Raw genomic sequence first — 110,805 nt, forward strand, 5'->3', positions numbered from 1 at the left:
GAGATGACCAAGCTGCGTGCCGACATTGGTGCCCTGGCGCAAAGCGAAGAAGACGTGCTGACCTTCGCCATGTTCCCGGACATCGGGCGCAAGTTCCTCGAAGAGCGCGCGGCCGGCACCCTGACTCCTGAAGTGCTCCTGCCAATCCCTGAGGCAGGCGCAGTGGCTGCCCCTGGCGGCGAAGGCGTGCCTACCGAGTTCGTCATCGACGTGCACGGCGAGACCTACCGTGTCGACATCACCGGTGTCGGTGTCAAGGCCGAGGGCAAGCGTCACTTCTACCTGTCGATCGACGGCATGCCGGAGGAAGTGGTATTCGAGCCGCTCAACGATTTCGTTGGCGGTGGCGGCAGCAAGCGCAAGCAGGCCAGCGGGCCGGGCCATGTCAGCACCAGCATGCCGGGCAACATCGTCGATGTGCTGGTCAAGGAAGGCGATGTGGTCAAGGCCGGCCAGGCGGTGCTGATCACCGAGGCGATGAAGATGGAGACCGAAGTGCAGGCGCCTATCGCAGGCAAGGTTGTGGCCATCCATGTTGCCAAGGGCGACCGGGTTACACCAGGCGAGATTCTGATCGAGATCGAGGGCTGAGCAAGACCTTCATCTACAAGCGGTTAACCTCATTGGGGAGCGGATAGCTCCCCTTTTTTTATCCAATCTCAGCGCTGATAGCCTTTGCCGAAGTAGCGCTCAAGCCTTGCCTGCACCAGTTCCAGCATGATCGACAGCACCCAATAGATCACCGCCGCCGTCGTCAGCATTTCCAGGTACCGGTAGCTGGAACGCCCATACGACTGCGCCAGAAACATCACTTCCCAAACCCCCATCACCGAAATCAGCGACGAATCCTTGAGCATCGAGATGAACTGGTTGGCGCTCGGCGGGATGATCGTGCGCATCGCCTGCGGCAAGGTGATATGCCAGAAGATCGCTGCCGGACGCATGCCCAGAGCGAGTGCCGCCTGGCGTTGGCCGAGCGCTACGCCGATGATCCCGGCGCGGAAGATCTCGCTCAGGTAAGCACCGTAGTTCAGCGACAGGGCGATGATCCCCGCAGCAATCGCCCCCGGCACCAGCCCCAACTGCGGCAGGCCGAGGTAGATCAGCAGAATCTGGATCAGCAACGGCGTGCCGCGGAAGAACGACGTGTAGAAACTGGCCACGCCAAACAGCACCGCGCTTGGCGACAGTCGCGCCAGCGCTGCGGCAAAGCCCAACAGCACCGACACCAGCATCGAGCACAGGCACAGGAACAACGTCAGCGCCGCGCCCTGCAGGAAGCCGTTAGGGCCCAGCTTGAAGCCCGCTAGATTGGGGAACTTGTCGACGATAATCGCGAAATTCAGATCAAAACTGAGAAAGAAGCCGACAAACAGCAGCAGCAACACCAGCCACGTCAGGTACAGCCGTGTGCGAAAGCCGAACAGGCGCAAGGCGGTTTTACCTACGGGCTTGGGAGCGGGTTGATGAGCGTTCATTTACTGATGTCAGCGCCGATCCATTTCTGTGACAGCTTGGCCAGCGTGCCATCGGCTTTCAGCTCGGCAAACACCTGACGCACCTTGGCATCCCACTCCGGGTCGCCTTTTTCGATGGCCACTGAGTTGGGCTCTTCATACAGTGGCGCGCCGGCCAGCTTGAAGCGCTTGTCCTGATTCAGACGCGGTTGCGCTGTCACCAGGTTGGTGAGGATTGCATCCAGGCGTACGCCGGCACCCAGGCCGAGGTCCTGGAAAGCGACGTTGTCGGTGTCATACGGTGCAATCTGGACGAACTCGAACGGGTACTCCAGCTTTTGCTCTTCGGCGCCCTCGATCACCAGGTTTTTGTTCAGGTAGCTCTCGTAGCTGGAGGCGCTGGTCAGGCCGACCTTGCGCCCTTCGAGGTCCTTGGCTGAATGAATGCGATCATCCTTGGCATTGACCACGATCACCGCCGGCGAGGCGTAGTACTCAACCGGGAAGTCGAACACTTCAGCGCGGGCCTTGCTCGGCGTCATCGAGCAGATGCACAGATCATAGCGACCGCTCCAGCGGCCGGCGGCGATCACGTCCCAGGACGGTGTTTCCAGGCGCAGTTTGACCCCGAGTTTCTGTGCGACCGCCTTGGCCACGTCGACGTCAAAACCGTCGAGCTGGTTCTGGTCATTCAAGAAGGAGAACGGCGGATAGCTCTCCATCAATACGTTGACGACTTCCTTGCGCGACTCGACGCGGTCCAAGGTGGCACCGGCAAAGGCAGAGGTAGCGCTCAAGGCCAGCAGGCCCGCGCAAAGCAAGGAAGGTAAACGCATAAGGACACCTGCAAAAAGGTTGTTAAAAAAACGCTGATGGTTATTTAATAGTTATAAGTTTTACATCACTAGTGAATATTATTCATATCAATATAAGCGGAAGTTATATGGCCGAGCGAGCGTTGGAAATTCTTGATGGCGGTATGGGTCGGGAGCTGCAGCGCCGTGGCGCGCCGTTCCGCCAGCCAGAGTGGTCTGCACTGGCCTTGAGCGAGGCGCCAGAGGCAGTGATCGCCGTGCACACTGCCTACATCGAGGCCGGTGCCGGGGTGATTACCAGCAACAGTTATGCGGTAGTGCCGTTCCACATTGGTGAAGAGCGCTTCGCCAATGAAGGCTTTGCTCTGGCCGCCACCGCTGGTCAGCTGGCGCGCACGGCTGCCGATGCCAGCGAGCGTGCGGTGAAGGTGGCTGGTTCGTTGCCGCCGCTGTTCGGCTCGTATCGCCCGGACTTGTACGAGCCGGAGCGCGTCAGCGAAGTGCTGTTGCCGCTGGTGGTCGGCCTCGCGCCGTATGTCGACCTGTGGCTGGCCGAAACGCAGAGCGCGATCATCGAAGTACAGTCGATTGCCCGGCAGCTGCCGGCGGACGGCAAGCCGCTGTGGGTGTCGTTCACGCTGCAGGATGAAGACGTCGGTGACGTGCCGACCCTGCGTTCCGGTGAGACCGTGACCCAGGCCGCCGAAGCGGTCGCGGAGCTGGGCGTGGCTGCGCTGCTGTTCAACTGCAGCCAGCCAGAAGTGATCGGCGCCGCTATCGACGCCGCCCGTGCGGTATTCGAGCGCCTGGGTGCTGATATTGCCATCGGTGCCTACGCCAACGCCTTCCCGCCGCAGCCCAAGGATGCCACCGCCAACGACGGCCTCGACGAGCTGCGCGATGACCTCGATCCGCCGGGCTACCTGAGCTGGGCGCAGGACTGGCGTCAGCGCGGTGCAAGCCTGCTCGGCGGTTGCTGCGGCATCGGTCCGGAGCATATCGCCGAGCTGAAAAACAACCTGAGCTGATTCAGCTCGGGTTACGACAGGCTTCCAGCGTCTGCGCTTGACCTTCTGGGCGCTGGTTGTCGGCACTCAGCCAACGCTCAAAGCCCGCCGCAACGGTGGGCCATTCGTCATCGGTGATCGAGTACCAGGCCGTGTCGCGGTTCTGGCCCTTGATCACCATGTGCTGGCGGAACACCCCTTCAAAGACAAAACCGAAACGCTCCGCCGCGCGCTTGGAGCGGGCATTGGCGTTGTTGCACTTCCATTCCAGGCGGCGGTTGCCCAGGGCGAAACCCAGCTTGCCGAGCAGATAGACCGCCTCGCTACCTTTGGGCGTGCGCTGCATCGCGCCAGCAAAGGCGATGTGGCCGATCTCGATGCGGCCGTGGTCCGGCACTATCGACATCAAACTGAGAATGCCCTGTACCTGGCCACTGGCGCGGTCGATGACGCTGTAGAACAGCGGGTCGCGGCTGGCCGCGTTGCCGTCCAGCCAGCGATCAAAGCTCGCTCGCTCGTTGAACGGGCCGTAAGGCAGGTAATCCCACAGCGTCGGGTCTGCCTCGGGGCCCTGCAGCACCTCCCACAAGTCATCGCCGTGGCGAGCTGGGTCGAGCTTTTCCAGGCGGATGAAGCGGCCCTCGATCGGCTCGGCTTGCGGAACTGTCGCGGGTTTCCAGTTACTTGGCTGACTCATCTACGGCTCCTGTCTTACAGCGTTTGCCGGAATTGGATAAAGCCTGGGCGTTCGGCCACCTGCTCGTACAGCTTGATGGCGGTGGCATTGGTCTCGTGGGTCATCCAGTAGACCTTGCAGCAACCGATGGCCTTGGCGGTACTGTGCACATGCTCGATCAGCTGGCGGCCGATACCCAGGCCGCGCTGGCTGCCGTCGACATAGAGATCCTGCAGGTAGCAGGCGTCGCTGACGCTCCAGTTGGTACGATGATAGATCCAGTTGACCATGCCCACCGCCTTGCCATCGACCCAGGCCAGCGCCGAGTGGGTGGGCTGCTGCGGATCGAGTTGGCGCTGCCAGGTTACCGCACTGACCTCGTCGGCCAGCTCGGTTTCATAAAAGCGTAGGTAGGCCTGCCACAGTGGCAGCCAGGCGGCGTGATCGTCGGCGGTGACGGGGCGGATAATAACGGCTGGCATGGGTGATTCCTTCACAGTGGCCGCATCTGCGCGGCGAGTTGGTTGTCTTGCGGGTCGGTGCTGCTGGCCAGGCCGTCGCGCACGCCTGCGACATCTTCGGCGGAGCGGTTCTGGCTAAGCTTGCGTGCGCCCTGTATGCGGCTAATCGGCAAGCGAAAACCGACGATGGCGCGCAACATGCCTTCGATGTAGTCGCTTGGCGCATCGCGTACCTGCCAGGGCGTGTCGCGGCCTTGTTCGTGGCGGTCGGTCAGGTGGCTGACGATGTCGAGCAGGGCGGCGCCATCCTCGATCACTTCAGCGCTACCGTAGGCATGCACGGCCAGGTAGTTCCAGGTCGGCACGACCTTGTGCGTGGCGGCTTTGCTCGGATAGAAGCTCGGGCTGACATAAGCATCGGCACCGGCAAACACCAGCAATGCTTCGCTGCCTTGTTGCAACTCCTGCCACTGGCGGTTGGCCCGGGCCAGGTGGCCATAAACCGTGCCGTACTCACCTTCGCCGGTGTCGATCAGCACCGGGATATGGCTGGCAAGCAAACCCTGTTCGCCGTGGGTGATGAGTACAGCCAGGCGGGTTTCCAGCATCTGTTGCTGCAAGCGCTGTAGATCATGCTCTTGATGGGGTTTGCTGTTGTACATGGTGGGATCCTTGTGCAATGGCTCTATCCTAGGCAGGCTATTGGCTCAGGTTAAGAGCCATTAATGACTGTTTTCATAGGTCCAATGCCATGCGTGATCAGCCGCTTGCACTGCCATTCGACCCGGCCGGGATCGTGCTCGACCGCCGTCGGGGTCTCAGCTTGCAGTTGTATCAGGCGTTGCGCGCGAGGGTGCTGGATGGTCGTCTGAGTAGTGGCACCCGGCTCCCAGCCAGCCGCGATCTGGCCAAGGTGCTGGCGCTGTCGCGCAACAGCGTGGTGCGCGCATACGACCAGTTGTACGCCGAGGGGTACATTGAAAGTCGGGTGGGCGATGGCACCTATGTCAGCCGCCTGCCAAAACTGTCCACAGAAGTATCCACAGGGTTATACCCTAGGTTATCAACAGGGTTATCCACATTTGTGGATAAAAGCACTGAGGATTTATCCAGCAATGCGTCTTCCAGCGTGTTGTTGGACCGTCTGAAAAATCACCATCTACCCGCGCCCCGCAGCGGTTCTCCTCGTGCGTTTCGGGTCGGCGTACCTGCGTTCGACCTGTTCCCCTTCGACGTCTGGGCCAAGCTGCATGCGGGTTTCTGGCGTAATCCCGATCGAGCCCGGCTTGGCTATGGCGACCCGGCTGGTGAACCGCAGCTGCGCGAACTGATTGCCGCTTACCTGCGCCAATCAAGGGGCATCAGCTGCACGGCTGGGCAAATAGTGATCACCAGTGGTGCACAGCAGGCGATAACCCTTTGTGCACAGCTGCTGGTGCAGCCTGGCCAGGCCGTAGCTGTGGAAAACCCGGGCTACCGGGCGGCAGGGCACGCCTTTGCCGTTGCGGGCGGTCAGGTCAAGGGAGTACCAGTGGACGCTGAGGGCCTGGATTGCGCCAGGCTCGAGCAGCTACCGGATTGCCGCGTGGCCTATGTAACGCCGGCTCATCAATACCCCACCGGCGTCACCATGAGCCTCGCCCGGCGCCTGCAATTGCTGGCCTGGGCCGAGCGCAGCGACGGTTGGATCATCGAGGACGATTACGACGGCGAGTACCGCTACAGCGGCGCACCGCTGGCGCCCTTGGCTGCGCTGGATCAGCAGGGGCGGGTGTTGTACGTAGGCACCTTTGGCAAGATTGCCTTCCCGGCCTTGCGGTTGGGGTATCTGGTGTTGCCGCAAAGCTTGGTCGAGCCCTTCAGCCAGGCCCGTGCGCTGGCGGTGCGTCATTCCGAGGTAGGTACGCAGTCGGTGATGGCGCAGTTCATGGCGTTGGGGCATTTCCAGCGCCATATCCGGCGCATGCGGCGGGCGGCACTGAGCAGGCGCAATGTGCTCAAGGCCGGTTGGCCGACCACCGTAGCGGGCTTGGGTGCGATGCCGGAAGTGGCGGCAGGGCTGCACGTGATGGTGCCTGTGGATAACTTTGCCAGAGAACAGGCGCTGGTGGCATTGGCGGAAGCGGCGGGGGTAGAGGTTAATCCGCTGAGCGGCTATTGGCTGGAAGACAGCGATGAACCTGTGGATAAGCGCGCAGGGCTGGTGCTCGGCTTTGCCGCGGTCCCGGAAGCGCAGATTGCAGACGCCGTGATGCGCCTGCGCAAGGCCTGGCGGTAGGAGAACCGCGGTGTGTAGGAGCGGCCTTGTGTCGCGAAAGGGGCGCGTAGCGGCCCCAGATTTCACCTTCGCAGCCGATATCGCCGGGCCAGCTACGCTGGCCTTTCGCGACACAAGGCCGCTCCTACAAAGAGCGGCGTGATGGCCCGAATGCTATCAGGTACCAGATTTGATCCGGGTCCAGGCGCGGGTCCGGGCTCGCTCGGCATCGCGCGCCAAGGGCTTGAGGGTGTACAGCGTTTGCATCGCCTCAGCCGTCGGGTACAGGTTGGGGTTGTTGCGAATCGCCGCGCTGACCTTCTCGGTAGCGTCTTTATTGGGGTTGGGGTAACCGACAAAGTCGCTGATTGGCGCGATCACTTCCGGGCGCAGCAGGTAGTTGATGAACGCATGCGCGTCCTCGGCGTTGGCGGCATTCTTTGGAATCGCCAGCATGTCGAACCAGATCGGCGCGCCTTCTTTCGGCAGGCGCATATCCACGACTACGCCATTGTTGGCTTCCCGGGCACGGTTGGCGGCCTGGGAGAAGCTGCCGGAATAGCCGACCGCGACGCAGATATCGCCATTGGCGATGTCAGCCATGTACTTCGAGGAATGGAAGTAGGTGATATACGGGCGAATCTTAAGCAGCAACGCTTCGGCCTTCTTGTAGTCCTCGGCCTTGTTGCTGTTGGGGTCCAGGCCCAGGTACTTCAGCGCCAGCGGCAGCACCTCGGACGGCGAGTCGAGCACGGCCACGCCGCACTGCTTGAGCTTGGCCAGGTTTTCTTCCTTGAAGATCAGGTCCCAGCTGTCCACCGGCGCGTTGTCGCCCAGCGCTGCCTTGACCTTGGCCGGGTTGAAGCCGATCAGCACGGTGCCATACATATAGGGCACGGCGTACTTGTTGCCGGGGTCATTGGCTTCGATCAGCTTCATCAAGGCCGGGTCGAGGTGCTGCCAGTTGGGCAGTTTGCTGCGGTCCAGCGGCTGGAACACGCCGGCCTCGATCTGCTTGGCCAGGAACACGTTGGACGGCACTACTACGTCATAGCCCGAGTTGCCGGTCAGCAGCTTGGCTTCAAGCGCTTCGTTGGTGTCGAAGATGTCGTAGATCAGCTTGACCTGGCTGTCTTTCTGGAAATCAGTGAGGGTCTGCGGGGTGATGTAGTCGAACCAGTTGTACACGCGCAACGTGCGCTGTTCGGCCTGCGCCTGAATTGTGCTGCTGAGCAGGCCAACGGCGAGCAGCGGGGCGAGCATGTGCTTGAGGGTGATCATGGTCAGGCTCCTGGCTGGGCACGCTGGAAACCTTCCAGCACGTTAACTGCGTTGATGCCGATTTCTTCCACAGCGTAGCCACCTTCCATCACGAACAAGGTCGGCTTGCCCAGCCGTGCAATGTGCTCGCCCATCTCCAGGTAATCCGGGCTGTCGAGTTTGAACTGCGAAATCGGGTCATCCTTGAACGTATCGACGCCAAGCGAGATCACCAGCACATCCGGTGCATAGCGGGCGATGCGCTCGCAGGCCGCCACCAGCGCCTGCTTCCACGCCGTCCAATCACTGCCGGCGGGCAGCGGATAATTGATGTTGCAGCCCTCGCCGGGGCCTTCGCCAAGCTCATCGGCATAGCCGAGGAAGAACGGAAATTCGTCCTGCGGGTCGCCGTGGATCGAGGCGAAGAACACGTCGTCACGCCTGTAGAAGATGTCCTGAGTGCCGTTGCCGTGGTGATAGTCGACGTCGAGGATCGCCACTTTGTTGTGGCCCTGGTCGAGGAATGCCTGGGCGGCGATGGCGGCGTTGTTCAGGTAGCAGTAACCGCCCATGACTTCGCTGGCGGCATGGTGGCCCGGTGGCCGGCACAGCGCAAAGGCGGCATGGGCGCCTTGCTGGATGGCGTCCTGGGCGGTGAGGGCGACCTGCGCAGCGCTGTAGGCGGCCTGCCAGGTGCCGGCGGTAATCGGTGCACCGGCATCGAAGCTGTAGTAACCCAGCTCACCATGCAGCCCTGTCGGTTTGACCTGGCGCAGAGTGCGCGCCGGCCAGGTGAATGGCAGTAGATCGCCGTCGTGGCCCAGTGCGGCCCAGCGCGCCCAGGCGCCTTCGAAGAAATTCAGGTAGTCGGCGCTGTGGATGCGCTGCAACGGTGCGCGGCCAAAGTCGCGAGGCGCTTGTACCGGGCCAAGATTGCGCGCCTTGACCCGTTCAAGCACATGATCGGCGCGCGAAGGCATCTCGAAGCAGGGCATCAGCTGCCCGTCGATAAGCTCGCAACGACCGTGGTGCAGGCGGTGATCATCGGAATAGATCGTCAGCATTTTGTTGTTCTCCGAAGTAACTGGCGTGACCCATTGTCAGGGGCGGGCAGCTGAGGGAGAACGGCAGGCATGGCCAAAAGGGGATCAATGTGGCCAAGCTCGCTGGCCACTCTGGGCTAACCGCGAAAGTGGCTCGGCGCTACACCGCTCCAGCGTTGAAAGGCATGGCGGAAACTCGCCGTCTCGCTGAAGCCGAGGGTTTCGGCGATTTGGTAGATGGGCATCTGGTCCTCGGCGAGCAATTGCTTGGCACGCTCGAAGCGCAGGCTGTCGAGGATCTGCTGGTAGCTGCTGCCCAGCAACTGCAGGTGCCGGCGCAGGGTCCGCGATGAGCAGTTCATTTGCCGCGCCAGGCCTTCCAGGCCAGGTGCTGCATCCAGTTGCTGCAGCAACAGCTGGCGAATCCGCCCGAGCCAGGCCTGGCGCCCGGTGAACTCCAGGTTTAACTGGCGGCAGCGCTCGCTCATGGCCTTGTGGGTAATCGGGTCGGCCAGCGGCAGCGGCGTGTCCAGCCAGCGCCGCTCGAAGGCGAAGGCGTTGTCGCGGGCGGCAAAGCCCAGCGGGCAGTCGAAAGTCTCGGCATACAGCCTGTGATAGCCAGGCGCTGGCTGAGCGAAGCGGGCCGCCAGCAACGGCAGCGGCTGGCCGAGCAAGTCTTCGCAGATGGTCTTCAGTGATACCAGGCAGAATTCGGCATTGAAGCTGGCCAAGGCCAGGCTGTCGGCGTAGTCACTGGCACTCAGCCACACCCGCTGGCCATCTTCGATCAGGCGCAGGCTGAACACGGTGCCCAACAACGCCGGGTAGCGCAGCGCCAGGCGCAGGGCGTCACCCAAAGTGGCACTGGAGAGCAGGGCGTAACCGAGCATGCCGTAGCACGACACATGCATGCGCCGGCCGAGCTCCAGGCCGATCTCCTCGCGGCGAGCCACGGCGTTGGCACACACCTGCAATTCCTGCTGGGTGGTGATGCGCGCATCGGCATGGCCAAGGTCGGCCGGGCCAATGCCGCTGCCGGCCAGCAGGCTCGAGGCGTCGTTATGCTCTTCCTGAAAAACCTTGAGGATCAGCGAAACGGCATTGAGGGTGGTCAGGTGGCTGTGCAGCATGCTCGTCTATCCCGTGGCTTGGGAGGGATTAGCGAGCAAGTTGTGTGCCGCACCGCAGGCTGATACCCCGGGGCGGCAAAGCGCAGATAAAAAAAGGGCCCGATGCATGCGCTCGGGCCCTTGAAAGGTCGAGAGGTGTCTAGTCCCTCAAACCTGGTGAGACGGGTTACAGCAGCCGGTTATGCCTTGAGTGGCACCAGGCGTGGAGCAATCATGTTTTCCGGACGCAGGATGTCGTTGAGCATCGCTTCGTCGAGCAGCTTCTCTTCGCGCACCAGCTCCAGTACACCGCGGCCTGTTTCTAGGGCGATGCGGGCGATACGGGTGGCGTTTTCGTAGCCGATGTACGGGTTCAGTGCGGTGACCAGGCCGATCGAGTGCTCGACCAGTTCACGGCAACGTTGTTCGTTGGCAGTGATGTCGACGATGCAGTGCTCGCGCAGCATGTCCATGGCGCGCTGGAGCAGGCGGATCGAGTCGAAGATCTTGTAGGCGATCAGCGGCTCCATCACGTTCAGCTGCAGCTGGCCACCTTCGGCGGCGATGGTCAGGGCGAGGTCGTTGCCCATGATCGCGAAGGCGACCTGGTTGACCGCTTCCGGGATAACCGGGTTGACCTTGCCGGGCATGATCGAGCTGCCTGGCTGACGCGCTGGCAGGTTGATCTCGTTGATGCCGGTACGTGGGCCGCTGGACAGCAGGCGCAGGTCGTTGCAGATCTTCGACAGCTTGACCGCAGTACGCTTGAGCATGCCCGAGAACAGCACGAAGGCGCCCATGTCGGAAGTCGCTTCGATCAGGTCGGCAGCCGGTACCAGTGGCTGGCCGCTGATGGCCGCCAGGCGCTGCACGGCGAGCATCTGGTAGCCCGGGTCGGCGTTGATGCCGGTGCCGATGGCGGTGCCGCCGAGGTTGATTTCGGTGAGCAGCTCAGGTGCCAGCGAACGCAGACGGTTGAGGTCTTCGGTCATGGTCGTGGCAAAGGCGCGGAATTCCTGACCGAGGGTCATCGGTACGGCGTCCTGCAGCTGGGTGCGGCCCATCTTCAGTACGTGGTTGAATTCCTGACCTTTGGCAGCGAAGGCCTGGATCAGGCTGTCGAGGCTGGCCAGCAGAGCGTCGTGACCCAGCAGCAGACCCAGACGGATCGCAGTCGGGTAGGCGTCGTTGGTCGACTGCGCCATGTTCACGTCGTTGTTCGGGTGCAGGTACTGGTATTCGCCCTTCTGGTGACCCATGGCCTCCAGCGCGATGTTGGCGATGACTTCGTTGGCGTTCATGTTGGTAGAGGTACCAGCACCGCCTTGAATCATGTCGACCACGAACTGCTCGTGGTAGTCACCACGGATCAGGCGGGCGCAAGCCTCGCTGATCGCAGCATGCTTGGCATCGCTCAGGTGCCCCAGCTCACGGTTGGCATCAGCAGCAGCCTGCTTGACCATCGCCAGGCCGACTACCAATTTCGGGTAGTGCGACAGCGGGACGCCGGAGAGGTGGAAGTTGTTGGCAGCGCGCAAAGTCTGAATGCCGTAGTAGGCATCAGCAGGGACTTCAAGGGTACCAAGCAGATCTTTTTCGACGCGGAACGATGCAGCGGAGGACATGATAGATATCATCTCGAGTTTGACCCGGCACCTGCCGGAATGCCGCCAATCCTAGGCTGGAGCGCATTTGTCGGCCAATGCTGTTAGGCGCTATCCTATGCACAAACGGCATAATGATTGATGTGACGTCAACTGACATTCGAGCGTGTTCCATTTTGGTGCATGCCGGGAGATGGCTGCATGAACCTAGAAAGCAAATGGCTGGAAGATTTCAGCGCGCTGGCCTCGACGCGCAGTTTTTCGCAGGCGGCCGAGCGTCGCTTCGTTACCCAGCCTGCTTTCAGCCGGCGCATCCGCAGCCTTGAAGCGGCACTCGGGCTGACCCTGGTAAACCGCTCGCGCACGCCGATCGAGCTGACTGAAGCCGGGCAGCTGTTTCTGGTCACGGCGCGCACTGTTGTCGACCAATTAAGCGAAGTTCTCCGCCATTTGCATCATTTAGAAGGCGGGCAGGGCGAGGTTATCCAGGTGGCTGCGGCGCACTCACTGGCTTCGGGGTTCTTCCCGCGTTGGGTGGCCCAGTTGCGCAACGACGGCCTCAACATCGCCACTCGGCTGGTCGCGACCAACGTCGGTGATGCCGTGCACGCCCTGCGCGAAGGCGGCTGTGACCTGATGCTGGCCTTCTACGACCCGGACGCTGCGCTGCAGATGGATGCCGAGATCTTCCCGTCACTGCACATGGGCACCACCGAGATGCTGCCGGTTTGCGCAGTCGGGCCGGATGGTCAGCCACTGTTCGACCTGGAAGGTGAAAACAGCGTGCCGTTGCTGGCCTACAGCGCCGGGGCGTTTCTGGGCCGTTCGGTGAGCCTGCTGCTGCGTCAGCGCAACCTGCGCTACACCACCGTTTATGAAACGGCGATGGCCGACAGCCTCAAGAGCATGGCCTTGGAAGGCATGGGCGTGGCCTGGGTGCCGCGCCTGTCGATGCAGGGTGAGCTGGCCCGCGGCGAGCTGGCGGTATGCGGCAGCAGTGCCTGGCATGTGCCGCTGGAGATCCGCCTGTACCGCTGCGCACTGGTGCGCAAGGCCAACGTAAGGCTGCTGTGGCGCAAACTGGAAGGCGGCACAGTTGACCCGAAAGTCAGCCAAACCCCCGAAAAATAGGCTCGACAGTTGGTCGCCAGGGGTGCCGGGATGCGCTTGCGTTACGTTATACTGCGCGGCCCCTGGACCGGATAGATATTCCGGTCGTGATCAGCATACAAGCCACGCCGGTCGTCCCGCGTGGCTTGTTGTTTTTTGACGCGCCTGCGGGCGCACAAGCGAAGAGGCTCGACGATGAGTGCACTGGTTGGCGTGATCATGGGCTCCAAGTCCGATTGGTCCACCCTTAGCCACACCGCCGATATGCTGGAAAAACTCGGCATTCCCTACGAAGTGAAGGTGGTTTCTGCCCACCGTACTCCGGATCTGCTGTTCCAGTATGCCGATGAGGCCGATGGCCGTGGCATCGAGGTGATCATCGCCGGTGCTGGTGGCGCTGCCCACCTGCCAGGCATGTGCGCCGCCAAGACCCACCTGCCGGTACTCGGCGTGCCGGTCCAGTCGGCCATGCTCTCGGGCGTCGACTCGCTGCTGTCGATCGTGCAGATGCCGGCCGGCGTACCGGTCGCGACTCTGGCCATCGGCAAGGCTGGCGCGATCAACGCCGCGCTGCTGTCGGCGAGCATCCTCGGTGCCAAGTACCCGCAGTTCCACGCAGCGCTCAAGCAGTTCCGCGTAGAGCAGACCGAAACCGTCCTGGACAATCCTGACCCGCGTCAGGTTTGAGGCTTAGCACATGAAGATCGGTGTAATCGGTGGCGGCCAGTTGGGCCGCATGCTGGCCCTGGCGGGTACTCCGCTGGGCATGAACTTCGCATTTCTCGACCCGGCCCCGGACGCCTGCGCCGCGCCGCTCGGCGAGCATCTGCGGGCTGACTATGGCGATCAGGACCACCTGCGCCAGTTGGCCGACGAAGTCGACCTGGTAACCTTCGAGTTCGAAAGCGTCCCGGCCGAAACCGTGGCTTTCCTCTCGCAGTTCGTGCCGGTGTACCCGAGCGCCGAAGCGCTGCGCATCGCACGCGACCGTCTGTTCGAGAAGAGCATGTTCCGCGACCTGGGTATTCCGACCCCAGCCTTCGCCGACATCCTCTCGCAGGCTGACCTCGACGCGGCAGTCGCCAGCATCGGCCTGCCGGCCGTGCTCAAGACCCGTACCCTGGGTTACGACGGCAAGGGCCAGAAGGTGCTGCGCACAGTTGAAGATGTGGTCGGTACCTTTGCCGAGCTGGGCAGCGTGCCGTGCCTGCTCGAAGGCTTCGTGCCGTTCACTGGCGAAGTGTCGCTGGTGGCGGTGCGTGGTCGCGATGGCGAAACGCGCTTCTACCCGCTGGTGCACAACACCCACGACAACGGCATTCTGCGCCTGTCGGTCGCCAGTGAAGACCACCCGTTGCAGTCGCTGGCCGAAGACTACGTTGGCCGCGTGCTCAAGCAGCTCGACTATGTCGGCGTGATGGCGTTCGAGTTCTTCGAAGTCGACGGTGGCCTCAAGGCCAACGAAATCGCCCCGCGCGTGCACAACTCCGGGCACTGGACCATCGAAGGCGCCGAGTGCAGCCAGTTCCAGAACCACCTACGGGCCATCGCCGGCCTGCCGTTGGGTTCAACTGCCAAGGTCGGTGAGAGCGCCATGCTCAACTTCATCGGTGAAGTGCCGGCGGTGGACAAGATCGTTGCCGTCGACGACTGCCACCTGCATCACTACGGCAAGGCCTTCAAGGCCGGGCGCAAGGTCGGCCACGCCACTCTGCGCTGCGCCGACATGGTCAGCCTGCATGAGAAAATCGCCGAAGTAGAGGCGTTGATCGCAGGCTGAGGGAACCTCTGCCGGTTGCCTGCCCTCTGAGATGGCAACATGCCAAAGCGCTGTCTAGGCTTTGGCATGCCTCATCTTCAAATGCAGAGGGATTGCCATGGGCATCATCGGAACCATTTTCATCGGCCTCATCGTTGGCTTGCTGGCGCGCTTCATCAAGCCAGGCGACGACAGCATGGGCTGGATCATGACCATCCTCCTGGGTATCGCAGGCTCCCTGCTGGCGACCTACGGCGGCCAGGCACTGGGCATCTATCAGGCCGGTCAGGCTGCAGGCTTCTTCGGTGCGCTGGTTGGCGCCGTGGTCCTGCTGGTGATCTACGGCATGATCAAGAAACGCTGATTGCACGGTAGAATGCTCGGCAATTCTCCCCGAGTTGCCGAGCGTTCTCATGCGTGCGTTGTTCCTCCTTCCCCTCCTGCTGGCCAGCACCCTGGCCCATGCCGAGCTGCCCGAAACCGACTGGTTGGAACTGATGCCCAAGTCGGACCAACTGGCGCTGGAGCAGATGCCAGAAATCGACCACGACTCGCCTGAAGCTAGCGGTACCTTTACCGACAAGGGCGGCCTCAAGCAGAGCAAAGGCTTGCCGGCAGTGATGTACTCGAGCAAGACCGTGCCGGCCATGAACGGCAAGCAGATTCGCCTCGGTGGTTATCCGGTGCCGCTGGAAAGCGACGCCAAGGGCAATAGCACGTTGTTCTTCCTGGTGCCGTATCCAGGCGCCTGCATCCACGTACCACCGCCACCGCCCAATCAGTTGGTGCTGGTGCGCTATCCGAAAGGTCTGAAGATCGACGATATCTACACACCGCTGTGGGTCAGCGGGCGTCTGCAGGTGGAAAAGGTCAGCAATGATCTGGCGGATGCTGCCTATGCGTTGGAGGCCAAGCAGGTGCGGGTCGTGGAAGATGCGGACCTGTGATTTAGGCCACCAGGATATTTGCAGCACCGCAGAATTTTGGGGCCGCTTTGCAGCCCTTTCGCGACACAAGGCCGCTCCTACAGGGATCGCGCATTACCTGGCAACGCGGTCCCCTGTAGGAGCGGCCTTGTGTCGCGAAATGAGGGCGCAGCCCTCACCGGGGCCAGCAGATCAGAGCGCCTCGCTGCCTATCTGCAGGCTCAACACATGCCGCTCACCAGGCTTGAGCTCGACAACGTCATCCCAGACATTCGCCGTCTCGATGCACAGCATGCGCTGCCAGCCATCGTCTGCCATGTCCGGCAATTCGCGGGCGCGGTCGGTCCAGGGGTTCCAGATCACCGCCGAGCGCGAGCCGCTGCTGGTCAGGGTAATCCGTCGCTGCCAGTGCGGGTCGACAATGCTTAGCTGCTCAGGGCTATCGAGGTAGATCCGGTCGGTTTCGCCGCTGAACGCCAGCGCGCCCTGCTGCGTGCGCTGCTCCCAGTCAGCCAGGGTTTCGATGTAGCTCAGCCCTGCAACACCCTCGACCTGCGCCTGGCGCACATCGCTTACGGCAAAGTAGCTGTGCAAGGCCTGGCTGGTGGTGACGCTGGCATCCCCAAGGTTGTAACTGGTGAGGGTGACACTGAGCTGCGCGCCAACTTCGATCAGCAGCGTGAGCTCGACCTTGTGCGGCCAGCCCGGCAGTTCGCCGTTGGCAGCCTCAGGCAGCGAGAACTGGATCTGGACCGTTTCGCCAACCTGCTCGATGCCCAGCAACTGCCAGTCCCGGCCACGCACCAGCCCATGAGCCGGGGCCTCTGTGCCGTTGTACATTTTTTGAACAGATAGTGGGTTACGTTGCAGGTTGCCAAACCACGGCCAGCATACCGGGACCCCGGCACGCACCGATTTGCCCTGACGAAACAGCGCTTGTTCACTCAACCACAGCAGCGGCGGTTGGCCGATGCGCTGGTAGCTGAGAATCTGCGCGCCTTGCTGAGCAATCAGCAGTTCCGCCTGCGGGCAGCTGACGCGCCAGCAAGCAAGCTCGCCGTGGGTTTCGGTTTCGACCTGAAAGTTAGCCATACGCTCATCTCGTTGTTTGCACCTGGGTTTTCGACCCTGTGCTGTGCAACGAGTTTAACCCCGGCGTGGCTCAGCGACGAGGGACCGAGCGGGTGCGGCCACTGCCATCGATGGCGACGAACACGAACACCGCCTCGGTGACCTTGCGCCATTCGCTGGACAGCGGGTCGTCGCTCCACACTTCGACCATCATCTGGATCGAGCTGCGGCCGATTTCCACCGTTTGGGTGTAGAACGACAGTTGCGCGCCAACCGCCACCGGGACCAGAAAGGCCATGCGGTCGATAGCTACGGTTGCCACCCGGCCACCGGCAACGCGGCTGGCCATGGCGGTACCGGCGAGGTCCATCTGCGCGACCAGCCAGCCGCCGAAGATATCGCCAAAGCCATTGGTTTCGCGGGGCAACGCGGTGATCTGCAGAGCCAAATCGCCTTGCGGAATAGGATCTTCTTGTTCGAGCTCAATCATGCCGTGGGGCCTCTGACCCGTGACGCTTCGTTGGTTGGCGCAATCAAGGTCGCCGTGAAAACGATCAGCTCATACTACGCTGATTTCGTTTTGGAGGGCGGCCGCAGGGAAACTCTGCGAAACCGCCTGAGCATAATGACCGGCGTTTTCGCACAACATCCCACAACGGGAGCATTCTTTTCATTCGAATGGGCAGTATATAGACGCCTGCCGTCAGGCACGACCATGCATTGATGAATATCGAGAGAGTTTTTCTGCCGCTATGAGCGCCGGCAGGCAATTTGTTATCTTCCTCCCTCAACTATCCAGAAGCCGCGTTACAAGCGGCCTGCACGTCCTACAAGAGACCTCCGATGACCTCCGTGCCGAGCAGTATCGAGCAGCCTTCGCGGCCGCTGACCCGCAGTGACTACAAGACGCTCTCGCTGTCCGCCCTGGGCGGGGCGCTGGAGTTCTACGATTTCATCATCTTCGTGTTCTTTGCCACCGTGGTCGGCAAGCTGTTCTTTCCGCCGGACATGCCCGAATGGCTGCGCCTGATGCAGACCTTCGGCATCTTTGCTGCGGGTTACCTGGCTCGGCCCTTGGGCGGCATCATCATGGCGCACTTCGGTGACCTGCTCGGGCGCAAGAAGATGTTCACCCTGAGCATCTTCATGATGGCTCTGCCGACGCTGATCATGGGCCTGCTGCCGACCTACGCGCAGATCGGCCTGTGGGCGCCGATCCTGTTGCTGCTGATGCGGGTGATCCAGGGCGCGGCGATTGGCGGGGAAGTGCCCGGCGCCTGGGTGTTCGTCTCCGAGCACGTGCCGGCGCGCAATACCGGCTACGCTTGCGGCACCCTGACCGCCGGGCTGACCGCGGGCATCTTGCTCGGCTCGCTGGTGGCAACCCTGATCAACACCGTCTACACCCCGGTGGAAGTGGTCGATTACGCCTGGCGCATCCCGTTCCTGGTCGGCGGTGTATTCGGCCTGTTCTCGGTGTACCTGCGCCGCTGGCTGCACGAAACCCCGGTGTTCGCCGAGATGCAGCAACGCAAGGCCCTCGCCGAAGAGCTGCCGCTGCGGGCAGTGCTGCGTGACCACCGTGGTGCGATCGTGCTGTCGATGCTGCTGACCTGGCTGCTGTCGGCAGGCATTGTGGTCGTCATCCTGATGACCCCGGCGCTGCTGCAGACGCTGTACCAGGTCAGCGCGCTGGATTCGCTCAAGGCCAACAGCGTGGCCATCGTCCTGCTCAGCCTGGGTTGCATTGCCGCCGGTAGCCTGGCCGACCGCTTCGGTGCCGGGCGTGTGTTGGTGATCGGCAGCCTGGCGCTGCTGGCCAGCTCGTGGAGCTTCTACCACAGCCTGCCCAACCACCCCGAACTGCTGTTCCCGCTGTATGCGGTCACCGGTCTGTGCGTGGGCGTGATTGGCGCGGTGCCGTATGTGATGGTCAAGGCGTTTCCAGCGGCGGTGCGCTTCAGCGGCTTGTCGTTCTCCTACAATGTCGCCTATGCGATCTTCGGCGGGCTGACGCCGATGGCGGTGACCGGCCTGTTGAAGATCAGCCCGATGGCGCCGGCTTACTACGTGGCGGTGCTGTGCACGGTTGGCCTGCTGGTGGGCTTGTATCTGCTGGCGAAAAAACGCTGACAAAGGCGGTTCAACTCGAGCAAAAGTGAAAGGCCATCTCGCGGGTGCGATGATGGCCTTTCATCCAATTGTCACATTGAAGTCATAGAGTGTTCATGCGCCCTGCAGATACTGGGGCCCGTTCCATCCAGCACACCCCCTATTCCTGCTAGGAGCAAGGCATGAAACTGAAGCGTTTGATGGCGGCCCTCACGTTCGTCGCCGCTGGCGTTGCAACCGCCAACGCGGTGGCCGCTGTCGACCCAGCGATCCCGACTTACACCAAGACCACCGGTGTATCGGGCAACCTCTCCAGCGTCGGTTCCGATACTTTGGCGAACCTGATGACTCTGTGGGCCGAGGCCTACAAGAAGGAATACCCCAACGTAAACATCCAGATTCAGGCTGCCGGCTCCTCCACTGCGCCACCCGCGCTGACCGAAGGCACCGCCAACCTCGGCCCGATGAGCCGCAAGATGAAGGACGTCGAGCTGCAGGCCTTCGAGCAGAAGTACGGCTACAAGCCAACTGCTATCCCGGTCGCGGTCGACGCCCTGGCAGTCTTCGTGCACAAGGACAACCCGATCAAGGGCCTGACCATGGCGCAGGTCGATGCGGTGTTCTCGTCGACGCGCCTGTGCGGTGCCAAGGCCGACGTGAAAACCTGGGGTGACCTCGGTGTGACCGGCGACCTGGCCAACAAGCCGGTGCAGCTGTTCGGTCGCAACTCGGTATCCGGCACCTACGGCTACTTCAAGGAAGAAGCCCTGTGCAAAGGCGACTTCAAGCCTAACGTCAATGAGCAGCCTGGTTCGGCTTCGGTGGTACAGTCGATCAGCAGCTCGCTGAACGGCATTGGCTACTCGGGCATCGGCTACAAGACTGCCAGCGTCAAGACCGTGCCGCTGGCCAAGAAAGAAGGTGGCGAGTTCATCGAAGACAACGAAGAGAACGCCCTCAACGGTAAGTACCCGCTGTCGCGCTTCCTCTACGTCTATGTCAACAAGGCGCCGAACAAGCCGCTGGCTCCGCTCGACGCCGAGTTCATCAAGCTGGTGCTGTCGCAAGCAGGCCAGCAGGTTGTAGTAAAAGATGGCTACATCCCGCTGCCGGCCAAGGTAGTTGCCAAGGCGCTGGCTGATCTGGGCCTGTCGCATGCCGGCAACGTTGCCAAGCAGTAAGTAACACTGGACGGGGTTGGCCTGCGGGCCGGCCCTGTCAGCTATTTTCGGTCCGGCGCCAGGCTTACTGTGCGGCGGGCTTTGTTGCGTCAACGCACTGTCATGTTTTTGTAATATGGGACCGCTAGGGTGTGCGCATGAATGATCTGGCCAACTCCACCATGAGCGACAAGGCTCCGCCGGTGCGCATTGACTTCAATACGCCCGAGTTGCAACGCAAGCGCCGCATGCGCGCCCTCAAAGATCGCCTGACCCGCTGGTATGTACTGGTGGGCGGGCTTGCCGTGCTTGCGGCGATCACCTTGATCTTCTTCTATCTGGCTTACGTGGTGCTGCCGCTGTTCCAGGGCGCCGAGCTGACCCGCAAGCAGGCGTTGCAGCCCACCTGGCTGCAGCAGGATGCCGGCAAGCCGCTGTTGATCGCGCTTGAAGAACAAAACCTGGTTGGCCTGCGCGTGTCCGACCAAGGTCAGGCGTTGTTCTTCGACAGCAAGACCGGTGCCGAGCTGAAACGTGTTGACCTGCAAGTCCCGGCCGCTGCGCACGTGACCTCGATCAGCGCTGATCAACCGGGCAGCCCGCTGATCGTGCTGGGTCTGTCCAACGGTCAGGCACTGGTGTTCAGTCACACCTACAAGGTCACCTACCCGGACAACAAGAAGACCATCAACCCGGGCATCGACTTCCCTTACGGCGAGACGCCATTCGTGCTCGATAGCGCAGGCCGCGCGCTGGAACATGTCAACGTCAGTCTCAATGGTGAGTCGCTGATCCTGGCCGGCTCGCACGGCTCGCAGTTGCTGGTCAGCCAGCTGACCCGCGAAGAAAACATGATGACCGGCGAGGTCAGCAGCGAGCAGACCAGCATCGACCTGCCGCAGATGACCGAAACGGTCAAAGCGATCTATGTCGACCCGCGTCAGCAGTGGCTGTATGTGGTCAACGGTCGCGCCCAGGCCGATGTGTTCAGCCTGCGCGACAAGAATCTCAACGGTCGCTACAAGCTGCTCGAAGACGGCCAGGCAGAAATCACCGCGAGCACCCAGCTGGTGGGCGGTATCTCGCTGATCTTTGGTGATTCCAAGGGTGGCCTGAGCCAGTGGTTCATGGCCCGCGACCCGGATGGCGAGTCGCGCTTCAAACTGATCCGCAGCTTCCAGCTCGGTACCGCGCCGGTGGTGCAGATCGACGCCGAAGAGCGCCGCAAGGGCTTCATTGCTCTGGACAGCGCCGGCCAGCTGGGCGTGTTCCACAGCACCGCGCACCGCACCTTGCTGGTCGAGCCAGTTGCCGATGGCGCAGGCATTCTGGCCCTGTCGCCGCGGGCCAACCGCATCATCATCGAGCAAGGGGACAAACTGCTGCCGTTGAGCCTGAAGAACCCGCACCCGGAAGTGTCCTGGAGCGCGCTGTGGGGCAAGGTCTGGTACGAGAACTACGAGGAGCCGAAGTACGTCTGGCAGTCGACTGCCTCGAACACCGACTTCGAGCCCAAGCTGAGCCTGTCGCCACTGACCTTCGGCACCCTCAAGGCAGCCTTCTACGCGATGATTCTGGCGGCACCGCTGGCCATCGCTGCTGCGATCTACACCGCCTACTTCATGGCTCCGGGCATGCGCCGCAAGGTCAAGCCGGTGATCGAGTTGATGGAGGCGATGCCGACGGTGATTCTCGGCTTCTTCGCCGGTCTGTTCCTCGCGCCGTACCTGGAAGCGCACTTGCCGGGCGTGTTCAGCCTGTTCCTGCTGATGCCATTGGGTATTCTTCTGGCCGGCTTTGGCTGGAGCCGCCTGCCTGAGTCGATCCGCCTGCGCGTGCCGGACGGCTGGGAAGCCGCGATCCTGCTGCCGGTGATCCTCTTCACTGGCTGGCTGTCGCTGTCCATGAGCCCGTTCCTTGAGAGCTGGTTCTTCGGCGGCGACATGCGCCTGTGGATCAGCAATGACCTGGGCATCACCTACGACCAGCGCAACGCCCTGGTGGTCGGTATCGCCATGGGCTTTGCGGTCATCCCGAACATCTACTCGATCGCCGAAGACGCCGTGTTCAGCGTGCCGCGCAGCCTGACCCTGGGTTCGCTGGCGCTGGGCGCAACGCCCTGGCAGACCCTCACCCGAGTGGTGATTCTGACGGCCAGCCCGGGGATTTTCTCGGCGCTGATGATCGGCATGGGCCGCGCAGTCGGCGAAACCATGATCGTGCTGATGGCCACCGGCAACACGCCGGTGATGGAGATGAACCTGTTCGAAGGCATGCGCACCCTCGCGGCCAACGTCGCGGTGGAAATGCCGGAGTCGGAAGTCGGCGGCAGCCACTACCGGGTACTGTTCCTCGCCGCGCTGGTGCTGCTGATGTTCACCTTTGTGATGAACACCCTGGCCGAGCTGATTCGTCAGCGTCTGCGCAAGAAATACTCGTCGCTTTGATAGAAAGGTAGAGATCCGTGAAAAAGGATTCCCTCAAAGGCTGGTTCAAGAGCGGCGCTCCCGGCGTTTGGATCAGCGGTGGCGCCGTCGCCATCGCCGTGATCATGACCGTTGGCCTGCTGGCGGTGATCGCCGTGCGCGGCCTTGGCCACTTCTGGCCGGCCGACGTGATCCAGGCCACCTACAAGGTGCCAGGGCAGGCCGAGCATATCGTCGTCGGCGAAGTAGTGCAGCAGGAACAGGTACCCCTGGCGCGGCTCAAGGGCGCTGGCCTGCCAGTGCCGGACAACGGCCCGGAATTCATGACTCGGGAGCTGATCAAGGTCGGCAACCGCGACATCAATGGCAGCGACTTCACCTGGGTGGTCGGCGACTGGCTGGTCGATCAGACCGCCCCGGCGGACTTGATCGCCTTGGAGCGCCGCGAGTGGGGCAACTTCTATGGCTACCTGGTCAGCGTCAAGCAGGACGGCCAGGTAGTGGCCCAGGGCGATGCGGCCTGGGGCGAACTGCAAGCCCGCCTGAAACGCGCGAGCGAACTTGCCGGCGAGCTTCAAGACCTTGAGAAGAAAGACATCGGTGCCATCAACCACGGCCTTGAACGCCTGCGCCTGCAGAGCCGCAAGCTGGAGCTGGCGGGCAAGCTGGACGCCACCGCGCAGGCAGACCTTGAGTCCGAGCGTGCCGAGCTGAACAGCCGCTACAAGGCCATCGAAGAACGCCTCGGCGCGCTGCACCGCGATTTCAGCCGGGACAGCCTGGTGGTGCGCGATGGCAATGGCCGCGAGCTGGAGATCAACCTCGACAAGGTCGTGCATGCCTATCAGCCGAACGGCATGGGCATCGTTACCAAGCTGGGCACCTATTTCGCCAAAGTGTGGGAATTCCTCAGCGACGACCCGCGTGAGGCAAACACCGAGGGCGGGATCTTCCCGGCCATCTTCGGCACGGTGATGATGACCCTGATCATGGCCATCATCGTCACCCCATTCGGTGTGCTCGCGGCGGTCTATCTGCGTGAATACGCCCGGCAGGGCCCGGTCACCCGGCTGATCCGCATCGCCGTGAACAACCTCGCCGGCGTCCCGGCGATCGTCTACGGCGTGTTTGGCCTGGGCTTCTTTGTCTACGTGCTGGGCGGCTCGATCGACCGGCTGTTCTTTCCCGAGGCGCTGCCGGCGCCGACTCTGGGTACGCCGGGCCTGCTCTGGGCATCGCTGACCCTGGCGTTGCTGGCCGTGCCGGTAGTGATCGTGGCCACTGAAGAAGGCCTGGCGCGAATCCCGCGGACCCTGCGCGAAGGCTCGCTGGCGCTCGGTGCGACCAAATCCGAGACGCTGTGGAAGATCGTGCTGCCGATGGCCAGCCCGGCGATGATGACCGGCATGATCCTCGCCGTCGCCCGCGCCGCTGGCGAAGTTGCGCCGCTGATGCTGGTGGGGGTGGTCAAGCTGGCGCCGACGCTGCCGGTCAACGGCAACTACCCTTATCTGCACCTTGATCAGAAGATCATGCACCTGGGCTTCCACATCTACGACGTCGGCTTCCAGAGCCCCAACGTCGAAGCCGCGCGGCCGCTGGTGTACGCCACCGCGTTGCTGCTGGTGCTGGTGATTGCCACGCTCAACCTGTCGGCGGTGTGGATGCGTAACCACCTGCGCGAGAAGTACAAGGCGCTCGACCACTGATTCAGCTTCACGCCACAAGCGCCGGGCTCAGCAGCCAGGCGCTTTTGCCCAGACCGCAGCTTGCAGCTCGAAGCCGGCAGCTACAAACGGAGTGAAACCATGCAACATGAAACTCAAGCTCATGGCATCGACATGTCGGCCCTGGGTCGCAACAAGCAGAGCCTGCGCCTGGCTGAAGAAGCTGTAGCCATCGAAGTGCCCGGCCTGTCCCTGTACTACGGCGACAAGCAGGCGCTGTTCGACGTCAGCCTGAATATCCCCAAGCAGCGCGTGACCGCCTTCATCGGCCCGTCCGGCTGCGGCAAGTCGACCTTGCTGCGCACCTTCAACCGGATGAACGACCTGGTTGACGGTTGCCGCGTAGAAGGCGAAATCAACCTCTACGGCACCAACATCTACCGCAAGGGCGAAGACGTAGCCGAGCTGCGTCGTCGGGTCGGCATGGTGTTTCAGAAGCCCAACCCATTCCCCAAGACTATCTATGAGAACGTGGTCTACGGCCTGCGCATTCAGGGCATCAACAAGAAGCGCACTCTCGACGAAGCGGTCGAATGGGCGCTGCGCGGCGCGGCCTTGTGGGATGAGGTCAAAGACCGCCTGCACGAGTCGGCTCTGGGCCTGTCCGGTGGTCAGCAGCAACGTCTGGTGATTGCCCGCACGATTGCCGTCGAGCCGGAAGTGCTGCTGCTCGATGAGCCGTGCTCGGCGCTCGACCCGATTTCCACGCTCAAGGTCGAAGAACTGATCTACGAGTTGAAATCCAAGTACACCATCGTCATCGTCACCCACAACATGCAGCAGGCGGCGCGCGTCTCCGACTACACCGCGTTCATGTACATGGGCAAACTGATCGAGTATGGGGACACCGATACGCTGTTCACCAACCCGGCCAAGAAGCAGACCGAAGACTACATCACCGGTCGTTACGGCTAGCAGCCGCTGCCGGCTTCACGCCGGCACCGACCCGAATACCTTGAAGCTTGCAGCAGCTGGCTTCTGCGCGGAGCGAACGCATGATCAACAAAGAAAGCCTTACCCATCACATCTCCCAGCAGTTCAATGACGAGCTCGAAGAAGTGCGCAGCCACCTGCTGGCCATGGGCGGGCTGGTCGAGAAGCAGGTCAACGATGCGGTCACCGCGCTGATCGAGGCTGACTCGGGCCTGGCCCAGCAAGTGCGCGAAGTCGATGAGCAGATCAACCAGATGGAGCGCAACATCGACGAAGAATGCGTGCGCATTCTGGCCCGTCGACAGCCGGCGGCTTCTGACCTGCGCCTGATCATCAGCATTTCCAAATCGGTAATCGACCTTGAGCGCATCGGCGACGAGTCGACCAAGATCGCTCGCCGCGCCATCCAGCTGTGTGAAGAAGGCGAGTCGCCGCGTGGTTACGTCGAAGTGCGCCACATCGGCGACCAGGTGCGCAACATGGTCCGCGACGCACTGGACGCATTTGCCCGCTTCGACGCCGAGCTGGCGCTGTCGGTAGCGCAGTACGACAAGACTATCGACCGCGAATACAAGACTGCGCTGCGCGAGTTGGTCACCTACATGATGGAAGACCCACGCTCGATCTCGCGGGTACTCAGCGTGATCTGGGCATTGCGTTCGCTGGAGCGGATCGGCGATCACGCACGCAACATCGCCGAACTGGTGATCTACCTGGTGCGCGGCACCGACGTGCGCCACATGGGCTTGAAGCGGATGAAAGCCGAGGTCGAAGGCACCGCAGGCCGCGAGGCTGAAATCGCTAATGTTTTGGCTGAATCGGACGATAAATAGGATTGCTCCCGAGCCTCAACGCCCGGCCCAGTGCCGGGCGTTTTCGTTTGCGGTCGAGCAGCCAGCAGGCACCCGCGAACAGTGTGCGACGCCCCGACCTGATTCGCTGCTTGGCAAATGGCCATCAGTGAGCGTTATGCTAGTCGGGATCAAGAGGAGTATCGATGAGTAAAGTCAATGTGCTGGTTGTGGATGACGCCCCGTTCATTCGCGATCTGGTAAAGAAGTGCCTGCGCAACGCCTTCCCGGGTATGGTCATCGAAGATGCAGTGAACGGCCGCAAAGCCATGGCATTGCTCGGTAAGGAGCATTTCGACCTGGTCCTGTGCGACTGGGAAATGCCGGAAATGTCGGGCCTGGAATTGCTCACCTGGTGCCGTCAGCAGCCAGAGATGAAAGCCCTGCAGTTCATCATGGTGACCAGCCGTGGCGACAAGGAAAACGTGATTCAGGCGATTCAGGCCGGGGTGTCCGATTTTGTCGGCAAGCCGTTCACCAACGAACAGCTGCTGACCAAGGTGAAAAAATCCCTGAGCAAGATCGGCAAGCTCGACAGCCTGATGTCGGGCGGCGTGGCCAAGGTCAATTCGGCGTTTGCCAATGACTCGCTGAGCGCCTTGACCGGTGGTCGCCCGGAGGCTGTCAGAGCCGCTCCGGTGGCCGCCGAGGCTGCCCGGCCGCTGGTCGCCGCAGCAGCACCGAAGGCCGCGCCAAGTGCCGCACCGGCCGGTCGTGGCCAAGGCCAATTGCGCCTCGCCAGCGGCGCGCAAGCCTGTGTGATCAAGGCCCTGAGCCTGAAGGAAGCGCTGCTGGTGGTGCGTCGCAGCGCCAACCTGCCGCAGGTGCTTGAAGGCGCGGTGCTCGACCTTGAGCAGGGTGACAACGCTGAAGTCGCGCGTCTGAACGGCTATCTGCATGCAGTGGCGGCGATGGAGCCGAAGCCGGACAGCGACTGGCTGCAGCTGACCTTCAAGTTTGTCGACCAAGACGCGCAGAAGCTCGACTACCTGTCGCGCTTGATTGCCCGCGGCACTACTCAGAAGCACTTCACTCCCGGCGCGTGAGGCGCTGTCCGACGCAGCCGCGGCCCCTGTCAGCACGGGCCGCGGCTGCGCCGACCAACTGCCATACCCAATGGCAATCCGCCTGCTAGGCTTCGACAGAACCCAACTGTCATAAAGCCACCATCCCATGCCCAGCCGCCTGCTGCTGTTCTGTGCCTTGCTCACGGCTTCGGCGTCGAGTGTGGCCATGACGTTGTATCGAACCACTGATGCCTACGGTGTTGTGTCGTACTCCGATCACGACAGCGAAGGCGCCAAGGCCTATGTGATCTTTCGCGAGCCGATCGTCGAGCGCCTCGACGGCCAGGTGCGGCTGTACAGCGAGGTGATTACCGGCGGGATGCGCTTCAGCGCGCACAACGAGCTGTTCGCGCCGGTCGAGGTCGAGTTGCGCCTGCAAGGGCTGAGCAATGCTCAGGGGGGCAACGCGCCGCGGATCGTGCGCAAGGTGCTGCCAGCACGCTCGACCCAGTTGCTCAGCGTGGTCATGGCCCAGCCCGGCAAGCAACTGGGTTATCAAAGCAAACTCGACTACGCCCTCGGCAGCCCGCTGCAGCGGCCGCAGGCATTTCGCTACCCGTTCCCCTGGCGTGGCGGGCCGTTTCGTTTGAGTCAGGGGCCGAACGGGCGCTACAGCCACTTCGGCGCCAAGGGCCGCTATGCGATGGACATCGCCATGCCTGAAGGCACGCCGATCGTCGCTGCGCGCGGCGGGGTGGTGATCAAGACCGAGAACAGCCAGAACGGCCGAGGTACCAATGCCTCAGGCAACTTTGTGCGCATTCTCCATAGCGATGGCACCATGGGCGTCTACCTGCACCTGATGCAGGGCTCGGTGGTGGTCGGCGAGGGGCAGCGGGTCAGCGTAGGGGATGCGCTGGCCAAGTCGGGCAATACCGGCAACAGCAGCGGGCCGCATCTACACTTTGTGGTGCAGCGCAATGTCGGCCTGGCACTGGAGTCGATCCCCTATCAGTTCGACCGGCCCCTTGGCGGGTTGCCTAATTTCACGGCGGGCAATCCGTGAAATTGGGGCCGCTGCGCGGCCCTTTCGCGACACAAGGCCGCTCCTACAGTTGACCGCGCATGACGTGCTTGCGCGGACCCTGTAGGAGCGGCCTTGTGTCGCGAAAGGGCTGCGCAGCAGCCCCAAAGATGTGGTAGACCGCTGGTTATTCCAGCTTGAGCACCTTGGCCAGAACGATCTTGGGCCCTTTCATCTTCTTGATGATGATGCGCAGGCCTTCGACTTCGAGCAGTTCCTCTTCTTCAGGCACCCGATTCAGCGTCTCGTAGACCAGCCCTGCAAGGGTTTCGGCCTCGATGTGGTCAAGGTCAACGCCCAGCAGCCGCTCGACCTTGAACAGCGGAGTATCGCCGCGCACCAGCAGCTTGCCTGGCTGGTAGGCGAGGATGCCGCGCTCGGTCTTGCGGTGCTCGTCCTGAATATCACCGACCAGCACTTCCAGCACGTCTTCCATGGTCAGGTAGCCGATCACCTTGCCATCGGCTTCTTCAACCAGCACAAAGTGCGCGCCGCCCTTGCGGAATTGCTCGAGCAACTGCGACAGCGGCATGTGCCGGGACACCCGCTCGAGTGGCCGGGTCAGGTCGTCCAGGTCGACGCTGCCGGGGATATGGTCGAGGTCGGCCAGCTCCAGCAGCAGGTCCTTGATGTGCAGCAAACCGGTGAATTCCTCACGCTCGGCATCGTACACCGGGTAGCGGCTGAATTTGTGCCGGCGGAACATCGCCAGGATTTCCTTGAGCGGCGCCTTGGCGTCGAGGCTGATCATGTCCTCGCGCGAGTTGGCCCAGTCGACCACCTCCAGCTCGCCCATCTCGACCGCCGACGCCAGTACGCGCATGCCCTGATCACTCGGGTCCTGGCCACGGCTGGAGTGCAGGATCAGCTTGAGCTCTTCGCGGCTGTAATGGTGCTCATGGTGCGGCCCCGGCTCGCCCTGGCCAGCCACCCGCAGGATGGCGTTGGCGCTGGCGTTGAGCAGGTAGATGGCCGGGTACATGGCCCAGTAGAACAGGTACAGCGGCACCGCCGTCCACAGCGACAACAGCTCGGGTTTGCGGATCGCCCACGACTTGGGCGCCAGCTCACCGACAACGATGTGCAGGTACGAGATAACGAAGAAGGCGATGAAGAACGACACGCCCTTGATCAGCTCCGGCGAGTCGACGCCAAAGTACGCCAGCAACGGCTCGAGCAGGTGGGCGAAGGCCGGCTCACCGACCCAGCCCAGGCCCAGCGAGGCGAGGGTGATACCCAGCTGACAGGCAGACAGGTAGGCATCGAGCTGGTTGTGCACCTTGCGCAGAATGCTGCCGCGCCAGCCGTGCAGCTCGGCGATCGAATCGACCCGGGTCGAGCGCAGTTTGACCATGGCGAACTCGGCGGCAACGAAGAAGCCGTTGAGCAAGACCAGGAACAGTGCAAAAAGAATCATGCCGAAGTCGGCAAACAGGGAGGTGACGCTGATACCAGGGGAAGGGTCCATGATGGGGTTTTACGGGGTCCGTCTGCGAAAATGATGATAAAAAGCCGCCAGCTGTGCCGGCGCAGGACAGCCAATGTAGCGGCTGAGGCGGCAAAAGCAAAGGGGGGGCAGGGCGGCGTCGGTCAGTGCCAGCCACCCGCTGTGGCTATCTGCCCTTGCCGATATCCATCTGCACAGCGGCAAAATGGCAGGTAAAGGTGCTGCCGTGGCCGGGCACGCTGCTGATCTCCAGCCGCGCGCGGTGGCGCAGCAGCACGTGCTTGACGATCGCCAGGCCCAGGCCGGTGCCGCCGGTGTGGGAGTTGCGGCTGGAGTCCACCCGGTAGAAGCGTTCGGTCAGGCGCGGCAGGTGCTTGGCCTCGATCCCCATCCCCGAGTCCTGCACCGACAGGTGCGCGCCCTGTTCATCGGCCCACCAGCGGATGCGGATGTTGCCGCCGTCCTGGGTGTACTTGACGGCGTTGAACACCAGATTGGAGAACGCACTGCGCAGCTCCGACTCGCTGCCCTTGAGGTAGACCCCAGGGCTGGCCTCGAGGCTGATGTTCTGCTGGCGCGGGCCAGACAGCGCCTGGGCATCGGCCTTGATCGCGGTGAGCAACGCATCGACTGCCACGGGCTGGTTGTCCGAGGGGTAGTCGGTGGCTTCGAGCTTGGCCAGCAACAGCAGGTCGTTGAGCAGCGTCTGCATGCGCGACCCTTGCTGGCTCATCTGCTGCAGGGCGCGGGTCCAGCGTGGATTGACGTCTTCGACGTTATCCAAGAGGGTTTCCAGGTAGCCGCTGATCACCGTCAACGGCGTGCGCAGTTCGTGCGAGACGTTGGCGACGAAGTCTTTGCGCATCTGCTCGAGCAGGTGAATGCGGGTGACGTCGCGCACCAGCATCAGGTGCTCGTTGTTGCCATAGCGGGTGATGTGCAGCTGCACCCGCATGCGGTCGTTGATCGGCGAGGGGATTTCCAGCGGCTCAAGGTAGTTTTCTGCTTCGAAGTATTCTTTGAAGCGTGGGTGGCGGACCAGGTTGGTTACCTGCTGGCCGCCATCCTGCGGGGTCTTGAAGCCGAGCAGGGTTTCCGCTGCGCGGTTCCACCATTCCAGATTGCCGTCGCTGTCGAGCATGATCACCGCGTCACGCAGGGCAGCCGTTGACTCCTGGACTCGGTCGATCACTGCCTGCAAGCGCCCGCGCACGCGCTGATCGCGGCGTTGCAGGTGGTAGATGCTGTCGAACACCTCGCCCCACAGGCCGTAGCCGTCGGGTGGTGCTTCGTCGGGTTGATGGTTGCGCAGCCAGTCGTGCAGGCGCAGCAACTGCTTGAGGGTCCAGCCCAGGTACAGCGCCAGGCCGATGGCAAAGCTCCAGCCATAGTAGCCGCTGACCAGGCCGCCAATGATGCAGACGGTGATCAACAGCAGCAGGTGGCGAATCAGGGTCGCATGCCAGTTCTGGTTCAATTGTTACGGTCCTTGTACAACAGTGTGCAGCCAGCTGCGCAGGCGTCGCTCAGCTTTTGGTCGAGAAACGATAGCCAGTGCCGCGCACGGTTTGTACCAGATTTTCGTAGACCTCACCCAGCGCCTTGCGCAGGCGGCGGATGTGCACATCGACGGTACGCTCTTCGACGTAGACGTTGCCGCCCCAGACCTGATCGAGCAACTGGCCACGGGTGTAGGCGCGCTCCTGGTGGGTCATGAAGAACTGCAGCAGGCGGTATTCGGTTGGGCCCATCTCGGCTGGCTTGCCGTCGATGGTGACGCGGTGGCTGATCGGGTCGAGGAGCAGGCCGCCGATCTCGATTGGCGACTCGCTGTCGCTCGGGCCGGTGCGGCGCAGCACGGCTTTCAGCCTGGCGACCAGTTCCCGCGGCGAGAACGGTTTGGTGATGTAGTCGTCGGCGCCGACTTCCAGGCCCTGGATCTTGTTGTCCTCTTCGCCCTTGGCGGTGAGCATGATGATCGGGATGTCGCCGGTCAGTTCATCACGCTTGAGGCGGCGCGCCAGCTCGATGCCCGAGGTGCCCGGGAGCATCCAGTCGAGCAGGATCAGGTCCGGCTTGCGGTCGACGATAATGGCGTGGGCCTGCTGCGAGTTCTCCGCCTCGAGGCAGTCATAGCCGGCCATTTCCAACGCAACGGCGATCATCTCGCGAATGGGCGCCTCGTCGTCGACGATCAGAATGTTCCTGCCAACCATGCTCTCAACCTCTCCTGAATTGGATGTCTTGGCCCGCATTAGATAACGGAATTATTGCAGTCGTGTGACAAGTCGTGGGCTGCCACTGCAAGTATCGACGGCTGAGCTAGGCTGTAAATCCCAACCCCCGAATAAATACGGTGAAATCCAATGACACGATCAACGCTGAACTGGATGGCCTTCTGCGCGGTTTTGGCGCTGCCGGGGGTAGCCCTCGCCGAGCATGGCGGCATGGGCATGGCCAAGGGCGGCATGCTGGTGGATGACAAGGGCATGACCTTGTACACCTTCGACAAGGACAGCGACGGCAAGTCGATGTGCAACGGCGACTGTGCCAAGAACTGGCCGCCGCTGATGGTCAAGGAAGATGACAAGGCTGCGGCAGGCAAGTGGACCCACATCAAGCGCGACGACGGCAGCATGCAGTGGGCCTACGATGGCAAGCCGCTGTACACCTTCGTCAAGGACACCGAAGCCGGCAAGACCACCGGAGATGGCATGAAGGACGTCTGGCATGTAGCCAAGCCCTGACGGCATCGCCGCGCCCTGCGCGAGCGCCTGACAGCGCTGGCACAGGGCGCGCAGTCAGCCCAGGGCGTAATCCAGCACCACCCCGATAAAGATCAGCAAGCCTGCCCAGTGGTTATGCAGAAACGCCTTGAAGCACGCGTCACGATCCAGCTTGCGCGTCGACCAGAACTCCCAGGCAAAGCACACCAACGCACCCACCAGGCCGAGGTGGAACCAGCCGCCCAGGCCGAACTTGATGCCCGCCAGCAGCAGGCAGGCCAACGACAGCAGCTGCAAGCCAAGAATGATCGCCCGATCGGCCTCGCCAAACAGGATCGCGGTGGATTTGACCCCGATCTTCAAATCGTCATCGCGGTCGACCATGGCGTAGTAGGTGTCATAGCCCACCGTCCACAGCAGGTTGGCGATGTACAGCAGCCAGGCGCTGGCAGGCAGATCGCCGCCGGCGGCGGTGAAGGCCATCGGGATACCCCACGAATACGCTGCGCCCAGGACCACCTGTGGGTAATAGGTGTAGCGCTTCATGAACGGATAGCAGAACGCCAGGGCGACCGCACCGAACGACAACCAAACCGTCGGGGCGTTGGTGCACAGCACCAGCAGGAAACTCGCCGCCACCAGCACGGCGAACAACACCAGCGCCTCGCGTGGCTTGACCCGACCGCTGGCCAGCGGCCGGTCGGCGGTGCGTTTGACGTGGCCATCGACCTTGCGGTCGGCGAAGTCGTTGATGCAGCAGCCGGCCGCGCGCATCAGCACTACGCCTAGGCCAAAGATCAGCACATTGGCCACCGTCGGCGCGCCCTGGCCGGCAATCCACACCGCAGTCAGGGTCGGCCACAGCAACAGGTAGATGCCGATCGGCCGATCCATGCGGCTCAGCTGGACGAAGTCCCAGGCGCGCGGGTGCAGGTGGTTGAGTGATTTCAGCAGTTGCAGGTACATCAGCCGGTTACCTCGCTGGAGGCTTGCCACAAGGCCGGCAGAAACACCTCGGCCACCAGTAGTTGCAGGCCATCACGCTCGAAGCGCGAGCGCCGGCCCCACAGATTCGCAGCAGCGACTTCAATCGGTAGCCAATGCTGCGGGTAGCTGCACACCTCGATAGGGTGGCGCACAAAGGCCTGATCGCAGAACAGCAGCTCACCCAGCGAACGGCTGCCCAGGGTTTCCAGGTCCAGCCCACCGCGCTCCAGCGCGCTGCGCCCGGCCACGCTGCGGGCGAATACCCAAGGCTGGCCATGGCCACGCAGGTAAACCTCACGGACCCAGCCCTGCGCACCAGGCTCAAGGCCAAGCGCCAGGCATTCGTCATCGCGCAGCGGCTGCCAGCCCTGGAACAACGGGGTGACACTGAAATGATCAGCGGACAGGGCAGTCAGGCGGCGGGTCAGCGAGCCTTCATCGAACAGCCAGTCGAGGGTCGGCTGGGCAAGCGTGGTTGCCAGCTGTGGATACGGCAGCCACGCAACAGCGGCTGCTAGCGGGGATTCGTACGACACGTCGGTATGCTTGTTACAGCCAGAGAGGCGCCGAGCTTAGCATGATTGCCTGCGCTGCTTGCATACTGCAGGCTGGGCCAGTAAAAAGCCCGTGGCAGCCGCACGAGCCATAACTCAGCCTGTTGCGTGCAACAGTGCGATAAGCGGCAAGGCCAAGCCTGAACCTGGATGAGGAGCTGTTGATGAAGAAGTGGCAATGCATTGTATGTGGCCTGATCTACAACGAAGCCGAGGGCTGGCCGGATGACGGTATCGCGCCGGGCACCCAATGGCAGGATGTCCCTGAAGACTGGCTGTGCCCGGATTGTGGCGTAGGCAAAAGCGACTTTGAAATGATCGAAATCGCCTGATAGCAACCCTTGGCAACGTAAAAGGAATACGGCATGACCTCCCCAGTAGTGATCATCGGCACCGGCCTTGCGGGCTACAACCTGGCCCGTGAGTTTCGCAAGCTCGACGGCGAAACGCCGCTGCTGTTGATCAGCGCTGATGACGGCCGTTCCTATTCCAAGCCAATGCTGTCCACTGGCTTCGCCAAGAACAAGGACGCCGACGGCCTGTGCATGGCAGAGCCGGGGGCCATGGCCGATCAGCTCAAGGCGGAGATCCGTACGCACACGCGTATCAGCGGCATTGATCCTGGGCACAAGCGGCTGTGGATCGGTGAAGAGGTGGTCGAGTACCGTGACCTGATTCTCGCGCTGGGCGCACAGACAGTACAGCTGCCGCTGCAGGGCGACGCGAGCGATGCGGTGTTTGCGATCAACGACCTTGTCGACTACGCCCGCTTTCGCCGCGCTGCGGCAGGCAAGCAGCGCGTGCTGATTCTCGGCGCCGGGCTGATCGGCTGCGAGTTTGCCAACGACATGAGCCTCGGTGGTTTCCAGGTCGATGTGGTTGCCCCTTGTGAGCAACTGATGCCGACCCTGATCCCGGCTGCCGCCGCAGGCGCGGTGCAGGCAGGCCTGGAGAGCCTTGGCGTGCGCTTCCACCTAGGCCCCGTGCTGGACCGCCTGCAGCGTGATGGCGCTGGTCTGCAAGCGCACTTGTCCGACGGCCGCGTGATCGCCTGCGACCTGGTGGTCTCGGCCATTGGCCTGCGCCCGCGCACCGAACTGGCCGCCGCGGCCGGGCTGGCGGTCAATCGTGGGGTGGTGGTGGACCGTCAGTTGCGTACCTCGCACGGCAATATCTATGCCCTGGGCGATTGCGCCGAAGTCGATGGCATCAACCTGTTGTACGTGATGCCGTTGATGAGCTGCGTACGCGCGCTGGCGCAGACCTTGGCCGGCAATCCGCAGGCGGTGGCATACGGGCCGATGCCGATCACCGTGAAGACCCCCGCTTGCCCACTGGTGGTCGCGCCACCGCCGCATGGCCGCATGGGCGTGTGGCAAGTGGAAGGTGACGGCGCCGATCTCAAGCTGACCTGCCGCGATGAGGCGGGTGCGCTGCTCGGCTATGCCCTGACAGGCAGCGCCGTCATGGAAAAACTCGCTCTAAATCGGCAGCTTCCGGCGCTTATGGCGTAAATGGCTGGCGTTCTGTCGCTTATGCCGTTGGCTTACCGACACAATGGCCGTGCTGATACTGGCGCGGTCCCGGTTGGCGTGCCATTCTCACTCGCGTCTGCCGCAGTTTAGAGCCTGCGGCGCCTTGAGCGCTGCCTCCCCTGGCAGCACGGCAATAACAACAAGAATTCCCGTCCAAGAGGCTTCACTATGCGCAAACCAGAACTCGCCGCTGTCATCGCTGAAAAGGCCGATTTGACCAAGGAAAAGGCCAATGAAGTACTTAATGCGATCCTCGACAGCATCACCGGGGCCCTCGATAAGGATACCGTTACCCTGGTTGGCTTCGGCACTTTCGAGAAGCGTCACCGTGGCGCCCGCACTGGCAAAAACCCGCAGACTGGCGAGCCAGTGAAGATCAAGGCCAGCAACACCGTTGCGTTCAAGCCAGGCAAGGGTCTCAAGGACACGGTCAACCCGACCGGCAAAGCGGCAGCACCGGCCAAGGCCGCTGCCAAACCCGCTGCCAAGGCTGCCGCGAAGAAAAAGTAAGCGGCTCGTTGCTAGCGGTTGCAGAGCCAATGAACGGGCGTCTTTATGGCGTCCGTTTTGCTTTCCATAGGGTAACGGTGGCGGGCTTGTATAAAGTGTTCTGAAAGAGGATAAACTCAGCGCTTTCAGTCACATTACAGTCGAGTCTTGCCGATGAAGTTCCGTTTTATTCTGTGGGCCATGGGCTTGTTGATGGCCCGTGCCAGCCGCAACAATCCGGCGTTCCAGCAGCAGCTGCGGGACAAGGATCTGGTGTTCCAGATGCAGACCCTGGATGGCAAGGTCGCCCGTCACTTCATCGTCAGCAACGAGCGCATCAGCAGCAAGGCCGGGCAACATGCGCAGCCAGCCTTCGCGATTGCGTTCAAGGACGCCGCCTACGGCTTCGCCACCCTGCAGGCCAGCAACAAACAGCTGGCGTTCATGCAGGGGATTCAGGACAAGAACATCCAGATCAAGGGCAATCCGGCGCTGGTGATCTGGTTCCAGGGCCTGATGAAGTACCTGAAACCGCGCAAGCGCAAAGCCTGAGCGAGCGGGGCGCCTGACGCCCCGGTGCTGGTCAGCTCAATGCGGAGGGTGGAACTGCGAGGCCAGTTCGCGCAGCAGCGCTTCGGCTTCGAGCACCTTGCTGACGACATCGTCGGCCTTTTCGCGGCTCAGCCCCAAGCGCTCGAGCAGGGCATCGGGGATTTCTTCCTGCGGCCCTGAGCCAATCCCGCGCGAACGCAGCAGGCTGGTCGCCAGGCAGACCAGATTGGGGAACACCGCCATTTCGCCATCGTAGCCAGGATCGTGCTGGAAGCGCAGCGCGTTGGACAGCTCTTCAGGCATGTCCCACAGCTTCATCAGCCACGCGCCGATCTGCTCACGACTGATGCCGAGCAGATGCTGTTCGATGTAGGTATGGCTCAGGTGCGGGTTGACCTCCAGGTGGCGGCAGATCAGCGAGAAGTGCGGCGGGAACACGTGCGCCAGCAGCAGGTAGCCAAAGTTGTGCAGCAGCCCGGCGAGGTAGGTCAGGCCAGCTTCCGGGCGCTCGGCGCGGGGCATGGCGCGGGTCAGGCCCTCGATCACGGCAGCGGTGTAGATCGACTGCTGCCAGTACGGCGTGGCCTGCTGCGGGTGGTCCTTGGGCAGGCTCAGGGTCTTGCCCAAGGCCAGGCCCAGTGCCAGGTTGATCACCAGATCAAAGCCGAGCACACGCACGATAGCGTCTTCTACCGAACGGATCTTGCCAGGTGAGGCGTAGTACGGCGAACCGGCCCAACTGACCACTTGCGCGGCCAGCGCCGGGTCGGTTTCGACCACACCGGTGATGTCGTCGATGCTGGCGTTGGGGTCGACCCGCAGCTTGATGATCTTTTGCGCCGTGTCGGCCAGTGGTGGAATTTCGATGGTTTCTTCCAGGCGCTTCTGGATCCGCCGCGCGGTGAACGCCTGCACCGCCTGGGTGATCTCGTGGGAATCATCGTCAGGACGGTTGAGGTTGGGCTGGATGTCCGCCACGGTCTGGCCGAATTTGCCTGCGCTGGCCTTGCTCAGCATGCGCTTGAACGCGCCGCGCTCGATCTGCAGCAGCAGGCCGCGTTCGCCCGACTGGATAAACAGCGCCTCGGCCTCGAGCAGGCGTTCGTCATACAGGCAGGGCGAGCTGGTCAGGGCCGGCAGTGCAGGCAGCGCTTTGAGTTTGTGCTTGTCGAGCATCTGGTTCAGGCGCGTCAGCGGCACGGCGTGCAGCTTGCGCCCGGTCAGCTCGGCGAGGCGATTGAGGTCCAGCAACTGAGTGTGCGGGAACAGCACCAGCAGCGCGCCGATTTCGTCATCGAGCAGCACCGCTTGAACACGCGAGGCTGCAGGCAGGGACGGATGCTCCGGCACCTCCTTGTAAGCTACGCCGAGCTTGTCCAGCAGTTGGCGGATAACAGACGGTGCTTGCGGGGATGCGGCGTCCAGGGCTGCTTCAGTCATGAGCTGGATCCAATAGTTTCTTTAAACGCGAAGTATAACCAGTCTGAACGGCAGGCTGGTTGCGTAGTGGGACTTGTGTCACACCTGGCCATATTGCTGGCCATGGCGCAGCCAGCGATCGAGCAACGGGCTGACGTGTGCCGGCCAACGCGTAAGCAGCGCCTGGGCGGCGTCGCGCACGGCTGGCAGCAAGTCGGCGTCACGCATCAGGTCAGCGACCTTGAACTGGAGCAGGCCGGTCTGGCGCGTCCCGAGCATTTCGCCAGGGCCGCGCAGTTCGAGGTCTTTCTCGGCGATGACGAAACCGTCGTTGGTCTCGCGCATGATGCCCAGACGCTCGCGGCCGACCTGCGACAACGGCGGGTGATAGAGCAACACGCAGTGGCTGGCGGCGCTACCGCGGCCGACCCGCCCGCGCAGCTGGTGCAGCTGGGCCAGACCAAGCCGCTCGGGGTTTTCGATGATCATCAGGCTCGCGTTGGGCACGTCGACGCCGACTTCGATCACCGTGGTTGCCACCAGCAACTGCAGGTTGCCCGCTTTAAACTCGGCCATCACTGCAGCTTTTTCGGCTGGCTTCATGCGCCCGTGGATCAAGCCCACGCGCAACTCGCCCAGGGCCGCGCCGAGGTCTTCGAAGGTGCTTTCGGCGGCCTGGCAGGTCAGCTCTTCGGATTCTTCGATCAGGGTGCAGACCCAGTACGCCTGGCGCCCTTCGGCGCAGGCGGCGCGGACCCGTTCGACCACCTCGAAGCGGCGGCTGTCGACCACCAGTACGGTATTCACCGGGGTGCGGCCGGGCGGCAGCTCATCGAGCACCGAGGTGTCGAGGTCAGCGTAGGCGCTCATGGCCAGCGTCCGCGGGATTGGTGTGGCGGTCATGATCAGCTGATGCGGGCACTGCTCGCCGGCCACGCCTTTCTTGCGCAAGGCCAGCCGTTGCTGAACGCCAAAGCGGTGCTGTTCGTCGATGATCGCCAGCGCCAGATGCTTGAACTTGACCTCGTCCTGGAACAGCGCGTGGGTACCGACCACCATCGGCGCGCCGCCGGCGATCTGCTCCAGGGCGCTGACCCGGGCCTTGCCCTTGAGCTTGCCGGCGAGCCAGGCGACTTCGATGCCGAGCGGCTCCAGCCAGCGCTTGAAGGTGATGAAGTGCTGCTCGGCGAGGATCTCGGTGGGTGCCATCAGGGCGACCTGGTAACCGGCTTCCAGCGCTTGCAGGGCAGCCAGGGCGGCGACCACGGTCTTGCCCGCGCCGACGTCGCCCTGGACCAGGCGCAGCATCGGCTCGGGTTGGCTAAGGTCGTAGGCGATCTCGTTGCCGACCCTTTGCTGGGCACCGGTGGGGTTGAACCCCAGGTTGGCCAGGTACTGCGCAGGCAGCCGGCTGGCTTTGGGCAATGCCGGCGCGCGCAGGCTGCGCAAGCTCTCGCGCAGGCGCTGCTGGGACAGCTGGTGAGTCAGCAGCTCTTCGAAGGCGAGGCGGTGCTGGGCCCAGTGATGACCCACCGCCAGCTCTTCCAGATCAGCATCGGCGGGCGGGTTGTGCAGGTAGCGGATCGCCTCGTCGAGCGGCGCCAGCTGATAATCGTTGGCCAGCTCCGGCGGCAGCCAGTCTGGCAGGCTGCGCGGGCCGAGCATGGCCAGGCTCTGCTGGCACAGCTGGCGCAGGCGCTGCTGGGTCAGGCCTTCGGTGGACGGGTAGATCGGGGTCAAGGTCTGCTCGACCGGCGGCGCCGGCTCGCTGCCGTTGAGGGCGCGGTATTCCGGGTGGTAGATCTCCAGCCCCGAAGCACCTGGGCGAGCCTCGCCGTAGCAACGTACATGAGTGCCGCGCTTGAGGGCTTCTTTCTGCGCATTGCTGAAGTGGTAGAAGCGCAGGCTCAGCACGCCGGTGCCGTCGCCCAAGCGCACCACCAGGCTTCGGCGCTTGCCCATGGTCACGTCGGCGCCACTGACCACGCCTTCGATGACCGCGTCCTGGCCTGGGCGCAACTGGCCGATTGGCACTACGCGGGTGCGGTCCTGATAACGCAGGGGCAGGTGGAACAGTACGTCCTGCAGGTTCTCCAGGCCGACCTTGGCAAGCTTTTCAGCCATTGCCTCGCCGACGCCCTTGAGTTCAGTGACCGGTACCTTGGACAGCTCGCTCATGACTCAGGCCGACTGTTCCACGGGTGGCTTGACCACCGAACACAGCCGGATCGAGTCGGCCAGGATCTCGATCGCCTTGGGCCGCGGGAAGCTCGCGCGCCAGGCAATCGCCACCGTGCGGAAGGGCGTCGGTGCGGTCAGCGGGCGCACTTCGATGATGCCTGGTGCGTAGTGATGGCTGTGCACTGCCGACAGCGGCAGGATCGAGATGCCCAGGCCCGAGGCGACCATGTGGCGGATGGTTTCCAGCGAGCTGGATTCGACCGTGGTGTGCTTGGAGCCGTCGTTGCCTTTGGCCAGGGTCGGGCAGGCTTCGAGCACCTGGTCGCGGAAGCAGTGGCCTTCACCGAGCAGCAGCAGGCTCTTGTCGTTGAGCATGGCCGGGTCGATGGTCTTGCGTGCGGTCCACGGGTGATCTGCCGGCATCAGCGCGCAGAACGGCTCGTCGTACAGCGGCAGGGTCAGCACGTCGGCCTCGTTGAACGGCAGGGCGATGATCACTGCGTCCAGTTCGCCGTTGCGCAGTTTCTCGCGCAGTACGTGGGTGAAGTTTTCTTCAATATACAGCGGCATCTGCGGGGCGACCCGGTGCAGCTGTGGAATCAGATGCGGGAACAGGTACGGGCCGACGGTGTAGATCGCGCCGACCTTGAGTGGTGCGGTCAGCTGGTTCTTGCCGGCCTGGGCCAGTTCACGGATACCTTGCGCCTGCTCCAGGACCTTCTGCGCCTGGGCGACGATGGTTTCACCGACCGGAGTCAGGCGAACCGCGCTCTTGCTGCGTTCGAAGATCAACACGCCAAGCTCGTCCTCGAGCTTCTTTACCCCGACCGACAGGGTCGGCTGGCTGACGTGGCAACGCTCGGCAGCATGGCCGAAGTGCTGCTCTTGGGCGAGGGTGACGATGTAGCGGAGTTCAGTGAGGGTCATAACGTGCGTCCATGAAGTTGCAGCCCCAGCATAGCGGCTGCAATTGATAGACGCACGTTATCAGACTTGCGCTTTTGTGACAGAAACAAAGTGTCAGCGTTTATCCAGCGAGTAGACGAAGGGTGCTACCACTTCGATCGAGCCATTGGTCAGCAGCTCTGCCGGCGGCTTGGGCAGCGAGCCCGCACGGCGGATCATTTCCATGGTCGCTCGGTCCAGTGCTGCGCTGCCTGAACCACCGGCCAGCGAGTAGGACAACACCTTGCCGTCGGCGTCGACCACGAAGCGCAACCGGTTGATGCCTTGCAGGCCACGCCGGCGGGCGTCTTCAGGGTACCGCTTGTACTTGGCCAGGTGACGCAACAGATCGCTCTGCCAGGTCGGCAAGGCCTTGCTGTTGGAGGCGATGCTTGGCGCTGGCGCTGCCGATTTCTGCGGTGGCGTATTGCTCGGCGGCGTATCGACTACCTGCTCATCGGCGGGTGGCGCTTCCTTGGGCGGCTCAGGCTTCTTCTCGGGCTTGGGCGGCTGCGGTTTGGCCTTCGGCTTGGGCGGCTTGGCAATCGCGATTTTCGGTTTTGGAGCCTCCACCAACTTCGGTAGCGGCGGCTCTTCGACCGGAGTCGGAGGCTGCGGAGCGACCTTGGGCGGTGGTGGTGGCGCTGGCTCAGGCAGCGGTGCCAGCTCGACCATCATCGCTGCCGGGGGCAGCTCGATGGCCTGAGGCACCGACCAATTGAGCGTCAGCAGCACAGCGATGGCATGGACACCCAGCACGATCGCCAAGCTGCCGCTGTAACGCGCCAGTTTGTGCCGCGTCTTGATCATTTTTTGGCTGCCGTCTCGAGACCTACCAGACCGACCTTGAGGTAGCCGGCCGCGCGCATGTTGTTCATCACTTCCATCAGGTCGCCGTAGTCCACGCCTTTATCGGCCTGGAAGAAGATGGTGGTCTCCTTGTCGCCCTTGGTCTTGGCGTCGAGCATCGGGCCAAGCTGGCTGGGCTGAGCAACCATATCGTCGCCGACGTACAGCTTCTGGTCGGCCTTGACGCTGACAAACACCGGTTTTTCCGGCCTCGGCGCCGGTTTGGCGGTCGAGGCGGGCAGGTCGACCTTGATGTCGACGGTGGCCAGGGGAGCTGCGACCATGAAGATGATCAGCAGCACCAACATCACGTCGATGAACGGCGTAACGTTGATTTCGTGGTTTTCGGCGAGGTCATCGCCACCTTCGTTAAGATGCAGGCCCATGGCTTACCCCACTTTCACCATGTGCGGGGCGACGCGTTCGCCACCCTGGTGGTCGAGGTCGCGGCTGACCAGCAGCAGGACTTGCGCCGAAGCGTCGGACACCTGTGCGCGGTAGCCAGCGATGGAACGCGCGAAGACGTTGTAGATGACCACTGCCGGGATGGCCGCTACCAGGCCCAGAGCGGTCGCCAGCAGTGCTTCGGCGATGCCGGGTGCAACTACTGCGAGGTTGGTGGTCTGGGTCTTGGCGATGCCGATGAAGCTGTTCATGATGCCCCATACGGTACCGAACAGACCTACGAACGGCGCGGTCGAACCAATGGTGGCGAGCACGCCGGTACCGCTGCTCATGTTACGACCGCTGGCGGCAACCAGGCGCTCGAGGCGGAAGCTGACGCGCTCCTTGATGCCTTCTTTTTCGCGAGCGTTGGCCGACAGGCGCATTTCTTCGAGGGCGTCATGCACCAGGGTGTGAGCCAGGGTGCCTTCCTTGCTGGACGCTTCAGCAGCTTCCTTGAGGGTGGAGACGCGCTTGAGCGCTGCGATTTCGCCGCGCAGGCGGCGCTTGGCGCCCATCAGCTCGAAGCCTTTGGCGATCCAGATGGTCCAGGTGATGATCGAGGCGATGGCCAGGCCGATCATCACGATTTTCACGACGATGTCGGCGTTCTTGTACATGCCCCATGGCGACAGGTCGTGGGCCATGCCCAGCGAGGTGTCTTCGACCAGCGGCTGCACGTTGTCTTCGGCAGGTGCCTGAGCTTGCCCTTCGGCAGGTGCGGCAGCTGGGGCCTGGCCTTCAGCGGCGGGCGCAGCAGGCGCGGTAGCGGCAGCTGGGGTGGTGGCAGCGGTGGCGTTTGGCTCATCGGCCATGGCGATCGGGGCCAGCACCAGGCTGAACATCAGCGCGGCAATGGCGCGCCAGGCGCGCGACTGGGTTGGCGAAGCGGAGGGTTGAGTACGAGTCATGCTGGCCGGACCTGATGAGTAGAATGAGTTGACGTTCACCACGGCCCCGAGGCAGGCCGAGAACAGATAGGTCGCCATTATTGCAATTAATTCTTGTTAACAAAAGTAATACAGTATCTTTTTTTTACCTTTGTCTAGCCGTTGATCGCGCAATCCGGCTAGCCTGATCCTTTATCAGTGGAGCTGAATGATGTCGGAATTGTCTGCTTTGATCGTCGGCTGCGGCGATGTCGGCGGCCGACTGGCCCTGCAACTGCTTACCAGTGGCTGGCATGTGAGCGGCCTGCGGCGTTCGATCGATCAATTGCCGGAAGGCGTCCAGCCCGTCGCAGCTGACCTCACTGATGCGCAGATTCCTGCGGCCTGGCCTGAGCGTGCACCTGACTATCTGGTGTACTGCGTGGCTGCCAGCCAACATGACGAAGCCGGTTATAAGGCGGCTTACGTCGATGGCCTGCGTAATGTGCTCAGCTGGTTGCAGGCGCGCGGGCAACAGCCGCGGCGGCTGCTGTTTGTTTCCAGCAGTAGTGTGTTTGCTCAGCAGGATGGCCAGTGGGTCGACGAAACGGCGCCGACCGAGCCTACGGGTTATTCCGGAAAAATCATGCTTGAAGCCGAGCAAGTGGCGTTGAAAAGCGGCATTCCCGCCAGCGTGGTGCGCCTGACCGGCATCTACGGGCCGGGCCGTGAGTGGCTGCTGAGCCAGGTTCGCCAGGGCTACCGGGTTGCCCAGCAGCCGCCACTGTATGGCAACCGGATTCACGCTGAGGACGCAGCGAGCCTGCTGGCCTATCTGCTCGCCGCGGATGCCCGTGGCGTTACCTTGGAAGACTGCTATATCGGCGTCGACGACGACCCGGCGCCGCTAGCCGATGTGGTCGCCTGGTTGCGCGAGTACCTTGGCGTTACCCAGTGGTCGGACGAACAGCGCGTGCGCCGCACCGGCAGCAAGCGCTGCAGCAATGCCCGGGCGCGAGCGTTGGGTTGGGCGCCGGTGTATCCGAGTTACAAGGAAGGCTATGCGGCGATTTTGCGGGGGGCAGCCAAGCCTTAGGGTGGACCCAGTAATCGCTGGGGCCGCAATGCGGCCCCAACGCCACCTACTATCAGCTACGTTCCAGCAACCACTGCCGCGGCCCGGGCGCCAGCTGCGGCATCTCGTCCGGCTGGGCACGGTTGATAGCCTGGAAAATCTCCAGTTGGTCACCGCTGTGCTTGAAGATAAACGGCGCGCCACGTTGATCGCGCTCCAGCCACAGGCTGTCGTTGGCACCGCCCATGGTCGCGCAATCGCCGCCCAGGCACAGCGCATAGCGATTCGGCCCGGGCAGCCCGGTTACGCTGCCGGTGTCGCTGAACTGCACGGTCTCACCTTTGCCGGTGCCTTCGATGATCTTCCAGTTGCCACCCAGATACGCGCCATATAGCGCCTTCTCGAAGGTGCTACCGACCGGTGTATCGGCAGCGGCTGGCGTCAGCGCCTTGCTGAATGCCTGCTCTTTGCCGCCTTCGGTAACGGTAACCAGCTCCTTGCCTTTGAGCTGCAGTGGCGCGCTTGGGCCGCCGTCGAAGTCGACTTGCCATTGCTTGTCGCTCAGGCGCAGGCGGCCGTTGACGTTCTCGTAGCCGTTATAGAGGTAGCTGGCCTGTTGGCTGGCGACGTCGACACGCACTTCCGACACCGGGCCGTTGGCTGCCAGCGCCTGGCGCAGGCTGCCACCTTTGGCGGCGGCGTCGATGGCTGCCTGGTTGATCCAGGTGCCGTTGTAGTCTTCAGGTTTGTGGCTGGAGCAGCCGCCCAGAATCAGGGCTGCCAGCGCGAGGGGCAGGGCGTGACGCATGGTGGGGAGACCTTCAGGCAGAGAGGAGGGTGACGGGCAGGGCGCCCGTCACCTCAGGCATCACTCGATGACGAGGATAGCGTCCATTTCGACCTGGGCGCCCTTGGGCAGGGCTGCCACGCCGATGGCGGCACGCGCCGGGTAAGGCTGCTCGAAGTAGCGGCCCATGACTTCGTTGACCTTGGCGAAGTGGCTCAGGTCGGTCAGGAAGATGTTCAGCTTGACGATGTCCTTGAACGAACCACCGGCAGCTTCAGCCACCGACTTGAGGTTCTCGAACACCTGAACGGTCTGCGCTTCGAAACCTTCGACCAGCTCCATGGTGGTCGGATCCAGCGGGATCTGGCCAGACATGTAGACAGTGTTGCCGGCCTTGATCGCCTGGGAGTAAGTACCGATGGCGGCGGGGGCCTTGTCGCTGGTGATGACGGTCTTGGTCATGGTGACTCCTTGCGGTTGGCGGATTTACGCACGCATGCGGGTGATGCGGACCACGCCGGTCAGGGTGCGCAACTTCTTGATCACACGAGCCAGGTGCACGCGGTCGTGCACGCTGACCACCAGCTGGACCACGCTGATGCGGCCATCGCGTTCGTCCATGCTGATTTTCTCGATGTTGCCGTCGGCGGCGTTGACGCTGCTGGCGAGCAAGGCAATCAGGCCGCGCTGGTGCTCAAGCTCGACGCGCAGCTCGACGTTGAATTCGCCGGTGACATCCTTGGCCCAGGACAGCTGCAGGCACTTCTCCGGGTTGTGGCGGATTTCACTGATGTTGCGGCAGTCTTCCAGGTGCACGACCATGCCTTTGCCGGCCGACAGATGGCCAACGATCGGGTCGCCCGGGATCGGTGTGCAGCATTTGGCGTAGCTCAGCACCAGGCCTTCGGTGCCGCGGATGGCCAGCGGGCCTTCCGGGCTTGGCAGCTGTTCGCCTTCGGCCGAGAGCAGCCGACGGGCGACCACGTAGGCCATGCGATTGCCCAGGCCGATGTCTTCGAGCAGGTCTTCGATGACTTCCAGGCGATACTCGTTGAGGATCGGCTGGATACGTTCCTGCGGGATCTTTTCCAGGCTGCTGTCGAAGCCGGTCAATACCTTGTTCAGCAGGCGCTCGCCAAGGTTGATCGACTCGGAGCGGCGCTGCTGCTTGAGCGCGTGGCGGATGTGCGTGCGCGCCTTGCCGGTGACCACGAAGTTGAGCCAGGCCGGGTTCGGCCGTGCGCCCGGGGCACTGACGATTTCCACCGTCGAGCCGCTCTGCAAGGGCTCGGACAATGGCGCCAGGCGGCGGTTGATGCGGCAGGCAATGCAGCTGTTGCCGACGTCGGTGTGCACCGCGTAGGCAAAGTCGACAGCGGTGGAGCCTTTGGGCAGCTCCATGATTCGCCCTTTCGGGGTGAACACGTAGACCTCGTCCGGGAACAGGTCGATCTTCACGCTCTCGATGAATTCCAACGAGTTGCCGGCACGTTGCTGCAGCTCGAGGATGCCTTTGACCCACTGACGGGCGCGGGCGTGGCTGCCCTTGGGCTGCTCTTCCTCGTTGGACTTGTACAGCCAGTGCGCAGCGATGCCGTTGTTGGCCAGCTCTTCCATTTCGCGGGTGCGAATCTGGATTTCGATGGGAACGCCGTGCATGCCGAACAGGGTCGTGTGCAACGACTGGTAGCCGTTGGCCTTGGGGATCGCGATGTAATCCTTGAAGCGTCCCGGCAGCGGCTTGTACAGGTTGTGCACAGCGCCGAGCACGCGGTAGCAGGTGTCGACCTTGTCGACGACGATGCGAAACGCGTACACGTCCATGATCTCGTTGAAGGCGCGACGCTTGCCGCGCATCTTCCGGTAGATGCCATAGAGGTGTTTCTGGCGGCCGCTGATCTCGCCCTGGATGCCGTCGCTGCCGAGGCAATTGGCCAGGGACTGTTCGATTTTGGCGACGATTTCCTTGCGGTTGCCGCGGGCGCGCTTGACTGCCTGGTGGATGCGCGCCGAGCGCATCGGGTGCATCGCCTTGAAGCCAAGGTCTTCGAACTCTACGCGCACATTGTGCATGCCCAGGCGGTTGGCAATCGGAGCGTAGATCTCGAGGGTTTCCTTGGCAATGCGTCGGCGTTTTTCGCCTGACAGCACTTCCAGGGTGCGCATGTTGTGCAGGCGGTCGGCGAGCTTGACCAGGATCACGCGGATATCCCGCGCCATGGCCATGGCCATCTTCTGGAAGTTTTCGGCCTGCGCCTCGGCCTTGGTCTCGAAGTTCATCTGGGTCAGTTTGCTGACCCCATCGACCAGCTCGGCCACCGTCTCGCCAAACTGCTGGCTGAGGGCTTCCTTGGCGATGCCGGTGTCTTCGATCACATCGTGCAGCATGGCCGCCATCAGGCTTTGATGGTCCATGTGCATGTCGGCGAGAATGCCGGCAACTGCCAGCGGGTGAGTCACGTAGGGTTCGCCACTGCGGCGGCGCTGCCCATCGTGCGCCTGTTCGGCGTAGAAATAGGCTCGCCGAACCAGGTTGACCTGGTCCGGACCGAGGTAGGTCGATAGCCGTTCGGCGAGGGTGTCTATGCTCGGCATGGGTATACCTCCTGCCGAGGAAGAAGTCCGGTTGCCGCGCGACGTCGACCTGGCATCAATCAGACAGCCTCGTTGGACTCGTCCTCGAACGCGGCGAATACCGGATCTTCGGTGACGATCTCTTCGGCAGCCAGGAATTCGTTGGTGATGATGCCTTCAGCGATTTCGCGCAGGGCAACAACAGTAGGCTTGTCGTTTTCCCATGCAACGCGTGGCTCTTTACCACCGGTGGCCAGCTGACGGGCGCGCTTGGTGGAGAGCATGACCAGCTCAAAGCGGTTATCCACGTGTTCCAGGCAGTCTTCTACAGTTACGCGGGCCATGGTCTTCCTCAGTAGCAATGCGGTAGGGCGTACAGCCCATAATGGGCGGTGGACTGGGTAGTTTAAAAAATCACCAGCCAATAGGGAAGGGCTGTTTTATAGCCAGCCTTGCCCGTCAGTCCTGAAACTGCCTCGATCATGCCGCTTTGGCCTGGCCCGCAAAGGCCGGCCCGCAGCGCGAAAGCACCGTTTCAGACGCCTCGATAGCGCTGACGATAACGGTTTCCGGGGCTGCAATACAACAGCCGCAAACGGCTTATCGCAACAATGCTGCGCGCAAATGTGGGGTCAGCTCCTCAAACAGCGTCTGCACCGAGCGCAGGGCACGGCAATCGGGGCGTGTCAGCAGCCACAACTGCGTGTCGCAGCCTGCCAGCGGTGCGCTCAGCGCCTCGACATCAGGCATGTCGTGAACCATGTAATCGGGCAGCGCCGCCACGCCCAGGCCGGTGCTCACCAGCTGCGCGATGGTCGACATGCCGCTGCACTGGTAGCGCGGGTTCAAGCCAGGATACTGCTGGTTGCGCCAGACCACCGTGGGGTGGTCCTGCATCGAGTCATCCGGCGCGATCCAGGCCACGCTGCTGACCGACTGCTCGAGCCGCTCGCGCAGGCTGGCATGGCCGCAGATAACGTAGGAGGTCGAGCCCAGGCAGCGTCCGACCAGATGCTCCGGCGGGGTGTTGGTCAGGCGCAGGGCGATGTCGGCGTCGCGCCGGCTGAGGTTGGCGAAAGTGTTCGAGGTGCCCAGCTCCAGCGACAGCGCCGGGTAATTGGGCATGAACGTCGCCAGTGCCGGCAGCAGCAGGCTGTGCAAAACGGCCTCGGTGCAGGTCAGGCGCACCGTGCCGCTGACCACCTGCTCACCGCTGGTCAGGGCAATCCTTGCCGCTTCCAGTGCCAGCTCGGCACGTTCAGCCTGCTCGGCCAGGGCCTGGGCAGTGTCGGTGGGCAGGTAGCCTTTGCGGCTTTTGACGAACAGCGCGGTGCCCAACGCCGACTCCAGGCGGCGAATCGAGCGGAACACCGTCGAAACGTCGACTTTGAGTAGCTCTGCGGCCTTGGCCAGCGAGCGACCGCGCTCAAGTGCCAAGACTAGCGAAAGGTCGGCATGAGTTATCTGATATTGCATTGGTGCACGCTCTGCTTGCCGAAATGCCAATGTCTGTTGCGTTGAGGCCATTTTATAGTGAAACGGCCTGCGGGAATCAATGCACCCCGTCGGGCCGAAAATCCCCACGATGGGACAGTGAAAAGAACAACAGCAGCATCCATCGTCGCCCATGAGGCGCCAGCCGTATCTCTCCACATCGCCGCTCCACACCCAAAGGATGTACACCATGACGTCGGTAAACCCGCGCGCCAGCACTTCCAGCGAGATGTCCGACTTTCTCGAGGCGCATCCGGACATCCAGTACGTTGATCTACTGATCTCCGACATGAATGGCGTGGTTCGCGGCAAGCGTATCGAGCGTGCCAGCCTGCACAAGGTCTACGAGCGTGGCATCAATTTGCCGGCGTCGCTGTTCGCCCTCGATATCAACGGCTCGACTGTGGAGAGCACCGGCCTGGGCCTGGACATCGGCGACGCCGACCGGGTCTGCTATCCGATCCCTGGCACCCTGTGCTACGAGCCATGGCAGAAGCGCCCGACCGCGCAACTGCTGATGACCATGCACGAAATCGAAGGCGAGCCGTTTTTCGCCGACCCGCGTGAGGTGCTGCGCAAGGTAGTGAGCAAGTTCGACGATCTGGGCTTGGATATCTGCGCCGCGTTCGAGTTGGAGTTCTACCTGATCGATCAGGACAACCTCAACGGTCGGCCGCAGCCGCCACGCTCACCGATCTCCGGCAAGCGCCCGCAATCGACCCAGGTATACCTGATCGACGACCTCGATGAGTACGTCGACTGCCTGCAGGACATGCTCGAAGCCGCCCGCGAGCAAGGCATCCCGGCCGACGCCATCGTCAAGGAAAGCGCCCCGGCGCAGTTCGAGGTCAACCTGCATCACGTTGCTGATCCGATGAAGGCCTGTGACTACGCGATCCTGCTCAAGCGCCTGATCAAGAACGTCGCCTATGACCATGAGATGGACACCACCTTCATGGCCAAGCCCTATCCAGGCCAGGCCGGCAACGGCCTGCACGTGCACATCTCGCTGCTCGACAAAAAGACCGGCAAGAACATCTTCACCAGTGAAGACCCGCTCGAAAGTGCGCCGCTGCGGCATGCCATTGCCGGCGTGCTGGAAACCATGCCAGCGTCGATGGCGTTTCTCTGCCCGAACGTCAACTCGTACCGCCGTTTCGGCGCGCAGTTCTATGTGCCCAACGCGCCGAGCTGGGGCCTGGACAACCGCACCGTGGCCGTGCGCGTGCCGACCGGCAGCAGTGACGCAGTGCGCCTCGAACACCGCGTCGCCGGTGCCGATGCCAACCCGTACCTGATGATGGCGTCGATCCTGGCCGGCATTCACCACGGCCTGACCAACCAGCTCGAGCCGGGTGAGCCGATCGAGGGCAACTCCTACGAGCAGCTCGAACAGAGCCTGCCGAACAACCTGCGCGACGCCCTGCGTGCGCTGGATGACAGCGAGATCCTCAACCAATACATCAGCCCGGACTACATCGACATCTTCGTCGCCTGCAAGGAAAGCGAGCAGGCCGAGTTCGAGGTGTCGATTTCCGACCTCGAGTACAACTGGTACCTGCACACGGTGTAAGCCCATGAGCGCAAACGTGGTCCCTCTGATCGGTGTCAGCGCCTGCCGCCAGCAGGTCGGCAAGAATGCTTCGCACACCGTTGGCGACAAGTACGTGGAGGCGGCCGGCTATGCCGGGATCCCGTTGATCCTGCCTGCGCGCGATGTCGGCAGCGACCCGCTGGCACTGCTGTCGATCCTCAATGGCATCGTTTTCACCGGCTCGCCTTCCAATGTCGAGCCGCACCACTACAATGGCGCCGCCAGCGTTGCCGGCACCCGCCATGATCAGGCGCGTGATCGCCTGACCCTGCCTTTGCTGCGCGCAGCCATCGCCGCCGGCGTGCCGGTGCTGTGTATCTGCCGCGGCTTTCAGGAATTGAATGTGGCCCTGGGCGGCAGCCTGCACCAGCGCGTGCAGGAGCTGCCCGGTTACCTCGACCACCGCGAACCGCAGGACGCGCCGCTGGAGGAGCAATACGGCCCTCGGCATCTGGTGCGCACTGAGGCGGGCGGGCTGTTCGAGCGTTTTGGCCTGCCTGAGCAGTTCGAGGTCAACTCGCTGCACAGTCAGGGGATCGACCGTCTGGCCGCTGGCCTGCGTGTCGAAGCACGGGCCCCGGATGGCCTGATCGAAGCGGTGTCGATGCTGGACGCGCCGGGCCTGGTGCTCGGCGTGCAGTGGCACCCGGAGTGGCGTTTCGCCGAAAACCCGGTCTCGCTGCGCCTGTTCAAGGCGTTTCGCGAGGCCTGCAAGGCCCATGCTGTGCGGGAGGTTTCACGCCAGAAAACAGTCTGACGTCAGCCGAAGGTCTCGGATGACTCACCCCCGACAGCAAGCTTTCAATGAGTGAAAGCGGACCCTCAGCGGTCTGTGAAAACAATACCAATATCGACGGCGAATACTCATGAGCGAAAACACAGACAACGGCCGCCCGCCCGGTGCGGCGGCCGCTTCAGACGGCAGCGCCCCTCGCGCCAGCAAAGGCCTGGCCAAGGGCCGGCTGGGCTTGCTGGCCAGCGTGGTGCTGGGCATTTCCACCATTGCCCCGGTCTACACCCTGACCGGCGCGCTTGGCCCGACCGTGCGTGAGGTCGGCGCACACCTGCCAGCAGTGTTCATTGTCGGCTTCCTGCCAATGCTGTTGGTTGCCCTCGGCTACCGTGAGCTGAACGCGGCAGAACCCGACAGCGGCACCTCGTTCACCTGGTCGGCCCGGGCGTTCGGTCCGATGATCGGCTGGATCGGCGGCTGGGGCCTGGTGGTGGCGACCACCATTGTCCTGTCCAACCTGGCCGGCGTGGCGGTGGACTTCTTCTATCTGTTCCTCGCGCAGATCACTGGCGATCAATCGCTGGCCGCGTTGGCCGACAATCTGCTGATCAACATCATCACCTGTTGCGTGTTCATCGCACTGGCGGTATGGATCTGTTGTCGCGGCATGGGCACCACCATGACAGTGCAGTACGGCCTGGTGGCCTTGCAGTTGCTGGTGCTGATCGGTTTCGCCTTTGCTGCCTTCGGCGAAACCACCGCGCCACCACCACTGGCGTTTGACCTGGCCTGGTTCAACCCTTTCGGCGTCGAGTCGTTCTCGGCGTTCGCTGCGGGCTTGTCGTTGTCGATCTTCATCTTCTGGGGCTGGGACGTATGCCTGACCGTCAGTGAAGAGTCGATCGGCAGCGATGAAGTGCCGGGCAAGGCAGCGACCTGGACGGTGCTGTTGATTCTCTGCCTGTATCTGCTCACCGCCATCGCCACGCTGCAGTTCGCCGGGATCAGTGATGTCGGCCTGGGCCTGGGTAATCCGCGCATTCAGGAAAACGTCTTCGCTCACCTGGCCGGCCCGGTCATGGGCCCGTTGGCGATCCTCATGTCGATTGCGGTGTTGGCCAGTACTGCAGCGTCGTTGCAGTCGACGTTCGTTTCGCCTGCGCGCACGTTGCTGGCGATGGGTTACTACGGCGCGGTACCAAAGCGTTTCGCCAAGGTCTGCCCGCGTTCCCAGACGCCACGCTACGCCACCATTTGCGCGGGCATTGCCGCAGCACTGTTCTACGTGACCATGCGTACCCTCAGCGAGAACGTGCTGGCCGACACCATCACCGCGCTGGGCATGATGATCTGCTTCTATTACTCGCTGACTGCCTTTGCCTGCGTCTGGTACTTCCGCCGCAGCCTGTTCAGCAGCCTGCGGCACTTCCTCATGCGCGGCGTCTGCCCGTTGCTGGGTGGCGCAATCCTGTCGGTGATCTTCGTGCGCACGGCAATCGACAGCGCTTCGCCAGATTTTGGCAGCGGCTCGCATGTGGGTGGGTTGGGGCTGGTGTTCGTGATTGCGGCGATCATCTCGCTGCTGGGCATTTGCCTGATGCTGCTGTCGCGGCTGCGCCTGCCGGCGTTCTTCCTCGGCGCCACCTTGCAGCAGCAGGCCAAGCTGCAACTGCAGGAGTGAAGTGATTTGGGGCCGCTATCGGCCCCAAGACAGATCAGCCAACCAATTGCTCGAGCAGCGCACCATGGCGCTGCTTTTGCTTTGCAAGCAGCAGGCGATTGGAGCGGAATACCGCTTTGATGTCCGCCAGCGCCGCATCGAAATCATCATTGATGATCACGTAGTCGTACTCGTCGTAGTGAACCATCTCGTTGACCGCTTCCTTCATGCGCCCTTCGATGATCTCTTCGCTGTCCTGGCCGCGCCCGGTCAGGCGTTGGCGCAGCGCATCCTGGCTCGGCGGCAGGATGAAGATCGACAGGGCATCAGGCATCAGTTCGCGCACTTGCTGGGCGCCTTGCCAGTCGATTTCCAGAATCAGGTCAAAGCCCTCGTCCAGGGTGGATTGCAGGGCGCTGCGGGAGGTGCCGTAAAAGTTGCCGAACACCTCGGCGTGCTCGATGAAGTCACCCTTGTCGATCAGGCTCTGGAACTGCTCGCGGTCGACAAAGTGATAGTTGACCCCGTCTTTTTCGCCCGGTCGCATTGCACGGGTGGTGTGCGAGACCGATACGCGAATATGCGTGTCTTCCCGAGTGATCGCCGTGAGTTCGGTAACCAGGCTGGTCTTGCCCGCGCCAGATGGCGCCGAGATGATATAGAGAGTGCCGCTGCAGTGGTTCATGGTCGGGATGGCCTTACTCGATGTTCTGTACTTGTTCACGCATCTGCTCGATCAACACCTTGAGGTTGACCGCCGCCTGCGTACTGCGCGGGTCGAATGCCTTGGAGCCAAGGGTGTTGGCTTCGCGGTTGAGTTCCTGCATGAGGAAATCCAGGCGTCGACCTGCAGCACCACCGGACTTGAGCACCCGGCGCACTTCAGTGATGTGGGTGTTGAGGCGATCCAGCTCCTCGGCGACGTCGCTTTTTTGCGCGAGCAGGACCATCTCCTGCTCCAGTCGCTGCGGATCGAGTTCGGCCTGCATGTCATGAAAGCGATCGAGGATCTTCTGCCGCTGCACCGCCAGCATCTGCGGCACCAGCGCGCGTAGGGTAGTCACTTCCGTGGTCATGCCGTCGAGGCGCTCGTTGATCAGCCGGGCCAGCTCCTGGCCTTCGCGCTGGCGACCGGCCTTGAGCTCCTGCACCGCTTCGTCGAACAAGGCGATGGCTTCGGCATTGAGGGCCTGCGGATCGCTGGCATCGGCCACCAGCACGCCGGGCCAGGCCAGCACTTCCAGCGGGTTCAGCGGCGCGGGCTGCTTGATCAGGCTGGCGACGGTTTCGGCGGCGGCGACCAGTTGCGCGGCGCGCTCGCGGTCGACCTGCAGCGGCTTGCCGGTGCTGTCTTCATTGAGGCGCAGGGTACATTCGACCTTGCCCCGTGACAGCCCTTGGCGCAGGCCTTCGCGCACTGCGCTTTCAAGCTCGCGCAGGGCTTCTGGCAGGCGCAGATGCGGCTCCAGGTAGCGGTGGTTGACCGAGCGCAGCTCCCAGACCAGAGTGCCTTGGCTGCCGGCGCGCTCGACGCGAGCAAAAGCGGTCATGCTGTGCACCATGGCGGACTACCTCGCATAAGAATGATGGGGCAGCCGGGTCAGGCTGCAAGGCGCGCGATTGTAACGCAGAGTGGGCTGCGCGCCCAATTTCGGCCGTGTCATCGATCGCCTTGGCCGCAGCTAGGAGTAGTCGACAGGCTGGCGCCTGCGACGATAGGCATGTCCTCGCCGGGCTGCGGGCTTTATAATGCTCGGCAGATTCGAATCCCAGTACAGGTATCCCAAATGAAACGTCCAAGTGGTCGCGCCGCCGATCAGCTCCGCTCGATCCGCATCACCCGCAACTACACCAAGCACGCCGAGGGCTCCGTACTGGTCGAGTTCGGTGACACCAAGGTCATCTGCACGGTCAGCGTCGAAAACGGCGTGCCGCGCTTCCTCAAAGGCCAGGGCCAGGGTTGGTTGACTGCCGAGTACGGCATGCTGCCGCGTGCGACCGGGGAGCGTAACCAGCGCGAAGCCAGCCGTGGCAAGCAGGGTGGCCGCACCCTCGAAATCCAGCGCCTGATCGGCCGCTCGCTGCGCGCTGCGCTGGACATGAGCAAGCTCGGCGATGTCACCCTGTACGTCGACTGCGACGTGATCCAGGCTGACGGCGGTACCCGCACCGCTTCGATCACTGGTGCCATGGTTGCGCTGGTCGACGCCCTGGCGGTGATCAAGAAGCGCGGCGGCCTCAAGGGCGGCAACCCGCTCAAGCACATGATCGCTGCTGTATCGGTAGGCATGTATCAGGGCGAAGCAGTGCTTGACCTGGATTACCTGGAAGACTCCGCGGCCGAGACCGACCTCAACGTGGTCATGACCAGCGCGGGTGGCTTCATCGAAGTGCAGGGCACCGCTGAAGGTGCACCGTTCCAGCCGGAAGACTTCAACGCCATGCTGGCGCTGGCGCAGAAAGGCATGAACGAAATCTACGACCTGCAGAATGCGGCTTTGGCTGACTGATTGCAGTTGTAACCGCTGGGGCCGCAAAGCGGCCCCAGTGTATGTCAGATCGTCAGAGTCCAGTCATAGTCCACAATCAGTGGCGCATGCTGGGAGAACCGCGGCTGACGCGGCAGGCGGGCACTGCGCACAAAGCGGCGCAAGCCTGGCGTGAGGATCTGGTAGTCGAAGCGATAACCCAGGTTGAGCATCTCGGCCTGTTCGTTATCGGGCCACCAGCTGTACTGATCGCCTTCGCGGCTGACTTCACGCAGCGCGTCGACATAACCCATGTCACCCACGATCGAATCCATCCACGCCCGCTCGGGCGGCAGGAAACCAGGTGACTGCTGGCTGTCGCGCCAGTTTTTGATGTCGAGCTTCTGCTGCGCCACGTAGAACGAGCCGCAATAGATGTATTCACGACGCTTGCGCCGCTGTTTGTCCAGGTACTTGCCGAAATCGTCCATCAACTTGAATTTCTGGTTCAAGTCTTCGTCGCCGTTCATGCCCGAAGGCAGCAACAGGCTGGCAATACTGACTTTGTCGAAATCTGCTTGCAGGTAACGTCCGTAGCGGTCGGCTGTCTCGAAGCCCAGGCCGGTGATGACTGCCTTGGGCTGCATCCGCGAATAGAGCGCCACGCCACCTTGGGCGGGCACCTCTGCATCGCAGGCATAAAGGAAATAGCCATCGAGCTGGAAAGCTGGGTCGTCGAGTTCAAAGGCCGAGGCGCGGGTATCCTGAAGGCAGATGACGTCGGCATTCTGGGCTTGTAGCCAACTGAGCAAACCACGCTCGGCTGCAGCCTGAATGCCATTAACGTTCACACTGATGATCCGCATAAATGGCCCCAAAAATCTCGTGCGTGTATGATACCCGAGCTCAACTCATTTAGCTAAATCCGTGGTGTCTGGGACTTTTTCATGCAGCCGTATCAGCGCGACTTCATCCGTTTTGCCATCGATCGCGGCGTTCTGCGCTTCGGTGAATTCACCCTGAAATCGGGGCGTACCAGCCCGTACTTCTTCAATGCGGGGCTGTTCAACAGCGGCTCGGCACTGGCGCAGTTGGGACGTTGCTACGCGGCGGCCATCGTCGACAGCAAAATCCCCTTCGACGTGCTGTTTGGCCCGGCCTACAAAGGCATCCCGCTGGCTTCGGCCACTGCGGTCGCCCTGGCCGACCAGCATCAGCTGGACGTGCCGTGGTGCTTCAACCGCAAAGAGGCCAAGGCCCATGGCGAGGGCGGTAGCCTGGTCGGCGCACCGCTGGAAGGCAATGTACTGATCATCGATGACGTGATCACCGCCGGTACCGCGATCCGTGAAGTGATGCAGATCATCAGCGCGCAGCAGGCCAAAGCCGCCGGCGTACTGATCGCGCTCAACCGCGAAGAGCGTGGCAACGGCGAGCTGTCGGCGATCCAGGAAGTGGAGCGCGACTTCGGTATCCCGGTGGTCAGCATCGTTTCGCTGACCCAGGTGCTCGAGTTCCTCGCTGACGATCCGCAGCTCAAGCAGCACTTGCCAGCGGTCGAGGCGTACCGCGCGCAATACGGGATCTGATCCCGCAGCAGGGCCCGTGCTTGCGCGGGCCCCCTGCTTATTCCTCAGAGTGCGTAAATCACACTCGGGACTCAGTCTGTACCGTACTTGGGCGAGCGCGGGCCATACAGAATGCCGCCGTTCGGATACGGTGACAGCAACCGCGCGCTGGTCATGCCGGCAATCGGGTAGCCGGCGTCATCCTGCACGCTGCTGATGACCTGGTTGACCGCCGCCATCACCAACATGCCGATCAGGCCACCCTGGTTCTGCCGACCTTCCTCACTGGACGCTGTGGCGCTACCGGTCCACAGCGTGGTGCCGGTCTTCAGGTCGACCAGCTTGGCGCTGGCGGTAACGATGGTCGCGCTGCTGAGCACCATGTAGCGGGTGCCGTAGTCACTCACGGTCACGTACAGGCCGGCATCGGCGCCGAAGATCTCCTGCAGCTTGCTGGTCGGCAGCTCATGGATATCCGACGGCGTAGTCATGCCGTTCTGGCGGAAGGTCTCGTCGACCAGCGCCACCGGCATTACGTAATAACCCGCTTCGGCCAGCGGATAGGTCACCTGCGCAAGCATGCTGTAGGTGGCCTTGACGTCCGGCGACTGGTTCAGCGGCGGCAGAATCAGGATCGACTTGGGCCGCGCCTGCTTGTACGCCGAGTAGTCCACGCTACGGCGCTCGGCGCAACCGGCGAACAAGGCCAGCACGCAGGCGCCGACGATCAGTTGGGTAATCCGCTTGATCATTGCTTGGCCCCTTTGCGCGCGTTGTTCATGAGAAAGTCCATGTACTTGGCCGACTCAGGAAACAAGGCCTTTTCAGTCTGGAACTGCTGAATCATCTGGTCGTCCTTGCCCAGGCTGGAATAGATCAGCCCCAGCTGCGCGTGGTAACCCGGCGGCACGGCGCCATTCTTGGCCTTGATCTTCTCCAGGTCGCGCTCAAGGGCGATGGCCTGTTCTTCCTTGGCCTGGCCCTTGAAGTACTCGTTGACCTGCGGCTGGTAGCTTTCCCACTGATACAGTGGTTTGTGCGGGGTGCCGCAGCCGGTCAGCAGAACGCTGCCCAGCACAACGCCGGCGACCAGGCGCCAGCCTTGAGGGATGATGCTCATGAAGGTGTCTTCCTTGTTGTGCTGCTCAGCTTATCGGGCTTGAGGCTTCCATTGGCCGTTGTCGATCGCGTCGACCATCTTGTTGATCGCTTCGCGCATGGCCAGGTCGAGGACCTTGCCGTTGAGCGTGGAGTCATAGCTGGCGGTACCGCCAAAGCCGATGATCTCGCGATTGGAAAGGGCGTACTCGCCGGCACCCTGGGTCGAATAGACCACTTCCGAGGTGCTGATATTGACGATGTTCAGCGCCACTTTGGCGTAGGCGATCTGGGTCTTGCCGCGGCCAAGAATGCCGAACAGCTGGTGGTCGCCGACTTCTTTGCGGCCGAACTCGGTGACGTCACCGGTGACCACGAAATCCGCACCCTTGAGCTTCTGCGCCATGCCCTTGATGGTTGCTTCCTGCTGGATCTCGCCCATGTTGTCGCGATCAAGCACATTGAAGCGGTTGGTCTGCTGCAGGTGGGTGATGAGGATGGTCTTGGCCTGGCCGCCGAGGCGGTCGACGCCGTCGGAGAAGATCCCGCGCATGTAGCTGGAACGGTTGTCGAACTTGCCCACAGCGATTGGGGTGCGTTGGCCGCTGTACGGGCGGTTGACGCTTTCGACCTGTTGCACGGCAACAGCTTTGGACGTTTCAGTGGCGCAGCCGGCGAGGGACCCGACAGCCAGAACGGCTGCCAGCACGAGTCCATGTGATGCGTATTTCACGCGCTTTCTCCAGGGTAGATATTAGTTTTTGCGAGGGTGTTGCGGGTCCGCTTTGCGGCCCTTCGCGGGCAAGCCCGCTCCCACAGGATGCACTGCTGGCCCTGTGGGAGCGGGCTTGCCCGCGAAGGGCTGCAAAGCAGCCCCGACAAATCAGGTCAAGGCGCGCTTGCTGTTGGTGATCAAGGTGCCTACACCGCTGTCGGTGAAGATCTCCAGCAGCACCGCGTTCGGTACGCGACCGTCGATGATGTGCGAACTCTGCACGCCGCCCTGGACTGCTTCCAGTGCGCATTTGATCTTCGGCAGCATGCCGCCGTAGATGGTGCCGTCGGCGATCAGCTCGTTGACTTGCTCGGTGGTCAGGCCGGTCAGGACCTGGCCCTGCTTGTCCATCAAACCGGCAATGTTGGTCAGCAGCATCAGCTTCTCGGCCTTCAGTGCTTCGGCAACCTTGCCGGCAACCAGGTCGGCGTTGATGTTGTACGACTCACCGTTGGCGCCGACACCGATCGGCGCGATCACCGGGATGAAGTCACCGCGGACCAGCATGTTGAGCAGGTCGGTGTTGACCCCGACCACTTCGCCAACGTGGCCAATGTCGATGATCTCGGGCGAGGTCATCTCTGGCGTCTGGCGGCTGACCTTGAGCTTTTTCGCGCGGATCAGCTCGGCGTCCTTGCCGGTCAGGCCGATGGCGCTGCCGCCATGGCGGTTGATCAGGTTGACGATGTCTTTGTTGACCTGGCCGCCGAGCACCATCTCGACCACGTCCATGGTCGCCGAGTCGGTCACGCGCATGCCGTCGATGAAGTGGCTCTCGATCGACAGACGCTTGAGCAGGTCACCGATCTGCGGGCCACCGCCGTGCACTACCACCGGGTTGATGCCGACCGCTTTCATCAGCACGATGTCGCGGGCAAAGCCGGTCTTGAGCTCTTCGCTCTCCATCGCGTTGCCGCCGTACTTGATCACCAGCGTCTTGCCGACGAAGCGACGGATGTAAGGCAGCGCTTCGGACAAGACTTCGGCTACATGGGAGGCGGCTTCGCGATCGAGGGTCATGCAGGGCTCCAGTGGGTACGGATAATCGGTCAGAACGGCAGTTGCAGGTCAGGGGCAACCCGCAGCAACTGCGCGCGGAAAACATCCTTGATACGTTGCAATTCGGCCTCGCTGTCGGCTTCGAAGCGCAGCACCAGCACCGGCGTGGTGTTGGAGGCGCGGACCAGGCCCCAGCCTTTGGCGTAGTCGACCCGCACACCGTCGATGGTGGTCAGGTTGGCTTCACCCCAGTCGGCGTCGCGTTGCAGTGCATCAATGATGCTGAATTTACCCTCGTCGGTCACATCAATATTGATTTCCGGCGTAGAGATGTCGTTCGGGAATGCAGCGAACAGGCTCTCGGCGTCCTGCTCGGCCTGGCTGAGGATCTCGAGCAGGCGTGCGGCGCTGTAGATGCCGTCGTCAAAGCCGAACCAGCGTTCCTTGATGAAGATGTGCCCGCTCATTTCGCCAGCCAGCAAGGAACCGGTCAGCTTCATCTTCTTCTTGATCAACGAGTGACCGGTCTTCCACATTAGCGCGCGACCGCCGTGTTGTTCGATCAGCGGGGTCAGGCGACGGGTGCATTTGACGTCGAAGATGATCTCGGCGCCTGGGTTGCGCGACAGCACGTCCTGGGCAAACAGCATCAGCAGGCGGTCGGGGTAGACGATGTTGCCGGTGTTGGTCACCACGCCCACACGGTCGCCGTCGCCATCGAAGGCCAGGCCGATATCGGCGCCGGTTTCCTTGACCTTGGCGATCAAGTCTTCAAGGTTTTCAGGCTTGCCCGGATCCGGGTGGTGATTGGGGAAGTTGCCGTCGACCTCGCAGAACAGCGGGATCACTTCACAGCCCAGGGCTTCGATCAGTTGCGGGGCATTCACGCCCGCTGCGCCGTTGCCGCAGTCGACCACTACCTTGAGTTTTTTCGCCAGCTTCACATCGCCGACGATCTGCTGATGGTAGCGCTGGAGGATCTCGACCTGCTCGACGCTGCCTTCACCGCGGCTCAGGTCATCTGTTTTCAGGCGGGTCAACAGGGCCTGGATCTGCTCGTTGGCGAGGGTGTCGCCGGCGATGACGATCTTGAAACCGTTGTAGTCGGACGGGTTGTGGCTACCGGTGAGCATCACCCCGGAGGTACCGGCCAGCACGTTGGCGGCGTAATACAGCGCAGGGGTTGGCACCAGGCCAACGTCGCTGACCTTGCAGCCGGCTTCGACCAGGCCCTTGATCAGTTGCTCGACCAGCATCGGCCCGGACAGGCGACCGTCACGGCCAACCGAGATATTCGGCTCGCCCTGAGCGAGGGTCTGGGCGCCGATGGCACGACCGATCCAGTAAGCGGTTTCAGCGTGCAGGGTCTTGCCGACCACGCCGCGGATGTCATAGGCGCGGAAGATGCTCTCAGGCAGTGCAGGGACCAGCTGGGCCATATCGTTCATCTCTGGGAAAGCTCCAATGTCTAAGGCTTCTGGGTAGGCGCAAACTGCACGCTTGGACGGTACTTTCGCCAGAGAGTTCGCCATCCGTGGCGCAAACGATCGTTCTCTGGCCGTTATTGGCTGCCCGAATGACCGAAGCCGCCAGCGCCACGTTGGCTCTCGTCGAAGGCCTCGACGATGTCGAAATGCGCTTGTACCACAGGTACCAGGACAAGCTGTGCAATACGCTCGCCAATGTTGATGGTGAAAGCGCTATTGCCGCGGTTCCAGCACGACACCATCAGCTCGCCCTGGTAATCCGAGTCGATCAAACCGACCAGGTTGCCGAGCACGATGCCGTGTTTGTGGCCCAGCCCCGAGCGCGGCAGGATCAACGCCGCCAGGCCTGGATCGCCGATGTAGATCGACAGGCCGGTCGGGATCAGCAGGGTCTGGCCCCGCTCCAGAACGGTGTCCTGTTGCAGCATGGCGCGCAGGTCCAGGCCGGCGGAGCCAGGCGTGGCGTACTGCGGCAGGGGGAATTCGGCGCCGATGCGCGGATCGAGAATCTTGGCTTGAAGAGCGTGCATGTAACTTATTGAACCTGCTTGAGTCGTTCGGCGATAAAAGCAACCAGCTGGCGGGCGATCTTGCCCTTGCTGGTCTGCGCGAATAGGGTCTGGTGCTGCTGGCGGTCGATCACGGTCAGGGCGTTTTCCTCGCTGTTGAAGCCGATGCTGGGGTTGGCCACATCATTGGCGACGATCAGGTCGAGGTTCTTGTCCTTGAGCTTGCGCGTGGCGTAATCGAGCAAGTGTTCGGTCTCGGCGGCAAAGCCGACGCTGAACGGGCGGTCGGCACGGCCAGCAATGGTCGCAAGGATATCCGGATTACGCACCATCTGCAGCAGCATGCCGTCGCCGGTCGTAGGATCCTTCTTGAGCTTCTGCGTGGCGACCACTTCCGGGCGGTAGTCCGCAACCGCAGCCGAAGCGATGAACAGGTCGCACGGCATAGCGGCTTCGCACGCCGCGAGCATGTCCCGCGCGCTTACCACGTCAATCCGGTTGACCCGGTCGGGGGTCTGCAGGTGCACCGGGCCGGTCACCAGGGTTACCCGAGCCCCGGCTTCGGCAGCCGCTTCGGCCAGGGCGAAACCCATCTTGCCGGAGCTATGATTGGTGATGTAGCGCACCGGGTCGATGTTTTCCTGGGTCGGCCCGGCGGTGATCAGCACGTGCTTGCCGGTCAGTGCCTGGCGCTTGAAGCTCTCGGCGGCGCACCAGGCCAGGTCGGTGGCTTCAAGCATGCGGCCAAGGCCGACATCACCACAGGCCTGGCTGCCGGAGGCCGGGCCGAATACCTGAATGCCACGGCTTTGCAGCAGTTCCAGGTTGGCCTGGGTCGCCGGGTCGCGCCACATCGCCTGGTTCATCGCCGGGGCGACGGCGACGGTGGCGTCGGTGGCCAGCACCAGGGTGGTCAGCAGGTCATTGGCCATGCCTTGGGCCATGCGCGCCATGAGGTCGGCGGTGGCTGGGGCAATGAGCACCAGATCGGCCCACTTGGCCAGTTCGATGTGGCCCATCGCCGCTTCGGCGGCAGGGTCGAGCAGGTCCATGTGCACCGGGTGACCAGACAGCGCCTGCAAGGTCAGCGGAGTGATGAACTCGGCACCGCCGTGGGTCATCACCACGCGCACCTGGGCGCCGTGTTCCAGGAGTCGGCGAATCAGCTCGGCGCTCTTGTAGGCGGCGATGCCGCCACCGACGCCGAGAACGATGCGCTTGCGATACAGCCGCTGCATAGGCTTGCCTTTTTTCAGTAAGCGGATGACGACGATGGGGCCTGCGGCAGATCGTCGCATTTTTGAAGCGAAATAGATTAACACACGGCTTAAACGCGCCGCAGCAGCACTCAAGGAGCAGTAATGAACATCAGGGAATGGCCGGCCGACGAACGGCCGCGAGAAAAGCTGTTACAGCGCGGCGCAGCCGCATTGTCCGATGCCGAATTGCTCGCCGTGCTGCTGGGTTCGGGGGTAGCCGGGCGCAATGTCGTCGACCTTGCCCGCGGCTTGCTGGTGCGCTTTGGCGGCCTTCGCCAGTTTCTCGAGGCGCCACGCAGCGCAGTGCTCGGTGAGCCTGGGCTGGGACCGGTGAAGTACGCACAGTTGCAGGCGCTGCTGGAGACCGGGCGGCGTTATCTGCACGAGACCATCGAACGTGCCCCCGCGCTGGAAAGCCCGATGGCAGTGAGGCGTTACCTGAAATCGATGCTGCGCCATGAACCTAGTGAGGTATTTGGCTGCCTGTTTCTCGACTCCAAGCACAGGCCGTTGGCGTTCGAGATCCTCTTTCGCGGCACCATCGACCGGGCCAGCGTGTACCCGCGTGAGGTAGTCCGGCGCTCGCTGGTGCACAACGCCGCGGCGCTGATCATCTGCCACAACCATCCTTCCGGGAGCAGCGAGCCGAGCCAGGATGATGTACACCTGACAATGACCCTCAAACGCGGGCTGGCGCTGATCGATGTGCGTGTGCTCGATCACCTGATCATCGGCGAGGGCGAGCCGCTGTCCATGGCCGAGGAGGGCTGGATCAGCGGCTGATCATGCTTAGCGAGTGACCGAGACCTTGCTGAAGTCCAGCCGCCCGAACGGGCTCACCTGGTAGCCCTCGACACCCTTGGCCAGCAACGTTGCGGCGGTTGGGTGAGCCAGCGGCAGCCACAAAGCCTGTTGCTGGATCAGTGCCTGGGCCTGCTGATACAACCGGCTGCGCACGCTTTGGTCGTTGGTGGTGCGGCCAGCGTTGATCAGCTGGTCCAGACGGCTGTCGCAGAAGCGCGCGAAGTTGGTCCCGGACTTGACCGCCGCGCAGGAAAACTGCGGGCTGAGGAAGTTGTCCGGGTCGCCGTTGTCGCCGGCCCAGCCCATGAACAGCAAGTCATGCTCGCCGGCTTTGGCGCGGCGGATCAGCTCGCCCCATTCGATCACGCGGATTTCGGCCTTGATGCCGATCTTGGCCAGGTCCGCCTGCAGCATCTGTGCGCCGAGGTTGGGGTTGGGGTTGAGCAGGCTGCCCGACGGGCGGGTCCAGATGGTGGTGCTGAAGCCTTCTGGCAGATCCGCCTTGGCCAGCAGCGCCTGGGCTTTTTTCAGGTCGGTCGGGTAGCCAGGCAGGTCCTTGGCGTAACTCCAGGTGTTGGCCGGGTAAGGGCCGTTGGCGGCGGTCGCGGTGCCCTCGAACACGGCTTTGAGATAACTCGACTTGTCGAAGGCGAGGTTGATCGCCTGACGCACCTCGGGCTTGTCCAGCGGCGGATGCTGGCTGTTGATGGCGACAAAGGCGGTCATGAAGGCAGGGGTGGACTCGACCTTGAGCTTGTCGTCCTCGCTGGCCGCAGTGATATCCAGCGGTTTGGGCGAAAGCGCCACCTGGCATTCGTTGCGCTTGAGTTTCTGCAGGCGCACGTTGGCGTCCGGGGTGATCGCGTAGATCAGCGGCCCGACCGCAGGTTTGCCGCCGAAGTACTCAGGGTTGGCCTCGTAGCGCACCTGCGCGTCCTTCTGGAAGCGTTTGAACACGAACGGGCCGGTACCTATCGGTTGCGTGTTGAGCTTCTCTGGGGTGCCTGCCTTGAGCAGTTGATCGGCGTATTCAGCCGAGTAGATCGAGGCAAAGCCCATGCTCAGGGTGGCCAGGAAGGTCGCATCCGGATGGCTCAGGGTGAAGCGCACGGTGTGCGGGTCGCTGGCATCGATCGACTTGATCAGGCTACCCAGCTGCAGCGACTGCGCGTGCGGGTAGCCGCCGGGCGCGGTCTTGTGCCAGGCGTGAGCGGGGTAGAGCATGCGCTGGAAGCTGAACAGCACATCGTCGGCGTTCAGGGCCCGGCTTGGCTTGAAGTAGGCGGTGCTGTGGAATTTGGCGTCGTCACGCAGCTTGAAGTCGTACACCAGACCGTCGGCCGAGACCGTCCAGCTCAGCGCCAGGCTTGGCACCACTTTGCCCTGCTTGGCATCGAATTCGACAAGACGGTTCATCAGCACGTCGGCCGAGGCATTGGTGGTAGTCAGCGAGTTGTACTGCACCACGTCGAAGCCTTCCGGGCTGGCTTCGGTACACACCACCAGTGGTGCGGCCTGGGCGAGGCCGGCCAGCAGCAGGCTGGATGAAAACAACAGGGAACGAGCGGCGGCGCGCATGTAAAGTCCTTGGCTGATCAGTGACCCATCTGCCGGTGCAGTCTGGAAATGTCCTACCCTAGTGTGCGAACTGACAAATGACCACACCCTTTTTTACAAACGTAGCGACAAGCGGTCGACAGCCTGCAACCCTAGTCGTTATGCTTGCCGCACTCGCTTGGCCTGCTGCAGAAAGTCATTTTCTGTTGTTGTGGTCGAGTCTTTCTGATATAAAGCAGCGCTCTTTTCTAGGGGCTCGCTCTGTCGCGAAAGCGGATCAGGTTGATAAGACCCCCGGAAACACGGCGCCTAGCGCCATAGACTGAGAGATTAAGCGGCCAACCCATGCCGGGTTGGGCATGTGGTTTTAGAGGGCTGAGGCATGTCGAGAGTCTGTCAAGTTACCGGTAAGGGTCCGGTGACTGGGAATAACATTTCCCACGCAAACAACAAAACCCGTCGTCGTTTCCTGCCAAACCTGCAGCACCACCGTTTCTGGGTTGAGTCCGAGAAGCGTTTCGTGCGTCTGCGCGTTTCCGCCAAAGGCATGCGTATCATCGACAAGCGCGGCATTGATGTCGTTCTGGTTGAAATCCGCCGTGCTGGCGCCAAGGTTTAAGGGAGAGCATCATGCGTGAATTGATCCGTCTGGTATCGAGTGCTGGCACTGGCCACTTCTACACCACTGACAAGAACAAGCGCACCACCCCGGACAAGATCGAGATCAAGAAATATGATCCGGTCGTCCGTAAGCACGTGACCTACAAGGAAGCCAAGATCAAGTAATTGATCCGGCGACCGAAAAAAAACCCGCTTCCTCACGGAAGCGGGTTTTTTTTTGCCTGAATGGCTGGGCAGATATCGTTCCAGCAAGGCGCTGGTCTGTGGCTATAGCGCCTTGCTCAAGACCTGCCCGGCGCGCTCAGGAAATCACCAGGCCAGTAATGCAGTTGTCGCCATCGGCCTGGATAAGTACGCGGTCGCTGCGAAGATCCATGGTGCTGATGTCGTTGGGGCCGACTGCGATATGCAGGCCGGTCAACTCGAGAATGTAGGCTTTGACGCTTTCTACATAACGCGAGCCGATGACGTGACGAGCAGGGCCGAGGATGTCGGTGGTCATGGTGAATCTCCTTGAAGTGTCCGAAATTTGGACGCTTGCATGATTCACTGCAGCGCTTGCCGAGCTGCGGTACATGTTCAGCACGCCATGGCGTGACTTACTTCTGCTCGAACATCACGTAAATCTTGCGGCAGGGCTCAAGTACTTCCCAGGTGCCCTGGAAGCCTGCCGGAATGACGAATCGGTCACCTGCACGCAGCGTCTTCGCATCGCCGGCCTTGTCACGCAGCACCGATACGCCGTGGACGATCTCGCAGTACTCATGTTCGGTGTAACTCACCGTCCATTGGCCGACCGCGCCTTCCCACACGCCCGCTGCAAACTGACCGCATGGGCTTGAGTAGTGGTTGTAGACAGCTTGATCCGGCTCGCCCTTGAGGATTTTCTCGGCCGCCGGGCGGTAGCGTTCCGCTTCGGTCAGCACCTGGGCAAAGTCGATAATGCTGGAGATGGTCATCGGTCAAACCCTGTTGTTGTTTAATAAAATTAACATCTGTAGGCGTTTGGGCCTTTGGTGTCAAATATATTGATAGTTTATCCGGGCTGGTTTAGGGTAACTCCTGCCCGCGTGCGCTTGTCGCCCGGCCAGAATTTTTGCCAGCGCCCGAGAATCTTCAGTGCGGCGCTGCACCTTAACAAGAGGAGGAGTTTCCTATGACCACCCTGACGCGTGCAGACTGGGAACAGCGTGCCCAGCAACTGAAGATCGAAGGCCGCGCCTTCATCAACGGCGAGTATACCGACGCCGTTTCCGGCCAGACCTTCGACTGCCTGAGCCCGGTGGACGGACGCTTCCTGGCCAAGGTTGCCAGCTGCGACGTGGCCGACGCCGATCGCGCTGTTGAAAACGCCCGTGCTACCTTTGAGTCTGGCGTCTGGTCGCGTCTGGCGCCAGCCAAGCGCAAGGCCAAACTGATCCGCTTCGCCGAGCTGCTGCGCAGCAATGTCGAAGAGCTGGCCCTGCTCGAGACCCTCGACATGGGCAAGCCGATCAGCGACTCCTCCAGCATCGACATCCCCGGCGCGGCGCAAGCCCTGCACTGGAATGCCGAAGCCATCGACAAAGTCTACGATGAAGTCGCGCCAACCCCGCATGACCAGCTTGGCCTGGTGACCCGCGAGCCGGTTGGTGTGGTCGGCGCCATCGTACCGTGGAACTTCCCTCTGCTGATGTCCTGCTGGAAGCTCGGCCCAGCGCTGGCGACCGGTAACTCGGTGGTGCTCAAACCGTCCGAGAAGTCGCCGCTGACGGCCATTCGCATTGCCCAGCTGGCAATTGAAGCGGGTATCCCCGCTGGTGTTCTCAACGTGCTGCCAGGCTACGGTCACACTGTGGGCAAGGCGCTGGCCCTGCACATGGACGTCGACACGCTGGTGTTCACTGGCTCGACCAAGATCGCCAAGCAGTTGATGATCTACGCCGGCGAGTCGAACATGAAGCGCATCTGGCTGGAAGCCGGCGGCAAGAGCCCGAATATCGTCTTCGCCGACGCACCGGACCTGCAAGCCGCTGCCGAAGCCGCCGCCAGCGCCATCGCCTTCAACCAGGGCGAGGTCTGCACTGCCGGTTCGCGTCTGCTGGTCGAGCGTTCGATCAAGGACAAGTTCCTGCCTATGGTCGTCGAAGCGCTCAAGGCTTGGACCCCCGGCAACCCGCTGGACCCGGCCACCACAGTCGGTGCGCTGGTCGACACCCAGCAGATGAACACCGTGCTGTCGTACATTGATGCCGGCCATCAGGACGGCGCCAAGCTGGTTGCCGGTGGCAAGCGCATCCTTGAAGAAACCGGTGGCACCTATGTGCAGCCGACCATCTTCGACGGCGTGACCAATGCCATGAAGATCGCCCAGGAAGAGATCTTTGGCCCGGTCCTGTCGGTGATCAGCTTCGACACCGCCGAAGAAGCCATCGCCATCGCCAACGACACGCCATACGGCCTGGCCGCAGGCATCTGGACCTCGGACATCTCCAAGGCGCACAAGACAGCTCGCGCCGTGCGTGCTGGCAGCGTGTGGGTCAACCAGTATGACGGCGGCGACATGACCGCGCCGTTTGGTGGCTTCAAGCAGTCGGGCAACGGCCGTGACAAGTCGCTGCACGCACTGGAGAAGTACACCGAGCTGAAGGCGACCTGGATCAAGCTGTAATCCTCTAGGTAGCGTCTGCGGGCAAGCCCGCTCCTGGCGGTTCGGCGTCAGTCTCACTGACTGCGCCGTGCCTTTGGGGGCGGGCTTTGCTGCTGTTGGGTGAAAGACAATTCTGCCTGGGAGGCAGTCATGCGTTGGGCAACCTACTTTGCCGTGCTGGCCTCAGTGCTCAGCGTCGGCCTCGCGCTGGGCGTGAGCATGCCGCTGGTGTCGCTGCGCCTGGAAACCTGGGGTTACGGGAGCTTCGCCATCGGCGTGATGGCGGCAATGCCAGCAGTGGGCGTGCTGATCGGCGCCAGCCTGGCCAGCCGCCTGGCTGGCTGGGTCGGCGTGCCGGCCGCCATGCGCTTTTGCCTGTGGGGCGGAGCGTTGTCGATCGCCCTGGTTGCGCTGCTGCCCAGCTACCCGTTGTGGCTGGCGCTGCGGTTGGTGATCGGTATGTCGCTGACGGTGGTGTTCATCCTTGGCGAGAGCTGGATCAACCAGTTGGTGGTCGAGCAGTGGCGCGGCCGGCTGGTGGCGCTGTATGGCAGCAGCTACGCCTTGAGCCAGCTGGCGGGGCCGCTGGTGCTGGGTATGCTCGGTTCGGATGATGACTTTGGCTTCTGGGCGGCCACCGGGTTGTTGATCCTTGCGCCGTTGCTGCTGTTTGGCCGTGGCGGTGCGCCGACCACCGAAGCGTGCAGCGTGACCTTCCGCGACCTGCTCGGATTCTGCCGCCGACTGCCGGTGATTGCCTGGGCGATTGCCTTGTTTGCGGCGTTCGAGGCGATGATCTTGACCCTGCTACCGGTGTATTGCCTGCAGCAGGGGTTCAGCACTGAGGTGGCGTTGTTCATGGTCAGTACAGTGGTGGTCGGTGATGCGGTGTTGCAGCTGCCTATTGGCCTGCTGGCCGACAAGATGTCGCGGCGCACCCTGTTCAGTGGTTGTGCGCTGACGTTGATGGTGTCCAGCCTGGCGATTCCGTTGTTGATGGAGACCGCGTTGATCTGGCCGCTTTGGGTGTTGTTCGGTGCCAGTGCCGGTGGCTTGTTCACCTTGTCGCTGATCCTGATCGGCGAGCGCTACCGCGATGATGAATTGGTGCGGGCAAACGCCCATGTGGCGCAGTTGTGGGGCATTGGTTGCCTGCTCGGGCCGCTGTTGGCCGGGGCGGGCAGCCAGTGGATCAGTGGACATGCATTGCCGTTGATCATGGCCTTGGGGGCGGCGGGGTTGGTCCTGCTGACCCGCCGGCCTGGGGCGTTCGAGCCGGTGCCTGACTGAAGATGGCTGGAGCCGCTGCGCAGCCCTTCGCGGGTGAACCCGCTCCCACAGGGTTTTGCAGCGCCCCCTAAACCTGTGGGAGCGGGTTCACCCGCGAAGGGCTGCGCAGCAGCCCCCCAGCGATCTCAAATCAAAGCATCTTCTCCAACCCCACCGCCTTGCTCACCCAGGCATTGAACCGCCGCCACATGCCGCCAGGCTCCTTGCTCAGCACATGCCGCTGGCCGTTGTCCTCGGTCACCCAGACCATCTTGCCGTCCTCCAGCAGCGGCTGATAACTCAGCGCCGGCGCCATACCCTGCAAGGCCAGCTCGCGGGTATATTCGGCCAGCTCCGGGCTGTCTACCAGCACGCCGACTTCGGTGTTCCACAACACCGAGCGTGGGTCGAAGTTGAACGAACCGATAAAGGTCTTGTGCCGATCGAACACGATCGCCTTGCTGTGCAGGCTCGAATCCGAACCGCCATGGAAATTCAGGCCGCGCCCGGCACTCGGATCACCCGGCTGCCGGCGCAGCTCGAACAGCTGCACTCCGTGTTCGAGCAGGGCACGCCGATACGGCGCATAGCCGCCATGCACCGCAGGTACGTCAGTGGCTTCCAGCGAGTTGGTCAACAGCCGCACCGACACTCCAGCGTCAGCCCGGCTGGTCAGATACACCAGCCCCGATTCACCCGGGACGAAATACGCCGACACCAGAATCAGCTCATGTTTGACGTTGTTCAGGTCCGGCGCCAACTGCCGCGTCAGCAGCAGATGCGGATCCGGTTCGTCCTGCGCCAGCACCTTGCTCGGTGCGTCCCACAGCGCCTGGCTGTGGGCCCAGATCAATTCGTTGCGCCAAGTGTCCAGGCGCGGCTGCGATTGATACGCCATCAGCCGGTCATACAACGCCTTGCGTTTGATCCGCGCCTCGGCCAGTGACACCTCGAGACGCCGGCGACTGGCGCGCAGGTCGTCGGCATCCGGCATGCTCCAGAGGAAATCGCCGATCGGCCGGCTGAGGGCGCTGTTCCAATACTGGTCGAAACTGTGCCCAAGCTGCTCGGCTACCGGGCCGACGCCGAGCATGTCGATGTCGGTAAAGTTCAGGTTGGGCTCGGCGTCGAAGTACTCGTCGCCCAGGTTGCGCCCGCCGACAATGGCCATGCTGTTGTCGACCAGAAACAGCTTGTTGTGCATGCGCCGGTGCTGGCGTGACAGGTTGAACAGGCGGCCGACGCCGCGGGTGACACCGGTACTGCGGCCCAGGTGCAGCGGATTGAACACGCGCATGTGGATGTTGGGGTGGGCGGCGAGGGTGGCCATCAGCGTGTCGAGGCCGTCACTGGTGGTGTCGTCGAGCAGAATCCGTACGCGCACGCCACGGTCGGCGGCTTGCAGCAGTTCATGCACCAGCGCCCGGGTACTGAGGCCGTCATGGACGATGTAGTACTGCACGTCGATGCTGGCCTGGGCGTTGCGGATCAGCTCGGCACGGGCGCGGAAAGCCTCGTTGCTGTTGGGCAGCAGGCGAAAGCCCGAGCGACCTTCATAGGGCGCGGCCTGGCGCTGCACCGAGCGGCCAAAGGCCGAATCACTGGCCGGTAGCGCCTGGCTGACTTCACGAACCGGATTGACGCTGGCGCAGCCAGAAAGGCCGAGCAGCAGCGCCAGCATGAGAGGCAAAGCTCGCTGAAGTCTCAAGGATGAATCGTCCTGTGCGCAGAAGGCTGAGTGCTATGGACCATGCCAGGTGGGGCAAAGTTACGCCTCGCTGTGATCATCGACCAGCAGGCGCAAGGCGGTTTCGCCGACCTTGCGTACCGCCGCCTCGATCTCGGCGCTGGGCCGCGCCGCGTAGTTCATGCGCAGGCAGTGCCGGTACTTGCCGGAGGCGGAGAAGATACTGCCCACCGCGATCTGTACCCCTTGTTCGAGTAAAGCGCGGTTCAGCCGCAGCGTGTCGAAACTTTCCGGTAGCTCGACCCACAGCATGAAGCCGCCCTGTGGCCGGCTGACGCGGGTGCCTGGCGGGAAGTAGCGCGCCACCCAGTCGCTCATCAGATCGCGCCCGCGCTGATACTGGCTGCGCATCCGGCGTACATGCGGGTGGTAGTGGCCGCCTGCGATGAAGTCGGCGATGGCCAGCTGCGGTTGCACGCAGGTGCTGCCAGTGCCGATGTATTTCATGTGCAGCACCCGCTCCAGATAACGCCCAGGCGCCACCCAGCCGATGCGCAGGCCCGGCGCCAGGGTCTTGGAGAATGAGCTGCAGAGCAGCACGCGGCCGTCTTCGTCGAACGACTTGACCGTTGGCGGGCGCGGGTAGTTATAGGCCAGATCGCCGTAGACGTCGTCTTCCAGAATCGCCACGTCGTAGCGCTGGGCCAGGGTCAGCAGGGCCTTCTTGCGCGCCTCGGGCATGATGTAGCCCAGCGGATTGTTACAGCTGGGGGTGATCTGGATGAGCTTGATTGGCCACTGTTCCAAGGCCATTTCCAGCGCCTCCAGGCTGATCCCGGTGGTCGGGTCGGTGGGGATCTCCAGCGCCTTCATCCCCAGGCCTTTGAGCGTCTGCATGGCGCCGTGAAAGCTGGGCGAATCCACCGCAACGATGTCGCCCGGTTCGCACACCGCGCGGATGCTGGTCGACAGCGCTTCGTGGCAGCCGGTGGTCACCACCAGGTCGGCCGGGCTGACGTGGCAGCCGGAATCGAGCATCAGCCGCGCGATCTGTTCGCGCAGGGCGATGTTGCCGTGGATGTTGTCGTAATACAGACCGGGCATGTCCTGGCGCCGGCTGAGCTGGGCCAGGCTGCGCAGCAAGGGCTTGAGGCTTGGACTGTTGACGTCGGGCATGCCCCGGCCAAGCTGAACCACGTCCGGCCGAGGCGTGCCGCGCACCAGCTCCAGCACCTGCTCCCACTGGGAAATCTCCACCGGGCGTTGCGCTGGCCGGGTCACGGCGGGCAGGGCTGGCAGGCTGCGATGGTCGGTAACGAAGTACCCCGATTTTGGCCGCGGCGCGACCAGGCCGTTGTCCTCGAGCATGCGGTAGGCCTGCTGTACGGTGCTCAGGCTGACCCCGTGTTCAACACTCAACGCGCGCACCGACGGCAGCCGCTGGCCGGGCCGGTAGAGACCTTGTTCGATGCGCGCGCCGAGCATCTCAGCGAGGTTCAGATACAGCGTCACGGCAATACTCCTGCAGCGCTTGAGGTGACTGACCAGTACAGATCGCGCAAAAATACAGCATTCAGCGCCAGATCCGCCAATTCTGTATGGGAATAATAAAGGTTTTTTGCGTCTGTATTGGCTATGGCTCAGGCGCGCATGCTTTCTCCACGGTGGATCTGGAACAGGAGCAAGCAGCAATGGGTGTTTTCAGTGATGTGCGCGTGCAACCCGCAGTGGAACAGCTTGAGGCGCATCAGCCCCAGGTCGCCAGCGCTCAAGCAGGCTTTAGCGGTGCTGGCCTGATGCTGCACCGCTGGCGTACCCGGCGCGCCCTGCTCGAGCTCGATGATCAGCAACTGCGTGATATCGGCCTGAGCTGGGAGCAGGCGCGCCAAGAGGGCAGCAAGCCGTTCTGGAAGGCCTGAAGCGGGTGGCGCCTACACCAGCTCTTTGAGTCGATGCCAGAGCATGCCCAGCGCCAACAGCGGCGAGCGCAGGTGCCGGCCGCCGGGGAAGGTCATGTGCGGCACCTTGGCGAACAGGTCGAAGCGCCCGCTGTGCTGGCCGCTGATCGCCTCGCCGAGCAGGCGTGCGGCCAGGTGCGTGGCGTTCAGGCCGTGACCGGCGTAAGCCTGGGCGTAATACACGTTGGCCTGGCTGGCCAGTCGGCCTACCTGCGGCAGACGGTTGGCGCCGATGCCGATCACGCCGCCCCATTGATAATCGATGCGCACGTCCGCCAGCTGCGGGAACACCTTGAGCATCTTCGGCCGCATGTAGCCGGCGATATCCTGCGGGTCGCGCCCGGAGTAGTGGCAGGCGCCGCCGAACAGCAGCCGGTGATCGGCCGAAAGGCGATAGTAGTCGAGCGCCACGCGTTGGTCGCAGACCGCCATGTTCTGCGGCAGCAAGGCCCGCGCGCGTTCCTCGCCCAGCGGCTCGGTGGCAATCACGTAGCTGCCGGCGGGCAGTACCTTGCCGCCCAGTTCGCGGTTGAGGTCGTTGTGATAAGCGTTGCAGCACAGCACCAGCGTGCTGGCGCGGACCGTGCCGCTGGCAGTGTGCACATGCACTTGCGGGCCATAGTCGATGCGCATGACCTCGGAGTGTTCGTGCAGGCGCACGCCCAAGCCCGCAGCAACAGCCGCCTCGCCCAGTGCCAGGTTGAGCGGATGCAGGTGGCCCGAGCCCATGTCGATCAGGCCGCCGACATAGCGCTCGGAGTTGACCACTGTGCGGATGTCTTCTGCCGGTACCAGACGCAGCTCATGGCCATAACCGAGGCTGCGCAGCTCTTCGGCGTCGGCGGCAAAGCCCTGCAGCTCGCCGGGCTTGTTCGCCAGGTCGCAGTAGCCCCAGGTCAGGTCGCAGGCAATCGCATGGCGCTCGACCCGCTGGCGGACGATATCCACCGCTTCCAGGCCCATCAGCTTGAGGCTGTGCACACCCTGCTCGCCGAGCACCGGCAAAAACTGCTCAAGGCCATGGCCGACCCCGCGAATCAGCTGACCACCGTTGCGCCCGCTGGCGCCCCAGCCGATTTTGCGCGCTTCGAGCAAGATCACCGACAGGCCGCGCTCGGCCAGTTCGATGGCCGTGTTCAGGCCCGAATAGCCACCGCCGACGATGCACACGTCGGCGCTGTGCTGGCCTTGCAGAGCCGGGTGATCCGTCTGTGGCGCGCTGCTGGCGGCGTAATAGGAGGCGGCGTGCTGCGCGCTGTGGATCATCGGATCGGCCTTGGCGGAGAGTGGAAGGCGGCGAGCATAAGCCGGGGGTTTGGCTTGCGGCAACCGGCGAGGGCTGCGCCCTCGTTCGCGGGCAAGCCCGCTCCCACAGGTACAGCGCTAGAGTCAGACCTCGCCCGATCCCTGTGGGAGCGGGTTTACCCGCGAATGGGCCTATAATCCACTTCACCTTCCAGATCCCTGTCACGCCATGTCCTGCAACCGCCACAAGATCCACTTTCTGCGCGAACTGATCCCTTCTTTCGAGTGCGAGCCCGGCTGCCACGACTGCTGCGGGCCGGTGACCACCTCGGCGGAAGAAATGGCCGCACTGCCGCGTAAATCCGCTGAAGAGCAGGCCGCCGCGCTGGAGCGGCTCGACTGCGTGCACCTCGGCGCGCAAGGTTGCACGGTGTACGCTGAGCGGCCAATGATCTGCCGTCTGTTCGGCACCACGCCGCGCCTGGCCTGCCCGCGCGGGCGCGGCCCGGCCGAGCCGATCGAGCCCGAGGCGGAGCAACTGGTGCACCAGTTCATTGCCAGCACCCGCCAGGTGCTGGTCTGAGCCTCAGTCCGGAATCGGCAGGCACAGGCTCTCTTTGACTTCTTCCATGACGATGTAGCTCTTCGACTCGCGCACGTGCGGCAGCTTCAGCAGGATGTCGCCGAGCAGCTTGCGGTACGAGGCCATCTCGGAAATCCGCGCCTTGACCAGATAATCGAAGTCGCCCGACACCAGATGGCACTCAAGCACATGCGGCAGCTTGAGTACGGCGCGGCGAAACTCCTCGAAAGTATCCCCTGACTTGTAGTCCAGGCTGATCTCGACAAACACCAGCAGGCTGCCCTTGAGGTGCTGCGGATTGAGCCGGGCGTTGTAGCCCATGATGATCCCCTCGCGCTCCAGGCGGCGCACGCGCTCGGTGCACGGGGTGGTGGAGAGGCCGACCTTTTCACCCAGCTCGGTGAACGAGATACGGCCGTCACTCTGCAGGATCCGCAGGATATTGCGGTCGATCTTGTCCAGTTCACGCTTGCTCTGATGCTGGGTTCTCATAGGGGATGCCCCTCCGTAAAAGCCGACATGGCCAAGAATTGTCGCCAAATATAGGCCTTTATATAGTGAAATGCACTGGCCGGTCCTTCATATACTGCGCCCATTCATGCCATATAAACAAAATGTCGCGGCGTGCCGCGTGCGAGGGATAGACGATGCGAGTTCTGGTGCTTGGTAGCGGTGTAATCGGTACCGCCAGTGCCTACTACCTGGCCCGGCAAGGTTTCGAGGTGACGGTGGTCGACCGCCAGCCAGCGGTGGCCATGGAAACCAGTTTTGCCAACGCCGGCCAGATCTCGCCGGGCTACGCCTCGCCCTGGGCCGCCCCGGGTGTGCCGCTCAAGGCCATCAAGTGGCTGCTGGAGCGCCACGCCCCGCTGGCGATCAAGCTCACTGGCGATGTAGACCAGTACCTGTGGATGGCGCAGATGCTGCGCAACTGCACCGCCAACCGCTATGCCGTGAATAAAGAGCGCATGGTGCGGCTGTCCGAATACAGCCGCGACTGCCTCGACGAGCTGCGCGCCGAGACCGGCCTGAGCTACGAAAACCGTGCGTTGGGCACCACTCAGCTGTTCCGCACCCAGGCGCAGCTCGATGCGGCGGCAAAAGACATCGCCGTACTCGAGCAGTCGGGTGTGCCGTACGAGCTGCTCGACCGCGATGGCATTGCCCGTGTCGAGCCGGCCCTTGCCGGGGTTACCGACATTCTCGCCGGTGCCCTGCGCCTGCCAAACGACCAGACCGGCGACTGTCAGCTGTTCACCAACAAGCTGGCCGAGATGGCCATCAAGCTCGGTGTCGAGTTCCGCTTCGGTCAGGACATCCAACGCCTGGACCATGCCGGTGATCGCATCAACGGCGTGTGGATCGACGGCAAGCTGGAAACCGCTGACCGCTACGTGCTGGCACTGGGCAGCTACTCGCCGCAGATGCTCAAGCCACTGGGTATTAAAGCGCCGGTGTATCCACTCAAGGGTTACTCGCTCACTGTGCCGATCACCGACCCTGGCATGGCGCCGACTTCGACCATTCTCGACGAGACCTACAAGGTCGCAATCACCCGTTTCGACAACCGCATCCGCGTCGGCGGCATGGCCGAGATCGCCGGTTTTGACCTGTCGCTGAACCCGCGCCGGCGCGAAACGCTGGAGATGATCGTCAACGACCTTTATCCTCGCGGCGGCGATCTGAGCCAGGCCAGCTTCTGGACCGGGCTGCGCCCGGCCACCCCGGACGGTACGCCGATCGTGGGTGCAACCAGTTTCCGCAATCTGTTCCTCAACACCGGTCACGGCACCCTGGGCTGGACCATGGCCTGTGGCTCCGGGCGTTTGCTGGCCGACCTGATCGCCAAGCGCAAGCCGCAGATCAGTGCTGAGGGCCTCGATATTTCCCGTTACGGCAACCACAAGGAGTTCGCCAAGCATGGCAATCCAGCGCCAGCTCACCAATGAGCGCATGAGTCAGATCGTCACCCACAACGGCACGGTGTACCTGGCAGGCCAGGTCGGTGATGACCTCAGCGCCGGCATCGAGCAGCAGACCCGCGAGACGCTGGCGACCATCGAGCAACTGCTTGATCAAGCCGGTACCGACAAGACCCGGTTGCTCTCGGTGACCATCTACATGAAAGACATCGACGCCGACTTCGCCGGCATGAACGCGGTCTGGGACCAGTGGCTGCCGGCCGGCGTTGCGCCTGCCCGGGCCACAGTTGAAGCCAAGCTGTGCGAGCCTGAAATCCTCGTCGAGCTGTCGGTGGTCGCTGCACTGCCGTAACCCGTTCCCTCACCCCGGCGCGGTGGCTACTTACCCCCACCCGTCGTGCCGGGGGCTTATTCAACAACCCGTACTGCCAGAAGGCTGCCGCCATGCGTCCCGCCCGCGCCCTGATCGACCTCCAGGCCCTGCGCCACAACTATCGTCTGGCCCGTGAACTGTCCGGTGCCAAAGCCCTCGCCGTGATCAAGGCCGATGCCTATGGGCATGGCGCGGTGCGCTGCGCGCTTGCCTTGGAGGCTGAGGCCGATGGCTTCGCTGTGGCCTGTATCGAAGAGGCGCTGGAGCTGCGCGCCGCTGGCATCAAAGGGCCGATTCTGTTGCTCGAAGGCTTCTTCGAAGCCAGCGAGCTGGCGCTGATCAGCGCCAATGATCTGTGGTGCGTGGTGCATTCGTTGTGGCAACTGGAAGCGATCGAACAGAGCGCTGTGGCCAAGCCGTTGAAGGTCTGGCTCAAGCTCGACAGCGGCATGCACCGAGTGGGTCTGCATCCAGAGGATTACCAGCAGGCCTATCAGCGCCTGCTGGCCAGCGGCAAGGTGGCGCGCATCGTCTTGATGAGCCACTTCGCCCGCGCCGACGAGCTTGATGTGCAGGCCACGGCGCAGCAGCTCGCGGCATTCGAAGAGGCGCGTCAAGGCCTCAGCGCCGAATGCAGCCTGCGCAATTCACCGGCCGTGCTTGGCTGGCCGCAGGTGCCGAGCGACTGGGTGCGCCCTGGCATCATGCTGTACGGAGCGACGCCGTTCGAGGTGCCCCAGGCCGAGGCGAGCCGACTGCAACCGGTCATGACTCTGCAATCGCGGGTCATCAGTGTGCGCGAACTGCCTGCGGGTCAACCGGTCGGTTATGGCGCCAAGTTCATCAGTCCACGGCCGACCCGGGTCGGCGTGGTTGCGATGGGTTATGCCGACGGTTACCCACGCCAGGCCCCAACTGGCACCCCGGTGCTGGTGGCCGGCAAGCGCAGCCAACTGATCGGCCGGGTGTCGATGGACATGCTCTGCATCGACCTGACCGATGTCCCCGAAGCGACCCTGGGCAGCCCGGTCGAGCTGTGGGGCAAGCAGGTGTTGGCCAGTGATGTGGCCGGGCATGCCGGGACCATTCCTTACCAGCTGTTCTGCAACCTGAAGCGGGTGCCACTGGAGTACATCGGCGAATAAAGCTGTGCTGCGGACGGGCAGGGGGGTGGAGTGTTGTAAATACTGAACGGCATTGCCATGATATCGTTCACATTCGACCCCACCCCCACCGTTTCAGGAGGCGCAAGCTTTGGACGTCGGCGAACGACTGCAAGCCATCCGCAAGCTCAAGGGCCTGTCCCAGCGGGAACTCGCCAAGCGCGCGGGGGTAACCAACAGCACCATCTCGATGATCGAAAAAAACAGCGTGAGCCCTTCGATCAGCTCGCTGCGCAAGGTGCTCAGTGGCATTCCGATGTCGATGGTCGAGTTCTTCTCGGTAGAAATGGAAGTCGAAAGCCAGGCCCAGATCGTCTACAAGGCCCATGAGCTGATCGACATCTCCGACGGTGCGGTGACCATGAAACTGGTCGGCAAGTCGCACCCCAATCGCGCCATTGCCTTCCTCAACGAGGTCTACCCGCCTGGCGCCGACACCGGTGACGAGATGCTCACCCACGATGGCGAAGAGACCGGCATCCTCCTCGAAGGCCGCCTGGAACTGGTGGTCGGTAGCGAGACCTTTGTGCTCGAAGCTGGCGACAGTTATTACTTCGAGAGCACCCGTCCGCACCGTTTTCGCAACCCGTTTGCCGAGCCCGCACGCTTGATCAGTGCCGCGACACCGTCGAACTTTTGATCCAGCGCAGCGTATTGATTCGCCAATAGCCCTTTCACTTGTGTGGTCGTTTCGCGGCTGTGGTGTAGCCGCTATACTTTTCAACGCCCGCAATTCGTGGCTGCGGGCGTGATCAGCCACCATGAGGGTGAACGCGTGAACCAAATCAAGAAGATGCTGGCCATACCAGCTGCCGTTTTCGCCCTGTGGGCAGTCACCGCAAACGCGGCGACCAACGATGATATTGCCAAGCGCCTGGCGCCGGTCGGCCAGGTGTGTGTTCAGGGCCAGGAATGCAAGGGCATGGCCGTGGCGGCTGTGGCCAGCGGTGGCGCGGCCAAGTCGGCTGATGACGTGATCGCCAAGCACTGCAATGCCTGCCATGCCACCGGCCTGCTCAATGCGCCGAAGATCGGCGATACCGCTGCGTGGAAAGAGCGTGCCGATCATCAGGGTGGGCTTGATGGGATCCTCGCCAAGGCGATTACCGGGATCAACGCCATGCCGCCCAAGGGCACCTGCGCTGATTGTTCGGACGATGAGCTGAAGGCGGCGATTCAGAAGATGTCCGGGCTTTGACCTATCGATTGCTGGGGCTGCGCAGCAGCCCCAGCAATCCCAAGCCAGGTGCAGCAAATCTCGCCCGCCCACGGTCCAACCCCCTGACCGCATGGACGTAACAGGAGGCACCGATGGCCCACAGCTGCAGCATCGACCAGGCCGTAGACCACGTTCTGGCCCATTTGCCCGCCCATATTCACATGGGCCTGCCGCTCGGCCTGGGCAAACCGAATGCCTTCGTCAACGCGCTCTATGCCCGCATCCGTGAGCTGCCCGAACGCCGCCTGACCATCTACACCGCGCTCAGCCTCGGCCGGCCGCCATTGGGCGATGGCCTGCAGAAACGCTTCCTCGAACCCTTCATCGAACGGGTCTTCGCCGACTACGAAGAGCTCGACTACCTGGCCGACCTGCGCGGCGACAAACTGCCCGCCAATATCCGCGTCGAGCAGTTCTTCATGCAGCCCGGCAGCCTGCTGCACAGCAGCATGGCCCAGCAGGACTACGTCAGCAGCAACTACAGCCACGCCGCCCGCGATATCAACGCCAAGGGCCTCAACCTGATCGCGCAACTGGTGGCCGAAACCCCGGAGCGCCCGGATCACCTGAGCCTGGCCTGCAACCCGGACATCACCCTCGACCTGCTGCCGATGGTCGCCAAGCGCCGCGCCGCCGGCGAGACCATTGTTCTGCTCGGCCAGGTGCACACCGAGCTGCCGTACATGCCCGGCGCTGCCGAACTGGGGCGCCAGGCCTTCGACCTGTTGATCGACGAGCCCGAGCAGCGCCGGCTGTTTTCCACCCCGAACATGCCGGTGGCGACTCAGGACCATTGCATCGGCCTGCACGCCAGCGCCCTGGTGCGTGACGGTGGCACGCTGCAGATCGGCATCGGCGCCATGGGCGATGCGGTAACTGCTGCGTTGTTGGCGCGCCAGGGCGACAACGAGGGTTACCGCGCCGTGCTGGACGAGCTGGATATCCAGCCGTGGCTGGCGCTGATCGAACGTGAAGGCGGCCTGGATGGCTTCGCTCAAGGCCTGTATGGCTGCAGCGAAATGTTCGTCAACGGCCTGCTGGCGCTGGCCGAAGCCGGCGTGGTGCGACGCCCGGCCGATGAGCACGGGGTGCTGGTGCACGGTGGTTTCTTTCTCGGCCCACAGGCGTTCTACCAGCGTCTGCGCGAGATGCCGCTGGAGCAGCGCCAGCGCTACGCAATGACCGCCATCAGCTACATCAACGAGCTGTATGGCCAGGAAGAATTGAAACGCCGCCAGCGCCGCGATGCACGCTTCATCAACACCGTATTCGCCATGACCCTGCTCGGCGCCGGCGTCGCCGACCAGCTGGAAGACGGTCGCGTTCTGAGCGGGGTAGGCGGGCAGTACAATTTCGTCGCCCAGGGCCACGCGTTGCAAGGCGGCCGCTCGGTGCTGCTGCTGCGCAGCTGGCGCGAGGCCGGTGGCGAGGTGAGCTCCAACCTGTACTGGACCTATGGCCACTGCACCATCCCGCGGCACCTGCGCGATATCGTCGTCACCGAATACGGCATCGCCGACCTGCGCGGGCAGACCGACAGCGAAGTCATCGCCCGGCTGCTGGCGATCAGCGATTCACGTTTTCAGGGCGAGTTGCTCGAGCAGGCCAAGGCCGCCGGCAAACTGGCCAAGGACTTCGTGCTGGATCAGCGCTTTTGCGACAACACCCCGGAGCGCCTCGAAGCGCTGCGTGAGCGGCATCCACGGTTGTTCCCGGAGTATCCGCTGGGCACGGACTTCACCGCCGAGGAGCGTGATCTGTTCAGGGCGCTGAACTGGCTCAAGAGCAAGTTCAAGCTGAGCGAGGTGCTCGAGCTGGGCAAGGCGGCGCTTGATGCACCGCCGCCCGAAGCCTATCCGGCGCAGCTGGCGCGGATGGGCCTGGAGCAGCCGCAGGGGCTGAAACAAGAGCTGTATCAGCGCCTGCTGCTGGCCGGGTTGCAGGCAACCCGGTGAGCGTCACTCGATGAAGGTGACCACGCCGCCTGCAAGCGACTTGACCCGCGCTAGCGACTCAACCCGGTAACCCTGGCTGTCGAGCTCGGCACGGCCGCCCTGGAACGACTTCTCGATGACGATGCCCAGCCCGGCAACGGTAGCGCCAGCCTGCTTGATGATCGAGATCAGCGCCTGCGAGGCCTTGCCGTTGGCGAGGAAGTCGTCGATAACCAGCACGCGGTCGCTGCTGTTGAGATGACGCGGCGAAATCGCCACGGTGTTCTCGGTCTGCTTGGTGAACGAATACACCGAGGCAGTCAGCAGGTTTTCGGTCAGGGTCAGCGACTGGTGCTTGCGGGCGAACAGCACCGGTACACCGAGTTTCAGGCCGGTCATGATCGCCGGAGCGATGCCCGAGGCTTCGATGGTAACGATCTTGGTCACGCCGGAGTCTGCGTACAGGCGGGCGAATTCGTCACCGATCAGCTGCATCAGGGCAGGATCGATCTGGTGGTTGAGAAACGCGTCGACTTTGAGAACCTGGTCGGAAAGCACGATGCCTTCTTCGCGAATCTTCTGCTGCAGTGCTTCCACTGTGGTATTCCTCGATGTAGCAAAAAGTGGCCACGGCTGGCTGCCGTGACAAAAGTGTAAAAGGGTTCAGCGCTTGAGCATTGCCCGTATATCGGCCAAGGCGTTGTTGCCGCGCGCGGCTTTGACTTCAACCGGTGCATCGTCCAGACCTTCCCAGCACAGATCATCCGGCGGTAGTTCGTCAAGGAAGCGGCTGGGCGTGCAATCGATGATTTCGCCGTACTGCTTGCGCTTGGCAGCGAAGGTGAAGGCCAGGGTCTGGCGTGCGCGGGTGATGCCCACGTAGGCCAGGCGCCGCTCTTCTTCGATGGTGTCGGCCTCGATGCTGGAGCGGTGCGGGAGGATTTCCTCTTCCATGCCCATGATGAACACGTAGGGGAATTCCAGGCCTTTGGAGGCGTGCAAGGTCATCATCTGCACGCCTTCGGCGTTTTCCTCTTCTTCCTGCTGGCGCTCGAGCATGTCGCGCAGGACCAGTTTGCCGATGGCGTCCTCGATGGTCATGTCACCCTCTTCGTCTTTCTCGAGGGTGTTTTTCAAGGCATCGATCAGGAACCAGACGTTGCTGATCCGGAAATCCGCCGCCTTGTCACTGGCGGTGTTCTGGCGGATCCAGTTTTCGTAGTCGATGTCGCGGACCATCTCGTGCAGCGCTGCGATCGGGTCATCCAGCGCGACCTTGTGGCGAACGCCGTCGAGCCAGTGCTTGAAGCGCTGCAAGCGCTCGGTGTAGCGCGCATCGAGGTGCTCGCCGAGGCCAATCTCGTCGCTGGCGGCGTACATCGACACGCCACGCTCGGTGGAATAGTTGCCGAGCTTTTCCAGGGTGGTCGAGCCGATTTCCCGGCGCGGCACGTTGATCACGCGCAGGTAGGCGTTGTCGTCATCCGGATTGACCAGCAGGCGCAGGTAGGCCATCAGGTCCTTGACCTCCTGGCGCCCGAAGAAGCTGTTGCCGCCCGACAGGCGATACGGCACCTGGTGGTGCTGCAGCTTCAATTCGATCAGCTTGGCCTGGTAGTTGCCGCGGTAGAGGATGGCAAAGTCGCTGTAGGGACGGTCGGTGCGCAGGTGCAAGGTGAGGATTTCCATGGCCACGCGCTCGGCCTCGGTTTCCTCGTTCTTGCAGCGGATCACGCGGATTTCGTCACCGTGGCCCATCTCGCTCCACAGCTGCTTTTCGAAATCATGCGGGTTGTTGGCGATCAGCACGTTGGCGCAACGCAGGATGCGGCTGGTCGAGCGGTAGTTCTGCTCGAGCATGACCACCTTCAGCGACGGATAGTCCTCTTTCAACAGCATGAGGTTTTCCGGGCGGGCACCGCGCCAGGCGTAGATCGACTGGTCATCGTCGCCGACCACGGTGAACTGGTTGCGCATGCCGATCAGCATCTTCACCAGCAGGTACTGACTGGCGTTGGTGTCCTGGTATTCGTCGACCAGCAGGTAGCGCACCTTGTTCTGCCAGCGCTCAAGCACCTCGGGGTGCTCCTGGAACAGTTTGACCGGCAGCAGGATCAGGTCGTCGAAGTCCACCGCGTTGTACGCCTTGAGCGTGCGCTGATAGTGGGTGTAGACGATGGCGGCGGTCTGCTCGCGCGGATTGCGGGCTTTTTCCAACGCCTCGGCGGGCATGATCAGCTCGTTCTTCCAGGCACCGATCATGTTCTTGATCTCGTCGATGCCGTCGTCGCCGGAGTACTCCTTCTGCATGATGTCCGACAGCAAAGCCTTGATGTCGGCCTCGTCGAAGATCGAGAAGCCCGGCTTGTAGCCCAGGTGCTTGTGCTCCTTGCGGATGATGTTCAAGCCCAGGTTGTGGAAGGTGCAGACGGTCAGGCCGCGGCCCTCACCTGCGCGCAGCAGGGTGGCGACCCGCTCCTTCATCTCGCGCGCGGCCTTGTTGGTGAAGGTCATGGCGACGATGTACTGGGCACGGATGCCGCAGTTCTGGATCAGGTGGGCGATCTTGCGGGTGATCACGCTGGTCTTGCCGGAGCCAGCACCGGCGAGCACCAAAAGAGGGCCGCCGACATAGTCACAGGCTTCTTGTTGCCGGGGATTGAGTCGGGACATGCTAGAACCGGGGTCGCCAGAAAATAGCCGCGCATTCTAACAGGCAAGTCACGCTTGTGGCGCGACCGTCTGACGCCGGAGTCAGACTTTTGTGACGTCCGGTGCCCTACCTGGCGGGAGTGGATCATGGCCTTGCCGCCACAATCGAGCTATTACTCAAATCAGATTTGCTGGTTGTACGACTTTTGGAGCAGGATGCGCGACAGAATACGACGGAGTGCAGCCCCGGGATGGGTGTTAATAAGAGTGAATATCATTTGGCTCTTGAGGTAGGATACCCCCGTCACGGTTAACGACCTCGCCTAAGGAGCGCGCTTGTCCACGCCTGTCGAACCCTTGCGTTTGCTGCTGTTGGCCGATGAGCCGGAGTGGGCCGCCAGCTTGCGCGACTGCCTGCAGCCTTTGGCTGGCAGCGCGGTGCTGCTGACCGCGCCCAACTGGGAGGCGGTCAACAGCCTGTTTGCCCACGACCGTCAGGCGGTGGTGCTGGCAACGCCTGCGCTGCTGCCGACCCCGGGCCGCTGCGAGTTGCCGACCATTGTCCTGCTCGACGACGAGCCCGAGGCGCCGCCTGCCGGCGTCAGTGACTGGCTGGTGCTGGCGCAACTGAGCAGTGACAGCCTGCGCCGCTCGCTGCGTCATGTGCGCGAGCGCGGCGTGCTGGTCGCCACCCTGCAGCGCCTGGCCGAACAGGACCCGCTGACCGGCATCGCCAACCGTCAGGGCTTTCAGGCCCTGCTGACCACGCGCCTGGCCGAACACGACGGCCGTGGCGTTGCTCTTGGCCATCTGGATCTGGACAACTTTCGCCACGTCAACGATGCGCTCGGCCATCAGGGCGGCGACCGGCTGATCCTGCAGGTGGTGACCCGGCTCAAGTTGCAGCTGGAGGCGGGCGATCAGCTGGCCCGGCTGGGCAGCGACGAATTCGCCCTGCTGATCGACACCCGTCGCGAGCCGAACCGCGCCGAATGGGTGGCCGAGCGCATCGTCGAAGCGCTGGGTGAGCCGTACTGGGTCGATGGCGAAAGCCTGCTGGTGGGCTGCAGCCTGGGTCTGGCCCATGCCCGCGCGCAGGCCGGCGCCGACCCACTGATGTGGCATGCGCACATCGCCATGCGCCAGGCCAAGAGCGTGCAGGGTTGCAGCTTTCATGTGTTCAACGAGCGGATCAACCGCAATGCGCGCAGCCTGGCTGACCTTGAAGGCGAACTGCGCCGCGCCCTGCGCCGCGACGAGCTGGAACTGCATTACCAGCCACGGCTGAACCTCGTCGATGGCCGCATCGTTGGCCTCGAAGCACTGGTACGCTGGAACCACCCCGAACGCGGCCTGCTGCCGCCGAGCGAATTCGTGCCGCTGGCCGAGCAGAGCGGCCTGATCGTGCCGCTCGGCTACTGGGTCATCTCCCGTGCCCTGCGCGACATGCAGGGCCTGCGTGAGCACGGCATTGCGCCGCTGCACATGGCGGTCAACCTTAGCTTTCGCCAGTTTCAGGACAGCCAGCTGCTGGCGACCCTGAGCCGGCTGATCATCGAGCATGGCGTCGATGCCCGGTGGCTTGAGTTCGAACTGACTGAAACCGCGGTGATGCGCCGCAACGAGCTGGTGCGCCAGACCATGGACGCCCTGGGCCGCCTGGGCGTGCGCTTCTCGCTGGATGACTTTGGCACCGGTTTTTCGTCGTTCGTGCACCTGAACAGCCTGCCGATCACCTTGCTCAAGGTCGACCGCAGTTTTGTCGGTGGTATGGAGCTGCGCGAAGAAAACCGCAAGCTGGTCCACGCGATGATCAACCTGGCGCACAACCTCAATCTCGAAGTGGTCGCCGAGGGTGTCGAAAGCGAAGAGCAGATGGCGCTGCTGCGCGGCTTTGGCTGCGACCAGGTGCAGGGTTTTCTGGTCAGCCAGCCGCTGCCGGTGGATGAGCTGGTGACCTACCTGCAGCAGGTGCCGGTCAGTGCGATCCGCGCTGTCTGAGTGCGCCGGGGCTGCTTTGCAGCCCTTTCGCGACACAAGGCCGCTCCTACAGGAACCATGTCGTCTGGGCATTGCGCGGTCCCTGTAGGAGCGGCCTTGTGTCGCGAAAGGGGCGCAAAGCGCCCCCAGCATTCCCGACCGTCACCCCCCCACGGCAACCTTGCGCAACATCCGCCGCACTCGCCATTCAAACGCGAAGGTCAGCGCCACCGAGGAGCAGGCCAGGCCCAGCGCCAGGCCCCACCAGATGCCGAGTGCACCGCCGCCGAGGTTGAAGGCAAACAGCCACGCACTTGGCGCGCCGATCAGCCAATAACAGCCCAGACCGATCAGGAAGGTGGTCTTGGCGTCTTGCAGGCCGCGGATCGAACCCATGGCGATGGTCTGCACACCATCGAACAACTCAAACCACGCCGCCACCATCACCAGCCCCACTGCCAGCTGGAAGATGCCGGCAAAGGCAGGGTCATTGCGGTCGATGAACAATCCCACCAACTGCTCGGGCAGCAACAGGAACAGCGCGGCGAAGGCAAACATCAACAGCGCACCAAAGCAAATACCGACCCGCCCGGCACTGCGCGCTGCAAGCAGGTTGCCGCCGCCGTAATACAGGCCGACCCGCATGGTCACCGCATAAGACAACCCGGTCGGCACCATGAACGCGGTCGAGACGATCTGCAGGGCGATCTGATGCGCCGCCAGCTCGGTGCTGCCGAGCACACCCATGCACAGCGCGGCGAAGGCGAACAAGCCGACTTCGACCATGTACGTGCCGCCAATCGGCAGGCCCAGCCGCCACAGCTCGCGCAACGCCGACAGCGATGGCCGCGCCAGGCCCTTGCGCAGCGGGTAGGCGTCGTAGAAGCGGTGCCAGCGGATATACAGCGCCAGGGCGATGGCCATGCCCAGCGAGACCAGCGCGGTGACCAGGCCAATGCCGACCAGGCCGAGTTTGGGCAAACCGAACATGCCCTCGATCAGCGCATGGTTGAGCAGGTAGTTGAGCACCGTGCCGACCAGGCTGATGACCATCACCGGCGTCGACCGGCCAAGGGCGCTGGTGAAGCCGCGCAAGGCCATAAACGTCAGGTAGCTGGGTAGTGCCAGTGGCAACAGGGTGAGGAAGGCCATGGCCGCCTCGACGTTTTCCGGCTGCTGACCAAACATCAGCAGCACCGGGCCGAGGTTCCACAATGCCAGCGCGGCGCCCAGCGCCAAAGCCCAGGCCAGCCAGATGCCGGCCTGAGCGAGGCGGGTGGCGCCGGCGATATCCCCGGCACCCTTGCGGATCGCCACCAGCGTGCCGACGGCGGCAATCACGCCCAGGCAGAAGATCGACACGAACGAATAGCTCGCCGCGCCCAGGCCGCCACCGGCCAGGGCCTGCGGGCTGATCCGCGCCATCATCAAGGTGTCGGTCAGCACCATCAGCATATGCGCCAACTGCGAGGCAATCAGCGGCCCGGCCAGGCGCAGCAGAGCCTTGAGTTCAACGGTGGGCGCGACGTGCATGGTGAGAGTCCTTGATGCTGGGGGATGAACAGGAGGTGGATTCTGAGGCCTGGGTCAACTTTCCACAAAAGGATAAATGCGATCCCTCCCATGAGTTGAACTCATGTATGTATGATTTGCCTTGCTCGTTCGTGCCCCCCGTATTGCAGGTGCCCCATGTCCAGACAACTCCCTCCGCTCTATGCACTGCGTGCATTCGAGGCGGCTGCACGGCATTCCTCGTTCACTCGCGCCGGCGAGGAGTTGTCGATTACGCAAAGCGCCGTCAGCCGGCACATCCGCACGCTGGAGGAGCACTTCGCCTGCCGCCTGTTCGTGCGCAGCGGCCGCAGCCTGCAGCTGACCGAGGCGGCGCGGATGCTGCTGCCCGGCGTGCGCGATGGCTTCGCTTCGCTGGAGCGCGCCTGCGATACCTTGCGCGGCGAAGATGACATCCTGCGCATGAAAGCCCCGTCGACCCTGACCATGCGCTGGCTGCTGGCGCGGCTGAGCCGCTTTCGCCATCTGCAACCGGGCAACGAAGTGCAACTGACCAGCGCCTGGATGGACGTCGACCATGTCGATTTCAATCACGAGCCGTTCGACTGCGCGGTATTGCTCAGCGATGGCCAGTTCCCGGTCGACTGGGAGGTGCGGCGGTTGTTCTCCGAGTTGCTGATCCCGGTCGGCGCTGCGCAGCTGATCGACGAGGGGCCTTGGGATGAGCAGCGCCTGGCTGACATCGAACTGCTGCATCCGACCCCGGACAAACGTGACTGGCGTAGCTGGCTGGCGCGCATGGGCCTGGCTGAAAAGGTTTCGCTCAAGGGTGGGCAGGTCTTCGACACGCTTGAACTGGGCATGATCGCTGCGGCGCGTGGCTACGGGATCTCCATGGGCGATCTGTTGATGGTGGCCGAAGACGTCGCTCAAGGCCGGCTGAGCCTGCCGTGGCCGACCGCAGTGGCCAGCGGCATGGACTATTACCTGGTCTGGCCACGCACCAGGCCCGGCACAGAGCGCCTGCGTCGCTTGAGCGGGTTTCTCCAGGAAGAGGCGGCGGCAATGGACTTGCCAGCGGTGCAAATCCTGCCAGCGCTTGCGCAGTAAAACGTTTGCGAATGTCCCGGTCCGACACTCAAGTATTCGTCCGCGACGCCGATTTAGTGGCACCAGCGTCCCGCAAGAGGACGCGATTACCCGTCGAAAGCAGCGGGCGGTCAGCGCGATCAGGATGATCCCGGCCCCTTGCCAGGAGCTTGCACATGCCTCAACCCCGTGCCCGGATTGCCTCACAGCTCGGGATCGCCCTCGCCATCGTGCTGGCGCTGGTGATCACCGGCAGTACCCTGTTTGCCCTGCGCTCGCTGGATAACGCCAACCTCGCCACCCGCCAGGAACACCTGGCCAGTGAAGCGCGGCTGCTGGCTGACCAGCTGGATACCTTCCATGGTTCGCTGAAGGACAACACCCAGCGCCTCAGCGGCCTGTTCGAGCGCCGTTTCGCCTCGGGTCTGAGCCTGCATGCCGGCGAAAGCGCCACTGTCGCCGGCCAGGCCACGCCGGCGCTGTATCTGGGGGAACACCTGCTCAACAACGATTTCCAGCAGGTCGACGAGTTCAAGCAGATGACTGCTGGCGTCGCCACCGTGTTCGTGCGCAGTGGCGATGACTTTATCCGCATCAGCACCTCGCTGACCAAGCAGGATGGCAGCCGCGCCATCGGCACCCAGCTCGACCGCCAGCACCCGGCCTATGCCAAGTTGATGGCCGGGCAAAACTACGTTGGCCGTGCCGTGCTGTTCGAGCGCAACTACATGACCCGCTACGTGCCGGTGCGCGATGACAGCGGCCGAGTCATTGCGGTGCTGTTCGTCGGCTTTGACTACACCGATGCGCAGAACGCCCAGCTCGCCAACCTCAAGCGCTTCCGCATCGGTCACACCGGCTCGCTGGCGCTGCTTGACGAGCAGGGCAAGTGGCTGGTGCCGCCGGCTGATGTGGGCAATGCCGAGACGGCCGCGCAAGCCGTCAAGAACCTCGCTGCAGAGCCGGGTACTGGCAGCTTCTGGGACAACGCCGACGAGCAGATTTTCAGCGTTGCCATGCCGTTTGCCGAAGGCCCGTGGACAGTTGTTGCGAGCATGCCCGAAGCCGAGATTCGCGACGTGACCTGGAGTGTCGGCCTGCGCCTGGCGATTGGCAGCCTGCTGGCCATGCTGCTGGCGGTGGCGGCGACGCTGTTCCTGCTGCGGCGCAAGCTGCGCCCACTGAGCGACCTGCTGCGTCAGGCCGAAGCCCTGGGTGCGGGTGATCTGAGCGCGCGTCTGACGGTCAGCAGCAACGACGAGATTGGCCAGTTGGCGCGCAGCTTCAACCAGATGGGTGAAGCACTGTCGACCATGGTTGCGCACATTCGCAGCGCCTCCGAGCAGGTCAGCGGCCGTGCTCGTTCGCTGGCCGGGCTGTCGTCCGGTGCCTGCGAAGGCATGGAGCAGCAGTCTGGCGAAATCACCAGCATGGCTGGCGCCGTCGAAGAGTTCAGCGCCACCTCGATGAACATTGCCGACAATATGGCCGGCACCGAACGCATGGCCCGCGACAATGCCGAGCACACCCGGGTTGGCCGCAGCGCGATGAACGAAGCGTCAGCCTCGCTACGCCAGATCGCCGATGCCCTCGGCGGCACTGCTGAGGTCATGGACACCCTAGGCGCCCGCTCGCAGGAAATCGGCGGCATCGTCGGGGTGATCACCGCCATCGCCGAGCAAACCAACCTGCTCGCGCTCAACGCGGCAATCGAGGCCGCTCGCGCCGGTGAGCAGGGCCGTGGCTTTGCCGTGGTGGCCGATGAGGTGCGCGGCCTGGCGGCGCGGACCCGTTCGGCGACCGACGAGATTTCCGGAATGATCGGCAGTATCCAGCAGCAGACCGGGCACGCCATCAGCACCCTGCAGCAGGGCAACCGGCTGATGCAGGAAGGCCTTGAACGCAACGTCAAAGTGGCTGATGCGCTGGCTCAGATTGACCAGCAGAGCCGCGACGCCGGTGAGCAGTTTGCCGCGATCAGCGCTGCCACTCAGGAGCAGAGCAGCACCGCGACCTTGCTCAGCCGCAACCTGCAGAGCATCGCCCAAGCCAACAGCGAGCAGCACGATGTGGCCAATGAACTGGCCACCACCGCACGTGAGCTGGAAGGCCTGGCGGCGCAGTTGCGCCAGGAAGTGGATCGCTTCCGCGTCCGCTGACAGCGGCAGCCGCCGCGCAGATCGGCCTGCGTAGCGGCTGCAATCAGGCGAGGGTTACAGCGCGCTCAGGTTCAGTGCCTGCGCACAGGCCTGCAGCGAGCGCTGTTCGCTCTGCGCGTATAGCGCCAGCTCGTCCTGCACCGCCAACCCCAGCGCCGCCTCGAACGCTTCGCGGTTGGCATTGCTGCCGTAGTTGGCCTGGGCATCGTCGCCCAGGTTGGACTGGAAGATCCCCGCCGCACTGACCGGCAGGAAGTCTTCGTAAACCAGCGCTTCGAAATGCACATGCCCGGCGTCGATCAGGCCCTGCAAGGTGCTCGGCCGGCCAGCTTCGTTGCGCGCTGCCAGGCCCTTGTCGGTGGCGAAATAACGGAAGTAGGCCAGGCCCTGCTCGCGCATCTGCGCCAGGTCATCGGGGAACTCGGCGAACTGCGCCTGGAGCAACTGCTGGTAGCGCTCGGCATTGGCCTCGGCCGGCACCCCGCCGAGTGCTGCGCGGGTCGCATCGAGCAGGGTGTCGTACAGCGCCCGGCCCTTGGGCGTCAGCGCTGCTCCACGCTGTTCGATTTCGCCGAAGCGCGCAGTATGGCTGCCTTCGCTGCCGGCCTGATCGGTGAAGGCGACCTTCTCTTGCAGGGCCTTGAAGCTGGTCTGACGCAGCAGGATCGGGTGACGCCGGGTTGGCGGGCCTTCGACCACTGCCTTGGGGGGAATGCCCTTGGCCGGCATGCCCAGCTGAATCGCATCGATGTCCAGCGTGCGCGGGGTCAGGTGATTGATGTGCGGGCCTTTGAACGCCACCACATCGGCAATCAGCCGGTGCTGGTCATGCAGCTGCTTATACTGCTCGGCAGTCACTGTCGCCTGCTGGTGCCAGCGGAAGGTGTGCAGCGCCTCCTGCACAAAGGCCTCGGCGTCGGCGGCGTTGAGGCCGTTGTTGCGCTCACATTGGGCGATCAGTTCCAGCACCCGCGGGGTGAAGATCTGCCGCTTGGCCAGAATGCTCGCAGCCAGCTCGCGCAGTTGCGGGTTGTCGATCAGCTCCAGGCGCAGCAGCGAGGTGAACACGCGGAACGGGCTGACGTGCAGCGACTGCTCATGCACTGCGCGAAATGCCGTCGAGTGCACCGGCACGCCCGCCGAGCTCAGGTCGTAGTAACCCACCGGCTGCATGCCCATCACCGCGAACAGGCGGGCGATGGTGGCAAGCTCGGCGGCGGTGCCAACGCGGATGGCGCCATGGCGTTCGTGGTCGAGACGCTCGATTTCGCCGGTCCAGCGCAGCGCTTCAGCGACCTGCGGCTGTTGCTGCATGACCTGCTGGTTGATTTCGCTGACCAGCTCCAGCAGCGTGCCGTACAGCGGCACTTCCTGTTTGTACATGAGCGACATAGCGGCAGAGAACTGCGCACGGATGCTGTCTGGGCTGACGAAATCAAGGGCGGGCATCGCAAGCTTCCTGGTGGTTAATGGGACCGTTACATGAAAACTGGGAATGGACTGCCGCCACAAGCGAAAAAAAGTAGAGGTGTCATTCCCTTTATGATTGATGTCGCCCCGACACTATCAGCCCCCAAGCTGAGTTTTGATCCACTCCACCAACGCCCGCACCTTCGGCACTTCGGCCGCATGCTCGGCATACGCCAGATAATGCGCGCCATTACTGCGCATAGCATGCTGCCAGGCAATCACCAAACTGCCCTCGGTCAGTTCCTTCTCCGCTAGATACCGCGGCACCAGCGCCACGCCGCAGCCCGCCTGAGCCGCACTCAAGGCCATATAAAAGGTGTCGAAGCGTGGCCCGTGGTAGCTGTTGTCGGTGTGCAGGCCCTGCTCCAGGAACCACTCATGCCAGGCCTCCGGCCGTGAAGTGCTCTGCATCAACACCAGTTCGGCCAGCGCACTGGCATCGCTCAACTCGCGCCCTTGCAGCAATTCAGGCGCGCACACCGGCACCACTTCCTCGTCGAACAGCTGCACGCAGGTTGCCCCCGGCCAGGTGCCCTGGCCAAAGAAGAACACCACGTCGGCCGAGCCCTGCAACAGCGAGAACGGCTCCATCTCGTTGCGGATATCAAGGTGGATATTCGGGTAGCGTTTGCCAAAACCCTTGAGGTGCGGGATCAACCAGCGCACGCCAAAACTCGGTTGAGTAGCTACCTTCAATATCTCGGTCTGCTCGCCGTACGTCAGGATGTAGCGGCTGGACATGTCGACCTGGGTGAGGATCTTGTTCACCTCGGCCAGGTACAGGCTGCCCGCAGGCGTCAGTTGCAAGCGCCGGCGAATGCGCAGGAACAGGTGATGGTGGAGCATTTCTTCAAGCTGCGCGACCTGTTTGCTGACCGCACTTTGGGTCAGGTGCAGCTCTTCGGCAGCGCGGGTGAAGCTCAAGTGACGGGCTGCGGCTTCAAAGCACTGCAGGGCCGTCATCGACGGTACCAGACGTTTCGACATGGCAGTCTCTATGCAAGGGGATCATGACCTGACGGAATGATATGCGGAATAAAGGTCGTTTGTTGCACTGCTGTGATCGGATTAATACTGATCCACATCATATTTACCACCCTTCAGCCGATTTAGGAGAAGCACGATGGTTGCTGCATTGCTCGAGCGCCTTGGCGTCGCCGCCCAGGCCTACACCCAGGGCGACTACCCTGTTCACACCCCGATCGACGGTAGCCAGATCGCCACGGTGAAACTGCTCGGCAAGGCCGAGACCACCGTCTGCATCGACCAGGCCCACGCCGCCTTCGAAGCCTGGCGCACTGTACCGGCCCCGCGTCGCGGCGAGCTGGTGCGGCTGTTTGGCGAAGTCCTGCGTCAGCACAAGGCCGAGCTCGGTGAGCTGGTCTCGATCGAAGCCGGCAAGATCACCCAGGAAGGCCTGGGCGAAGTGCAGGAAATGATCGACATCTGCGACTTCGCCGTCGGCCTGTCGCGTCAGCTGTACGGCCTGACCATCGCCTCCGAGCGCCCCGGCCATCACATGCGTGAGTCGTGGCATCCGCTGGGCGTGGTTGGCGTGATCAGCGCCTTCAACTTCCCGGTGGCGGTGTGGGCGTGGAACACCGCGCTGGCGCTGGTAGCCGGTAACGCCGTGGTCTGGAAACCGTCCGAGAAGACCCCGCTGACCGCACTGGCCTGCCAGGCGCTGTTCGAAAAAGCCCTGCTGGCCTTCGGTGATGCACCGGCCGGCCTGGCCCAGCTGGTGATCGGCGGCCGTGAAGCCGGCGAAGCGCTGGTCGACGACCCACGTGTACCGCTGGTCAGCGCCACCGGCAGCACCCGCATGGGCCGTGAAGTCGGCCCACGGGTTGCCGCACGCTTTGGCCGCAGCATCCTCGAACTGGGCGGCAACAACGCCATGATCCTCGCGCCGAGTGCCGATCTTGATCTGGCTGTGCGCGGCATTCTGTTCTCCGCCGTCGGCACCGCTGGCCAGCGCTGCACCACCCTGCGTCGGTTGATCGTGCACCGTTCGATCAAGGACGAAGTGGTTGCCCGCGTCAAAGCCGCCTACGGCAAAGTGCGCATCGGCGACCCGCGCGAGAACAACCTGGTCGGCCCGCTGATCGACAAGCAGTCGTTCGACGCCATGCAAGGCGCACTGGCCAAGGCCCGTGACGAAGGTGGCCAGGTGTTTGGTGGTGAGCGTCAGCTGGCCAGCCAGTATCCGAACGGCTACTACGTGACCCCGGCAATCGCCGAGATGCCTGCGCAGAGCGAAGTGGTCCGCCACGAGACCTTCGCACCGATCCTGTACGTGCTGGCTTATGACGACTTCGAGGAGGCCTTGCGCCTGAACAACGAAGTGCCACAAGGCCTGTCGTCGTGCATCTTCACCACCGACCTGCGTGAAGCCGAGCGCTTCCAGAGCGCAGCCGGCAGCGACTGCGGCATCGCCAACGTCAACATCGGCACCAGCGGTGCAGAGATCGGTGGCGCGTTCGGCGGCGAGAAAGAAACCGGCGGCGGTCGCGAGTCGGGTTCGGATGCCTGGAAAGGCTACATGCGGCGCCAGACCAACACCGTCAACTACTCACGCGAATTGCCGCTGGCGCAGGGCATCGTGTTCGACTGATGATCGCAGGCGGGGGCCTCGGCCCCCTTTCGCGGCCGTGTGCCGCGAGCGGCCGCCTGGCGGCCACACCGTAACAAGAAAAATAAGCTGAGGCCGGTCATGCCCGAATTGCGTCAACAATGTCTCTGGGAACACGTCACTCCGGCGAGCGTCGCCGTGCAGGCCCTGGCGGGCGAGCACAGGGCCGACGTCTGCGTCATCGGTGGCGGTATCACCGGCCTGTCGGCAGCGATCCATCTGCTCGAACAGGGCAAGTCAGTGATCGTTGTCGAAGCCTGGAAAATAGGCCACGGCGGCTCCGGGCGCAACGTTGGCCTGGTCAACGCCGGCACCTGGATTCGCCCCGACGATGTCGAGGCGACCCTCGGTCAACAACAGGGCAGCCGCTTGAACAAGGCCTTGGGCGAGGCACCCGCCGAGGTGTTCGCCATGATCGAGCGCCTGGGCATCGACTGCCAGGCCCAGCACAAAGGCACTCTGCACATGGCGCACAACGCCACTGGCCTGGCTGACCTGGAGGCGCGCCATCAGCAATGGAGCCGGCGCGGCGCCAACGTCGAACTGCTGACCGGCGCGCAGTGCCAGGAATACTGCGGTACCGACAAGATTTCCGCCGCGCTGCTTGACCATCGCGCCGGCACCATCAACCCGATGGCTTACACCCAAGGCCTGGCTGCTGCAGTAGAGCGGCTGGGCGGCAAGCTGTTCCAGCAATCCTCGGTCGAAGGCCTGCAGCGCGATGGCGCTGGCTGGCAGGTCAACACCGGCAAAGGCGTGGTCCGTGCCGACAAGGTGGTGATCTCCACCGGCGCCTACACCGAGGGCGACTGGAGCAACCTGCAAAAGCACTTCTTCCGTGGCTATTACTACCAGGTTGCATCGGCACCGCTGCACGGCGCAGCCGCCGACAAGGTGCTGCCCCATGGCCAAGGCTCGTGGGACACCCGTACCGTACTCAGCAGCATCCGCCGCGATGACCAAGGCCGCCTGCTGCTCGGCAGCCTCGGTCGGGTCGACAACAAGCCGGCATGGTTCGTACGGCGCTGGGCCGACCGCATTCAGAGCCACTACTACCCGGAGCTGGGCAAGGTCGACTGGGAAATGCACTGGACCGGCTGCATCGACTTCACCCCCGATCACCTGATGCGCCTGTTCGAACCTGCACCGGGGTTGGTCGCGGTGACCGGCTACAACGGTCGCGGCAATACCACCGGCACCGTGATTGGCCGAGCCTTTGCCGAGTTTCTGCTCAAGGATGACCCCGAGCGCCTGCCGGTGCCGTTCTCGCCGATGAAAGCCGTCAGCGCGCCGTCGTTGCGTACTGCGTTCTATGAGTCAGGCTTCTCGCTGTACCACGCCGGCCAGTGCTTGCGCGTGGTCCTGTAGGAGCGGCCTTGTGTCGCGAAAGGCCAGCGTAGCTGGCCCGGCGATACCCGCGGCGAAGCTGAAATCTGGGGCCGCTACGCGGCCCTTTCGCGACACAAGGCCGCTCCTACCGCAGCCAGCTGAGAAAGCCGCCTTTCTTGACCAGCACCGGTTTCTGCATCAACAGTGAATCGCGGCTCTGCCGGCGGAACCGTTGCAGCTTGGTCAAGGCCATCTGCACGTCGCCGCGCTGGTCCAGGCAACTGCGCAGCTGTTCCTTGTCGATCCGATACAGCACGCAGCCGCTCAGGGTACGGAACTCCACCGCCGACTCTTCTTCATCGACCAAACCTTCAATGGCCAGCAGCTCGCCCGGCCCCATGCGCCCGGCCTCGACCAGCCGCTCGCCATCGCGCACCGACGCCGACACTACCCCGCTGGCAATCACCAACACATGCTGCGAGCGCTCGCCGATGCCAAGGATCACCTGATCGACCAGGTACTCCACCGTCGTCATGTGCTGGCTCAGCTCATCACGCTCGTCGCCGCTCAGCGAGCGGAACAGGCGCACCTCATCCAGCAGCTCGCGCTGACGGCTGCGTGGCGCCGAAGCCAGGTCGGCATTCCAGATCACGCCGCTGGCTTCCAGGTGCCGATGGGCCAGGTCGAACAACTGATTGCGCACCTCGCCCTTGCGCGCCATGTCGGTGATGAAACCACTGGCTTCATATTCCACCGACTCCAGGCTTGAGGCTTTTACCGAGACCTTTGGTGCAGGCTTGGCGAGTAGCGCAGAGGTGCCTTGCAGGGCCTTTTCCAGCGCATCGAACACCCGCTTCGGGCGCACTTTGGCCGGCACCACCACGGTGATGCTCAGCCCATGCCGGTCCGCCGGGCGGCTGTGATTGAGCAGCTTGGCCTTGGCTGCCACCGAGTTGGGCACCACCGCCAGGCTGCCGCTGGCAGTGATCATCCGCGTCGCCCGCCAGTCGATATCGACCACTTTGCCCTCGGTGCCATCGATCGAAATCGAATCGCCGATCTGATACGGCCGCGTGGTATTCAGAACGATCCCCGAGAACACATCGCTCAAGGTGCTCTGCAACGCCAGGCCGATCACGATCGCCATTACCCCTGACGTCGCCAGCAGCCCCTTGACCGGCAACTGCAGCACATAGGCCGCCGCGGCCACCACCGCCACCAGAAAAATCAATGCCCCGAGCACGTCCTGCAACAAACGCCCGCCATGGCTGCCGCGCGCCACCAGCAGCACGCCGAACACCACCGTCACCGTCCGCGCCGCAAACAGCCACCAGCCAATCGCCAGCACCGTCGCCAACAGATTGCGCGCCACATCATCGACCCACGGCGGCGGCTGCAACGGGCTCATCCCCGCCGCCAGCAACACCGCGCTGAACAACAGGAAGATCGCCAGACGCGCAGCGATCCGCCACGGCTGGCGCTGCAGCGTGATCAATTGCCAGAGCAGCACATCGAGCAGGATCAAACAGGTGCCGAGCAACAGCGGGTAGGACTGGATGAACGCCAGCATGACGGTCTCGGTGCGGGGGAGGGCTGATGGGTAGTAAAGAGTAGGCGAGGGGGACAAGCAACCGGGCCGTAGTCGCAACAACAGGCCGTAATCACCATCGTTCATAAAATAGAACGCTAAAGACAAATTTAGCTATCTAGTCGCACAAAGGTCTTGGTTTTAATCTTTACTCATCAACGCGAAACACCCAACTCACTCGAAACCAAGACCCTTGCGGAGCACCAAGCCATGAACAACTTCAAATACAACCGCCTGAACAAAGACGACGCCGTAGTCCTGCTGGTCGACCATCAAGCTGGCCTGCTGTCGCTGGTGCGTGACATCGAGCCGGACAAGTTCAAGAACAATGTGTTGGCCCTGGCTGACCTGGCCAAGTTCTTCAACCTGCCAACCATCCTTACCACCAGCTTCGAGCAAGGCCCCAACGGCCCGCTGATCCCCGAGCTGAAAGCGCTGTTCCCGGATGCGCCGTACATCGCTCGCCCTGGCCAGATCAATGCCTGGGACAACGAAGACTTCGTCAAGGCGGTCAAGGCGACTGGCAAGAAGCAGCTGATCATCGCTGGTGTGGTGACCGAGGTTTGTGTGGCGTTCCCGGCACTGTCGGCGCTGGAAGAAGAGTTCGATGTGTTCGTGGTTACCGATGCGTCCGGCACCTTCAACGAGATCACTCGTGACGCCGCCTGGAACCGCATGAGCAGCGCTGGTGCACAACTGATGAACTGGTTCGGCGTGGCCTGTGAACTGCACCGCGACTGGAGGAACGACATCGAAGGCCTCGGCGCGCTGTGCTCCAACCACATCCCGGACTACCGCAACCTGATGACCACCTACAGCGCCCTGACCGCCGCCGGCAAATAAGCCGCGCCCTCAACCCAGCGCCGGCCCACAGCAACAGCGTGGGCCATGGCCAGCCGCCTTTGCCCAGGGAACACCCATGGACAGTGCAACCGTCGATAACCGCAACGTGGTGACCCTGGTCATCCAGCACAAGGCGCGGGCCGCCGCGCTGGCGCAGTACGAGGCATGGCTCAAGCGCGCGGTAACCACTGCCCGCCAGCAGCCTGGCCACCTCGACGTCAATGTGATCCGCCCCGATGGCGGTGGTTGCCACTTCACCACCGTGGTGCGTTTTGCCGATGCTGAACTGCTGCAGGCATGGGTCAATTCGGCTGAACGCCAGGCACTGATCAGCGAGGTGCTGCCGCTGCTTGAAGACGGCGACCACACCCGTGTGCATGACGATCCGGAGTTCTGGTTCACCCCGGCCAGCAGCAACACCCCAGCGCCGCCGCGCTGGAAGCAGGCCGTGCTGACCTACCCGGTGATCTGCCCGTTGACCATGTTGGTACCGATCGTGCTCGCACCGCTGTTCACTCGCGTGCCGCAACTGGCCGGGCCGGTCATTGGCAACCTGATCGGCAACCTGCTGGTGATCCTGCCGGTGGTGTTTTTCATCATGCCGTGGGTAACCCGCCGCTGCGCCAACTGGCTACGCGGTTGAAACATTTCTGACGCTACGCTGTGCAAGCCCCTACCTAAATTCTGGAGATACCGATATGAGCACGTTCGTAACCCGCGATGGCACTTCGATCTACTTCAAGGACTGGGGCAGCGGCAAGCCCGTGCTGTTCAGCCATGGCTGGCCGCTGGATGCGGACATGTGGGACACCCAGATGGAGTTTCTCGCCAGCCGCGGCTACCGCGCCATCGCCTTTGACCGGCGTGGCTTCGGTCGCTCCGACCAACCGTGGACCGGCTATGACTACGACACCTTCGCCGACGACATCGCCCAGCTGATCGAGCACCTCGACCTGCGCGACGTGACCTTGGTCGGCTTCTCCATGGGTGGCGGTGACGTTAGCCGCTACATCGGTCGGCATGGCAGCGAGCGGGTGGCCAAGCTGGTGTTGCTCGGCGCAGTAACGCCGGTGTTCGGCAAGTCCGAGAGCAACCCGGATGGCGTCGATGCTTCGGTGTTCGAAGGTATCCAGGCGGGCCTCAGAGCCGACCGTGCACAGTTCCTGGCCGACTTCGCCACCCCGTTCTACGGCATCAACAAAGGCCAGGCGGTCTCCACCGGAGTGCAGGCGCAGACCCTCAATATCGCCCTGCTGGCGTCATTGAAAGCGACTCTGGATTGCGTCAGCGCCTTCTCTGCCACCGACTTCCGTCCAGACATGGCCAAAGTCGATGTGCCGACTCTGGTCATTCATGGCGACGCCGACCAGATCGTACCGATGGAAACCACCGGCAAGCGCGCAGCAGGAATGATCAAGGGCGCTGAGTTCAAGGTATACAGCGGCGCGCCGCACGGCTTTGCGGTCACCCATGCGCAGCAGTTGAACGAAGACCTGCTGGCGTTCCTGGCCAAGTAAGCCACCGAGGCGGCGTGGTTCACTCCGCGCCGCTCCCGCCCCCTATCCGAGGATTTGCCCATGACCGCCGACCTGATCCTGTTCAACGGCAAGCTGCACACCGTCGACCGTGAAAACCCAACCGCCACCGCCGTGGCCATCAAGGACGGGCGTTTTCTCGCCGTGGGCAGCGACGCCGAGGCCATGGCCTTGCGCGGTGACAGCACGCAAATCATCGACCTCAAGCAGCGCACGGTGATCCCCGGCCTCAACGACTCGCACCTGCACCTGATCCGCGGCGGCCTCAATTACAACCTGGAACTGCGCTGGGAAGGCGTGCCTTCGGTAGCCGATGCCCTGCGCATGCTCAAGGACCAGGCGGCGCGCACGCCAACTCCGCAGTGGGTGCGGGTAGTTGGTGGCTGGAACGAATTCCAGTTCGCCGAAAAACGCATGCCGACCCTTGAAGAGATCAACCAGGCCGCGCCCGATACCCCGGTTTTCCTGCTGCACCTGTACGACCGCGCGCTGCTCAACCGCGCCGCGCTCAAAGCCGTCGGCTACGACAAGGACACGCCCAACCCAGCCGGTGGCGAGATCCAGCGCGACAAGTTCGGCAACCCGACCGGCATGCTCATCGCCCGCCCCAACGCGATGATTCTCTACGCGACCCTGGCCAAAGGGCCGAAGCTGCCCTTGGAGTATCAGGTCAACTCGACCCGCCAGTTCATGCGTGAACTCAACCGCCTCGGCCTGACCAGCGCGATCGATGCCGGTGGTGGCTACCAGAACTTCCCCGACGATTACTCGGTAATCCAGGAGCTGGCCGACAACAACCAGCTGACCGTGCGCATCGCCTACAACCTGTTCACGCAAAAACCCAAGGAAGAGCTCGACGACTTCCGCAAGTGGACCTCCAGCGTCAAGCTGCACAGCGGCACCGACTTCCTCCGGCACAACGGCGCCGGCGAGATGCTGGTGTTCTCCGCCGCCGACTTCGAGGACTTCCTCGAGCCGCGCCCTGACTTGCCGCAGACCATGGAAGAAGAGCTGGAACCGGTGGTCCGCCATCTGGTCGAGCAGCGCTGGCCGTTCCGCCTGCACGCCACCTACAACGAGTCGATCACGCGCATGCTCGACGTGTTCGAGAAGGTCAACCGCGACATCCCGTTCAACGGCCTGCCGTGGTTCTTCGACCACGCCGAAACCATCACCCCGCAGAACATCGAGCGCGTGCGTGCCCTGGGCGGCGGTATCGCCATTCAGGACCGCATGGCCTTCCAGGGTGAGTACTTCGTCGACCGTTACGGCGCCAAGGCGGCCGAACAGACCCCGCCGATCAAGCGCATGCTGGAAATGGGCGTGCCGGTCGGTGCCGGTACCGACGCCACTCGGGTTTCCAGCTACAACCCGTGGACCTCGCTGTACTGGATGGTCAGCGGCAAGACCGTCGGCGGCATGGAGCTGTACCCCGAAGGCCTGAGCCGCGATACCGCGCTGCAGTTGTTCACCCAGGGCAGCGCCTGGTTCTCCAGCGAGCAGGGCAAGAAAGGCCAGCTCAAGGTCGGCCAGCTGGCTGACCTGGCAGCGCTGTCGCTGGACTTCTTCAGCGTCAGTGAGGAGGCGATCAAGAGCATCGAGTCGGTGCTGACCATTGTCGATGGCAAGGTCGTGTACGGCGCCGCCGAGTTCGACAAGCTGGGCCCGGCGCAGGTGCCGGTACTGCCTGAATGGTCGCCGGTGGCCAAGGTGCCGGGGCACTGGCGGGCGGGCACACCGTCGCTGGCAGCGATGCCACATCAGTGTTCCGGGCCGTGTGGGGTGCATGCTCACAGCCATGACAAGGCGCGCAAATCGAGTGTGCCGGTGAGTGACTTCCAGGGTTTCTGGGGATCGCTGGGCTGTTCGTGTTTCGCGTTCTGATTTGATCCGAGGCGGCCGCCTCGACGCGATCTCTGTAGGAGCGGCCTTGTGTCGCGAAAGGGCCGCGCAGCGGCCCCGACGATCTCTGGTGCTGCACAGATCCTGGGCCCGCTACGCGCGCCTTTCGCGACACAAGGCCGCTCCTACAGGGATCGCGTCAAACCTCAAGATCAGGCTTCGGGACAGATGTCGCTTTAACCCATTCAAGCCATGTCGCAGGACACGAACTCTTCCGCCAGGTGATCGATCAGCGAGCGTACCGACGGCAGCAGGCCACGCCGCGATGGGAAGATCGCATGGACGATACCGCAGCGCGGATTCCAGCCCGGCAGCACTTCTACCAGGTGCCCGCTAGCCAGATCCTCACGCACGGCCACCTTCGGCAAGTGCGCTATACCGATCCCCGCCAGCACGAAATGGCGCAGCGCAAACAGGTCATCGGTGACCATCCGCGGGGTATGCGGGATGACGATGCTGCGGCTCATGTCCTCGCCCTGAAACAGCTCCCACTGATACTCCCGCTGCGCGCCGCCCCAGTGCAGGCTCGGCAGCTGGCTGAGCTGCTGCGGATCGAAGCCCGCCGGCAGTTGCTCAAGAAACGCCGGCCGACCGACCAGACATTGGATGCTGTTGCTCAGCACCTTCATCACCATGTCGGTGTTTTCCAGCGGTGGAAAGCGCACCCGCAGCGCCACATCGAAGCCCTCGTGCAGCAAGTCGACGCGGCGGTTGGTGCTCTCGATGAACAACTCGACCCGCGGATACTTGAGCATATAGCGCGTCAGCATCGGCCCGACCCAGGAGTTGAGCAGGGTGGTCGGGCAGCTCATGCGCACCAGCCCGCGCGGCTCGCTGCGGTTGCGCTCGATCACCTCGGCAGCGCTCTCGGCCTCGACCCGCATGGCCAGGCAGCGGCGGTAATACTCCTGGCCGATTTCGGTCAGTGAGCAATGCCGGCTGGTGCGGTGCAGTAGGCGCACGCCGAGCCTTTCTTCGAGGTCGGCGATGCGCCGGCTGAGCTTCGATTTGGGCATGTCCAGCGCCCGCCCGGCAGGGGCAAAGCCACCGTGCTCGACTACCTGAGTGAAGAAGTACAGCGAGTTGAGGTCTTCCAAGCGGGTCTCCTGGTCAGTCGCTTGCTGCTGCGCCGGAGTGTTTGCGACTCGAGCGAGACGGAGCGTAACAGGCCAGGGGTAGAGGGGGCGGGGGATTTTTTGTGGTCACGCAGTGGCTGCGACTGAGGGAGCAAGCCGCACTGGCTTGAGATTTGTTACGAGCGCGACCTACGAGCTGTGGCAGGCCGCGCAGCGGGAGCATCCGCCTATCTGTCGACTGGTGTTGGCCTGAGTTGGCCTCAGTCGGCGTCTGACTCGAATAGCCGGGCCAGCTCCACCCGTGCTTCCTTGGCGTTCTGCATGACCTTGGCGCGGTCGTCGCGGATGCGGCCCTGGGCTTCGAGCACCTGCTCGTCATGTTCGGCAAAGCGCTGGATGCGGTCAGCGGCCTGATCATCCGACAAACCCAGGCCGACCAAGGCGCGTCGGCTCATTTCCAGGCTGGAATAGAACGTCTCGCGGATCGGCTCGGCGCCGACGTCCATCAGCTTGTGCACATGCTGGCGGTTGCGCGCGCGGGCGAGCACTTTCAGATGTGGATAGAGACGTTTGACCCTCTCTGCCGTGCGTGTGGTGATCTCGGGGTCGTCAGTGGTCACGATCAGGTATTCGGCCTCGCCGACTTTGGCGGCGTGCAGCACTTCGGCGCGCATCGGGTCGCCGTAGAACACCGGCGCCTGCTCGAAGGTGCGGGTCATCTCGATGGCGTCGACCGAGGTGTCGAGGGCAATGAACGGGATCTTCTGCGCACGCAGGATGCGCGAGACGATCTGGCCCATGCGGCCCATGCCGACGATCACCACCCGCGGCGCATCGGTCTGGATGTCCTTGTACTGTTCCGGCACTTCACGCGTGGCAGGCGGGCGCTTGAGCAGGCGGGCGCAGGCCATCAGCAACAGCGGCGTGGCGGCCATCGATAGAGTGATGGTCATCAGCAGCAGGTCGTAGGTGTAGCTGTCGAGCAGGCCTTGGTCCTTGCCCAGCTTGAACACCACAAAAGCGAACTCGCCGCCAGCCGCCAAGACCACGCCGAGGCGCAGGGCATTGGCCGTATTGAGGCCGCCCAGACGCCCGACCAGCATCAGCATCGGCAGCTTTACTGCGATCAGCAGCGCAGTCAGGCCGAGCAACAGCCAAGGCGTGTCGAACAACAGACTGAGATTGGCGCCCATGCCGACACTGATGAAGAACAGGCCCAGCAGCAGCCCTTTGAACGGCTCGATTTGCGACTCCAGTTCGTGCCGGTATTCCGAGTCGGCCAGCAACAGGCCGGCGAGAAATGCGCCCAAGGCCATGGAGATTCCGGCCAGCTCCATCAGCCAGGCAGTGCCGATCACCACCAGCAGTGCGGTGGCCGTGGACACTTCCGGCAAGCCGGTGCGGGCGACGATGCGGAACACCGGGCGCAGCAGATAACGGCCGCCGACGATGACCACGGCGATGCTGGCAAAGATGGTCAGGCCGTGTTGCAGGCTGTCGCCATGGCTGGTGTCCGGGCCACTGGCGGCGAGCAACGGCACCAGTGCGATCAGCGGGATGGCGGCGATGTCCTGGAATAGCAGAATGGCAAACGCCAGACGCCCGTGCGGGGCATTCAATTGCTTGGTTTCGGCCAGCGTCTGCAAGCCAAAGGCAGTCGACGACAAGGCCAGGCCCAGACCCAGCACCAGCGCTGCGGGCAGTGATTGGGCGAAACCGAACAGAGCGATGGCGCCGAGTATCGCGCCGGTCAGCAGCACCTGTGCCAGGCCCACGCCGAATACCGCTTTGCGCATCAGCCACAACCGCCGCGGTGACAGTTCCAGGCCGATGATGAACAGCAGCAAGACTACGCCCAGCTCGGAAATGTGCGCGACGCTTTCGGTGTCGCGGATCAAGCCTAAAACCTGTGGGCCTATGGCTACGCCGGCAAGCAGGTAACCGATGACGGCGCCGAGTTGCAGGCGCTTGGCCAATGGCACGGCAATCACTGCGGCGAGAAGGAAGATGACCGCGGTTTGTAGCAGGCTGCCTTCGTGTGGCATCGCTCGAACTCCATGAGCTGCGAAGAGGGCAGCGGGATCAGATTAGTCGCGCATTGTGAAGGGCAGGGTGGGTGCAGACAATCCGCCTGTGCAGAGACACATTGTCATTTCAGTGGCGACAATCAACGCACACTGGCTGCAAACAAACACGGGGCAAGCCCTTTTCAAGACCTGCCCCGCAGAGTGTTTACAACAGCGTTGTACGATGACCTAGCTGAACAGCTCCACACCCAGCTGGAACGCCACCCACAGCGCCAGGCCGGTGGCGAATGCCAGGGCGATGTTCTCGAACAGGTTGTTGCGGTATTCCTTGCTCAGCAGCGATTTCTGGTTGGACATGATCAACAGGCCCAGCGAGATCACCGGCAGACCAATGATATTCAGCGCGCTGACGCCGATGGTCAGGGTGACGAAGTCAGGCATGCCCGGAATCGACCAGATCAGTGGCGTAACCAGGATGAACAGCATGAACCAGCGGTGCGCCGGGTCCTTGTGGAACTCCTTGCCATAACGCTCGCGACGCTTGGGCTGCACGTGCTGCAGGGCGTCGGTGATCAGCATCGGGAAGGCTGTGGTCTTGCCGGAAATGCTGGCGAACAGGGTGGCGAACACGCCGATGAAGAACACATACCAGCCGATCGGGCCGAAGAAGATTTCCAGCGCCTTGCCCAGATCGCCGAGGGTTTTCACTTCGATGCCGTTGGGCCGCAGGATTTCTGCGCCGACGATCCAGATCGCCAGGTTGATGACGATACCGACGAATACTGCAAACAGCAGGTCGTTGCGTTGCACACGCTTGTGCTGCGGGCCAACCCAGCCCTTCTGGCGCATCACGTAGGGGTGGACGAAGTTGGCCACCGAACCGGCCACTGCGCCGATCACCGACACCGCTACCAGCATGGCGCCATGCACGCCCTCGTCAGGCGGGATGCTGAAGCCGATGGTGCCTTTGACGATGCCTGCCACATCCGGCCCGGACATCACCGCCAGCGCCAGAAACGCCAGGGTCATGATCGCCAGCAATGCCTTCATCACGCCTTCGATAAGCGAATAGATATTGCGCCCGACCAGCATCCACACCGCCAGCACCACCGCCATCGAGCAAAGCAGCGGGTAGTCGACGCGCAGCAGCATGGCCAGTGATTCGCCGGCGCCCTTGATCATGTATGCATTCATCAGGTGGCCCATGATCAGCGCGTAGCCGAGCATGAACCAGGCGAACACCGGGTGCAGTTGCGCGTAGCCCTGAAGGATGGTCATGCCCTGGTTATTGCACAGTTGGAAGCGGGCGATGATGTTGACGATCAGGTAGCGCAGCAGCAGCGAAACTGCCAGCACCCACATCATTGCGTAACCGTAGTTGGCGCCGGCCACGGAAGAGGTGATCAGATCACCTGCGCCCAGCCACGACAGCACGGCGATGATGCCTGGGCCGAGCAACTTGGCGATGCGCGCGAGGCGGCTTTGCGAGGGCACAGCAGCTTTGCCCTCAACGGAAGGTAGGCTGGTCATTGGATGTCTCCGTTATTTTTGTAGTGAGAGCCGGCGCAGTCGAACATGCTGATAGGACGTCGTACAACTAAAATCGCAGAGCAAACATTACAAAGTATTACGGCAAATCCAGGCTGTTTTGTGCAGGCCTTGCGGGGCTTGAGCTGCCGTGGAATATGGCGTGCTGACATCATGGGGGTGCTTGTAAGACCTTTCCCAACTTCGCGCTGAGCGCTTCAGGCTGGATGGCCTTCGGAAGTATCCTACGTGCTTTGCGGAAGTAGCCATATTGTCGGGGAAATGCCTCAGGGCTAACTTCGTCGGGTCGCCTGAACAGGGCGAACGGGCGTGAGACACCCGATAACAGGCAAACAATCGCTTTATGGCGGTCGTATATGGACAGGCGCATGCCTGGCCGGGTTTGCCTGTGCCCCGGGTCTCACACCATGTACGACTGCCACCCAATTCTGTGAGACGAGGAGGACGGCAGTTCCTATCCGAGCACAGGAGTTGCGCCATGAAAAAAATCGTCCCCGATCCACCCCGTTTCAAGCTGATTATCTCCCCGCATTTTTCTGTCCACAGCGACATGCTCCCGCCTGATTCCCTGGGCTTGGCCAATGAATTTCTCTGCGGCGTGGTCGAGACCCTCGACCAGCAGTGCAGCGACTCGGCTGAGCAACCTGACCTAAACGCCCTGGCCAGCGCCGCCCATGCCACGCGCATGGCCCGTACCCTGGTTGAACACGCATTGACCCGGCTGCGTAGCTGAAGGAGCCAAGGTATGAGCGTGCAAACCAACGGCATTACCACGGTGGGCGTGGCCTCAACCGAGCTGTTCACCGTCCGCCCTGGCATCCCGATCACCCAGGCGTTTGATGAGCTGTCGGTATTGCTGGGTTGTATCCGCCATCTGACCGATGAGGCCGAAATGCAGGGCGACCTCCAGGCCGGCAGCGCGGCGCGGATCCTCAGCGGGCTGGCCAAGGCGCTGGTCAATGACATGGAAACCGGGGTCAATCGACTGCGGTGAATGGCCCTGCAGCGGCGTACAGGGGCCGCTTTGCGGCCCTTTCGCGACACAAGGCCGCTCCTACCCCGACCGCGTACAAGCGCCGTGCGCGGACAATGTAGGAGCGGCCTTGTGTCGCGAAATGAGGGCGAAGCCCTCACCGAGGCCGCTACAGCCAAACACAATCCCAATGCGAATACTCGCCAGCTCTGCGCACCAGTCCCGCGCGTATTGGGTTGCGAATGATGTACAGCGCGACAGCCTTGACATCCTCATCCCGGCGCAGGGCCCGGTCATGAAATCCTTGTTGCCAGATGTGCTGTCGAGCGGCCCCAGCGCGGTACAAACCGACGCTGCAGCGTGATTTAAAGGTACACATCAGACTGGCGAGGGATCCCGTTCCAAGCTCAACCAGCCAGTGAAGGTGGTCGGGCATGAGTACCCAGGCTAAAGAGCGGCATGCACCCTCATCCTGGATTGTGCGTAGTTGATGGATGGCCGTTCTGGCGTAGGTCAGATCAGTGAAAACAGGCTGACGATTTCGGGTGACAGTGGTGAGTAAATATAAGCGTCCGGGCTCAGATGTTCGACCGTGGCGCAAGCTGCTGGCGTGAGGACTGTCCATGTCCTGCTCCTGTGATTACGGTTTGGAAACGGTAGTCGCGGTGGCGCAGAGGTATGTGTGATTACGGTATCTGGATGTGACTTCGGTGAGGGCTGCGCCCTCATTTCGCGACGCAAGGCCGCTCCTACAGGAGCGGGCTTGCCCGGGAGAGTGCTTTCAGCTCTCAGCGCAAAATCTGCGCCGGTTCGTCCGGCGGCAAGTTGCTCTGCACACCTTCTCGCGCTGGCGCCGCCGACACTTCGCCGGCCAGCTGCTCGGCCAGTTGCCGCGCTACATCCATGCCCAGCTCCCTGGACACCTCGCGGACCACCCGCGGGCGGTTGAGGGTGACGCGCGCATCCTGGCGTTTTACCAGCTTGGTGTCCTGGCCCTCGCCCATGGCGGTGAAGGCCGAGGTGATCTCGTAGGTGCGGGTATTGATCAGGCTGAAATCAGCCACCACGCTCAGGGCCAGTACCGCCGAGTAGCTGTCGGTGTGGTCGAGTGCGTTGATGTCCCTCTGGAAGTCGATATCCGACAGGGTGCCGAACAGCACGTAGTCGGCACCTGGGAACGAGCCGGCTTTGATCCGGGCGATCACGTCGTAGACATCGTCGTTGGAACGGCTGGTGTAAGGCTTGCCCTGCACCAGCTGGAACAGCCCACCCTTGAGGATTGCGCCCTTGATGTCGCCACCGAAATTGCGCAGCTCGGTCTGCTCGATGTAGCTCTTGCTGCTCTCGTACTCGCTGTAGCTGGCCGAGTGGCTGGCGCTGTACGGGCTCGCCTGGCCGCTGTTGTGCGCACTGACGCTGTGGATGTATTCCTCCACCTGCGCCTGATAGGCAAGGTCGGTGACTGCGACCTTGGGCGCCGCCTGCGCAGAAAATGCGCAAGCCAGAGCGATGACTGCCATCCATGTACGCATCGCTTAGCGCTCCGTGGTCTTGCGGATTTCTTTTTCGTCCATCCATTCAGCCAGGCCGCTTTCGACGTCGACCAACTGCAGGCTGAACTTGTAGAACACGTCTTTGTAATCGCTGCTGCGTTTGACGATGGAGCTGATCGAGCCTTCCAGGCGGTACTGCGCGGCGATCATGTTGCCCGTCTTGGCGACGGTGGCTTTTTTGTACAGGCCGCTTTGGTTCTGCAACTTGAGCTGGTCGACCTGGCTCTGCATGTCGGTGTTGTCGCTGGCAAAGCGGGCAACGCCGGTCTTGAGCAGTTGGGTCTTGATCGTGGTGGTGATCTCGCGGGTATCGATGTACTCGCTGGTCTTGTTCTTCACGTCATACACCTGCACCACCGGGCGGCCATGCAGCACGCCGGACTGGGCCAGCGAGCGGGTCATGCTCTCGGCGATCATCTGCAGGTCGGTGGAGCCGAATTCGTTGGTAATCAGCTCGACTGCCTTGGTGTCGCCGTAGCTGATGTTCTTGCTGCCCAGGCCTGGTGACGGCGTGCTGCAGCCGCTGAGCAAGGCGAGGGTGAGGGCGGCGAGGGTAATGCGTGCAAACATCAAAAGTGCTCCTGAAAATAATTACCGGGTATGGACTTCGAGGCGGAAGTCGCGCGCCTGCGGCAGCGGGGCGATGGCGGGCAGGAAGCTGGCCTGCTTGCCGTAAAGGGTGAGGGTCTTCCAGCTTTCTTCATCGCCTACCGGGAAGCCGTCGTCGCCCAGCCAGGCGAAGCGGTAGTAAAGGGTCTGGTTGCTGCGGCTGGTGTTGTTGATGGCGACCTTGACGGTGAGAAATCCGCGTTCGCGGGCCACCCGCATCGGGCCAATGTCAAAGTCGTCGAGCTGGCCCATGGTCACCACCTTGCTGGCGGCGCTGCCTGGCTCGGGCGGACTGGCGCAGCCTGCCAGGAGGGCGGCGGCGACAAGAGCGATGCAGATTAAACGCATGTTCGATCCTTGAGATTATTTGAGGTTGGCAAGCACCGGCGCTTGGGCCGGCTGCGGCAGTTGTATGGCGGCGCCACTGGCGAA

The 110,805-nt window shown here is 62.8% G+C and carries 108 protein-coding genes and 2 pseudogenes (2 of these 110 running past the window's edge); 52 read left to right on the top strand and 58 right to left on the bottom strand.

What is annotated here, in order from left to right:
- Window positions 1-591: the 3' portion of a sodium-extruding oxaloacetate decarboxylase subunit alpha gene (gene oadA / locus CXQ80_RS24045; protein ID WP_101322828.1), read on the top strand. Its footprint begins 1,218 nt before the window's first position; the window shows 591 of its 1,809 coding nt (coding positions 1,219-1,809); the start codon falls outside the window, past its left edge; the stop codon is at window positions 589-591.
- A gap of 68 nt (window positions 592-659) precedes the next feature.
- Here the strand turns inward: oadA and CXQ80_RS24050 are convergent, their stop codons facing one another.
- Complete coding sequence (locus CXQ80_RS24050) at window positions 660-1,478, bottom strand: amino acid ABC transporter permease (protein WP_101322829.1); 819 nt, start codon at window positions 1,476-1,478, stop codon at window positions 660-662.
- On the bottom strand, window positions 1,475-2,293 hold the full coding sequence (locus tag CXQ80_RS24055; RefSeq protein WP_101322830.1) for an ABC transporter substrate-binding protein: 819 nt from the start codon (window positions 2,291-2,293) through the stop codon (window positions 1,475-1,477). The genes CXQ80_RS24050 and CXQ80_RS24055 overlap by 4 nt, the downstream gene beginning before the upstream one ends.
- Window positions 2,294-2,400: 107 nt before the next feature.
- Between CXQ80_RS24055 and CXQ80_RS24060 the strand changes: the two genes are divergently transcribed.
- A complete protein-coding gene (locus tag CXQ80_RS24060) occupies window positions 2,401-3,300 on the top strand; it encodes a homocysteine S-methyltransferase family protein (protein ID WP_178080805.1) in 900 nt (299 codons plus the stop codon).
- Window position 3,301: 1 nt separating this feature from the next.
- On the opposite strand, the gene CXQ80_RS24065 is transcribed toward CXQ80_RS24060, so the two are convergent.
- The 3 genes from CXQ80_RS24065 to CXQ80_RS24075 are packed head-to-tail and all read right to left on the bottom strand — an operon-like array spanning window position 3,302 to window position 5,078.
- Window positions 3,302-3,976, bottom strand: coding sequence for a GNAT family N-acetyltransferase (locus tag CXQ80_RS24065; RefSeq protein WP_101322832.1), 675 nt, complete (start codon window positions 3,974-3,976; stop codon window positions 3,302-3,304).
- Window positions 3,977-3,990: 14 nt separating this feature from the next.
- Complete coding sequence (locus CXQ80_RS24070) at window positions 3,991-4,437, bottom strand: GNAT family N-acetyltransferase (protein ID WP_101322833.1); 447 nt, start codon at window positions 4,435-4,437, stop codon at window positions 3,991-3,993.
- A gap of 11 nt (window positions 4,438-4,448) precedes the next feature.
- Window positions 4,449-5,078: an FMN-binding negative transcriptional regulator gene (locus tag CXQ80_RS24075; protein ID WP_101322834.1), complete on the bottom strand. Its 630-nt coding sequence runs from the start codon at window positions 5,076-5,078 to the stop codon at window positions 4,449-4,451.
- Window positions 5,079-5,167: 89 nt separating this feature from the next.
- Between CXQ80_RS24075 and CXQ80_RS24080 the strand changes: the two genes are divergently transcribed.
- Window positions 5,168-6,694 (top strand): PLP-dependent aminotransferase family protein, encoded by a 1,527-nt coding sequence (locus CXQ80_RS24080; protein ID WP_101322835.1) that lies wholly within the window; start codon window positions 5,168-5,170, stop codon window positions 6,692-6,694.
- Between the two features lie 156 nt (window positions 6,695-6,850).
- Here the strand turns inward: CXQ80_RS24080 and CXQ80_RS24085 are convergent, their stop codons facing one another.
- The 4 genes from CXQ80_RS24085 to aspA form a co-directional block, all read right to left on the bottom strand.
- Window positions 6,851-7,954, bottom strand: coding sequence for a polyamine ABC transporter substrate-binding protein (locus CXQ80_RS24085; protein ID WP_101322836.1), 1,104 nt, complete (start codon window positions 7,952-7,954; stop codon window positions 6,851-6,853).
- A gap of 2 nt (window positions 7,955-7,956) precedes the next feature.
- On the bottom strand, window positions 7,957-8,997 hold the full coding sequence (locus CXQ80_RS24090) for a histone deacetylase family protein (RefSeq protein WP_101322837.1): 1,041 nt from the start codon (window positions 8,995-8,997) through the stop codon (window positions 7,957-7,959).
- Window positions 8,998-9,113: 116 nt separating this feature from the next.
- Window positions 9,114-10,106 (bottom strand): AraC family transcriptional regulator, encoded by a 993-nt coding sequence (locus CXQ80_RS24095; protein ID WP_101322838.1) that lies wholly within the window; start codon window positions 10,104-10,106, stop codon window positions 9,114-9,116.
- 179 nt (window positions 10,107-10,285) lie between these two features.
- Complete coding sequence (gene aspA / locus CXQ80_RS24100) at window positions 10,286-11,710, bottom strand: aspartate ammonia-lyase (protein ID WP_101322839.1); 1,425 nt, start codon at window positions 11,708-11,710, stop codon at window positions 10,286-10,288.
- 180 nt (window positions 11,711-11,890) lie between these two features.
- Between aspA and CXQ80_RS24105 the strand changes: the two genes are divergently transcribed.
- The 5 genes from CXQ80_RS24105 (at window position 11,891) to CXQ80_RS24125 (ending at window position 15,505) form a co-directional block, all read left to right on the top strand.
- Window positions 11,891-12,820: a LysR substrate-binding domain-containing protein gene (locus tag CXQ80_RS24105; RefSeq protein WP_101322840.1), complete on the top strand. Its 930-nt coding sequence runs from the start codon at window positions 11,891-11,893 to the stop codon at window positions 12,818-12,820.
- A 174-nt stretch (window positions 12,821-12,994) separates the two neighbouring features.
- Complete coding sequence (purE, locus tag CXQ80_RS24110; RefSeq protein WP_101322841.1) at window positions 12,995-13,486, top strand: 5-(carboxyamino)imidazole ribonucleotide mutase; 492 nt, start codon at window positions 12,995-12,997, stop codon at window positions 13,484-13,486.
- A 10-nt stretch (window positions 13,487-13,496) separates the two neighbouring features.
- On the top strand, window positions 13,497-14,579 hold the full coding sequence (locus CXQ80_RS24115; RefSeq protein ID WP_101322842.1) for a 5-(carboxyamino)imidazole ribonucleotide synthase: 1,083 nt from the start codon (window positions 13,497-13,499) through the stop codon (window positions 14,577-14,579).
- A gap of 97 nt (window positions 14,580-14,676) precedes the next feature.
- Window positions 14,677-14,922: a GlsB/YeaQ/YmgE family stress response membrane protein gene (locus CXQ80_RS24120; protein ID WP_101322843.1), complete on the top strand. Its 246-nt coding sequence runs from the start codon at window positions 14,677-14,679 to the stop codon at window positions 14,920-14,922.
- Between the two features lie 49 nt (window positions 14,923-14,971).
- Window positions 14,972-15,505 (top strand): DUF3299 domain-containing protein, encoded by a 534-nt coding sequence (locus tag CXQ80_RS24125; protein ID WP_178080806.1) that lies wholly within the window; start codon window positions 14,972-14,974, stop codon window positions 15,503-15,505.
- A gap of 171 nt (window positions 15,506-15,676) precedes the next feature.
- Here the strand turns inward: CXQ80_RS24125 and CXQ80_RS24130 are convergent, their stop codons facing one another.
- A complete protein-coding gene (locus CXQ80_RS24130) occupies window positions 15,677-16,576 on the bottom strand; it encodes a D-hexose-6-phosphate mutarotase (RefSeq protein ID WP_101322845.1) in 900 nt (299 codons plus the stop codon).
- Window positions 16,577-16,646: 70 nt separating this feature from the next.
- Window positions 16,647-17,045 carry an acyl-CoA thioesterase gene (locus CXQ80_RS24135; RefSeq protein ID WP_101322846.1) on the bottom strand — a complete coding sequence of 133 codons (399 nt, stop codon included), beginning with the start codon at window positions 17,043-17,045 and terminating at the stop codon, window positions 16,647-16,649.
- Between the two features lie 353 nt (window positions 17,046-17,398).
- Between CXQ80_RS24135 and CXQ80_RS24140 the strand changes: the two genes are divergently transcribed.
- The 8 genes from CXQ80_RS24140 (at window position 17,399) to CXQ80_RS24175 (ending at window position 27,837) form a co-directional block, all read left to right on the top strand.
- Window positions 17,399-18,688, top strand: coding sequence for an MFS transporter (locus CXQ80_RS24140; RefSeq protein ID WP_101322847.1), 1,290 nt, complete (start codon window positions 17,399-17,401; stop codon window positions 18,686-18,688).
- A 161-nt stretch (window positions 18,689-18,849) separates the two neighbouring features.
- Window positions 18,850-19,848, top strand: a complete 999-nt coding sequence (locus CXQ80_RS24145; RefSeq protein WP_101322848.1) for a phosphate ABC transporter substrate-binding protein PstS — start codon at window positions 18,850-18,852, stop codon at window positions 19,846-19,848.
- 137 nt (window positions 19,849-19,985) lie between these two features.
- Window positions 19,986-22,274: an ABC transporter permease subunit gene (locus CXQ80_RS24150; protein ID WP_101322849.1), complete on the top strand. Its 2,289-nt coding sequence runs from the start codon at window positions 19,986-19,988 to the stop codon at window positions 22,272-22,274.
- Window positions 22,275-22,291: 17 nt separating this feature from the next.
- Window positions 22,292-23,962: a phosphate ABC transporter permease PstA gene (gene pstA / locus CXQ80_RS24155; RefSeq protein WP_101322850.1), complete on the top strand. Its 1,671-nt coding sequence runs from the start codon at window positions 22,292-22,294 to the stop codon at window positions 23,960-23,962.
- A gap of 99 nt (window positions 23,963-24,061) precedes the next feature.
- On the top strand, window positions 24,062-24,895 hold the full coding sequence (gene pstB, locus CXQ80_RS24160) for a phosphate ABC transporter ATP-binding protein PstB (protein ID WP_101322851.1): 834 nt from the start codon (window positions 24,062-24,064) through the stop codon (window positions 24,893-24,895).
- 80 nt (window positions 24,896-24,975) lie between these two features.
- A complete protein-coding gene (phoU, locus tag CXQ80_RS24165) occupies window positions 24,976-25,746 on the top strand; it encodes a phosphate signaling complex protein PhoU (protein ID WP_101322852.1) in 771 nt (256 codons plus the stop codon).
- Between the two features lie 164 nt (window positions 25,747-25,910).
- Complete coding sequence (locus tag CXQ80_RS24170; protein WP_101322853.1) at window positions 25,911-26,810, top strand: response regulator; 900 nt, start codon at window positions 25,911-25,913, stop codon at window positions 26,808-26,810.
- Between the two features lie 127 nt (window positions 26,811-26,937).
- The gene (locus tag CXQ80_RS24175; RefSeq protein ID WP_101322854.1) at window positions 26,938-27,837 is read left to right on the top strand and encodes a peptidoglycan DD-metalloendopeptidase family protein; all 900 of its coding nucleotides are present in this window, start codon (window positions 26,938-26,940) and stop codon (window positions 27,835-27,837) included.
- A gap of 145 nt (window positions 27,838-27,982) precedes the next feature.
- Here CXQ80_RS24175 and CXQ80_RS24180 read toward each other — a convergent pair whose 3' ends face one another.
- From CXQ80_RS24180 to phoB, 3 genes are all read right to left on the bottom strand, one after another.
- Complete coding sequence (locus CXQ80_RS24180; protein WP_101322855.1) at window positions 27,983-29,323, bottom strand: hemolysin family protein; 1,341 nt, start codon at window positions 29,321-29,323, stop codon at window positions 27,983-27,985.
- Between the two features lie 145 nt (window positions 29,324-29,468).
- A complete protein-coding gene (gene phoR, locus CXQ80_RS24185) occupies window positions 29,469-30,779 on the bottom strand; it encodes a phosphate regulon sensor histidine kinase PhoR (protein ID WP_101322856.1) in 1,311 nt (436 codons plus the stop codon).
- A 49-nt stretch (window positions 30,780-30,828) separates the two neighbouring features.
- Entirely contained in the window at window positions 30,829-31,518 is a 690-nt protein-coding gene (gene phoB / locus CXQ80_RS24190) for a phosphate regulon transcriptional regulator PhoB (RefSeq protein WP_101322857.1), read from the bottom strand.
- A 150-nt stretch (window positions 31,519-31,668) separates the two neighbouring features.
- On the opposite strand from phoB, the gene CXQ80_RS24195 reads away from it, so the two are divergent.
- Complete coding sequence (locus tag CXQ80_RS24195; RefSeq protein WP_101322858.1) at window positions 31,669-32,049, top strand: hypothetical protein; 381 nt, start codon at window positions 31,669-31,671, stop codon at window positions 32,047-32,049.
- Between the two features lie 54 nt (window positions 32,050-32,103).
- Here the strand turns inward: CXQ80_RS24195 and ubiA are convergent, their stop codons facing one another.
- A complete protein-coding gene (gene ubiA / locus CXQ80_RS24200; protein WP_101322859.1) occupies window positions 32,104-32,994 on the bottom strand; it encodes a 4-hydroxybenzoate octaprenyltransferase in 891 nt (296 codons plus the stop codon).
- Window positions 32,994-33,551, bottom strand: a complete 558-nt coding sequence (locus tag CXQ80_RS24205) for a chorismate lyase (RefSeq protein WP_101322860.1) — start codon at window positions 33,549-33,551, stop codon at window positions 32,994-32,996. The genes ubiA and CXQ80_RS24205 overlap by 1 nt, the downstream gene beginning before the upstream one ends.
- 182 nt (window positions 33,552-33,733) lie before the next feature.
- Between CXQ80_RS24205 and CXQ80_RS24210 the strand changes: the two genes are divergently transcribed.
- The 4 genes from CXQ80_RS24210 (at window position 33,734) to CXQ80_RS24225 (ending at window position 36,145) form a co-directional block, all read left to right on the top strand.
- Complete coding sequence (locus CXQ80_RS24210) at window positions 33,734-33,901, top strand: rubredoxin (RefSeq protein ID WP_101322861.1); 168 nt, start codon at window positions 33,734-33,736, stop codon at window positions 33,899-33,901.
- Window positions 33,902-33,934: 33 nt separating this feature from the next.
- Window positions 33,935-35,083 (top strand): NAD(P)/FAD-dependent oxidoreductase, encoded by a 1,149-nt coding sequence (locus CXQ80_RS24215; RefSeq protein ID WP_101322862.1) that lies wholly within the window; start codon window positions 33,935-33,937, stop codon window positions 35,081-35,083.
- Between the two features lie 189 nt (window positions 35,084-35,272).
- Window positions 35,273-35,614 (top strand): HU family DNA-binding protein, encoded by a 342-nt coding sequence (locus CXQ80_RS24220; RefSeq protein WP_101322863.1) that lies wholly within the window; start codon window positions 35,273-35,275, stop codon window positions 35,612-35,614.
- A 153-nt stretch (window positions 35,615-35,767) separates the two neighbouring features.
- A complete protein-coding gene (locus tag CXQ80_RS24225; protein WP_101322864.1) occupies window positions 35,768-36,145 on the top strand; it encodes a helicase in 378 nt (125 codons plus the stop codon).
- 36 nt (window positions 36,146-36,181) lie between these two features.
- Here CXQ80_RS24225 and CXQ80_RS24230 read toward each other — a convergent pair whose 3' ends face one another.
- The 6 genes from CXQ80_RS24230 to exbB form a co-directional block, all read right to left on the bottom strand.
- On the bottom strand, window positions 36,182-37,585 hold the full coding sequence (locus CXQ80_RS24230; protein WP_101322865.1) for an aminoacyl-tRNA deacylase and HDOD domain-containing protein: 1,404 nt from the start codon (window positions 37,583-37,585) through the stop codon (window positions 36,182-36,184).
- Window positions 37,586-37,663: 78 nt separating this feature from the next.
- The gene (gene recG, locus CXQ80_RS24235) at window positions 37,664-39,742 is read right to left on the bottom strand and encodes an ATP-dependent DNA helicase RecG (protein WP_101322866.1); all 2,079 of its coding nucleotides are present in this window, start codon (window positions 39,740-39,742) and stop codon (window positions 37,664-37,666) included.
- A gap of 3 nt (window positions 39,743-39,745) precedes the next feature.
- A complete protein-coding gene (locus CXQ80_RS24240) occupies window positions 39,746-40,672 on the bottom strand; it encodes a hydrogen peroxide-inducible genes activator (RefSeq protein WP_101322867.1) in 927 nt (308 codons plus the stop codon).
- A gap of 93 nt (window positions 40,673-40,765) precedes the next feature.
- Entirely contained in the window at window positions 40,766-41,500 is a 735-nt protein-coding gene (locus CXQ80_RS24245; RefSeq protein ID WP_101322868.1) for an energy transducer TonB, read from the bottom strand.
- Window positions 41,497-41,925 (bottom strand): TonB system transport protein ExbD, encoded by a 429-nt coding sequence (exbD, locus tag CXQ80_RS24250; RefSeq protein ID WP_101322869.1) that lies wholly within the window; start codon window positions 41,923-41,925, stop codon window positions 41,497-41,499. The genes CXQ80_RS24245 and exbD overlap by 4 nt, the downstream gene beginning before the upstream one ends.
- A gap of 3 nt (window positions 41,926-41,928) precedes the next feature.
- Complete coding sequence (gene exbB / locus CXQ80_RS24255; RefSeq protein WP_101323139.1) at window positions 41,929-42,894, bottom strand: tonB-system energizer ExbB; 966 nt, start codon at window positions 42,892-42,894, stop codon at window positions 41,929-41,931.
- A gap of 190 nt (window positions 42,895-43,084) precedes the next feature.
- On the opposite strand from exbB, the gene CXQ80_RS24260 reads away from it, so the two are divergent.
- The gene (locus CXQ80_RS24260; RefSeq protein ID WP_101322870.1) at window positions 43,085-43,948 is read left to right on the top strand and encodes an NAD-dependent epimerase/dehydratase family protein; all 864 of its coding nucleotides are present in this window, start codon (window positions 43,085-43,087) and stop codon (window positions 43,946-43,948) included.
- Window positions 43,949-44,000: 52 nt separating this feature from the next.
- Here CXQ80_RS24260 and CXQ80_RS24265 read toward each other — a convergent pair whose 3' ends face one another.
- From CXQ80_RS24265 to CXQ80_RS24285, 5 genes are all read right to left on the bottom strand, one after another.
- A complete protein-coding gene (locus tag CXQ80_RS24265; protein ID WP_101322871.1) occupies window positions 44,001-44,735 on the bottom strand; it encodes a hypothetical protein in 735 nt (244 codons plus the stop codon).
- Window positions 44,736-44,795: 60 nt separating this feature from the next.
- Window positions 44,796-45,176: a RidA family protein gene (locus CXQ80_RS24270; RefSeq protein ID WP_101322872.1), complete on the bottom strand. Its 381-nt coding sequence runs from the start codon at window positions 45,174-45,176 to the stop codon at window positions 44,796-44,798.
- A 24-nt stretch (window positions 45,177-45,200) separates the two neighbouring features.
- A complete protein-coding gene (gene spoT / locus CXQ80_RS24275; RefSeq protein WP_101322873.1) occupies window positions 45,201-47,309 on the bottom strand; it encodes a bifunctional GTP diphosphokinase/guanosine-3',5'-bis pyrophosphate 3'-pyrophosphohydrolase in 2,109 nt (702 codons plus the stop codon).
- 59 nt (window positions 47,310-47,368) lie between these two features.
- On the bottom strand, window positions 47,369-47,632 hold the full coding sequence (gene rpoZ, locus CXQ80_RS24280; RefSeq protein WP_101322874.1) for a DNA-directed RNA polymerase subunit omega: 264 nt from the start codon (window positions 47,630-47,632) through the stop codon (window positions 47,369-47,371).
- Window positions 47,633-47,888: 256 nt separating this feature from the next.
- Window positions 47,889-48,764: a LysR family transcriptional regulator gene (locus tag CXQ80_RS24285; RefSeq protein WP_101322875.1), complete on the bottom strand. Its 876-nt coding sequence runs from the start codon at window positions 48,762-48,764 to the stop codon at window positions 47,889-47,891.
- 208 nt (window positions 48,765-48,972) lie between these two features.
- Here CXQ80_RS24285 and CXQ80_RS24290 point away from each other — a divergent pair, with 208 nt between their 5' ends.
- The 3 genes from CXQ80_RS24290 to CXQ80_RS24300 all read left to right on the top strand — a co-directional run bounded on the left by CXQ80_RS24290 (window position 48,973) and on the right by CXQ80_RS24300 (window position 52,790).
- Window positions 48,973-50,355 carry a glutamine synthetase family protein gene (locus CXQ80_RS24290; protein ID WP_101322876.1) on the top strand — a complete coding sequence of 461 codons (1,383 nt, stop codon included), beginning with the start codon at window positions 48,973-48,975 and terminating at the stop codon, window positions 50,353-50,355.
- A gap of 4 nt (window positions 50,356-50,359) precedes the next feature.
- A complete protein-coding gene (locus CXQ80_RS24295) occupies window positions 50,360-51,133 on the top strand; it encodes a gamma-glutamyl-gamma-aminobutyrate hydrolase family protein (RefSeq protein WP_101322877.1) in 774 nt (257 codons plus the stop codon).
- A 109-nt stretch (window positions 51,134-51,242) separates the two neighbouring features.
- Entirely contained in the window at window positions 51,243-52,790 is a 1,548-nt protein-coding gene (locus CXQ80_RS24300; protein ID WP_101322878.1) for an APC family permease, read from the top strand.
- Window positions 52,791-52,824: 34 nt separating this feature from the next.
- On the opposite strand, the gene gmk is transcribed toward CXQ80_RS24300, so the two are convergent.
- Together gmk and CXQ80_RS24310 are read right to left on the bottom strand one after the other, a co-directional pair.
- Complete coding sequence (gmk, locus tag CXQ80_RS24305; protein WP_101322879.1) at window positions 52,825-53,454, bottom strand: guanylate kinase; 630 nt, start codon at window positions 53,452-53,454, stop codon at window positions 52,825-52,827.
- A 13-nt stretch (window positions 53,455-53,467) separates the two neighbouring features.
- Window positions 53,468-54,331 carry a YicC/YloC family endoribonuclease gene (locus tag CXQ80_RS24310; RefSeq protein WP_101322880.1) on the bottom strand — a complete coding sequence of 288 codons (864 nt, stop codon included), beginning with the start codon at window positions 54,329-54,331 and terminating at the stop codon, window positions 53,468-53,470.
- 225 nt (window positions 54,332-54,556) lie between these two features.
- Between CXQ80_RS24310 and rph the strand changes: the two genes are divergently transcribed.
- The gene (gene rph / locus CXQ80_RS24315; protein WP_101322881.1) at window positions 54,557-55,279 is read left to right on the top strand and encodes a ribonuclease PH; all 723 of its coding nucleotides are present in this window, start codon (window positions 54,557-54,559) and stop codon (window positions 55,277-55,279) included.
- Between the two features lie 44 nt (window positions 55,280-55,323).
- Here rph and CXQ80_RS24320 read toward each other — a convergent pair whose 3' ends face one another.
- A complete protein-coding gene (locus CXQ80_RS24320) occupies window positions 55,324-56,103 on the bottom strand; it encodes an exodeoxyribonuclease III (protein ID WP_101322882.1) in 780 nt (259 codons plus the stop codon).
- Between the two features lie 81 nt (window positions 56,104-56,184).
- Between CXQ80_RS24320 and pyrE the strand changes: the two genes are divergently transcribed.
- Window positions 56,185-56,826: an orotate phosphoribosyltransferase gene (gene pyrE, locus CXQ80_RS24325; protein WP_101322883.1), complete on the top strand. Its 642-nt coding sequence runs from the start codon at window positions 56,185-56,187 to the stop codon at window positions 56,824-56,826.
- Between the two features lie 71 nt (window positions 56,827-56,897).
- On the opposite strand, the gene CXQ80_RS24330 is transcribed toward pyrE, so the two are convergent.
- The 7 genes and pseudogenes from CXQ80_RS24330 to coaBC all read right to left on the bottom strand — a co-directional run bounded on the left by CXQ80_RS24330 (window position 56,898) and on the right by coaBC (window position 62,911).
- Window positions 56,898-57,557: a DUF799 domain-containing protein gene (locus tag CXQ80_RS24330; protein ID WP_101322884.1), complete on the bottom strand. Its 660-nt coding sequence runs from the start codon at window positions 57,555-57,557 to the stop codon at window positions 56,898-56,900.
- Window positions 57,554-57,925 carry a DUF4810 domain-containing protein gene (locus CXQ80_RS24335; protein WP_101322885.1) on the bottom strand — a complete coding sequence of 124 codons (372 nt, stop codon included), beginning with the start codon at window positions 57,923-57,925 and terminating at the stop codon, window positions 57,554-57,556. Before CXQ80_RS24335 ends, CXQ80_RS24330 begins: the two co-directional genes overlap by 4 nt.
- A gap of 30 nt (window positions 57,926-57,955) precedes the next feature.
- The gene (locus CXQ80_RS24340; protein ID WP_101322886.1) at window positions 57,956-58,636 is read right to left on the bottom strand and encodes a CsgG/HfaB family protein; all 681 of its coding nucleotides are present in this window, start codon (window positions 58,634-58,636) and stop codon (window positions 57,956-57,958) included.
- 150 nt (window positions 58,637-58,786) lie between these two features.
- Entirely contained in the window at window positions 58,787-59,698 is a 912-nt protein-coding gene (gene argB, locus CXQ80_RS24345; protein ID WP_101322887.1) for an acetylglutamate kinase, read from the bottom strand.
- A 29-nt stretch (window positions 59,699-59,727) separates the two neighbouring features.
- Window positions 59,728-61,101: pseudogene (locus CXQ80_RS24350) on the bottom strand (phosphomannomutase/phosphoglucomutase); the annotation flags it as partial.
- Between the two features lie 137 nt (window positions 61,102-61,238).
- Window positions 61,239-61,694: a dUTP diphosphatase gene (gene dut / locus CXQ80_RS24355; RefSeq protein WP_101322889.1), complete on the bottom strand. Its 456-nt coding sequence runs from the start codon at window positions 61,692-61,694 to the stop codon at window positions 61,239-61,241.
- A 5-nt stretch (window positions 61,695-61,699) separates the two neighbouring features.
- Window positions 61,700-62,911, bottom strand: a complete 1,212-nt coding sequence (coaBC, locus tag CXQ80_RS24360; protein WP_101322890.1) for a bifunctional phosphopantothenoylcysteine decarboxylase/phosphopantothenate--cysteine ligase CoaBC — start codon at window positions 62,909-62,911, stop codon at window positions 61,700-61,702.
- Window positions 62,912-63,034: 123 nt separating this feature from the next.
- Between coaBC and radC the strand changes: the two genes are divergently transcribed.
- Window positions 63,035-63,715, top strand: coding sequence for a DNA repair protein RadC (gene radC, locus CXQ80_RS24365; protein WP_101322891.1), 681 nt, complete (start codon window positions 63,035-63,037; stop codon window positions 63,713-63,715).
- Between the two features lie 6 nt (window positions 63,716-63,721).
- On the opposite strand, the gene CXQ80_RS24370 is transcribed toward radC, so the two are convergent.
- Entirely contained in the window at window positions 63,722-65,314 is a 1,593-nt protein-coding gene (locus CXQ80_RS24370) for an ABC transporter substrate-binding protein (RefSeq protein WP_101322892.1), read from the bottom strand.
- 361 nt (window positions 65,315-65,675) lie between these two features.
- On the opposite strand from CXQ80_RS24370, the gene rpmB reads away from it, so the two are divergent.
- A complete protein-coding gene (gene rpmB, locus CXQ80_RS24375; protein ID WP_101322893.1) occupies window positions 65,676-65,912 on the top strand; it encodes a 50S ribosomal protein L28 in 237 nt (78 codons plus the stop codon).
- Window positions 65,913-65,923: 11 nt separating this feature from the next.
- Window positions 65,924-66,079: a 50S ribosomal protein L33 gene (gene rpmG / locus CXQ80_RS24380; protein ID WP_021702025.1), complete on the top strand. Its 156-nt coding sequence runs from the start codon at window positions 65,924-65,926 to the stop codon at window positions 66,077-66,079.
- Between the two features lie 136 nt (window positions 66,080-66,215).
- Here the strand turns inward: rpmG and CXQ80_RS24385 are convergent, their stop codons facing one another.
- Window positions 66,216-66,416 carry a hypothetical protein gene (locus tag CXQ80_RS24385; RefSeq protein WP_101322894.1) on the bottom strand — a complete coding sequence of 67 codons (201 nt, stop codon included), beginning with the start codon at window positions 66,414-66,416 and terminating at the stop codon, window positions 66,216-66,218.
- 97 nt (window positions 66,417-66,513) lie between these two features.
- Entirely contained in the window at window positions 66,514-66,873 is a 360-nt protein-coding gene (locus tag CXQ80_RS24390) for a cupin domain-containing protein (protein WP_101322895.1), read from the bottom strand.
- Window positions 66,874-67,070: 197 nt separating this feature from the next.
- Between CXQ80_RS24390 and CXQ80_RS24395 the strand changes: the two genes are divergently transcribed.
- Window positions 67,071-68,564 carry an aldehyde dehydrogenase gene (locus tag CXQ80_RS24395; RefSeq protein WP_101322896.1) on the top strand — a complete coding sequence of 498 codons (1,494 nt, stop codon included), beginning with the start codon at window positions 67,071-67,073 and terminating at the stop codon, window positions 68,562-68,564.
- A gap of 129 nt (window positions 68,565-68,693) precedes the next feature.
- On the top strand, window positions 68,694-69,833 hold the full coding sequence (locus CXQ80_RS24400; protein ID WP_101322897.1) for an MFS transporter: 1,140 nt from the start codon (window positions 68,694-68,696) through the stop codon (window positions 69,831-69,833).
- A 130-nt stretch (window positions 69,834-69,963) separates the two neighbouring features.
- On the opposite strand, the gene CXQ80_RS24405 is transcribed toward CXQ80_RS24400, so the two are convergent.
- Together CXQ80_RS24405 and CXQ80_RS24410 are read right to left on the bottom strand one after the other, a co-directional pair.
- On the bottom strand, window positions 69,964-71,520 hold the full coding sequence (locus tag CXQ80_RS24405) for a phospholipase D family protein (RefSeq protein WP_101322898.1): 1,557 nt from the start codon (window positions 71,518-71,520) through the stop codon (window positions 69,964-69,966).
- A 60-nt stretch (window positions 71,521-71,580) separates the two neighbouring features.
- Window positions 71,581-73,011, bottom strand: a complete 1,431-nt coding sequence (locus CXQ80_RS24410; RefSeq protein WP_101322899.1) for a PLP-dependent aminotransferase family protein — start codon at window positions 73,009-73,011, stop codon at window positions 71,581-71,583.
- 179 nt (window positions 73,012-73,190) lie between these two features.
- Between CXQ80_RS24410 and CXQ80_RS24415 the strand changes: the two genes are divergently transcribed.
- Window positions 73,191-73,418 carry a DUF1127 domain-containing protein gene (locus CXQ80_RS24415; RefSeq protein WP_101322900.1) on the top strand — a complete coding sequence of 76 codons (228 nt, stop codon included), beginning with the start codon at window positions 73,191-73,193 and terminating at the stop codon, window positions 73,416-73,418.
- A 12-nt stretch (window positions 73,419-73,430) separates the two neighbouring features.
- Here CXQ80_RS24415 and CXQ80_RS24420 read toward each other — a convergent pair whose 3' ends face one another.
- Window positions 73,431-74,723: an FAD-binding oxidoreductase gene (locus CXQ80_RS24420; protein WP_101322901.1), complete on the bottom strand. Its 1,293-nt coding sequence runs from the start codon at window positions 74,721-74,723 to the stop codon at window positions 73,431-73,433.
- Window positions 74,724-74,931: 208 nt separating this feature from the next.
- Between CXQ80_RS24420 and CXQ80_RS24430 the strand changes: the two genes are divergently transcribed.
- Window positions 74,932-75,285 (top strand): YkgJ family cysteine cluster protein, encoded by a 354-nt coding sequence (locus tag CXQ80_RS24430; RefSeq protein ID WP_101322903.1) that lies wholly within the window; start codon window positions 74,932-74,934, stop codon window positions 75,283-75,285.
- 3 nt (window positions 75,286-75,288) lie between these two features.
- Here the strand turns inward: CXQ80_RS24430 and dadR are convergent, their stop codons facing one another.
- Window positions 75,289-75,777, bottom strand: a complete 489-nt coding sequence (dadR, locus tag CXQ80_RS24435) for a transcriptional regulator DadR (RefSeq protein WP_039581953.1) — start codon at window positions 75,775-75,777, stop codon at window positions 75,289-75,291.
- Between the two features lie 155 nt (window positions 75,778-75,932).
- On the opposite strand from dadR, the gene dadA reads away from it, so the two are divergent.
- The 6 genes from dadA to CXQ80_RS24465 all read left to right on the top strand — a co-directional run bounded on the left by dadA (window position 75,933) and on the right by CXQ80_RS24465 (window position 81,917).
- Window positions 75,933-77,234: a D-amino acid dehydrogenase gene (gene dadA / locus CXQ80_RS24440; RefSeq protein WP_101322904.1), complete on the top strand. Its 1,302-nt coding sequence runs from the start codon at window positions 75,933-75,935 to the stop codon at window positions 77,232-77,234.
- Entirely contained in the window at window positions 77,206-77,559 is a 354-nt protein-coding gene (locus tag CXQ80_RS24445) for a RidA family protein (RefSeq protein WP_101322905.1), read from the top strand. The genes dadA and CXQ80_RS24445 overlap by 29 nt, the downstream gene beginning before the upstream one ends.
- A gap of 92 nt (window positions 77,560-77,651) precedes the next feature.
- Window positions 77,652-78,725 carry an alanine racemase gene (gene alr, locus CXQ80_RS24450; protein WP_101322906.1) on the top strand — a complete coding sequence of 358 codons (1,074 nt, stop codon included), beginning with the start codon at window positions 77,652-77,654 and terminating at the stop codon, window positions 78,723-78,725.
- Between the two features lie 109 nt (window positions 78,726-78,834).
- Window positions 78,835-79,383, top strand: coding sequence for a cupin domain-containing protein (locus tag CXQ80_RS24455; protein ID WP_101322907.1), 549 nt, complete (start codon window positions 78,835-78,837; stop codon window positions 79,381-79,383).
- Window positions 79,384-79,518: 135 nt separating this feature from the next.
- Entirely contained in the window at window positions 79,519-79,941 is a 423-nt protein-coding gene (locus tag CXQ80_RS24460) for a cytochrome c5 family protein (protein ID WP_224785531.1), read from the top strand.
- Window positions 79,942-80,054: 113 nt separating this feature from the next.
- Window positions 80,055-81,917, top strand: coding sequence for an acetyl-CoA hydrolase/transferase C-terminal domain-containing protein (locus tag CXQ80_RS24465; protein WP_101322908.1), 1,863 nt, complete (start codon window positions 80,055-80,057; stop codon window positions 81,915-81,917).
- Between the two features lie 3 nt (window positions 81,918-81,920).
- On the opposite strand, the gene xpt is transcribed toward CXQ80_RS24465, so the two are convergent.
- The gene (xpt, locus tag CXQ80_RS24470; RefSeq protein WP_101322909.1) at window positions 81,921-82,493 is read right to left on the bottom strand and encodes a xanthine phosphoribosyltransferase; all 573 of its coding nucleotides are present in this window, start codon (window positions 82,491-82,493) and stop codon (window positions 81,921-81,923) included.
- A gap of 66 nt (window positions 82,494-82,559) precedes the next feature.
- Window positions 82,560-84,569: a DNA helicase Rep gene (gene rep, locus CXQ80_RS24475; RefSeq protein ID WP_101322910.1), complete on the bottom strand. Its 2,010-nt coding sequence runs from the start codon at window positions 84,567-84,569 to the stop codon at window positions 82,560-82,562.
- 315 nt (window positions 84,570-84,884) lie between these two features.
- On the opposite strand from rep, the gene CXQ80_RS24480 reads away from it, so the two are divergent.
- Window positions 84,885-86,549, top strand: a complete 1,665-nt coding sequence (locus tag CXQ80_RS24480; protein WP_101322911.1) for a bifunctional diguanylate cyclase/phosphodiesterase — start codon at window positions 84,885-84,887, stop codon at window positions 86,547-86,549.
- A gap of 141 nt (window positions 86,550-86,690) precedes the next feature.
- On the opposite strand, the gene CXQ80_RS24485 is transcribed toward CXQ80_RS24480, so the two are convergent.
- The gene (locus CXQ80_RS24485) at window positions 86,691-88,061 is read right to left on the bottom strand and encodes a NorM family multidrug efflux MATE transporter (RefSeq protein WP_101322912.1); all 1,371 of its coding nucleotides are present in this window, start codon (window positions 88,059-88,061) and stop codon (window positions 86,691-86,693) included.
- 156 nt (window positions 88,062-88,217) lie between these two features.
- Between CXQ80_RS24485 and CXQ80_RS24490 the strand changes: the two genes are divergently transcribed.
- From CXQ80_RS24490 to CXQ80_RS25445, 3 genes and pseudogenes are all read left to right on the top strand, one after another.
- Window positions 88,218-89,150, top strand: coding sequence for a LysR substrate-binding domain-containing protein (locus tag CXQ80_RS24490; protein WP_101322913.1), 933 nt, complete (start codon window positions 88,218-88,220; stop codon window positions 89,148-89,150).
- Between the two features lie 155 nt (window positions 89,151-89,305).
- A pseudogene (locus tag CXQ80_RS25440) lies at window positions 89,306-90,427 on the top strand (Cache 3/Cache 2 fusion domain-containing protein); the annotation flags it as partial.
- 132 nt (window positions 90,428-90,559) lie between these two features.
- Window positions 90,560-91,288: a methyl-accepting chemotaxis protein gene (locus CXQ80_RS25445; RefSeq protein ID WP_371411595.1), complete on the top strand. Its 729-nt coding sequence runs from the start codon at window positions 90,560-90,562 to the stop codon at window positions 91,286-91,288.
- 54 nt (window positions 91,289-91,342) lie between these two features.
- Here CXQ80_RS25445 and CXQ80_RS24500 read toward each other — a convergent pair whose 3' ends face one another.
- Window positions 91,343-92,737, bottom strand: coding sequence for a VOC family protein (locus CXQ80_RS24500; RefSeq protein WP_101322915.1), 1,395 nt, complete (start codon window positions 92,735-92,737; stop codon window positions 91,343-91,345).
- A 117-nt stretch (window positions 92,738-92,854) separates the two neighbouring features.
- Window positions 92,855-93,745, bottom strand: a complete 891-nt coding sequence (locus CXQ80_RS24505) for a LysR substrate-binding domain-containing protein (protein ID WP_101322916.1) — start codon at window positions 93,743-93,745, stop codon at window positions 92,855-92,857.
- Between the two features lie 136 nt (window positions 93,746-93,881).
- Here CXQ80_RS24505 and CXQ80_RS24510 point away from each other — a divergent pair, with 136 nt between their 5' ends.
- Window positions 93,882-95,372, top strand: a complete 1,491-nt coding sequence (locus CXQ80_RS24510; protein WP_101322917.1) for an aldehyde dehydrogenase family protein — start codon at window positions 93,882-93,884, stop codon at window positions 95,370-95,372.
- A 99-nt stretch (window positions 95,373-95,471) separates the two neighbouring features.
- Window positions 95,472-96,758 (top strand): FAD-binding oxidoreductase, encoded by a 1,287-nt coding sequence (locus tag CXQ80_RS24515; RefSeq protein ID WP_101322918.1) that lies wholly within the window; start codon window positions 95,472-95,474, stop codon window positions 96,756-96,758.
- A gap of 106 nt (window positions 96,759-96,864) precedes the next feature.
- On the opposite strand, the gene CXQ80_RS24520 is transcribed toward CXQ80_RS24515, so the two are convergent.
- Entirely contained in the window at window positions 96,865-98,289 is a 1,425-nt protein-coding gene (locus tag CXQ80_RS24520; RefSeq protein ID WP_101322919.1) for a mechanosensitive ion channel family protein, read from the bottom strand.
- A 228-nt stretch (window positions 98,290-98,517) separates the two neighbouring features.
- Here CXQ80_RS24520 and ycaC point away from each other — a divergent pair, with 228 nt between their 5' ends.
- The 4 genes from ycaC (at window position 98,518) to CXQ80_RS24540 (ending at window position 102,569) form a co-directional block, all read left to right on the top strand.
- The gene (gene ycaC / locus CXQ80_RS24525; RefSeq protein WP_101322920.1) at window positions 98,518-99,150 is read left to right on the top strand and encodes an isochorismate family cysteine hydrolase YcaC; all 633 of its coding nucleotides are present in this window, start codon (window positions 98,518-98,520) and stop codon (window positions 99,148-99,150) included.
- A gap of 76 nt (window positions 99,151-99,226) precedes the next feature.
- Complete coding sequence (locus tag CXQ80_RS24530) at window positions 99,227-99,793, top strand: antibiotic biosynthesis monooxygenase (protein WP_101315215.1); 567 nt, start codon at window positions 99,227-99,229, stop codon at window positions 99,791-99,793.
- A gap of 55 nt (window positions 99,794-99,848) precedes the next feature.
- A complete protein-coding gene (locus tag CXQ80_RS24535) occupies window positions 99,849-100,667 on the top strand; it encodes an alpha/beta fold hydrolase (protein WP_101322921.1) in 819 nt (272 codons plus the stop codon).
- A 60-nt stretch (window positions 100,668-100,727) separates the two neighbouring features.
- Entirely contained in the window at window positions 100,728-102,569 is a 1,842-nt protein-coding gene (locus CXQ80_RS24540; protein ID WP_101315217.1) for an amidohydrolase, read from the top strand.
- A 203-nt stretch (window positions 102,570-102,772) separates the two neighbouring features.
- On the opposite strand, the gene CXQ80_RS24545 is transcribed toward CXQ80_RS24540, so the two are convergent.
- The 3 genes from CXQ80_RS24545 to CXQ80_RS24555 all read right to left on the bottom strand — a co-directional run bounded on the left by CXQ80_RS24545 (window position 102,773) and on the right by CXQ80_RS24555 (window position 107,220).
- Window positions 102,773-103,684, bottom strand: coding sequence for a LysR substrate-binding domain-containing protein (locus tag CXQ80_RS24545; protein ID WP_101315219.1), 912 nt, complete (start codon window positions 103,682-103,684; stop codon window positions 102,773-102,775).
- Between the two features lie 239 nt (window positions 103,685-103,923).
- Complete coding sequence (locus CXQ80_RS24550; RefSeq protein WP_101315220.1) at window positions 103,924-105,708, bottom strand: monovalent cation:proton antiporter-2 (CPA2) family protein; 1,785 nt, start codon at window positions 105,706-105,708, stop codon at window positions 103,924-103,926.
- Between the two features lie 210 nt (window positions 105,709-105,918).
- On the bottom strand, window positions 105,919-107,220 hold the full coding sequence (locus CXQ80_RS24555) for an Nramp family divalent metal transporter (protein WP_101315222.1): 1,302 nt from the start codon (window positions 107,218-107,220) through the stop codon (window positions 105,919-105,921).
- Between the two features lie 496 nt (window positions 107,221-107,716).
- Here CXQ80_RS24555 and CXQ80_RS24560 point away from each other — a divergent pair, with 496 nt between their 5' ends.
- Window positions 107,717-107,971: a hypothetical protein gene (locus CXQ80_RS24560; protein ID WP_101315224.1), complete on the top strand. Its 255-nt coding sequence runs from the start codon at window positions 107,717-107,719 to the stop codon at window positions 107,969-107,971.
- 12 nt (window positions 107,972-107,983) lie between these two features.
- A complete protein-coding gene (locus CXQ80_RS24565) occupies window positions 107,984-108,232 on the top strand; it encodes a DUF3077 domain-containing protein (RefSeq protein WP_101315226.1) in 249 nt (82 codons plus the stop codon).
- Between the two features lie 148 nt (window positions 108,233-108,380).
- On the opposite strand, the gene CXQ80_RS24570 is transcribed toward CXQ80_RS24565, so the two are convergent.
- The 5 genes from CXQ80_RS24570 to CXQ80_RS24590 all read right to left on the bottom strand — a co-directional run.
- Window positions 108,381-108,836, bottom strand: a complete 456-nt coding sequence (locus CXQ80_RS24570) for a transposase (protein ID WP_101315228.1) — start codon at window positions 108,834-108,836, stop codon at window positions 108,381-108,383.
- Between the two features lie 163 nt (window positions 108,837-108,999).
- Window positions 109,000-109,743, bottom strand: a complete 744-nt coding sequence (locus CXQ80_RS24575; RefSeq protein ID WP_101315230.1) for a penicillin-binding protein activator LpoB — start codon at window positions 109,741-109,743, stop codon at window positions 109,000-109,002.
- A 3-nt stretch (window positions 109,744-109,746) separates the two neighbouring features.
- Window positions 109,747-110,334 (bottom strand): penicillin-binding protein activator LpoB, encoded by a 588-nt coding sequence (gene lpoB, locus CXQ80_RS24580; protein ID WP_101315232.1) that lies wholly within the window; start codon window positions 110,332-110,334, stop codon window positions 109,747-109,749.
- 21 nt (window positions 110,335-110,355) lie between these two features.
- Window positions 110,356-110,721, bottom strand: coding sequence for a YcfL family protein (locus CXQ80_RS24585; protein ID WP_101315234.1), 366 nt, complete (start codon window positions 110,719-110,721; stop codon window positions 110,356-110,358).
- Between the two features lie 15 nt (window positions 110,722-110,736).
- Window positions 110,737-110,805 carry the 3' end of a COG3014 family protein gene (locus CXQ80_RS24590; RefSeq protein ID WP_101315236.1) on the bottom strand. The gene runs 1,323 nt beyond the window's last position, so 69 of the gene's 1,392 nt are visible here — the last part of the coding sequence; the start codon falls outside the window, past its right edge; it ends in the stop codon at window positions 110,737-110,739.

Source organism: Pseudomonas sp. 02C 26 (genome assembly GCF_002843585.1).
Lineage (GTDB): Bacteria > Pseudomonadota > Gammaproteobacteria > Pseudomonadales > Pseudomonadaceae > Aquipseudomonas > Aquipseudomonas shirazensis.

What these genes read in the sequence shown, in the direction of transcription:
- rep (WP_101322910.1), bottom strand. Translation starts at nt 84,569, where the DNA reads ATGTCCCGACTCAATCCCCGGCAACAAGAAGCCTGTGACTATGTCGGC.
- CXQ80_RS24175 (WP_101322854.1), top strand. Translation starts at nt 26,938, where the DNA reads ATGCCCAGCCGCCTGCTGCTGTTCTGTGCCTTGCTCACGGCTTCGGCG.
- rpoZ (WP_101322874.1), bottom strand. Translation starts at nt 47,632, where the DNA reads ATGGCCCGCGTAACTGTAGAAGACTGCCTGGAACACGTGGATAACCGC.
- CXQ80_RS24215 (WP_101322862.1), top strand. Translation starts at nt 33,935, where the DNA reads ATGACCTCCCCAGTAGTGATCATCGGCACCGGCCTTGCGGGCTACAAC.
- CXQ80_RS24430 (WP_101322903.1), top strand. Translation starts at nt 74,932, where the DNA reads ATGTCCTGCAACCGCCACAAGATCCACTTTCTGCGCGAACTGATCCCT.
- CXQ80_RS24140 (WP_101322847.1), top strand. Translation starts at nt 17,399, where the DNA reads ATGACCTCCGTGCCGAGCAGTATCGAGCAGCCTTCGCGGCCGCTGACC.
- CXQ80_RS25445 (WP_371411595.1), top strand. Translation starts at nt 90,560, where the DNA reads ATGGCTGGCGCCGTCGAAGAGTTCAGCGCCACCTCGATGAACATTGCC.
- radC (WP_101322891.1), top strand. Translation starts at nt 63,035, where the DNA reads ATGAACATCAGGGAATGGCCGGCCGACGAACGGCCGCGAGAAAAGCTG.
- CXQ80_RS24265 (WP_101322871.1), bottom strand. Translation starts at nt 44,735, where the DNA reads ATGCGTCACGCCCTGCCCCTCGCGCTGGCAGCCCTGATTCTGGGCGGC.
- CXQ80_RS24290 (WP_101322876.1), top strand. Translation starts at nt 48,973, where the DNA reads ATGACGTCGGTAAACCCGCGCGCCAGCACTTCCAGCGAGATGTCCGAC.
- CXQ80_RS24510 (WP_101322917.1), top strand. Translation starts at nt 93,882, where the DNA reads ATGGTTGCTGCATTGCTCGAGCGCCTTGGCGTCGCCGCCCAGGCCTAC.
- CXQ80_RS24335 (WP_101322885.1), bottom strand. Translation starts at nt 57,925, where the DNA reads ATGAGCATCATCCCTCAAGGCTGGCGCCTGGTCGCCGGCGTTGTGCTG.
- CXQ80_RS24330 (WP_101322884.1), bottom strand. Translation starts at nt 57,557, where the DNA reads ATGATCAAGCGGATTACCCAACTGATCGTCGGCGCCTGCGTGCTGGCC.
- CXQ80_RS24550 (WP_101315220.1), bottom strand. Translation starts at nt 105,708, where the DNA reads ATGCCACACGAAGGCAGCCTGCTACAAACCGCGGTCATCTTCCTTCTC.
- CXQ80_RS24055 (WP_101322830.1), bottom strand. Translation starts at nt 2,293, where the DNA reads ATGCGTTTACCTTCCTTGCTTTGCGCGGGCCTGCTGGCCTTGAGCGCT.
- CXQ80_RS24225 (WP_101322864.1), top strand. Translation starts at nt 35,768, where the DNA reads ATGAAGTTCCGTTTTATTCTGTGGGCCATGGGCTTGTTGATGGCCCGT.
- CXQ80_RS24150 (WP_101322849.1), top strand. Translation starts at nt 19,986, where the DNA reads ATGAATGATCTGGCCAACTCCACCATGAGCGACAAGGCTCCGCCGGTG.
- CXQ80_RS24520 (WP_101322919.1), bottom strand. Translation starts at nt 98,289, where the DNA reads ATGCTGGCGTTCATCCAGTCCTACCCGCTGTTGCTCGGCACCTGTTTG.
- dut (WP_101322889.1), bottom strand. Translation starts at nt 61,694, where the DNA reads ATGCACGCTCTTCAAGCCAAGATTCTCGATCCGCGCATCGGCGCCGAA.
- CXQ80_RS24535 (WP_101322921.1), top strand. Translation starts at nt 99,849, where the DNA reads ATGAGCACGTTCGTAACCCGCGATGGCACTTCGATCTACTTCAAGGAC.
- ycaC (WP_101322920.1), top strand. Translation starts at nt 98,518, where the DNA reads ATGAACAACTTCAAATACAACCGCCTGAACAAAGACGACGCCGTAGTC.
- CXQ80_RS24095 (WP_101322838.1), bottom strand. Translation starts at nt 10,106, where the DNA reads ATGCTGCACAGCCACCTGACCACCCTCAATGCCGTTTCGCTGATCCTC.
- rpmB (WP_101322893.1), top strand. Translation starts at nt 65,676, where the DNA reads ATGTCGAGAGTCTGTCAAGTTACCGGTAAGGGTCCGGTGACTGGGAAT.
- CXQ80_RS24570 (WP_101315228.1), bottom strand. Translation starts at nt 108,836, where the DNA reads ATGGACAGTCCTCACGCCAGCAGCTTGCGCCACGGTCGAACATCTGAG.
- CXQ80_RS24090 (WP_101322837.1), bottom strand. Translation starts at nt 8,997, where the DNA reads ATGCTGACGATCTATTCCGATGATCACCGCCTGCACCACGGTCGTTGC.
- exbB (WP_101323139.1), bottom strand. Translation starts at nt 42,894, where the DNA reads ATGACTCGTACTCAACCCTCCGCTTCGCCAACCCAGTCGCGCGCCTGG.
- CXQ80_RS24260 (WP_101322870.1), top strand. Translation starts at nt 43,085, where the DNA reads ATGTCGGAATTGTCTGCTTTGATCGTCGGCTGCGGCGATGTCGGCGGC.
- alr (WP_101322906.1), top strand. Translation starts at nt 77,652, where the DNA reads ATGCGTCCCGCCCGCGCCCTGATCGACCTCCAGGCCCTGCGCCACAAC.
- phoU (WP_101322852.1), top strand. Translation starts at nt 24,976, where the DNA reads ATGATCAACAAAGAAAGCCTTACCCATCACATCTCCCAGCAGTTCAAT.
- argB (WP_101322887.1), bottom strand. Translation starts at nt 59,698, where the DNA reads ATGACCCTCGATCGCGAAGCCGCCTCCCATGTAGCCGAAGTCTTGTCC.
- coaBC (WP_101322890.1), bottom strand. Translation starts at nt 62,911, where the DNA reads ATGCAGCGGCTGTATCGCAAGCGCATCGTTCTCGGCGTCGGTGGCGGC.
- CXQ80_RS24515 (WP_101322918.1), top strand. Translation starts at nt 95,472, where the DNA reads ATGCCCGAATTGCGTCAACAATGTCTCTGGGAACACGTCACTCCGGCG.
- CXQ80_RS24370 (WP_101322892.1), bottom strand. Translation starts at nt 65,314, where the DNA reads ATGCGCGCCGCCGCTCGTTCCCTGTTGTTTTCATCCAGCCTGCTGCTG.
- CXQ80_RS24300 (WP_101322878.1), top strand. Translation starts at nt 51,243, where the DNA reads ATGAGCGAAAACACAGACAACGGCCGCCCGCCCGGTGCGGCGGCCGCT.
- CXQ80_RS24575 (WP_101315230.1), bottom strand. Translation starts at nt 109,743, where the DNA reads ATGCGTACATGGATGGCAGTCATCGCTCTGGCTTGCGCATTTTCTGCG.
- CXQ80_RS24565 (WP_101315226.1), top strand. Translation starts at nt 107,984, where the DNA reads ATGAGCGTGCAAACCAACGGCATTACCACGGTGGGCGTGGCCTCAACC.
- ubiA (WP_101322859.1), bottom strand. Translation starts at nt 32,994, where the DNA reads ATGTACCTGCAACTGCTGAAATCACTCAACCACCTGCACCCGCGCGCC.
- rph (WP_101322881.1), top strand. Translation starts at nt 54,557, where the DNA reads ATGAAACGTCCAAGTGGTCGCGCCGCCGATCAGCTCCGCTCGATCCGC.
- pyrE (WP_101322883.1), top strand. Translation starts at nt 56,185, where the DNA reads ATGCAGCCGTATCAGCGCGACTTCATCCGTTTTGCCATCGATCGCGGC.
- dadR (WP_039581953.1), bottom strand. Translation starts at nt 75,777, where the DNA reads ATGAGAACCCAGCATCAGAGCAAGCGTGAACTGGACAAGATCGACCGC.
- lpoB (WP_101315232.1), bottom strand. Translation starts at nt 110,334, where the DNA reads ATGTTTGCACGCATTACCCTCGCCGCCCTCACCCTCGCCTTGCTCAGC.
- CXQ80_RS24075 (WP_101322834.1), bottom strand. Translation starts at nt 5,078, where the DNA reads ATGTACAACAGCAAACCCCATCAAGAGCATGATCTACAGCGCTTGCAG.
- CXQ80_RS24130 (WP_101322845.1), bottom strand. Translation starts at nt 16,576, where the DNA reads ATGGCTAACTTTCAGGTCGAAACCGAAACCCACGGCGAGCTTGCTTGC.
- CXQ80_RS24145 (WP_101322848.1), top strand. Translation starts at nt 18,850, where the DNA reads ATGAAACTGAAGCGTTTGATGGCGGCCCTCACGTTCGTCGCCGCTGGC.
- CXQ80_RS24500 (WP_101322915.1), bottom strand. Translation starts at nt 92,737, where the DNA reads ATGCCCGCCCTTGATTTCGTCAGCCCAGACAGCATCCGTGCGCAGTTC.
- CXQ80_RS24530 (WP_101315215.1), top strand. Translation starts at nt 99,227, where the DNA reads ATGGACAGTGCAACCGTCGATAACCGCAACGTGGTGACCCTGGTCATC.
- CXQ80_RS24420 (WP_101322901.1), bottom strand. Translation starts at nt 74,723, where the DNA reads ATGATCCACAGCGCGCAGCACGCCGCCTCCTATTACGCCGCCAGCAGC.
- CXQ80_RS24230 (WP_101322865.1), bottom strand. Translation starts at nt 37,585, where the DNA reads ATGACTGAAGCAGCCCTGGACGCCGCATCCCCGCAAGCACCGTCTGTT.
- CXQ80_RS24400 (WP_101322897.1), top strand. Translation starts at nt 68,694, where the DNA reads ATGCGTTGGGCAACCTACTTTGCCGTGCTGGCCTCAGTGCTCAGCGTC.
- CXQ80_RS24310 (WP_101322880.1), bottom strand. Translation starts at nt 54,331, where the DNA reads ATGGTGCACAGCATGACCGCTTTTGCTCGCGTCGAGCGCGCCGGCAGC.
- CXQ80_RS24390 (WP_101322895.1), bottom strand. Translation starts at nt 66,873, where the DNA reads ATGACCATCTCCAGCATTATCGACTTTGCCCAGGTGCTGACCGAAGCG.
- purE (WP_101322841.1), top strand. Translation starts at nt 12,995, where the DNA reads ATGAGTGCACTGGTTGGCGTGATCATGGGCTCCAAGTCCGATTGGTCC.
- CXQ80_RS24120 (WP_101322843.1), top strand. Translation starts at nt 14,677, where the DNA reads ATGGGCATCATCGGAACCATTTTCATCGGCCTCATCGTTGGCTTGCTG.
- CXQ80_RS24195 (WP_101322858.1), top strand. Translation starts at nt 31,669, where the DNA reads ATGACACGATCAACGCTGAACTGGATGGCCTTCTGCGCGGTTTTGGCG.
- CXQ80_RS24285 (WP_101322875.1), bottom strand. Translation starts at nt 48,764, where the DNA reads ATGCAATATCAGATAACTCATGCCGACCTTTCGCTAGTCTTGGCACTT.
- CXQ80_RS24220 (WP_101322863.1), top strand. Translation starts at nt 35,273, where the DNA reads ATGCGCAAACCAGAACTCGCCGCTGTCATCGCTGAAAAGGCCGATTTG.
- CXQ80_RS24320 (WP_101322882.1), bottom strand. Translation starts at nt 56,103, where the DNA reads ATGCGGATCATCAGTGTGAACGTTAATGGCATTCAGGCTGCAGCCGAG.
- CXQ80_RS24065 (WP_101322832.1), bottom strand. Translation starts at nt 3,976, where the DNA reads ATGAGTCAGCCAAGTAACTGGAAACCCGCGACAGTTCCGCAAGCCGAG.
- CXQ80_RS24295 (WP_101322877.1), top strand. Translation starts at nt 50,360, where the DNA reads ATGAGCGCAAACGTGGTCCCTCTGATCGGTGTCAGCGCCTGCCGCCAG.
- CXQ80_RS24585 (WP_101315234.1), bottom strand. Translation starts at nt 110,721, where the DNA reads ATGCGTTTAATCTGCATCGCTCTTGTCGCCGCCGCCCTCCTGGCAGGC.
- dadA (WP_101322904.1), top strand. Translation starts at nt 75,933, where the DNA reads ATGCGAGTTCTGGTGCTTGGTAGCGGTGTAATCGGTACCGCCAGTGCC.
- exbD (WP_101322869.1), bottom strand. Translation starts at nt 41,925, where the DNA reads ATGGGCCTGCATCTTAACGAAGGTGGCGATGACCTCGCCGAAAACCAC.
- CXQ80_RS24445 (WP_101322905.1), top strand. Translation starts at nt 77,206, where the DNA reads ATGGCAATCCAGCGCCAGCTCACCAATGAGCGCATGAGTCAGATCGTC.
- gmk (WP_101322879.1), bottom strand. Translation starts at nt 53,454, where the DNA reads ATGAACCACTGCAGCGGCACTCTCTATATCATCTCGGCGCCATCTGGC.
- CXQ80_RS24465 (WP_101322908.1), top strand. Translation starts at nt 80,055, where the DNA reads ATGGCCCACAGCTGCAGCATCGACCAGGCCGTAGACCACGTTCTGGCC.
- CXQ80_RS24395 (WP_101322896.1), top strand. Translation starts at nt 67,071, where the DNA reads ATGACCACCCTGACGCGTGCAGACTGGGAACAGCGTGCCCAGCAACTG.
- CXQ80_RS24240 (WP_101322867.1), bottom strand. Translation starts at nt 40,672, where the DNA reads ATGACCCTCACTGAACTCCGCTACATCGTCACCCTCGCCCAAGAGCAG.
- phoB (WP_101322857.1), bottom strand. Translation starts at nt 31,518, where the DNA reads ATGGTTGGCAGGAACATTCTGATCGTCGACGACGAGGCGCCCATTCGC.
- CXQ80_RS24105 (WP_101322840.1), top strand. Translation starts at nt 11,891, where the DNA reads ATGAACCTAGAAAGCAAATGGCTGGAAGATTTCAGCGCGCTGGCCTCG.
- CXQ80_RS24385 (WP_101322894.1), bottom strand. Translation starts at nt 66,416, where the DNA reads ATGACCACCGACATCCTCGGCCCTGCTCGTCACGTCATCGGCTCGCGT.
- spoT (WP_101322873.1), bottom strand. Translation starts at nt 47,309, where the DNA reads ATGCCGAGCATAGACACCCTCGCCGAACGGCTATCGACCTACCTCGGT.
- CXQ80_RS24485 (WP_101322912.1), bottom strand. Translation starts at nt 88,061, where the DNA reads ATGCACGTCGCGCCCACCGTTGAACTCAAGGCTCTGCTGCGCCTGGCC.
- pstB (WP_101322851.1), top strand. Translation starts at nt 24,062, where the DNA reads ATGCAACATGAAACTCAAGCTCATGGCATCGACATGTCGGCCCTGGGT.
- CXQ80_RS24540 (WP_101315217.1), top strand. Translation starts at nt 100,728, where the DNA reads ATGACCGCCGACCTGATCCTGTTCAACGGCAAGCTGCACACCGTCGAC.
- CXQ80_RS24070 (WP_101322833.1), bottom strand. Translation starts at nt 4,437, where the DNA reads ATGCCAGCCGTTATTATCCGCCCCGTCACCGCCGACGATCACGCCGCC.
- CXQ80_RS24560 (WP_101315224.1), top strand. Translation starts at nt 107,717, where the DNA reads ATGAAAAAAATCGTCCCCGATCCACCCCGTTTCAAGCTGATTATCTCC.
- CXQ80_RS24115 (WP_101322842.1), top strand. Translation starts at nt 13,497, where the DNA reads ATGAAGATCGGTGTAATCGGTGGCGGCCAGTTGGGCCGCATGCTGGCC.
- CXQ80_RS24505 (WP_101322916.1), bottom strand. Translation starts at nt 93,745, where the DNA reads ATGTCGAAACGTCTGGTACCGTCGATGACGGCCCTGCAGTGCTTTGAA.
- CXQ80_RS24270 (WP_101322872.1), bottom strand. Translation starts at nt 45,176, where the DNA reads ATGACCAAGACCGTCATCACCAGCGACAAGGCCCCCGCCGCCATCGGT.
- CXQ80_RS24555 (WP_101315222.1), bottom strand. Translation starts at nt 107,220, where the DNA reads ATGACCAGCCTACCTTCCGTTGAGGGCAAAGCTGCTGTGCCCTCGCAA.
- CXQ80_RS24490 (WP_101322913.1), top strand. Translation starts at nt 88,218, where the DNA reads ATGTCCAGACAACTCCCTCCGCTCTATGCACTGCGTGCATTCGAGGCG.
- CXQ80_RS24180 (WP_101322855.1), bottom strand. Translation starts at nt 29,323, where the DNA reads ATGGACCCTTCCCCTGGTATCAGCGTCACCTCCCTGTTTGCCGACTTC.
- CXQ80_RS24085 (WP_101322836.1), bottom strand. Translation starts at nt 7,954, where the DNA reads ATGATCACCCTCAAGCACATGCTCGCCCCGCTGCTCGCCGTTGGCCTG.
- rpmG (WP_021702025.1), top strand. Translation starts at nt 65,924, where the DNA reads ATGCGTGAATTGATCCGTCTGGTATCGAGTGCTGGCACTGGCCACTTC.
- CXQ80_RS24050 (WP_101322829.1), bottom strand. Translation starts at nt 1,478, where the DNA reads ATGAACGCTCATCAACCCGCTCCCAAGCCCGTAGGTAAAACCGCCTTG.
- CXQ80_RS24060 (WP_178080805.1), top strand. Translation starts at nt 2,401, where the DNA reads ATGGCCGAGCGAGCGTTGGAAATTCTTGATGGCGGTATGGGTCGGGAG.
- CXQ80_RS24415 (WP_101322900.1), top strand. Translation starts at nt 73,191, where the DNA reads ATGGGTGTTTTCAGTGATGTGCGCGTGCAACCCGCAGTGGAACAGCTT.
- CXQ80_RS24125 (WP_178080806.1), top strand. Translation starts at nt 14,972, where the DNA reads ATGCGTGCGTTGTTCCTCCTTCCCCTCCTGCTGGCCAGCACCCTGGCC.
- CXQ80_RS24170 (WP_101322853.1), top strand. Translation starts at nt 25,911, where the DNA reads ATGAGTAAAGTCAATGTGCTGGTTGTGGATGACGCCCCGTTCATTCGC.
- CXQ80_RS24245 (WP_101322868.1), bottom strand. Translation starts at nt 41,500, where the DNA reads ATGATCAAGACGCGGCACAAACTGGCGCGTTACAGCGGCAGCTTGGCG.
- CXQ80_RS24210 (WP_101322861.1), top strand. Translation starts at nt 33,734, where the DNA reads ATGAAGAAGTGGCAATGCATTGTATGTGGCCTGATCTACAACGAAGCC.
- CXQ80_RS24135 (WP_101322846.1), bottom strand. Translation starts at nt 17,045, where the DNA reads ATGATTGAGCTCGAACAAGAAGATCCTATTCCGCAAGGCGATTTGGCT.
- recG (WP_101322866.1), bottom strand. Translation starts at nt 39,742, where the DNA reads ATGAGCGAGCTGTCCAAGGTACCGGTCACTGAACTCAAGGGCGTCGGC.
- CXQ80_RS24080 (WP_101322835.1), top strand. Translation starts at nt 5,168, where the DNA reads ATGCGTGATCAGCCGCTTGCACTGCCATTCGACCCGGCCGGGATCGTG.
- aspA (WP_101322839.1), bottom strand. Translation starts at nt 11,710, where the DNA reads ATGTCCTCCGCTGCATCGTTCCGCGTCGAAAAAGATCTGCTTGGTACC.